The following is a 95,824-nucleotide window of genomic DNA, read 5'->3' as shown; positions in this document are numbered from 1 at the left end:
CCACATGAGGCATTAAATAACATGACACCGATTGAGTATAAAACACTAAAACAAGCAGCATGATTTTCTACGTGAGTAGTGTACTAAGTTTGGGGTATTTACAAAATATTTACACTATAAGTATAACAACACAGTTAAATAAAAAATAGTAAGTTGTTTGCGTATCTATTCTACCGTTACCGATTTTGCTAAATTACGAGGCTGATCGACATCGGTTCCTTTGATCAAAGCAACATGATACGCAAGTAGTTGTGTAGGTACTGTGTAATATATTGGTGCAGTAAGTTCTTCAATATGGGGTAGGTTTATAATGTGCATGGTGTCATCACTAACAAATTCCGAATCTTCTTGGGCAAAAACATACAGTTGACCGCCACGCGCTCGAACTTCTTCTATATTAGATTTTAATTTTTCTAGCATTTCGTTGGTTGGTGCCATAACAATCACTGGCATATCAGCATCAATTAATGCAAGTGGACCATGTTTGAGTTCACCAGCAGCATAGGCTTCAGCGTGAATATAAGATATTTCTTTGAGCTTTAGCGAAGCTTCCATAGCGATTGGATACTCATCACCTCGACCTAAGAATAGCGCATGATGTTTATCCACAAAATGACTAGCTAGTTTTTTTATTTGAGGTTCTGCTGTTAGCACCTGTTCAATGCGGTTTGGTAGGACTTGTAGTGCATGCACAATAGCCTGCTCAGTACTTTCAGCCATATTATTTATGCGTCCTAATTTAGCAACTAGTAGCAATAAAACCGTTAATTGTGTGGTAAAGGCTTTAGTTGACGCAACACCTATTTCAACCCCCGCCTTGGTTAATAGAACTAAATCAGCTTCGCGCACGAGTGTTGAGGCTGCCACATTACAGATAGCAAGGGTGCTTAGGTAATTATTTTCTTTGGCTAATCGCAATGCAGCGAGTGTGTCAGCCGTTTCACCAGATTGTGAAAGGGTGATAAATAAGCTATTTTTGCGACGAGCTGGATTTCGATAACGGAATTCTGATGCAATCTCGACATCACAAGGAATTCCTGCTAAAGCTTCAAACCAATAACGTGCAACCATACCTGCATTATAAGCAGTACCACAGGCAACAATTTGAACATGCTCAACCTGTTTAAGGATGGCTTTGGCTTCATCACCAAGTTCGGACAAATCAACTTTACCATGTACCATGCGGCCTTCAAGCGTATTTTTTATTGCATTAGGTTGTTCGTAGATCTCTTTTTGCATGTAATGGCTGTAGCCTGCTTTACTACCCGCATCATACTTTGCATCAGATTCTAAACATGGTCTTGCTACTTCTTGATGATTTTTGTCTAAGATTGTTACTTTTCGGTGAGTGATAAGTGCGATATCACCTTCTTCCAAATAGATAAATTGGCGAGTGACGGGTAATAGTGCTAATTGATCGGATGCGATAAAGTTCTCACCTACACCACAACCTATAACTAAAGGACTGCCTGAACGTGCCGCAACCAGTATATCTGGATTGCGAGTGTCCATAATGACTGTACCGTAAGCCCCTCGTAGTTGCGGAATAGCTTTTTGTACAGCGTCAAATAAGGAACAATCTTCTGTTGATATAATGTTATGAATTAAGTGGGCAATAACTTCCGTATCCGTTTCTGAACGAAATTGATAACCTTTGGCGATCAGCTTTTCACGCAGTGGTTCAAAATTTTCGATAATTCCATTATGCACAACGGCAATAAAACCAGATACATGTGGATGAGCATTGTGTTCAGCTGGTTCACCATGAGTTGCCCAGCGAGTATGAGCAATTCCTGTAGATCCTTCTAGTGGATGCTGTTCAATGGCATCTTTAAGTGCTTGTACTTTGCCAACACGACGAACGCGTTGTAATTCACCTTGTGGTGAAATAATTGCCAGTCCTGCCGAGTCATAACCACGATATTCTAATCGTTTTAAACCTTCTAATAATATTTCAGCAACATCACGTTTGGCGATAGCACCCACAATACCACACATATATTATTCCTCGTTAGTTAACTTTGTTGGTCGTTTCCAACCAGCAAGTTGTTTTTGTTTTACTCGGCTTACGACCAATTCGTTCTCATTCACGTTATTAGTAACCGTTGTTCCTGCTGCAATAGTTGCCCCTTTACCCACTTTTACAGGTGCAATTAATTGTGTATCAGAACCGACAAACACATCATCTTCAATAATAGTTTTAAATTTATTGGCGCCGTCATAATTACAGGTGATGGTGCCTGCACCTATGTTGACGTTACTACCAATTTCGCTATCGCCAAGATAGCTTAAGTGTCCCGCTTTGCTTGCTTGGCCTAGATGTGCTTTTTTTAATTCAACAAAGTTGCCAACATGGGCTTGTTCATCAAGCTGTGAACCAGGTCGTAGACGGGCGAAAGGTCCTATAGTGCACTGTTTAGCGATAGTTGAATCTTCAATAATGCTATACGGACTGATTGTTGAATTGTCATCAATTGAGCAATTTTTTAAGACACAGCCTGCACCAATAAATACGTTATTGCCTAGTTTGACATTTCCTTCAATAATTACATTACAATCAATCGTAACATCTTTACCATGCGATAGTGTGCCTCGTAAGTCAAAGCGATTTGGATCAAGCAGTGTTACACCAGCTAGTAATAAATTTTGAGCTTGCAGGTGTTGATATTGTCTTTCTAACATTGCCAATTGTAGGCGATTATTAACACCTTCAACTTCAAATTGTTGAACTGGGTGCGAGGTTAAGATTTCATAACCATCTTGGTAAGCAAAAGCAATAATATCGGTTAAGTAGAACTCTTTTTGCGCATTATTATTGGTTAAACGTAATAACCAACTTTTCAATAATTTTCCGTTAACTAGCATTATACCAGTGTTAATTTCGTTGATTTTTTGTTGTTCTGGTGTGGCATCTTTTTGTTCAATAATAGCAACAACTTTGCCATTTTTGCGTTCTATTCGACCATAACCTGTTGGATCTTCAAGAATAACAGTTAATAAAGCGATGCCTTGCTGGGGTTTACTGGCAATTAAAGTTTGTAGTGTTTGAGCCGATATAAGGGGAGTGTCGCCATATAAAATTAAGATATCTTCGTCATCTTGAATGTAAGGGATAGCTTGTTGCACAGCATGACCAGTACCTAATTGTTCGGCTTGATATACCAGTTGCACAGGTTGATTTTTAAGCGCATCTTTAAGCTGTTGTTTGCCATGTCCATAAACAATATTGATGCGATTTGTATTAAGTTGTTGAACTGTATCAATCACATGTTGTAACATCGGCTTGGCGCCAATTTTATGTAAAACTTTAGGTAGGTTGGAATGCATCCGTGTGCCTTTTCCTGCCGCCAAAATAATTGCACTTAGCTTTGGTGGTGAAATTGCCATAATTGGTTCCGATCTGGTTGAATTAGCGTAACACTATAATCAAAATTTTTAATGAAATCATCCCCAATCTTTTAATTTTTATCATAAAAAAAGTAAAATTGATATTTACCAAAGAGTTTAACAAAAGAGGCAGTAAGTTATGAATTCCGCTATAAAAGTTTTATTACTCTATACCACACACGAAAAACAGACATTTAAGATTATGCAACGCATAAAAACACGACTTAATGGTCGATGTGATTGTGATGTTATTGAGCTGTTACCCGATACTAAAATCGATTTGACACAATACCAAGCAGCCTTATTGGGAAGTTCCATTCGCTATGGATTTTATAGCAAATTAATGAAAAAGTTTATAAATAAGAATTATCAGCAGTTAAATAGTATGAAGTCTGGATTTTTTGGGGTAAATATGGTGGCAAGAAAACCCAACAAAAATACACCAGAAACAAATTTATATACCAAAAAGTTTTTAGCTAAAATAGCATGGAAACCAGCTTTTACTGCTGTTTTTGCAGGTGCGCTTTATTATCCTCAATATAATTGGTTTGATCGCAATATGATCCGCTTTATTATGTGGTTAGGGAAAGGTGATACTGATGTAACAAAACCAGTTATTGAATATACAGATTGGGCAAAGGTAGATGAATTTGCCAAACAGTTTTATACTTAAACGTATAGTTACCTGAAACTTTTTTACAAATAAATTGATATTTTTCTAGAGATATCAAGTGTTCAACTTCTTTTAAAGAAACTTTGTGATATAGATCAACATTTCGGCTAAAAAGGTGTACAATACTGCGCCTATAGAATCTGTCTCCTAATTGGAATTTTAATTGTGATTGAAAATTTAAGAAATATTGCCATTATTGCTCACGTTGACCATGGTAAAACAACATTGGTTGATAAGTTATTAAAACAGTCAGGTACGCTAGATAATCTACGTGGTGACGATAACGAACGCATAATGGATTCAAATGCGCTTGAAAAAGAGCGTGGTATTACCATTTTAGCTAAAAATACCGCTATTGATTGGAATGGTTACCGAATTAATATTGTTGATACCCCAGGACATGCTGATTTTGGTGGTGAAGTTGAACGTGTTATGTCTATGGTTGATTCTGTATTATTGCTCGTTGATGCAATGGATGGACCAATGCCTCAAACACGTTTTGTAACGCAAAAAGCATTTGCTTATGGTTTAAAACCGATTGTGGTTATCAATAAAGTAGACCGACCAGGAGCTCGCCCTGATTGGGTGGTTGACCAAGTGTTTGATCTGTTTGTTAATTTAGGCGCTACTGATGAACAGCTAGATTTCCCTATTGTTTATGCTTCTGCATTAATGGGTATTGCGGGCTTAGATCATGAAAATATGGCTGAAGATATGACGCCACTATTTGAAGCGATTGTTAAACATGTTGAACCACCAAAAGTGGATTTAGATGGTCCATTCCAAATGCAAATTTCTCAACTTGATTATAATAATTATGTTGGCGTTATTGGTATTGGTCGTATTAAACGTGGTCGTGTTAAACCAAATCAACAAGTGACTATAGTTGATAGTGAAGGTAACAAACGTACAGGTAAAGTAGGGCAAGTGCTAGGTCATTTAGGGCTGCAACGTTATGAAGCTGAAGTTGCCGAAGCTGGTGATATTATTGCATTAACTGGTCTTGGTGAACTCGGTATCTCTGACACGATTTGTGATAATAGTTGCGTTGAAGCTCTGCCGGCATTAACTGTTGATGAACCAACAGTAACTATGTTCTTTAATGTTAATAGCTCACCTTTTGCTGGTAAAGAAGGTAAATATGTAACATCTCGACAAATTCTTGAGCGTTTAAATAAAGAGCTTGTACATAATGTTGCGTTGCGCGTTGAAGAAACTCCAGATCCAGATGCGTTTAGAGTATCGGGTCGTGGTGAATTGCATTTATCAGTACTAATTGAAAATATGCGCCGTGAAGGTTATGAGTTAGGTGTTTCTCGCCCTAAGGTTATTTTTAGAGAAATTGACGGTAAAAAACAAGAACCATTTGAACAAGTTACGCTTGATATTGAAGAACAGCATCAAGGTTCAGTAATGGAAGCCCTTGGTTTACGTAAAGGTGATCTAACAAACATGTTACCAGATGGTAAAGGTCGCGTACGTTTAGATTACGTAATTCCAAGCCGTGGACTTATCGGTTTCAGAACTGAATTTATGACTATGACTTCAGGTACAGGTTTACTTTATTCTACATTTAGTCATTATGATGATATTCGCCCAGGCGAAATTGGTCAGCGTAATAATGGCGTAATGATTTCTAACGGTACAGGTAAAGCATTGGCTTATGCGTTATATGGTTTACAAGATCGTGGTAAGTTATTCCTAGGTCATGGTGCTGAAGTATATGAAGGGCAAATCATTGGTATACATACTCGTTCAAACGATTTAACTGTTAACTGTTTAACGGGTAAAAAATTGACTAATATGCGAGCATCAGGTACCGACGAAGCAACAACACTTTCACCACCAATTAAAATGTCATTGGAACAAGCGTTAGAGTTTATTGACGATGATGAATTAGTGGAAGTAACACCGTTATCTATTCGTCTTCGTAAACGTCATTTGACGGAAAATGACCGAAAACGTGCATTTAGAAGTGGTAACAAAGACTAATTAATATTAGTTCTATCGTAATATGAAAACCTCGCTATTTAGCGAGGTTTTTTTTAGCTTTTACTCTAGCAATGGCATCGGCGATAGACTGTTTCCGGTCGATCGATGTGCTAGTTTTGTTTGCCATCGGTGTGACACGAGGAAACAAAATTGTTGGTGGCACCAATTGGTTGTGATTTAATCGCTGTTGCTTTTTCTCAGTTAGCGCTAACTCTTCTGATTCACTTAATACAGTGCCTAAAGTGCTTAATGTAATACAGTCTGTTGGACAGGTATTAATACAATTACTGCACGAGGTACATAACTGTGGCAAAATTGTGTGCAACACTTGCTTACTGCCGACAATGGCATCAGTTGGGCAAACACGAATGCATTTGCCACAGCCAATACAGTTTTCTTCATCAATAAACGCTTTATATTCTTGCTTAGTTTGCATAATCACTTCTTGCATTAACTTAAACCTACAATATTACCATCCTTGTCAATATCAATATGCCTATAAGCAGGATTAGTACCAAGCCCTGGCATGGTCATCACATTTCCAGCGTAAACACGAATAAAGCCAGCCCCTGCTGAAATAGCCAAATGGCTGATATCAACGTCAAAATTAGTTGGTACATTTTTTAAGTTTGCATCAGCACTAATTGACATTGGCGTTTTAGCAATACAAAGTGGCAAATGATCCAGTTTTAATTCTTCGATCTCTTTGATGTTTTCCAGTGCAGTGGCTGATAAATTAGCTTTGTTAGCACCATATTTTTTTACCATGGTTTGAATCTTATCTGCGAGTGGCATATTATCAGGATAAGGCAATTTGATTTCACTTGGCATGTCACATGCCTTAATAACATGTTTTGCTAATTTTTCAGCGCCTTTACCGCCTTGAGTAAAGACTTCACTCACTTCACAAGCAAAAGCACCATGTTTAACTGCATATTGTTGTAAAAATGCTAGCTCTTCTTCACTATCATGTGGAAAGCGATTAATAGCGACAATTACTTGTAATCCATAGCTTTTGGCATTGTTGATATGCCATGCTAAATTGGCAGCACCAATTTCAAGTAATTCAACGTTAGATTCTGAAATTTCTTTTGGAATTGCTTGCCCAGGTTTAATATTATATTTACCACTGTTAGATTTTAAACTACGAACTGTTGCAACAAGCACTACACATGAAGCTTTAATGCCAGCTTGGCGATATTTGATATTAAAGAATTTTTCCATGCCCATATCTGAACCAAAGCCCGCTTCAGTCACAACATAATCAGCAAGTTGTAACGCAATACGATCAGCAATGACAGATGAGTTACCATGAGCGATATTAGCAAAAGGCCCAGCATGAATAAGTACTGGTGTATTTTCAACGGTTTGCATCAGGTTTGGATTAATTGCATTTTTAAGTAACACAGTCATGGCGCCAGCAACTTCAAGTTGTTCTGCGGTAATGGCTTCGCCTTGCGTATTATAAGCAAGAATAATACGACCAATACGAGCACGCATATCATGTAAATCTGAAGCTAAGGCTAAAATTGCCATGAGTTCTGACGCTGCGGTAATTTCAAATCCATCTTGGCGTGTAACACCATTAACGCCACCACCAACACCGACAGTTATTTTACGAAGCGCACGATCGTTATGATCTATCACTCGCTTCCACACAATGCGATTTACATCAATGTTTAAACGCGGTAAACCTGTTTGTACAGTAAATTCATCACCTAAACGTTCTTCATGATAAAGCCTTGAATCTAAAGCAGCAGAAGCTAAATCATGTGCGGCAGTGATGGCATGAATGTCACCTGTTAAGTGTAGATTTAATGTTTCCATTGGCAAAATCTCGGCTTTACCACCGCCAGCAGCACCACCTTTAACACCAAATACAGGACCTAAACTTGGTTGACGGATACAAGCGATTGCTGACTTACCAATATAATTTAAGCCCTCACTTAGCCCGATAGTATTAACTGTTTTACCCTCACCAAGTGGCGTCGGCGTGATAGCAGTAACTAATACCAATTTACCGTTAGGTTTGTTTGGTTTGGTTTTAAGAATGGATAGATCAACTTTTGCCACATGCTTGCCGTAAGGCAGGACAAATTCTTCTGGAATGTTGCATTGTTTAGCTATTTCGGTAATTGGATGTAATGGCATATTAATTCTCATCTAACAGTAATTTGGGTTATCAGTATAAATAATTTGATTTGCCGAATAAAGCGACAATTTTATCTTTATCGTTTTTCGGCACAATTCGCAATTATCTTGTTATAATTACTAAATCTATTCAATCAACATATATTTCATTAAAGGATAATAATTAAATGAATTGGTTTTCTGAGTATTCACTTTTTTTAGCTGAAACAGCAACAGTTGTTATAGCAATTTTAGCTGTACTTGTTTTTATATTAAGCCAACGCCGTAAATCAGCAACGGTGGCAGGGCGGTTATCGGTTAAAGATATTAGCCAAGAATATGAACAAGTTAAAGACGACATGTTAATGTCAAGCATGGACGAGTTAGAAGCTAAGCTGTTTATGAAAGATCTTAAAAAACAGAAAAAAAATGAGAGAAAGCAAGCGAAATTATCAGCTAAACAAAAAAAGAAACAAGCTAAAAATCAAGAAAAATCTGCCGAACAAACTTTGTCAGATTCAGATAATGTAGCGAAACCAGTAGAAAGTAATACAAACCAACAAGTTAAACCTAAATTATTTGTATTATCTTTCAATGGCAGCATGGATGCACACGAAGTTGAAGAATTACGCCAAGAGATCACTGCTGTATTAGCTGTTATTAAGCCTGAAGATAAAGTTGTCATTAAGCTTGAAAGCCCAGGTGGCGTGGTTCACGGTTATGGTCTTGCTGCATCGCAATTATTACGGTTTAGACAGCGTGATATACCTTTCACTGTAGTGGTTGATAAAGTTGCGGCAAGTGGGGGATATATGATGGCTTGTACCGCTAACAAAATTGTGGCTGCACCATTTGCAATTGTGGGTTCAATTGGTGTGGTTGCGCAGATCCCTAATTTTAACCGCTTACTCAAAAAACATGATGTAGATATTGAATTACAAACGGCAGGTGCGTATAAGCGTACATTGACGATGTTTGGTGAAAATACCGAAGAAGGACGTCAAAAATTCAAACAAGAATTAGAAGAAACTCATCTTTTATTTAAAGACTTTGTTAAAGAGTATCGCCCAAATGTCGATATCGAACAAGTTGCAACGGGCGAACACTGGTTTGCAACACAAGCTAAAAATAAAGGCTTAGTTGACGAAATCAGTACAAGTGATGACTTTATTTTATCTCACTTAGAAACACATAAAATTATCTCAGTCTGCTATCAACGTAGGCAAAAGCTATCGGAAAGAATTTCGAAGAATGTGATGAAAAGTGTAGAAAGATTGTTTTTCAGACAAGAAAACGGGCTGTAATAGCCCTTTTTTGTTTAGCAAATACTTATATCCTCTTAGACCTAAAATTCAAAAATCATAAATTAAGCTCACTTTTGACGTAAAAGTTTATCAGCAACTGATTAATTTTTAACGATAGCATTAATTGTCAAAACTGAATATCCATTATTCTAAATGGGTTTAATATATAAACAGTCCATGAAAATTAATGGATAAACTCTTTCTTTAATCGCATTTCTTTATGTTTCTCCTTGAGGACAATTAATATGTTTCAATGGCTTTCAAATTGGGTTTTAGATGGACTTAAACACTCCCCAGAAATTCTATTATTTTTATCGTTAAGTTTAGGGTATTTAATTGGTGGCATTCGAATGGGTAAATTCCAACTCGGTGGTGTTGCCGGTTCGTTACTTGTCGCTGTTGCTTTAAGTGTTTTTGGCGTTACTATTGATGCTGGGGTTAAGTCGATTCTCTTTGCACTATTTATTTATGCTGTGGGCTATGAAAGTGGTCCTCAGTTTTTCCGTTCACTAGGCGTGAAAACATTACGCGAAATATTCTTAGCATTATTTATTGCTGTCGCAAGCTTTGTGACTGTTGTAATTTTAGCTAAAATATTCAATTTAGACAAAGGCCTTGCTGCTGGTTTAGCTGCAGGAGGATTGACCCAATCTGCCATTATGGGCACAGCCTCTGATGCATTAAGTCAGCTTGGATTAAGTGCTGAAGAATTAAGTAAAATGCAAGCTAATGTCACTATTGGTTATGCAGTGACTTATATATTTGGTTCACTAGGTGCCATTATAGTGTGTGTCAATATTCTACCAAAAATAATGGGTAAAGATATTGGCGATGATGCAATTAAAGCACAAGCAGAACAGCTTCATGGTTCGCTCTTATTGGGCAATGATCAAAATTTAGCTTTATCTGATATTAGTGGTCGTTTGTATCGTATTACCAACAAAATCAACCAAACTGTTTCCCATATTGAACAGACTGTAAATGGTATCAGTATTGAACGTATTAAACGTGGCAATAAAATAATAGAAGCAACCCCTGAAACAGTATTAAAGTCAAAAGATATCATTCTGGTTGTGGGTCATCGTGACGCTATGATTAAAGCACAAGATCTACTTGGTAGCGAAGTAAATTCAGCATCAGGTATGGATGTAGTGATGAACAAACTAGATGTTGAAATGCGTAATAGCCGTTATGTGGATCAAAATCTTACTCAAGTACTTCAATCTGACGAAGTTATGAAATTAAAACATGGAATATACCTTTTGGCTATTCATCGTGATGGACAATCCCTTCCTCTTACTAACGATATTAATTTAAAACTTGGTGATGTTATTACTATTTATGGTGCTGATGGTGATCTTCGTCGTGTTGTGGATAAAATTGGTGCTCCAATCACTAAAAGTGAAAAAACTGACTGGATATTTCATGGTTTAGGGCTTGTTGTTGGTCTTATTATTGGTTTAATCGTTATACGTGTTAGTGATATTCCTATTACATTAGGAGCTGGCGGCGGTGCACTTTTATCGGGATTATTATTCGGCTGGTATCGCTCTGTTCATCAAACTATCGGTAACATACCAACTGGTGCTGTGCAACTTTTAAAAGATTTTGGCTTGGCTGGTTTTGTGGCGGTTGTTGGTTTAAGTTCTGGCCTTCAAGCGATTAATACTATTAAAGAACAAGGTTTATCCCTATTTTTAATTGGTGTTGTTGTTACTTTATTGCCAATGTTACTTGCCATTTATTTTGGTAAATATGTATTAGGCTATAAAAATGTAGCGGTGTTTGCCGGTGCTTTAGCGGGTTCGCGTAGCGCTAATCCTGCTTTTGGTGAAGTGCTAAATAAAGCCGGTAACTCAACACCAACCAACTCTTTTGCCATTACTTATGCTTTAGCTAATGTTTTCCTAACTTTATTAGGACCATTAGTTGTTGCTTTTGTTTAATTGATCCATCAAATTAAGGATACAAATGTATGAAAAACAAAACAGAATACAGTCAATATGCTAATTTAAGTCCTTTTGAATTAAAAGATAACTTAATTAAACTGGCACAAAGTCATACTGATCGAGTAATGTTAAATGCAGGTAGAGGTAATCCCAACTTTCTTGCTACTTGGCCTCGTCAAGCTTTTTTCCAATTAGGTGTATTTGCAACCCAAGAATCCGAAATGTCATTTTCATATTTAAATGAAGGTATCGGTGGCATGCCAATTAAAGCAGGACTAACCGGACGCTTTGAACATTTTATTTGCCAAAATTACAACACTCCTGGTGTTGCCTTTTTAGGTAAGGCATTTTCTTATATTCGTGATCAACTAGGGCTTGACGAAAACGCTTTTTTACAAGAAATGGTAGAAGGTATTTTAGGATGTAATTATCCAGTACCAGATAGAATGCTACATTTTAGTGAAGATGTGGTTAAAGCATATGTTTTACAACAAATGGGTGCTCAATATCTGGATCGTAATGATATAGATTTATTTGCTGTTGAAGGTGGCACAGCTGCCATGGCTTATATTTTTAACTCAATGAAAGAAAATGGATTAATCCAAAAAGGTGACAAAATTGCCATTGGCGCACCTATATTCACGCCTTATCTCGAAATTCCTGAACTTAACGATTACCAATTAGTTGAGGTATTAATTAATTCTGATCCTAACTCAAATTGGCAGTATCCTGAGTCAGAATTGCGTAAATTAGAAGATCCAGCAATTAAAGCCTTTTTTGTTGTTAATCCTTCAAATCCACCATCAGTTAAAATTGATGACAAAAGTTTAAAAATCATTGCTGAGATTGTTAAAAAACGTCCTGAATTGATCATTTTGACTGATGACGTTTATGGCACATTTGCTGATGACTTCCAATCTTTATTTGCAATTTGCCCTCAAAATACTATTTTAGTTTATTCATTCTCTAAATATTTTGGTGCTACAGGTTGGCGTTTAGGTGTTATTGCAACAGCACATGATAATGTAATAGATAAAGCCATTAAAGCGTTACCAAGCAAAACCAAACAGATCTTAAATAAACGATATAGCTCAATTGTTACTGACCCTGAAAATCTAAAATTTATAGACCGCTTAGTAGCCGATAGTCGTGCGGTTGCATTAAACCATACTGCTGGACTATCAACACCACAGCAAGTACAAATGGTATTATTTGCATTATGTGAAATGATGGATAGCGATCAAAGTTATAAAACAGCATTAAAATCGTTAATTCGACGCCGTGCAATATCACTTTATCAACATTTAGGTCTTAAACATCAAACCGATGAAAACAGTGTAGATTATTACACTCTAGTGGATCTTGAACATATTTGCCGAGAATTATATGACGATAAATTTGCTAAATGGATCCTAAAAAATAAAAATCCATCTGAAATGTTATTCAGAATTGCTGATGAAGCAGGTGTTGTACTACTACCGGGTAAGGGATTTGCTGTACAACATCCTTCTGCTCGAGCATCGTTAGCAAACTTAAATGAATATCAATATGCCGCAATTGGATTATCAATGCGTAAATTAGCAGAAGAATATTATGCTGAATATAAAGCGAAGAATTAATAGTTAAATATTTAAATCAATAAACTTAATTAATACCCTAGCTAGTCTAGGGTTTTATTCAACCAAAATGTTGTAAATTTTCTACTACTGATGTATCCAAAAGTAACAGTATTACAACAATCTACCTTTTGGGAAAAATATAAAATCAATATACTACCTGAGTTATGTAAAACGAAAAATAGACCTATCTTTATAACGTTAAAAGGTTAATATAACCATTTATACGTCGTCAAAATATGCCGACAAATAAGCGAGCGTAACACGTCAAATAAGCATTTTGGAAGCGGAAGTGTTAGGTATTTTGTCAAGAATAAAATATAGCTGATTTGTCAAAAGCGAAATAAAGTCAAATATTATCATTCAACTACTTTGATCGTTTTTGATAAGTTAACACTAAACTTCTATCTTTAATTTATATATAATGTTGGCTCAATACTTAGATTGTAGATATCAATTTCGGAGCCTTTCATGCAGCAGTTTCGTCCTATCCGTCGTGCTTTACTTAGTGTGTCCGACAAAACCGGTATTTTAGAATTTGCAAAAGCCTTATCAGAACGTAATGTGGAACTCCTTTCGACTGGGGGGACAGCAAAATTATTAATGGAAAACCAAATACCTGTTATTGAAGTATCAAATTACACTGGTTTCCCTGAAATGATGGACGGGCGAGTTAAAACCTTACATCCTAAAATTCATGGGGCAATTTTAGGGCGACGGGGTATTGATGATGATATTATGCAACAACACCAAATTGCACCGATTGATATGGTTGTTGTTAATCTTTACCCCTTCGCACAGACTGTCGCTAAACCAGATTGTACGTTAGATGATGCGGTTGAAAACATTGACATTGGTGGCCCGACAATGGTTCGATCTGCGGCCAAAAATCATAAAGATGTTGCCATTGTAGTTGATTGTGGTGATTATGAAAATATCATCAATATGATGGATAGTAACCAAAACTCCCTTTCATTTAAATATCGTTTTAACCTTGCAATTAAAGCCTTTGAACATACGGCCAAATATGATGGTATGATAGCCAACTATTTTGGGCAATTAGTGCCACCTTACATGGGTGAAACCAATCAACCATCGGGCGAGTTTCCTCGAACTTTAAATCTACAATTCATTAAAAAACAGAATATGCGTTACGGTGAAAACGCACATCAGCAAGCGGCTTTTTATGTTGAGCAAGATATCAAAGAAGCCTCGATTGCAACAGCAAACCAATTGCAAGGTAAATCCCTTTCTTATAACAATATTGCTGATACAGACGCTGCGCTTGAATGTGTAAAATCATTTGATGAGCCAGCATGTGTGATTGTAAAACATGCTAATCCTTGTGGTGTAGCGGTTAGTGATAATATTTTACATGCTTATGAAAAAGCCTTTAAAACTGATCCAACTTCAGCTTTTGGTGGCATTATAGCCTTTAATCGACAGCTTGATGTAGATACCGCAAAAGCCATTGTTGATAAACAATTTGTAGAAGTAATTATTGCCCCATCAGTTAGCCAAGAAGCTTTAGCCATTACTCAAGCTAAAAAAAATGTGCGTGTACTTGAATGTGGTGAGTGGTCAACATCAGCATCAGTAAGTTTAGATTTTAAACGTGTCAATGGCGGTTTATTAGTGCAAGATCGCGATCTAGGTATGATATCGCCAAATGAATTAACTGTAGTAACCAAACGTAACCCCACTGCTCAAGAGCTTTCAGATGCGCTATTTTGTTGGAAAGTGGCAAAATTTGTTAAGTCAAATGCCATTGTCTATGCAAAAGATAATATGACAATTGGTATTGGAGCAGGGCAGATGAGTCGTGTTTACTCTGCTAAGATAGCGGGAATTAAAGCTAAAGATGAAAATTTAAACGTTGCTGGATCAGTTGTTGCTTCAGATGCGTTTTTCCCATTTAGAGATGGCGTCGATGCCGCTGCAGCCGCAGGTGTGACTTGTGTGATTCAACCTGGTGGCTCGATTCGAGATGATGAAGTGATCCAAGCCGCAAATGAGCACAATATCGCGATGATCTTTACTAAAATGCGTCATTTTAGGCATTAATTGTGTGATCACTTTGTTAGTTTTTAAAAAGAGTTATCTATATATATCTTTATATTATGAAAGGCATCTTAAAAGGATCTTTTATGAAAGTATTAGTAATTGGTAATGGTGGGCGTGAACATGCGCTTGCTTGGAAAGTAGCACAATCTCCATTGGTTTCTAAAGTTTTTGTTGCCCCCGGCAATGCTGGTACTGCACTGGAACCAAGTTTAGAAAATATTAATATCAAAGTCACCGATGTGAGTGGACTGCTTAATTTTGCCCAGCAACAGCAAGTGGATTTGACCATTGTTGGTCCTGAAGCACCACTGGTTATTGGCATTGTTGATAGCTTCCAAAAAGCAGGATTGAAAATCTTCGGTCCAACAAAATCGGCCGCTCAACTGGAAGGCTCAAAAGCTTTTACTAAAGATTTTTTAGCACGTCATAAAATTCCAACAGCTGAATATCAAAACTTTACTGAAGTGGAACCAGCAATTGCTTATATCCGTGAAAAGGGCGCACCGATCGTGATTAAAGCCGATGGACTTGCGGCTGGTAAAGGCGTTATTGTTGCCATGACACTAAAAGAGGCCGAAGACGCCGTTCGTGATATGTTAGCTGGAAATGCCTTTGGTGATGCAGGTCATCGAGTAGTGATTGAAGAGTTTCTCGAGGGTGAAGAAGCTAGCTTTATTGTCATGGTGGATGGTAAACATGTAGAGCCAATGGCAACTAGCCAAGATCATAAACGTGTTGGCGATGGCGATACAGGTTTAAACACGGGTGGCATGGGCGCGTATTCGCCAGCTCCTGTTGTAACTGATGCGGTTTTTGCAAAGGTAATGGATGAAATCATTTATCCAACGGTCAATGGTATGGCGCAAGAAGGCAACGTCTATGTCGGCTTTTTATATGCTGGCTTAATGATTGACAAAAACGGCAATCCCAAAGTTATTGAATTCAACTGCCGATTTGGCGATCCTGAAACACAGCCGATAATGATGCGAATGCAATCAGATTTGGTCAAACTTTGCTTAGCGGCGGTAGAAGGCAAATTAGATACGGTCAAATCAAAATGGGATCCAAGATCCGCATTAGGTGTAGTGCTAGCTGCAGGCGGTTACCCGGGTGAATATCATACCCAAGATATAATTCTTGGACTACCGGCAGAATCAACCGAAGATTGCAAAATTTTCCATGCAGGTACTAGTTTAGAAAAAGGGCGAGTCTACACCAATGGGGGACGAGTATTATGTGTAACTGCACTTGGCAACACAGTACTTGAAGCTCAACAACGTGCTTATCAGCAAGCCAAAGACATCTATTGGCATGGTTGTTTTTATCGCCATGATATTGGCTACCGTGCAATTGAGCGGGAAAAATAAATAAAAATTCAATAAAATCAATAATCTACCTGAGTGTTTTTGCCTTGGGTAGAGTGTTTAATAGTAATAGCGCTAAGTGTTTTATCATTTTGATATAAAATAGCCTAAATCGGATGATGTTACCGTTGCGGTTTGTTACTCTCAAAGCTCAAAATATCAGAAATCTTGCTAAGTTTTTAAATAAAAAATGTATCCTAAAAGCTGTCATAAAGCCAAAACAATAACACTTATTCTTGACAAAAATTAACCAAAATTTATCTAAAAACTAGCAAAAATTTACATAAACGTCTATAATTTCACCAATTTAAAATTAGTTAATTTAATTATAAGGTTAATATAGAAACCAATAAACTTAATCGACAGGTGGAACGTAATGCAGTATCATTTTAGACACAAGCAGAGGCAAGCCAATGTCTTAAATTTATTAAATCACCATGCTAGATGTGGTGTTACACAAATCTTGTTTATCTTATCAAAGTTATCTTTAAAATTTTTATCGAAATCACTTGCTAAATTTCCGTTGTCATTGACACTACTACTATTATTGCCGTATTCATTGGAATCTCAGGCATTATCGGCCACGACTTCTAAACTCATTCATGGTACTGCACCTTATTTAACTTTTGATGGTGGTACTACCAAAGTGACTACAACAGATGACTTATTAAGTATTAGGTTATCAGATGGTCGTACACTCACACCGCAAAACAATTCTTCATCATCAACAAATCCCATTGAGCTACCCGCATCAGGTCAAAGTTTTGAAAATATTGACATGATAGTACCGACATCAACCAATTCTGTGAACCTTAGCGATTTAGTCGCACAGGGTAATTGGGGTGATGATGATGGTGATGGCCAAGATGGCGGGGTAATGGCAGAAGGAAGTATAACGCTTAGTATCACAGATAAAAATAACCAAACGGTTAGTCGTAATGAAGTATTAACGATAAGTAATGCACCTTATAAAGTAAAATTAAGTAGTACAGGGGGATCTTTAAGCACACAATACGGGGAACCAAAAGCTAATACCTTCACAGAAGGTAGTGAAACATATTACATCAAACCAAAGGTTACAGTAGGTGTCAATTTCGTAAGGCCGAATTTGCAATTAGGAACAGACATTTTCGCAGGTCCAGCTTACGAATGGAACCCTGATAAGGGATTTCTAGTTCAATCAACCAATTCAGTATCATACGCGTTAAATTTTCCGACTACGGGTGCTGATGGTTTATATTTTGATTTAGATATAGTTGGAGTAGATGCAAGTCAGTTGACTTGGGAGCCAGTCACGCATGAAGGAATAACCGCTACGGTGACAAGGACAACCGCTAGCGATAGTTGGATTCCTAATGGTTCAGAAACAGTAACGCGTGTTACTCTAACGGGTCCAGAGGCTAAAGCACAATGGGATAGTGCTAATCCAGATCCAATTACAATCCCAAATTTACCGAAAGAATTTGAATTAAAAGGCAAGGATAGCAGTGGTAATGTGGTGGTAAAATATGGATTTGTTTTGCAAAAGTGGTTTGTCAATGGAGGAACTAGATTTGATATCTATCCTAATAGCGTATCTTGGTGTAGTAGTTTAGGTTATCGAATTCCACAAATAAGGGATCTTACTAATACATACAGTTCTGCTTGGGGAAATGATTGGCAAGGAGCTGTACCGCCATCCTCTAATAATGGTTCTTACCAAAGACGAATAGGGGCTGGATTAGCCACAGAGTGGGGTAACATGATGTATTATACTAATACAGGTTTTGAATACAGCATGTACAACTGGACTAGTGATAGTATGGGAGGAACAGGCTACTATATGTACACAGTGGGTTTGTCGAATGGTATTGTTTACTACTCTACAAGCTTATCTTCTATTGTTTGTGTTACTCCTTAGTTTTTGCACTTAAACTTAAACTGAGGACACTCAACCAAAGAACAAAGTCCTGTGTAAAGCTAGACGACACGCCAATAGGTTTTAAAAGCTTGCGCTTTTTCTAATAAATAGCAAAAGCGCTTTGCAAAAATAAAAAACAAAAGTTAACTTAACAAACGAAAGATAATCTATAACTATTTAATTTTATTAAAAGATAAAAATTAAATAAAATAAATAGTCTACCTGAGTTTTTTTTTATAAGGTCATCTTAATAAATATTTTCAATGATTTTCTTAAAGACTTAATTTTTTTTCTATTAATTATCAAAGTTTTTGGATCACTATAGGTAATTTATGTATTGTATATAGTGAGCAATTACTTTATCGTCATCATTTTACTAATTCAAACTAATAATAGAAACTAAAGTTTAATTTCTTTATTTGCCAATGAAATAAAACACAATAGCGAAGTAAATGTCAGAATGGTTACAGTGCCCCATACCGTTCGCCATCCGTAGCTATGGGCGATATCAGCAATGATAATAGGAGTTAGAAACGAAGTGATAAATACAGTAGTGCCAATCATACCCAAGGCTGTTCCCGCACGTTCAATGCCCGCTTTCACTGCTACCTCGGTATAAGCAATACCGTGCCACGCATGGCCAAATAACCCCGTTAACACAATAAATATAATGCCGATATATGTATTACTCACCATTAAACAAAGCATTAAAGATGCCATTCCACCAAGTATGGCGTAATATTTTAATAAGGCAATACGATTCTTTTTTTTGTCTGTATAGTAACCTGACCAGATCCTGAGCAGCCCACCACCAATCTGAACACCAATAAGAATAATAGCTATTGATGTTAAATCTATATGTAGGTTATCACGCATATAGATGCTACCAAATGTGAGTACTGCCATTTGAGGTACCGTTAGAAAACCCGCAGCCATAACGACCCTCCAAACTGCCCCAGTTTTTAGTGGGGAGGGGATAGTGAGGGTTGATTTTGGTGTATATTTTGATTCACTCTGTTTAGTGTTGATAAACAATATAACTACAAGACCAACGCTAAAGCCTGTGGTAGCTAATACAATAAACATCAGTTCAAATCCATATGAATAGGATAACCAAGGCAGTAGTCCAGTTCCAATCGCACCGCCAACTGGGATTGCGGTTTGGCGAACACTCATAGCAAATCCACGTTCACTATCATCAAACCATGACATCACAGTTCTGCCAGATGATGAGTTAATACTACCGCTGAAAGCTCCTGTTACAACTAGGGCTGCTCCCAAGTGTAAATATTTAACACCACCACCAAGTGAAGCTTCTGGCGTGAGTGATATGGCGATTAAGGCATACATTATAGCTGATGACCATAACCCAAGAATCAAAACCTTCTTGTCACCTAATTTATCTGTCAAGATCCCCAAAATTATCTCTGAAGCTGCAACACCTAACCCCATTGCTCCTAAAACGAAACCAAGTTCGTATAATGAAAAATGATAAGCATCTCGCATTAAAATTCCAGTAATGGGTATGCCAGCAAAACCCATCGCAAATGTTGCTTGTGCCAGAACACCAATTCCAAGCACAAACCAACGATAATTATTTTTTTTATCCATTTAATTTTTCCTTACTTAATTGCATACCAATTGGTATGTTTTGATTTATAGTATTCTATTTATTTGTATAAGTAAAATTAAATAAATTTCATTAAATTATTTGCATTTATTAATTATTTTAATTTTAATTAGTATATAGGGTGTTTTTGTGTTACCAATACTAATTGGTATGTTTTATTAATGTAATTGGAGGTAATAATGACTAATGTAGCAATTAATGGTTTTGGTCGTATTGGGCGTAGTTTTGTCCGTGCATTGCAGGATTGTTCTCATGACATCAAAATAGTTGCGATCAATGATCTGGGTTCAATTGATCAACTCGCTCATCTTTTAAAATATGACACAACTTTTGGACGTTTTGCTAAAAGTATTGATGTAAAAAAAGGTTGCTTAATTATTGACGAACAAGAGATTGCGATATATCAAGAACGTGATCCTGAGGCTATCCCATGGGCTAAACATCAAGTTGATGTGGTATTAGAATCAACTGGTGTATTTAATGATGGCACAAGAGCACAGTCTCATATTAAAGCTGGAGCTAAAAAAGTGCTCATTTCTGCTCCAGCAAAAAATGTCGATTTAACTATTGTTCAGGGGGTGAATGAGCACTTGTATAACAAAGATGAACACCACATTATTTCTAATGCTTCATGTACAACAAATTGTTTAGCCCCTTTAGTTAAAGTGTTACATGAGAATTTTGGAATTAAATCAGGCTTTATGACAACCATTCATGCTTATACGCAGGATCAAAATCTTCAGGATGCACCGCATCGGGATATGAGGCGAGCACGAAGTGCAGCACAAAATATTGTTCCAACTTCAACTGGTGCAGCGCAGTCAATTGGACTTGTTTTTCCTGAATTAAAAGGCAAATTAGATGGCGGTTCGGTGCGTGTTCCTGTCATTACTGGATCTATGATAGATCTTACATTAAATCTAGAGAAAGAAGTGACAGTACAATTAGTAAATGATACTATCAAAAAAGCCGTAAACTTGAAAAGAATGGATGGTATTCTTACCTATACAGAAGATGAAATTGTTTCTTCTGATATTATTGGCAATCCAGCTTCCTCTATTTTTGATGCTAAGCTAACTAAAGTGATGGATGGTACTTTACTCAAAGTTGTCAGCTGGTACGACAATGAATGGGGATTTTCAAATCGTTTGGTGGATACCATTTTACAAATTAAATAATTAGTTAATTAAACATACCGCCAATTGATGGTGTGTTGAGTTATAGCAATATGAATAACGAACAAAAAACTAAACAAAATTCCAGAGAAAAGCTCATTATTGCTATGGCTGATCTCTTATTAGAAAAAGGTCTTGCAAATACTAGCCCTAAAGATATTTTAAAGCGGTCAGGAGTTGGACAAGGTAGCCTTTACCACCATTTCAACGGTAAAGAAGATTTGGCTTTATATGCTATAACTTATAATGTAGAACAGTTAATAAGCATAAATGCTTCAGTACTAAATACTGATACAAATGCTTATAATAAACTGTCAAATTTGCTATTAAAACCTCGTAATATACAACGAGGCTGTTTAGTTGGTCAAATGGCACGAGATAGGTCTATTATGACAAATCCTCATTTAGCGGCAGAAGTTACACGCGGATTTTTGACAATGAAACAAACGTTAGAAAATCTTATAAGAATGGGAATTTCGGATGGAAGTATTTCTAATATTCTTGCACCGTTAGAAGCAGTAACACTGATCATATCTACTTTGCAAGGCGCTTATATTTCAGCAAAAGGATTGCAAGATGATTCCTATTTTCACCTAACAATCAATTCACTATTGAAAATATTTACGCCAAAATCATAGTTTATTTTTGTTTAATTTGTGTTGAATTACAAACAATAAAACAGTCAAACCGTCATTTATAGCACAATAAAGTAGCTCATTTTTCTTTATTGTTTTTTCTATTTCACAATGGACATAAACCACTCCACCGTTTTTGGATCCTGATGCGAGAAGAATAAGCTATGACCTGTATCTAAAGCCGCTATACTTGCCATTTCTTGATTTGAAAGTGAGAAGTTAAATACATCAAAGTTTTCTTCCATTCGTTCTTTTCGGGTCGATTTAGGAATGACAACAATACCATTTTGAATCAGAAAACGCAGTGCAACTTGTGCAACTGATTTTTGATGTTTTTTGCCAATTTCAATAAGTACTGGGTTTTCAAAAAAATTGTTTTTACCCTCGGCAAATGGTCCCCATGATATTATTTGTGTATTTAGCTTTTGCATCACTTCGCGTGCTACTTTTTGTTGTTGAAATACATGTGTTTCAACTTGATTAGCCGCTGGTTTTATACGAACAAAATGGTTTAAATCAATAAGGCGATCTGGATAAAAATTGCTAACGCCGATGGCTTTAGCCTTGCCTTGTTCGTAAGCTTCTTCCATTGCGTGATAAGCACCGTAGTAGTCATTAAATGGCTGGTGAATTAATAGTAAATCAATATAATCTGTCTTTAATTTGCGTAATGACTCTTCTATTGATTGTTTGGCTTTGTCATAGTTAGTGTTGGTGATCCATATTTTTGTGGTAATAAATAGTTCTTGACGGGGGAATGCTACATTTTTGTATGGCATTGCCAACCTGACGTATTTTAAAAATTAAGACCTGTTTTAGATGGACGGTAAATCCATCTAACATTCATTATTTAGCCAAATTTAAAATATTAGCAATGACCTGCTTGCTATAAATGTCACTAACAGCAAAAAAGGGGCGTTTTGTGCCCCCTTTTATAATATTTTTATATAAAATTTATAGTCGATTTCTATCAATTCCTCAAACGTATAATAGGTAACAAATTAATGCTTGTTGAGAACTTCTAAAAAAGGCATGACACTACTGTTTGGCATAAAAACTCGATCATTGTTTTTTTCTTTGTCAAGGATAACTGGATCAATCTCATAACCTAACAGATTAGAAAGAATATATTTATTCATAAGCCCACTTAAATAGCCATCTGGTCCTCGAAATGATTCAATAAATTGACAATTATATCGTTGATTGGTTGATATAAACATAAAAGGGATTAGGAACTGGTCAACGTTGTCACCTATACCATGCCCAACATTCACAATTTCGCCATGATCCGAGGTATAAATAACGGTATAGTTGTTACTATATTTATTGATAACATCATATAATGCTTTGATTGCACGGTCGGTGTGATGAATAGTTAAATCATATTCTTCGACATCAGGTAAAGCCAACTTATCAACTTCATCATAACCTTTTGTATAGGGTTGATGGCTACCGCGCAAATGTACAAAAATAAATTTTTTCGGAAAATTATCTTTTTGTAGAGTGTCTTCTAATAATTGACTTAAATTAATATCCAGAATATCTTCAGTAAAAGTGATAACATCGCTTTTACGTGCAATAAAACCAAACTTAGTATTAAATGTACCTTGAATTTGTTGCCCAGCCGATGCTAACCAATAGGTTTTGTAATGATTGAACTTAGCCATCTCAATAATCGATTTATTATCAAATAAATTATCATCACTTTCGGGCACATTGAATGAAAGTGTCATAGGTATAGAATCCCGAGTAAAGGCTGCCGCTGAGTGGCTATTTGGGATAATACATCCGCCATTTTGACTAAAAATATTGGTCATAAAAGGCGTAGTTTGTTTATGATAACCGTAAGTGCTATAGCGGGAAACTAAAGATGATTCCCCCATGATAAATACGATCAAGTCGTTATCAGGCTTATTAGGAGGTAAAATCACAGCTTGATTAAATTTCTCAATTTCATTGGTACTTGAATAAATATCTGTTGATGCATAACTAGCCAAAAGATAGGATAAATTACCCAATGCCGCTGGATAAATTCGACGAACTATCTCAGCAGTAGTTTTATAGTTGCCTCTCTCGATTTCAGACTTCTCTGCTAAATTTTGTGAAAAAACAATAAAAAAAAGTAAAATTAAATACAATATTAATGGAATAACAGGTCTAAATTTAACAGTAATTGCTTTTCTAAAAATAAATAAAATAAGAAAAGTTGCAAAAAATGCGGGGCCAGCTATGATTAAAACTTGTTTAGACATTGACAATATTTCATAAGAACTGGTTTCTACTATAGAGTCGAGCACGGTATCAGATATTACTTGCCCGTAATAAATAAAATAACTTATTTCTAGTAAAAACAGAAATAGAAATAACGAGCCAAGAGCAAATATAAAATAATTACGGCTAAGAATACTAGTATGTAAAAGAATAATAAAACATAAAGTTGTTATCAAAACGGCATAAAATATAGGTTCATTAAAAATAAATTTGCCGCCAATAACATCAAATGTTAAGTAAGAAAAAATAGCACTAAAAACGATATAAACCAACAATAAAATGAAAGAAAGATTCCATTTAATTTTAAAAAATTTCATTATATTACCTTATTATATTTTTAACATATTAGGTTAACTTATTGTTCTATTTGTGTGATTGTTAGCTTGTACTGAATCAATTTTTTTAACAACTTAATGTATTTATTAAAAAACATAATGATGATAAAAAATTTTTCAACGTATAGTAAGTAACAAATTAATGTTTGTTAAGTACTTCTAAAAAAGGCATGACACTGCTGTTTGGCATAAAAACTCGATCATTGTTTTTTTCTTTGTCAAGGATAGCTGGATCAATCTCATAACCTAACAGATTAGAAAGAATATATTTATTCATAAGCCCACTTAAATAACCATCTGGTCCCCGAAATGATTCAATAAATTGACAATTATATCGTTGATTGGTCGATATAAACATAAAAGGGATTAGAAATTGGTCAACGTTGTCACCAATACCATGCCCAACATTCACAATTTCGCCATGATCCGAGGTATAAATAATGGTATAGTTGTTACTATATTTATTGATAACATCATATAATGCTTTGATTGTACGGTCGGTGTGATGAATAGTTAAATCATATTCTTCGACATCAGGTAAAGCCAACTTATCAACTTCATCATAACCTTTTGTATAGGGTTGATGGCTACCGCGCAAATGCACAAAAATAAATTTTTTTGGAGAATTATCTTTTTGTAGGGTGTCTTCTAATAATTGACTTAAATTAATATCCAAAAGATCTTCACTAAAAGTGATAACATCGCTTTTACGTGCAATAAAGCCATATTTAGTATTAAATGTACCTTTAATTCGTTGCCTAGCCGATGCTAACCAATAGGTTTTGTAATGATTGAACTTAGCCATTTCAATAATCGATTTATTATCGAATAAGTTATCATTACTTTCGGGTACATTGAATGAAAGTGTCATTGGTATAGAATCCCGGGTTAAAGCGGCTGCTGAGTGGCTATTTGGGATAATACATCCGCCATTTTGACTAAAAATATTGGTCATAAAAGGCGTAGTTTGTTGATGATAACCATAAGCGCTATAGCGGGAAACTAAAGAAGATTCGCCCATAATAAATACGATCAAGTCGTTATCAGGCTTATTAGGAGGTAAAATCACAGCTTGATTAAATTTCTCAATTTCATTGGTATTTGAATAGATATCCGTTGATGCATAACTAGTTAAAATATAAGCTAAATTAGCAAGTACAGCAGGATAACATTTACGAATTATGCTATCACTAGTTTTATAGAAACCTCGCTTAATATCAGGTTTTAATGCTGTGTAATTTACTAGACAATAAATAAGGTAGAACAATATAAGCACATAAATAGTTATGGGAATAAAAAGTTTAAATTTAATACGAACAATTTTTTTAAGAATCAATAAAATAAAGAAGTCTGCAATAAGCGCAGGAATTATTATGATTGAAGCTTGTTTAGCCATTGACATTGCTTCATAAGAATTAGTCTCAATAATAGAATCAAGTACTCCTTCTGATATCATTTCTCCATAAAAAATAAAATAACTAATTTCGGATAAAAAAAGAAATAATAATGAAAAGCCAAAGACAACAATAAGCTTATGACAGCTGCAAATACAATTATGTACTATCATAATAAAAATTAAAGTTGTTATTATTGTAATATAGAAAAACAAATCCCCAAAAATAGATTCGGTAGATTTTTCATGATAGCTATTATTAAAGCAGTAAGACCAGATAACACTGATAAATGTATAAACTAATAACAATAACATTAAGGGCAGAACTCTTTTTATCCCACATAATTTCATAAAATATGACCTCATCCTATATTTGTGTATTTACTAGTTAAAGGTAACAGTTGATTTTGTTACTCCAGTCCTTAAATATCCTCTAGAATATCTCGCCACGTACAGCTACCGCGTATTCAATATAAAACATTTTCTAGTCTGTTTCTATATGCTTGTTTATTTTTATTTTTTCTTATTTATTTACAATTTCTGTTTTTTCCCAGTAGTTATCTGTTACAGATGTTCTACATATAGCGTGCTGTTATTGCCCATTTTGGCAAAACTATATCATATACAATATCTTTTTATTTTCTTTTTATTGAAAGATCGATAGCCTCTAGTATGTAATAACAAAAAGGAGCTATATTTTTACGGCCCATTTAATATTTTGTATAAAATTCATAGTCTATCTCTATCAATTTCTCAACGTATAATAGGTAACAAATTAATGTTTGTTAAGTACTTCTAAAAAAGGCATGACACTGCTGTTTGGCATAAAAACTCGATCATTGTTTTTTTCTTTGTCAAGGATAGCTGGATCAATCTCATAGCCTAACAGATTAGAAAGAATATATTTATTCATAAGCCCACTTAAATAGCCGTCTTGTCCCCGAAATGATTCAATAAATTGGCAATTATATCGTTGATTGGTTGATATAAACATAAAAGGGATTAGGAACTGGTCAACATTGTCACCTATACCATGCCCAACATTCACAATTTCGCCATGATCCGAGGTATAAATAACGGTATAGTTGTTACTATATTTATTAATAACATCATATAATGCTTTGATTGTACGGTCGGTATGATGAATAGTTAAATCATATGCTTCGGCATCAGGTAAAGCCAACTTATCAACTTCATCATAACCTTTTGTATAGGGTTGATGGCTACCGCGCAAATGCACAAAAATAAATTTTTTTGAAGAATTATCTTTTTGTAGAGTGTCTTCTAATAATTGACTTAAATTAATATCCAAAAGATCTTCACTAAAAGTGATAACATCGCTTTTACGCGCAATAAAACCAAATTTGCTATTAAATGTACCTTGAATTGCTTGCGCAGCCGATGCTAACCAATAGGTTTTGTAATGATTGAACTTAGCCATCTCAATAATCGATTTATTATCGAACAAATTATCATTACTTTCGGGCACATTGAATGAAAGTGTCATTGGTATAGAATCCCGGGTTAAAGCGGCTGCTGAGTGGCTATTTGGGATAATACATCCGCCATTTTGACTAAAAATATTGGTCATAAAAGGCGTAGTTTGCTGATGATAACCATAAGCGCTATAGCGGGAAACTAAAGAAGATTCGCCCATAATAAATACGATCAAGTCGTTATCAGGCTTATTAGGAGGTAAAATCACAGCTTGATTAAATTTCTCAATTTCATTGGTATTTGAATAGATATCCGTTGATGCATAACTAGCCAAAAGATAGGATAAATCGCCTAGCACAGCAGGGAATATTGTTCGAATTACACTAACACTACTTTTAAGATGACCATTTTTAATGTCAGACTTTAGTGATGATTTAGTTACTAGGAATAAAAGAACAACGGATAGTATAAGTATATACAAAGATAGGGGGACAAAAATCCTAAATTTAACAAAAATTAATTTTTTAAGAACAAATAAAAAAAGAAAGGTTGTAATAAATGCTGGACCTATTATGAGCAAAGCCTGTTTAGTCATTGACGTTACTTCGTGAGAATTAGTCTCAATAATAGAATCAAGTACTCCTTCTGATATTATTTCCCCATAAAAAATACAATAACTAATTTCAGATAAAAAAAGAAATAAAAATAAAAACCCAAAGACAACAATGGGTTTATGACGACTACTAATACTTGTATGTACTAACACAATAAAACATAAAGTTGTTATTGTAATTAGATAAAAAAAAGGATTTTCAAAACAAAATCCATCCCTTTGTGCTCCAGACTTAGTAAGGTAAATAAAAGCAAAAATAACACTAATAAAAGTATAGATTAACAGTAAAATTAAGCGGGAACTTCTTTTAATTCCATATGATTTCATAATATATCTTAGTTATCTTATCGTTATTTTGTAAAAATTATAATAATCAATTATATTTTTTCAATTAAATTTTATTAAACAGAGTGCATTATTGAATTTTTAAAAATACATGTTTTTGAAAAAAAAGAAGTAATATAATTATGTTAATGGTGAATATTTACACAATAATAATGATGTGAATTATTAAAATACAATTTTCGATCGATAGCTAGTCATTTTAATTTTATTAGTGTAAGATATGTACACTTCTTGATAAAGAAGTATAAATTTTTAGTAATAATTAAAAAGTATTTAAAAGGAGAAAATAATGATGTATTTATCAGCAATTCGTGCTCAAACAAGAAATTTTTTAGGTAAATTTGTTAAAAATGAAAAAGGTGTAACAGCAATTGAATATGCAATTGTTGCAGCTGGTGTTGCTACTGTTGTATTCGTTGTCTTTAAAGGTGATGGTCCAGTAGCTTCAATGTTAAGTAATGTTTTTAGTACTTTAAAAACTAAAGTAATTTCTACAATCAATACTGTATCTACTGGTGCTTAATTTAGTTTGAAGATAATGTATTATTAATCTTTGTTAAGTCAAAGTTGCTAGCACGAGTTAAAGTGCTAGTAACTTTTTTGTAATGTAAAAAATAATATAATAAATGTTATGGCTAATGGACAATCTAAGTTTTCTGATGAATGGGGTAGAGTTCGTGACTTGGTTTTTCAAGTACTTGATCTTGATTTAATTGAGCAATTAAAAAACGAACCCAATCGAGTTTTGCGTGAAATTCAAACAATAATCAGAGATATTGTTAATTCTGGCAATGCTTATATTACTGCCGATGAATCGGGTGTATTGGCAGGTATGATTTGCGATGAAATTATTGGTTATGGTCCAATTGACTCATTAATGAAAGATGAAACGGTTAATGATATTTTAGTCAACGGTCCTTATAGTATTTATGTTGAACGGGGCGGGGTCCTTGCCAAAACGGATAAGTTTTTTATAAACGAACGTCAACTACTTGATATCGCAAGACGTTTAGTCAATAAAGTCGGTAAAAATATTGATGAGGCACATCCTTTAGTCGATTCACGGATGCCCGATGGTAGCCGACTTAATGTTGTTATTCCTCCAGTTGCCATTGATGGAACGTCGATGTCAATTCGTAAATTTGGTACTGGCCGTCGAACATTTCATGACTTGATCAACTATGGTTCACTAAATGAGGACATGGCTAATTTTTTAGTTATTGCTGCTCGATGTCGAATGAATATTATTGTTTCAGGTGGAACAGGTTCTGGTAAAACAACAATGCTTAATGCATTGTCTGGATTTATAGGTGAACATGAGCGAACTATTACACTTGAAGATGCCGCTGAATTAAAGTTGCAGCAAGATCATGTGCTTAGACTGGAAACCAAATCAGGTGGTGAAGATGGTCGTGGAAGAGTAACTATGCAAAATCTCTTAGTTAATGCATTGCGTATGCGACCAGATCGAATTATTTTAGGGGAGTGCCGTGGTGAAGAAGCTTTTGAAATGCTTCAAGCTATGAATACGGGTCACAATGGTTCAATGTCGACATTACACGCCAATACTGCTAAAGATGCTTTATCTCGATTAGAAAGTATGATCATTATGGCTCAACCTGAATTACCTATTGTTGCAATTAGACATTATATTGCTTCTTCCGTTAACTATATTATTCAGGCTTCACGCCTTCCAGATGGACAACGTAAAGTAATGAGTATTACTGAAGTTATGGGATTAGAATCCGATAATATTGTTACTCATGACGTTTTTAAGTTTAAAATTCATGACGAAAGAGACGGAAATGGTAAGATTCAAGGTGAATTTGTCTGTAATGGATTAGTTAGGCGATCTGCACTTTATGATAGTGCTCAATATTATGAAATGTCAGATGTGTTAGAAAAACTAATGTTAAATGCAGTAGGTTTAAAAACATGATTCTACTTCTTTCGCTGGTGCTTATTTTTGTTGCCATTATAAATATTTTTGCATTGCATCGCCGTAGTGGGCGATTACAAGTATTTTATAATGTCGAAACTAAAAATACTTCGTTATCAAGTTTGGTCGAAAGACAATTATCTCAAAAAAAGCAATCCTCTTGGGAACGCATCAGCTTTAATATTAAAATGATGATTAGAGCTGATTACAATTTTCTTGTAATAGGGCAATCAAAAAGTCGGTTGTTTGTTTATATTTTTGCAGGTACAGTTGCAGGTATCATATTGAATGAAAAGTATATTAACTATAATAGCTATTTTGCTACTTTAGTTAGTATTATTATCACAATTGTTATAATTATTTATATAAAAAAAAGAAAGTTAAAAAAAGAGTTTTACGATACATTTCCTGAAGCATTAAACACTATTACAGGTGTTGTGTCATCTGGTGGTGCAATAACAACAAGTTTTAAAACGTGTGGAAATTCTATTGGTGGAATTGTTGGTGAAGTAATGAAGGATGTGGATAGCCGAATTGAAATTGGTGAAAATATTGAGGATGTGTTAATAAGATCTTATTTAAGGCTTCCATTTCCAGAATATTATTTTTTTATTTTGACAGTAATGGTTAATCTAGATAGTGGTGGAGAATTAAAAGAAGTTCTTAGTCGGTTAACAAAAATGTTAATAAACAATCGAATTTTAACTAAAACTAGAGACGGTAAAACGGCTGAATTAAGAATGACTATGAAAATACTAGGTGGTATGCCTTTTGCTTTTATTTTTATTCTTAAATTTGCTTCACCAGCAAATTATGAACAATTGGTTGGCACAACAGCTGGTCATTATGTTTTATATTATATATTTGGTAGTGTGGTTATTGGGCTTTTCATTATAAAAGGAATGGTTAATAAGGTCATTTAAATTATGATGAATTTATTAAATATATTAATTCCCATTATTTTAATTTTTATAGGTAGTAGAGAATTAGTCTGCTTATATTTGTTGCATCAAAGAAAAGAAAAACTTAATTTGTTATTAAGTAATGAAAATGAAGAAAAGAGAACACCTAAAAAGCATATTAACCAAAGAAATCTTGCTTTTGAGAGACTCGCTGAAAAAAATAGCATAAGCTTAACTTTTTTGCGCCGTTTTCAAGAACAAAATAGTTGGAAGATTTACGCTATCATTATCGGATTTTCATTTTTTTATCTTGTGAATCAAATATTTTCTTTTATTGAACTTAGTTCAAATATATTACTAATTGTATTATTCCTTATTATTATTATAGTCATTATTCTGCCTGATAGATTGGTAAAAAAACAAACAGAAAAAAGAATTAAAAGAATTTCACAAGATTTACCATTGATCATTGATATGATGGCAATTATGGTGAAATCAGGTATGACAGTCGAAAATGGTTTTAGATATTTAAGCACAAGAGTAAAACCAATTAATAGGGATGTGGCAACTATTTTAGAAAGAGCTTGTTTAATGATGGATGTTAATGGTATCGAGCTCGCTATTGATTTAATTTTGAAAGAAGTACCGTGTAAAGAAGTCAGAATGTTTTGTATTACTTTAAAAAGGAGTATTAGTTATGGTAATTCGATTTATGACGCTTTATTAGAATTATCAGCTGAAATCAGAGAAGTACAAAAATTAACAATAGAAGAAAGAATCGCTGCTATTGCAGCTAAAATGACAATGCCGATGATGGTATTCTTTTTAGTTCCTGTTCTTGTTGTTGTAGTTGCGCCAGTTATTATGAATATTATATCGACATTAAGTCAGATGAATAATTAAGGATCTAGAGATAATGAATGATTTTTTAAAATTCTGTAAACCAAAAGTGTTAATAAATCCGAAATTTATTGCGGTATGTTCAATATTGTTTGTTGCTACTGGATGTCAAAATAGTACCTTAAGATATGATTTAAATGAGCAGCAAAAAATTTTCATTCATGAAACCACAAAAAATTATGGTGGTTTAATTGAGCTTTATAAACAACGTTTACAAAGATCTGATACTGAAGATACAAGATATAAACTTGCTCAAGTCTATTATTTATCTAATGATTATGAAGCATCAAAAAGAACATTAACCCCTGTTTTAAATAAAAGCAAAAATGATAATCTTTTTGTTTTGTATGGTCATGTTGAATCAAAAATGGGGAATAATGACACTGCATTAGAATATTTAGACAAAGCAATCACGATTAATCCTAAAAACGGCGAAGCGTATAATGTAAAAGGTATTGTTTTGTTGAAAAAGAAACAATACGATGCTGCACGATATTCATTCAATCTAGCTAGAGAAAACTTTTATGATGAGAACAAAGTCACAAATAATCTAGCTATGCTATCAATTTTGAATCAAGATTATAATGAGGCTTATAAGCACTTAAATATTTTATATACAAAAGGATATCGTGACCAAACCATTCTTCATAACTTGCTTTACACGTTAGTTAAATTAAATAAAATTCAATTAGCTAAGTCATTTTGCTTAGGGCATAGGTTATCTAGTGAGCCAGAAATATTAATACAAGAACTAAAACAGATCGAGCCAATTAAAGCGATTAAATTTAATGAAATTGTGCCAGCGCAAAGCGAAAATCAAAAGCAGTATACAATTGAAAAATCGGCATCACAAAAGGTAAATAAAACGGACAAGAAAGTTGTTAAGCCTGAAAAAGTAACTAATTCACAAACAACTGATAAGTCGGAAGTTAGTGCTAAATTATCGAGTGTGGCTAAATTAGATTCAGAAACTGAATCCAAAACAGCTTCTCAAGCTACTGCAACTAATTCGGCAGTTGTTAATAAAACAGATTCTAAACAAAATAATCAAGTCAATCGGGCGGCGACTCAATCGACTATTTTAGCTGTTCGATCTGGCGAACATCGAAAATTTAGCCGAATAACTTTTGAAACAGTTAGTCCATTAAATAAAAATCAATACGTAATTGAAAAAATTTCACCAACAGAGTTCAAATTATCGTTATATGACGTAACCCTTCCTAGCAAAGGAATAAATTATATCATTAACCAAATTTCTCGTAGTGATCGTGATTTTGCCAATGTTACAGGAACTTTAACTGCCGAAAAAACATTAGTTTTACAAATAAAAACAAAACAAGACTCAATAGTGAAGGATTTCGATGCAGGCCCTAATTCTAACGGTAAAGCTCATTGCTTTGCATTTGATTTTTATTTAGAGAATAAATAAGTGCAAAAAAAATAATAATAACAATAGATATAAAATTTTAGGGAGTTTGCATGAAACAAAAAAAAATAATTATTCTATATATATTAATGTTAGTTGTGGGACTGGCATTACTATTTACTAAATCATCGCCTGAACCTGTTGCTGAGCCCATAGTTCAGCAACCAGTTCAAGTTAAAGAAGAACCTAAAAAAGAAGAACCTAAAACAGAAATCATAACAGTAGCTGTTGCTAAGCGTGATATTAGTAAAAGAAAAATTTTGACTAAGGATGACTATTATTTTAAATCGATAGAAGTCAAAATTGGGTCTAATGACAAATCCAAATATATAGGCGATGCAACAGAAATCGATGCTTATGTTGCTAAAAATAATATTGCAAAAGATGCATTTATAGAAAGAAGTTTTATTGCTGCACCTAATTCAGAGGAATACTTAATGTCAGCGATAAAAGAAGGAAATTATATGTTTCCATTCAAATTGGATCAAATTGATTCATACTTGGTAAAAAATCTAAAGAGTGGCGATCTTGTTGATCTTTATATATTTTATAGTGATGATGAAATAGCTAAGTCTAATACTAATAGTAAAAATTATAAAGAAGATAGATTAGTTTCACCTAGTGATGATTTTGTTAAAAATCGCATAAAACCAATTATTGTTGGTAAAAAGATTCTCTATATTGATCTAGGAGATACAATAGACCAAAAATTTCAGAGAAAAGAGGTAGGTCAAGTTCAATTAGAGCTTTCAAATCAAGAAATTAAATTATTAAGAACACTAATGACCAATTCCACAGTTATGATGTATCCAAGTACTTATAAACAAAATGTTGATGATGGATTACGTTTGTTAAGTGATAAAGAAAAGAAATGGCCATTAACTGATAAAGCTATTTTCTCAAAGAAAAAACAAATTAATTTGCTAAAAGGGAATTAAGAATGCTAATAAAAGTTAAACCAATTATGAACAAAATCAAACTGCTAGCTTGTTTATTATCAATTAGCTTCTCTCCGTTGGTTTTTGCTAATACTCACAATTTACATATTGGGCAAAGTAAAACAATTGTTTTACCTGAGAATGTAGGTACGGTTTTTATTAGTCAAGACAGCGTTGCAAATTATGAAGTTGTTGATGGTAAATCACTAATTATATATGGTAAACAAAATGGTAGAACTAGTTTACTTGTTTATGATGATGCAAATAATATTATTATTAATGACACCATTAATGTCGATCCACTTTTATCTCAAATTACAAATAGGTTAGCGCAAAACTTTCCAAATAGTAGCGTAACAATAGATCGTTACGATAACGGTGACCCAAGTGGTAGATTTGTCTATGTACTAAATGGTACTGCCCCCGACACTACAACAAAAGGTAAAATCATGGCGCTTGTAGGTACACTTGTTGGGCAAAATGCAGAGCGAATACGAAATAAAGTATCAGGTGAAGATTTTGTCAACCAAGAACTTACATTCCAAGATTACTATGTATATAACAATATTATTGATAATATTAGAGTAATTGAAGAGTATCAAGTTAATGTCAGATTGACTTTTGTTGAAGTTAGCAAAACTTTTACTGATTCATTGGGTATTGAGTGGCAAAGTTTAACTTTGGATAGTATGGCCAAAGGTCAAGATTTTAAGATGAACAATATTGGCGAGTTCACTCTATTAGGTCTAAAAAAAGGATTTAATATTCATAACATTACTACAATGATTCGTGCTATAAAAAATGATCGCCTAGCTAAAATTTTAGCACAACCTAATTTATCTGTATTATCTGGCGAAAGTGCTGCATTTCTTGTTGGTGGTGAGATTCCCATTGTGACTAAAGGTAAAGATGGTGATTCTGAAGTTACTTATAAAGAGTATGGTATTAAATTAAATATCAGTACTAAAGTAAACAATGACAAACGCATTAGATTATTTATTAATAACGAAGTGAGTTCGGTTGCTGGTTCATATGCTTTTAATAACTATAATATACCGACTTTACAAACTCGAAAAACAAGTTCTACTATTGATCTATCTGATGGTGACAGCTTTGTTATTGCAGGATTAATTAGTGAACAGGACTCAGAAACATTATCCCGTATCCCTTTTGTTAGTGAAATTCCTATTTTAGGAGCATTGACTCGTAGTACTACAACTGGTCGTGAAAAGACTGAAATGGTCGTATTTGCAACAGTTAATTTAGTTACACCTAATAATAGTTTTGATGGTGTAGAATTACCGGTTTTAGAGCGAACAGATGCAGTAAATAGTTTCTTTAATATTAAGAATAATATGGATAAACAACGCCGAAAAACAGTACCAATATCTAATGAAAGTGAAAAGTTTATTAACGATATGGGTTTTATTGAATAAAAAATTAGTGGGATTTTTATGCAATTATTTGGTAATAAAAAAGATAAAGATATATCAAAAGAACCATCACAAGAATTTGTGGTTGGACGCATTTCTGGTTTTCAGATCGCTATTTTAAGCAAAAGACCTGAATTGATTGAAAATATTCGTTCGGTGCTTTTCCTTTACAATGTGTTAGCCATGGAGATCTTCTCATTAGAATTATCTGAATTAAAAGAGGACCCACGTTGGAATAAATATGATGCTATTATTTTAGATATTAAAGATGAAGGTGATGCTGAGCTATTATCTGAAAATGTTAATCGTTTTTTTCCAATTCAAGCATCAACAATACTTATTGGTAGCCATGATTCAATCCAGTTTTCTGAATTTTTATTAAAAAAAGGAATTCATTTTTTATTAGAGAATACTCAATTAGAGAAAATTCCTGATATCTTACACTCAAGGAGTATTACTCCACCTGGTTCTAGCCAAAGAGTAGGTAGCGTTATTACATTTTTAGGTTGTAAAGGTGGAATTGGCACATCATCATTAGCAGTTCATACACTAAAAAAAATCAGTTCGTTAACAAATTATCCGCTTCTTTATATCCAAGGTGCAACTACAAGCCCTAATGCAGATTTTTTATTTGAAACACCAATTCCTCAAGATGGTTCAATTGTTGATATTGAAATGTCTTTACGAGTAAAAGTTGAACTTGCTGATAAGGCTTGGAAATATGATGATCTAAATTCAGGTCAATTCAATATTACTGTTATTGATCAAAATATGGGATTGCAATCTTCGTTTAAGCATTTTGATGAAATCATAAAGCTTTCAAACATTGTGTTTATTGTAATAAATAGAGATCCCTTTTCAATCAAAGTTGCTAAGAGAATTTTGGAGGAAATCGCACGTATTAGTACACAAAATACGGATTTATTAAATAAACGTTTTTTGGTTTGTTTAAATGAAAACCTTCCTTATGATAAAAAAAATGCTTTGCAAAATGAGGATATTGAAGAATTCTTAGGTAGAAATATCGATTTTACACGCAAATTTATTCCAAGATTAGATAAATTTAAAAAAGCACATACTAGCAGTGAAATAAATGAAATGGCTGCGGCTATTATTGGTAATAAAAAAGTTAAAAAAAATAAACAAAAGATGTCTTTTTCAATATTAAAGAAAAAGAAAGATTAATCGTTAATATAATAGAGTAGAGCAAAAATTATGTTTAAATATTGGAAATTATTCTTTGGTCAAAAAAATGCAAGTGTTTCGATAGAGTTTGCAATTGTTTTTCCTTATTTAATTGTTCTATTTTTATTTGTACTAGAATTTAGTCGAATTATGATTATTGGTTCGGCTTTAGATCTGGTGACTACAGAAATAACTAGAAAAACGGCGATTTCTCAAAATGCAGACTATAATCAACAGTTGCAGGAGTTGATTAATTCTGAAGTGCCTTCATGGCCTTATATAGCAGATCCACAAAAATTTGAAATAACTGTGAAATACTGTAAAAAAATTGATGAGGCAATTAATAATAATTGCCTAAATACTCCAGTTAGCGATGCTCCAATACTATTATTTGAATTGAAGTATGACTACAATGCTATATTCTCCAAGCTGTTTGGTCGTATACTTGACAGCTCTCTGGAAAAGAAGACTATTGTTTACCGTGAGTTTTATTAAAATAATTGATAATTAAAGGAATGAAATAGCAAATGAGATATTCTGATAATTTTTTTCGTAATAAAGACGGTATAATTTCAATAGAGTTTGCAGCATGTTTTTGTTTGTTTTCACTTTTAGTATTTATTATCTATGATACTTACAGTAGTATCATGTTACAAAATAGATTAGAGCGGGCAAATTATACTGTAGCTTCTATTTTTCGTGAAAGATCAGCAATTTATCCAGTTATAAATGGCTCGACAGTTCAAGAGGTGGCTGCATTATGTGCTGATTCTAACTTCTGTTTTAATTCTCATGAGTTATTTGATGGTACTCAAGTGGAAGAACTCAGCCGCCTAGCAAGTTCATTACTAAATGGACGTAATGTTACTTTAAAAGTCGATAGTTTATTTATTTTTCAAGATGTTGCTAACCCCAAAAGCTTGGCTCATGCGCAACTTGTTAATCTAAGCGCTAGTTCTTGCTCCTCTGGTGTATGTAATGATGGTGGTATTGGGGACTATTTTAATTCGTTACCCAGTATGACTGATAATTCAAATAACTCACTTACTGACTATTCCAAACTTGTTCCGTATGTTGAACGTGCTGCTGATCCCACAACAGGGTTAGCAGGGCGTTGGATTCCCTTATATCGAGTTAGTATGTGTATAGTTAACGAAGAAAGCCTTTATTTAAAATGGTTTAATTCAAGCAGAAAAGCTACTGATACTTTACCAAATTTATGTAGCAATATTGTAGTGTTATCACGTTGTAATGATATTTCAAGCTCTGATGGAAATTGCCCAATTTATTATCGGTAATCAACACACTTTTGAGAGTATTATATGAGCCATAACAGACATAAACAAATTAATCATAAGAAATCTTTTTTTAAGTGTTCTTCAGGGAGTGCTGCTATAAGTTTCGCCTTGATGTTTCCTGCAATGCTAATTTGTATGTTAGTTTCAATAAATCATACTCAAACAATGCGCGACCGTGCAAGGATCTCAGAAGCGACTAACGAAGCTTCGTTGGCGATTATCGCATTAAACAATGAAAATGCTGATAAGACAGCAATTGAACAAAATCGCAAAATGGCATTGAACTATATTAATTATTTTGTTTATCAAAAAATTAGTGATGATTTAGTAGAAGATGCCGATGCCTCTATTAATATAGAATATAATAAAAACACAAAGGTATATAGTATTGCCTATAAACAGAAAGTTGATTCCTTAACAAGTAGTAAAGACAAAGGAAAAGTTGGTGAGTTAAATCAATCTATGATTGTTAGCAATAAAACTGAAAGTTATGGTAATACAAAGAAATTTGATAGATATGACTCATTTGATATTGCTTTTATTAGTGATTTTTCAGGTTCAGCAACATGCCAATATGGCGATACAGGTTGTAATGACTACTCTCCTCAAAATGGAAATAGTGATCAGCAACGTCTTCAATATATGAAACAAGCAATAGCTAATATTATTAATAATTTTCAAGGACATTCAGAGATTAAATTTGCATTAGTTCCTTATGATATTGGTGTGCCAGTTCAGCAAGACACTAAAAACCTAGCTGGTGGTGATAGCTATGGTTGTTCAGTTATGTACAAATTGAAAAGCCCCTATGATAAAGTTGATTATAACTTTTGGGCAAATAAAAACATTGCGTATGCTAGATGGAGTAATTTAAAGGAAAGCGGAGGGATGAGTGAGAGCTATTTAGATTATGACTATTTAGGTAAATATGAAAACTCGGTTACTTATTATTTGGATTATTTTAATTATCGTTATTATTCACAAATAATTGGACCAGCGAAAGGATTAAATAATGATAGTGCCTTAGTGCACGATGGATTGTGCCGTAATAGACATCAATCTGAAACGCTTAATATGGGAAAAGCAAGGTATGCTTGCGGTGAAAATAGTCCTGATTATCCATTGCGTCCTGAAAATAGGAAAATTATTGAAAGCCAATATGGTAAAGTTGTTCAACTATATGATTACATGTTTTCGGGAAAATATTCTGATGTACATTATTCATTTGCTAACACTAGAACAGTTGATGTACAAGGTACAATTGATGCATTGTTCAGTGGTATAAAAAGCAATACAATAACATTTAATCGACCTATTTCGCCTACTGTTAGTGATTTTTCGCCATTTTTTGGAATGTGCCAATCGCCTTTATATAGTAATAACATAATGAGCGAAAAGGTGATTAATTTACCGACTAACCATCGAAGGTTTTTAGAAGCATCAAAGCATATAGGAACATTTAAAGCTGTCCCTCATTTAGTCCCTTTTAGTAAAAATGGAAATCATAATTCGGATTTACTAAATTATATCCAGAATGGGAATTGGCAACCTGGCGGAGGAACAGACACTATAACAGCCTTGTTAAGGACAGTTCCTGTAATGGCAAATGGCTCTGCTAATAATAAAATGATGATTATTATTACAGATGGTAAAGATGATGCTGGAGCAGATATTCTCAGAGATAATTTTTTGGATGAAGGTGTTTGCCAAGCAATAACGGCTGGATTAACTTCAGCAACTAATAAAAATAACGGCTATATTGAAAGAGCAGCTAATACGGCGACGATTCACTATATAAAACTCGATCCTAATGCAGTCAATTTAACAACCGATGAACAATATACACAAGTGTATGGAAAATGGTTTACTAAATGTATGAATGGCAATAGAGAATATTTACACGAGGCTCGAGATTATCAGAGTTTATTTGATACTATGATAAAAATTATTCAGACAGAGACGGGTAATTTTGTTAACAAAGACGAATCTAATCAATAATGAAATAGAGGTTACTCTAAATGAAACTAATTAAGTTAATGGTATTATTTGCATCATGTTTATGCTTTTCATTATTTGCAAACGAAAGAACGGATGCTGTTGCGTTAACAAAAAAATCAACAATAAGAGTTCCGACTGCGGCTAACTCTGTTGATACAGTTGTTACGATAGAAAATGGCGAGGTTTGGGTCTGGGGCTATAGAAATAACGGTATGCAAGGTAATGGAGAATTTGTTAATGCCAACGCTCCACCCGCTAGGGCTAGTGTTCTTGTCGATAAAGGTGTTTATATTACGCAAGTAGCTTCAGGAATTCATCATTTGATTGCACTTGATGATCAAGGTAATGTCTGGGGGTGGGGGCAAAATGGTGTTCATGAAGCAGGAGGTTATGCGACTACGCCTTGGTTTCTTCTAACTCCTAGTTTAGTTTTGGAAGGTAAAGATGTTGTTATGATTAATTGTGGAGAATATACTTCTTTTGCTCTAACTCGAAGTGGAGAGGTTTATGCTTGGGGAACTTCATTTTGGGGGCAAATGGCAAATGGCAAGACGGGTACTATTCCAACTGAAGTTCATCGTATTCCTCAATCATATTTTCACGATAGTCCAATTGTATTGATTGGGGCGGGTTATGAATCTGCCTGGGCTATAAACGATCGTGGTGAAATCTTTGCATGGGGAGATGAAGAAAATGAACAATATGGTCACCAAAAGCTTCTAGGAGGGGGATGGGGGCATGACCTTCGAACCTATCCTATACAAATTACTAGCCTGCCGCCAGGTATTAGTGGTGAAGATATAGTAACTATTACAGGAGGAAACCGTTACACTGCTTTTTTAACTTCGGAAGGTGAGGTGTATGCTATGGGAGCTGCTAATCATCTCGGTATTGGATTTGGTTATTTGGGAAATACCCTATACGAACCTGAATTGTATCTTGACGATGTAGAAGGAAAACGCTATAAGGTAAGGTTTGATTTGAGCGTCCCTATCCCTCAACTTGTTATGGATGATGTTAATACGCTTTATTGCCGATATGGAGGATGTGTTGCTGTCACTAATGAGAATGAAATATATACATGGGGGGTAACGCTTCCTGCTTTTGAGGAAAAAGCTAGCCTTTGGCAAATAATGTATGGGTATAAGGCTATGAAAAGAGAAATTGTTGGCAATTTGACCAAAGTTGATGGTGGTAAAGAGCATATAGTTTATTGGAATGATGAAGGGAGAGCTTTTGGGGTAGGATGGAATAATCACTATAAATTTGGTAACATATCACTTCCTGTTACTTGGCCAGGCAAAGAATTAGAATTTGTTACAGACGAGATGAAAAAAGTCTATGGTAAAGATTTTGTTCCAGGACAAGGATACTAATGATTAGCCAAGAATTAATTAATGATATTATTATTTTAGCTATTTGGGCATGTTTGTTATTTTCATGTTATACGGATTTAAAATATCGAACTATCTCAAATAAAATTGTTATAATAATATTCATTTTAGTTATTTTGAATTTTGCCCTTGGCAAAGGGCATCTAGATTATATTGCATCAGCTATATTTTTAATTTGTGGTCTATTCATGTTTTATTGTCGACTTGTTGGTGCTGGAGATATAAAATTAATTACTATTCTTTTGATTTCTATTCCAATAAACAGTGTGCCGTTTTTCTTAGTCGTTATTACCTTTTTGGGGTTACCAATGGCAATTATTGCAATAATATACAGATCCTTCAAAAAAAATTCTGTTACATTGCCTTATGGGCTTGCCATTAGTGGTAGCTATTTTTTAACATCAATAACCTTATTTGAGGTTATACTGTAATAACTAACTTGTAGTTAACATCTTAAATATAATCGCATTTTTATAATAAATATCAATGTTTCCCATCCTCAATAAGCGGGTGGGAAACTCTTTTTTAACCAGCAAACACTTAATAACTGTTATTCCTTAAAAAATATTTGAAATACTCTTACACATAGCTATATAAAAATTATTATGTTTTAGTCACTTTTAATAAAAAGTTTATCCCCTTATTTTAAGAATATGTATGTATACCATTTTGGTGCATATCAGGTCTGTATTAGAGTATTATAAGTTTATTACTTTTTAATGATGAATCATTATAATTATTTTTAATTAGTTTTTTGCTCAAAAAACAGTAATTATATTAACTAACATTTATCAAACTTTGTTTAAGTTATGGCATAGTTATTGCTTATAAATAACTTTGGATAGATTTGTAATTATAAATATTTAGAGGAAACATCCGTATGGAAAATCATAGCAGTAGTACTGTTGCTTTTGTTAAAAATCGGCGTGCTTCATTAATCAGTGCTATTTTTTTAATGGCAACATCAGCAATTGGCCCAGGCTTCATTACTCAAACCGCTACCTTCACCGTTACGCTTGGTACTGCTTTTGGATTTGGTATTTTAGCCTCTATTATTATCGATTTTGTTGTTCAGCAAAATATTTGGCGAATTGTAGCATTAACCAAAATGAACTCTTCAGATATAGCTAATGCAACCATTCCATTTAGTGGTTATTTGCTAGCGGTGTTAATTATATTTGGTGGATTAGTATTTAATATTGGTAATATAGCTGGTGCAGGTTTAGGTTTAAATGCATTGGTTGGCCTTGATCCTAAATGGGGAGGGGCAATTAGTGCACTTTTAGCGGTTTACATATTTTCTTCCCGTAAAGCGAGTCATTTTATAGATCGTTTGATGATTGGTTTTGGTTTGTTGATGATTTTTTTGACACTGTTTGTGGTGTTCGCATCGCATCCACCGATTGGTCAAGCTTTAAAAGAGACAGTGCTTCCAAGCCATGTTGATTTTGCTTCAATTACGACCATAGTTGGTGGGACAGTTGGCGGTTATATTTCTTACGCAGGCGCTCACCGTTTACTTGATAAAGGTATGGTTGGTGTAGAGCATATTGATTATGTTTCAGGCGCAGCCACAAAAGGAATTGTCGTTGTTGGTTTAATGCGTTACATTTTATTTTTAGCGATTTTAGGTGTCGTGGCAAGTGGTGTGACAATTGATATTTCAAGTTATGCTGCTAACCCTGCATCGCAAGCATTTCAAGCGGCTTTGGGAGAGTTTGGATTGCGCCTTTTTGGTTTGATTTTATGGGCAGCAGCCATCACTAGTGTTATTGGGGCAGCTTATACTTCAATGACGTTTATTACTCCGTTTAAACGTACTATTACAGACAGACAACGTCAGTTTGCTACCATTATTTTTATTGTTGTTTCGCTTGCAATTTATTTAATTATGGGGACTGCACCAGTATCATTATTAGTCTTTGCTGGTGGTTTTAATGGTTTAGTTTTACCGCTTGGGTTAACTATTTTTGTTTATATTGGCTGGAGACGTGCTGATCTTATGTCTGGGTATCATTATCCAAGATGGTTATTGTTGTCAGGTTTAGTTGTGTGCGCAATTACTTGGTATATGGGCATAATGTCGGTCGCGACTATTTTTAACTATCTAAAATAGAAGGGCAATATGATAATCACCAAATGTATTGATTTAAATAGTGACCTTGGCGAGAGCTTTGGTCAATGGCAAATGGGTAATGATGAAGCAATGCTAAATGTTGTTAGCAGTGCGAATATTGCTTGTGGATTTCATGCAGGTTCGCCTGCTGGCATTTTAAAAACGTTGAATGCCGCTAAAGCCAATAATGTCCAAGTGGGTGCTCATGTTGGTTACCCTGATTTAGTGGGATTTGGTCGTCGTAATATGGATATAGCAACTGATGAGTTAACCGCTGATGTGATTTATCAAATTGGCGCACTTAAAGGATTAGCCACATCAATCGGTACCAAAGTGAGTTACGTTAAACCACATGGCGCATTATATAACACTATTGCACACGATAAACGTCAAGCAATGGCGGTGATTGATGCGCTTTGTCTTGTTGATCCCACGCTTATTTTGGTTGCGCTTGCTGGCTCAAAACTGATTGAATGGGCTAAAGAAAAGGGTTTAAACGTAGTTGCTGAGGCTTTTGCTGATAGAGCTTATCATGCTGATGGTACTTTAGTTTCTCGTAAAGAGGTTGGAGCGGTATTGCATGATCCTGATTTAGTTGCCGAACGCATGTTGCAATTGGTTAATGATGGTGGCGTGATGTCTATCGAAGGGAAATTTGTGCGTATTGAGGCAGGATCAATTTGTGTCCATGGCGATAGTGCAGGTGCTTTAGGCATGGCACAAAAAGTACGACAAAAACTACAACAAAATGGCATTCATATTGCCTCGTTTACCAAAAGTAATAATAACTAAATTAGTTAATATTTTGAAAAAAATTAATTAAATTAATAAAAAATAAAAATATGATTAGACAACACTTTACCCAGAGGGCTATAAACTTGGCCTTTAATATGACAAAACAATGTAAAATATGTATTGTTAGTGATTGGATGTTGATCATATTTCGAGGTACTTAATGCGATTTTTACCCGTTAATATCGATGCGTTTATCGTAGAATTAAACAGCCTTGAGCAAACCATGGCGCTTACTGATGTGCTTCAAGGTGTTATTGCTGATTGGCATATCAATGAAATAATTCCAGCGGCACGAACCCTATTAATCCGTTATAACCCCATTGTAACCAATGCTAATATACTTGCTGAGCAGATTGCTCAATTAGATATTTCGGCAAGCGTTATGCAATCAGGCGAACAGGTAACAATACCTGTTCGCTATAATGGTGAAGATTTACCTCAAGTGGCAGACTATCTTGGCATAACGGTTGCCGAAGTCATTGCAAGGCACACTGATAACGAGTATCAAGTGGCTTTTTGTGGCTTTGCTCCTGGATTTGCTTATATGGTATCTAAAACGGCTCAGCTTAATGTGCCACGTCGAAGTTCGCCACGAGTCCGCATTCCAGCAGGATCGGTTGCTTTAGCAGGGGAATTTAGTAGTGTTTACCCACAAGCAAGCCCTGGTGGTTGGCAATTGATTGGCATTACAGATACGGCAGTTTGGGATATTTATCGTGATGAGCCAGCGCTGTTCAAACCGGGTACTCGGGTTAATTTTATTGATGTGAGCCAATCGAAAACAACTTATCATTTACCTGCTCATTTATCAGCAGCTAAAAAACAAGATGATCTTGTTGAGCAACAAGATATAACAGTATTAACGACTGGATTGCAAACATTGTTTCAAGACAATGGCCGAATTGGGCAGGCGGCGTTAGGCATTTCTGAATCGGGAGCGATGGATAAAAACGCATTACACAGTGCCAACCGCGTGTTAGGTAACTCAATTAATGAACCAGCGTTAGAAATTACTCAAGGCGGCTTTAGTGCACAAATAAACCGCTCCATGTTAGTTGCGGTAACAGGGGCGGTATGTGATATCACCATTACCACCGCCCAAGGCGAAACATATACTTCGCCCATGTATCGGCCAATTCAATTAGAAGCAGGTGATATTATCCGTTTAGGTAATGTAAAATGTGGCGTTCGTAGTTATTTAGCGGTGCGTGGTGGTTTTCAAGTATCGCCAATTTTAACTAGTTGTGCTTATGATACGCTTGCACAAGTTGGGCCCTTACCACTAAAATCGGGTCAAATGTTGGCGATTAAGCAAGCAAAAACGTTAAATCCAGTATCATTATCAGAAACTCCTATGATTAATTACCCAACTAGTGATGATATAGTAGTGTTAGATATTGTGCTTGGACCACGTACCGATTGGTTTACTCAGCAATCGATAGCGCTTCTTACTTCACAGTTGTGGTCGGTTACTCCAGCTTCTAACCGTATTGGCTTGCGTTTATCTGGCAAGGAACCGTTAATTCGTGAAAAACAACAAGAATTACCTAGTGAAGGTACCTGTATTGGAGCAATACAAATACCAGCTAATGGACAACCTGTATTATTTTTGAATGATCACCCTTTAACAGGAGGTTATCCTGTTATTGGCGCAGTATGTAATTATCATTTAGATTTAGCAGGTCAAATTCCAGTCAATGCTAAAATAAAGTTTAATCCTATAGGGATGTTTAAAGAATTTGAAGGGAGTGATGTTGATCATGTCTGAAAATAATAAAAATATAACACATAAAGTATTGATAGCTAATCGAGGTGAAATTGCTGTACGTATTATTCGCGCTTGCCGTGATATAGGCTTGTTATCTGTTGCAATTTATGCCGATGCTGATATTGAGGCACTTCATGTACAAATGGCTGATGAAGCTTATGGATTAACAGGCAATGTACCTAGCGATACATATTTAGATATTGATAAAATTATCGCAATAGCTAAAAAATCAGGAGCCACCATGGTTCATCCAGGTTATGGTTTTTTATCTGAACGTGTTGAATTTGCTAGAGCAGTACAAGATGCAGACTTAATTTGGGTAGGCCCTAACCCTGAAACGATTGAAATATTGGGTGATAAAGTCAAAGCAAGACAGCTTGCGTTGCAAGTGGGAGCTCCTTTGGTTGTTGGTACAAAAGAGCCTGTAAAAGATGCCAAAGAGGTTATTGAGTTTGCGCATGCCCATGGTTTACCAATTGCTATTAAAGCCGCATTTGGTGGCGGTGGTCGAGGTTTAAAAGTAGCCTGGCAAATGGACGAAGTAGAAGAACTTTATCATTCCGCAGTTCGTGAAGCTACAACTGCTTTTGGGCGAGGTGAGTGTTTTATTGAACAATTTTTGCATAATCCTCGGCATGTTGAAGCACAAGTTATTGCTGATACATTAGGTAATATTGTTGTCGTTGGTACACGTGACTGTTCATTACAACGACGTAATCAAAAATTAATTGAAGAGTCTCCTGCACCTTTTATAACAGATCAATTAGAACAGCAAATTATTCAATCTTCGATTGATATTTGCGCTAAAGCAAATTATGTAGGCGTAGGGACAGTTGAGTTTTTACTTAGCCAAGATGGTAAGTTATCTTTTTTAGAAGTTAATACGAGATTACAAGTTGAACACCCAGTAACAGAAGAAACTACAGGAGTCGATCTTGTTATTGAGCAACTGCGTATTGCCCAAGGTTTACCTCTGAGTATAGATGAAACACCTGCACCTAGAGCTCATGCCATTGAATTTCGTATCAATGCTGAAGACACAGCTAACGGTTTTTTACCTGTAGCTGGTACTATTACACGTTTTGATGTACCAACTGGTCCTGGTGTACGCATAGACAGTGGGGTGATGGCTGGTTCAACAATTCCAGCAACGTTTGATTCCCTTATGGCAAAATTGATTATTGTTGGTAATAATCGACAACATGCCATTGCTAGAGCTCGCCGTGCTTTGGCTGAGTTTTCTATTGAAGGGGTAGCTAGTGTGTTGCCATTTGCTCGTGCGGTTATTGAACATTCTGATTTTTGTGATGATTTTAAATTACATACACGTTGGATTGAAACTGAATTTACTACAACAATAGCACCAGCCAAAAGGCAAATACCACAAAAAGAAGCAGCGTTGACACGCACATTTATTGAGATTGACGGTAAACGTTGTAAACTCGGTTTACCTGCACAACTTCTTGCAGGGTTATCCTTGCAAACGGAAGCTAATTTAGATACATCCTCAAGCGTGAAAGAAGAATTATCTGAATTGATTGTCCAGTCACCTGTGTCGGGTAGTCTTTTTAAATGGGTGATCAATGATAATCAAAGCGTAAACGCAGGCGATGTCATTGCTATTATGGAAGCCATGAAAATGGAAGTTCAAGTTATTGCACATCGAAATGGTGTGCTAAAACAAATACTCAAAGAAGGCAATTATGTTAACGCAGGATCACCTGTTGCAGAAATCATTTAGATAACGCTGATAAAACAAGAATGTTTTTCATCAAAATAGCAAAAAAACATCAAATATAGACAATATATTTTGCTTATTTTATACTCATTAGCATGATGTTTTGTCTATTTTTAATGTGTTAGGATGATTTATATTGAAGTTTTCTCAGCAATCAAAACTCACTAATGGCGCATTAGCCTTAGCGTTATCACCAGCCTTAACACCAGATGGAATTATTGACAACCCTCAATTTTTTGCTGGTTATGCACTTTACCCACAAATTCTTGCTAGATCTTTACTGGTTTTGGCTGATATTACTGCGACCCGATATTTTAAACCGGTGCCAGTAGCTTTTCGTGATCCTATTTTATCTGCACAAGGGAATCAATTAAGAGCAGAGGTTTTTTCTGCCTGCAATAGTGTTTATGCTCGTTTAGATTTGTTACAACAAGGGTTTGATGGACAAATATTACGAGGCACAACCAATGTAGATATTGGTATTAGCTTAAGGCAAGCGCTAACTCAGGTTAATTATAAAGATAAACTTCATCTTAATATTGGTAATCAAGGTTTGGCTATGCGCCATATCCAAAAACAAGATGAAGATGTAATTGGAATAAAGGCCATTATTGAGCGCCCTGTTGCAATGCCAGATAGGTGGATTCGAGCACTTGGTAATGTAGCTGAAATTCATACCAAAATGGTCGCTGTTTTTACGGTAACGGGAATACAAGCACAAACCTTTATTGCAGGATTGCCAACTGTGACTAGTAAACATCAATCAAGCTGGCTAATGCCATCTAATACTGGTATTAAATTGATGGCTCAAGGCGGTCTCGATAGTGTGTATATTTCTGGGTTACATCGGTTAAGTGCACTTAAGCGATTAACGACCAATGTTAAGCGTTTAACTTTTTATCAGCTAGCAAGTGGCGAACAAGGACCCTGCATGGTTGAAGTTGAACTCGACGGTGCAAGGCTTACTTTGAGCTTAACTGCACAGCCATGGCAAGGTTATTCTGGCGAAGGCGCATTACTTGAGTTGCTTGCACCAAAACAGCAATTACAAAATGCTCAACTTATTCAATCTATTTTACAATTTGATTCACTAATTGATCTGACTCAGCTAGCGATAAAAACAGGGTTAGATACTCAGCACATTAATAGTTCGCTGGCGTATCTGGCTGTTTCAGGTAAATTGGGTTTTGATGTACACCAAAATGGCTATTTTCATCGTCAATTGCCTGAAGATCCTAATCGACTTATCAAAGATAATCCGCGTTTAAAATCGGCCTATAAATTGATTGAATGTATTGATCGGGTTGATGAAAACACATGGATGGTTCACTCGAATAACGAAGACTATCGTGTCCGTTTTGTTAGGCAGAATAGTAAAATGACATCACAATGTACTTGCTCATGGTATCTGAATCATCAACTCAAAAAAGGACCATGTAAACATATTTTAGCAGTACAAATTAAGGAAAATATTTATGAATGCTAACTTAGCGAAAGCCGAAGCGATTTTTACTTCTTTGAATTGGAACAATGTCACAGCTGACAATATTTTACAACAACCGCTAGGTAGCAAAGAGCAGCAAAAGATTGCACTTTTAGGATTAAAAAATGGCAAATGGGGTGACTATGTCAAAGTTGGTAACGCTTTTCAATGGCAAGATTATGTTAAGTGTAATAAAGCATATTTAGCTTTGTACGCCATTCGGATTGGGGTATCAGTGAGCCGAGCGTTAAAACTTGCTCATTATACTTATTCATCTTTGTTATTGCCGGTTATTATTGAACGAGGTGAAAATTACGCACAAAATTTTGTGCAACAAGCATCTGCACCAACAGATCTTGCTGTTCAGTTGGTTGATCGTTTAAATTTGGTTATTCCTAAAAATCAGAATTATATCGGCGGTTGGACGTTGTATGCGGCGGTTGCTATGCGTGGTGATGATGTTGTAAAGCATTTTTCAGTTGCTACTCATGATGCAGATGTTGTCAACCCTTTTTACGATAAAATTCCTCCAAATATAGCTCAATGTCAGCGTCGATTTATCGAACATATTCATATTGCTATAGCGATAAATACACCTGCTACACGGTCATTTATCGAGGTGTTTTGCTTGGGGGTAACATTAGGTTGGCTTGACCGAGAGCAAGCAAAAGAGTTACTTTTTTTAGCTTTAGATATCGCTATTCGTCCTATAGATCGTAAAGTATGGTTAGATACACTTTATGATTTAGGTATTACCGATGCTGAATTGTGCCAGCGAGTACCTGCTTTAATTCCATTACTAGCCATGGGTGAATCTGCAATAATTAATCGATTAGCACCTGTTTTAATTCCCTTTGTTGATGATGAATTATTAATCGAAGTGATGACGGCATGTTTATCATCTAAAATAAAATCGGTCAAAAAATTAGTGTTAAAGATAGCCCTAAATCGCAAAGCGCCCCAAAATACTGATTTGTTTATGCCTTTGTTAAACCTATTACTTGACCAAACTGATGAATCAATTGTGGCTTTAACTAGCAAGCTAATTACACAGTGGCATCTTGATGATCATACCGTACAATCTAATTCCTCCGAATTACAACAACTTTGGCAACCAACACCGCCACTTTGGCAATTGCCGCCTTTTGAATTAGAGCCTATTTCCCCTGATGTATTAACTGAGTTAGCCTCTGAATTAGTAAAAAGAAACATATCTGGTCATGATAGTGTGACGGAAAGATTTTTAGCTGTAGCTAATATTATTGCTTATCACGATCCTCAAGCAGCAAAAGCGAGTTTAGCGGGTATAAAATTACGGGTTGATCAGCTTCTTGGTTTTCTATTTTATTGGCGTAAAGGCGAAGAGATTCCGTATCATAAATATTTGTCTGATTTATTAACAGCACGCGATTATATTGTTTGTAAAAATTTAGGCAAAATACCTTGTTTACTGTCGACACCAAGCATGAGTGATCTTTCAATAACAGTGGATGATCTTAGTCAACGATTAGCGATTTATCAACAGTTGAAAATTGATGCATTAGAGGCGGATCTGTTTTTAGCCTTGACTCGTCTTGATGTTTCGACACAAACATCATCAACGATAGAAAAACTCAAGAAGTTAAATGTTGCAGTCGTTTTGCAATCAGGACAAAAAATGCCAATTGATGCAGGCTCTTTAGTATTACAGTATCTGGATGATCCAGTAATCGAACCTAAATTAGCGTTAAATACTTATATTGAAGACGTACTGTCTTTACCACAATCATTAAATTATTTTCCTAAACGTATTGGAAATAACGGGTTTACAAAAATTCTTGCTATTTTCCCGTTATGGAACGATAGTGCAATACCGTCAGATATTGATTGGGCAACATATTACCATCAAGGTTTTGAGTTCCAGCAAATTGTTAACAGGCGTTCTCCTTTTGATTCACGTTCTGCAATGGCATTGTTAGCTATGCAACGCGCTAATTCGCCTTATGTGGCTAGCAATATGGCTCAAGCAGTAAACGATGCATGGCAAAGAGGTTTGCTTATTCCAGGTGTGGCGGATATTTTGTTACTGGAGCGATTTAGTCAGGTTCCTTGTCGTATAGCTAGTTTGGTGTCAGTATTAACCGATATTGCAAAACAAGGTATTCTTTCGGTGGTTTGGCCTATTTTGGATCAATTAATCATCGCATCATGTAAAGCACCAAGACTGTTATCTGGCACGCTTGAAACTGTTGATGCGATAGCTGAGTTTTTACCAGAAGTTAAATATGCTGTCGATCAAGGCATAGCCGATGCCAATCAATTGCAATTACTTGGCATCAGAATGTTAGCCAGTAAAGAAGGTAGTGCTAATGCGATTAAGAAAGCAAAAGCCATAGTTGAAAAACTACCTAAAATCGCCCCTTTAAAACAAGACGTATTGATGCGAGCTCCTGATGATTTTGACCAAGTATGGTCAAAACCGCAAAAGGCTAAAGTTGTGCCTGAAGATAATGTTTCAATTACTATTAGTAAGCCTGTAATAGATCAATCATCACGATTTTCTAAAGCATTGGCTAAATCACTAATGTTTACTTTAAAACTACCCAATGTGTCTAATCAAGTTTTCCACATAGTAAAAAATGATTGGTATTATGATTTAGAATACGAATTCCAATGCGAAGCTTACCCTCCATTATCAAAAGATCAACAAGTTATACCTAATTTTCAATCAAGAGTTTGGTTACATTGGTGTATTAACAAACAGTTACTTGTTGTTGAAAAAACACGTAATTGGCAAGAAAATAACGATGGACCATTATCAAGTAAATATAATTTGATTTTTTTAAACACAGATAATCTGATTTTTTCAAAATCGTTAGTGACAGTGATTATCGGATTGTTGGCTCAAGACAGTGATACTTATAAAGCAAATTTTATTTTTGAAAAAAATGTTAAAAAAGGAATCATTGATGCAGATACCATGCGCAAAGCTATTATCTTGTTTCTCGATTATCCTGATTTAAGCCCCGCTAAATTAATTCGATTACTAGAAAAAAAGCCAAGTTTATTGCCAATATTTTGTCCAGTATTAATTGAATGCATTAAGTTTGTTGGAAATCTAGTAAAACAAGGTGAAAAAATACCTGCTTGGATTAATCGGATTTTAGATATGTCATTAACCTATGCCCCTTATTTGAAAGAGGCAACTAGGCGCAGTTATCTAACTGAACCTGATTCTCAATGGCAAGGCTTAGCGGATATTGCCCAAGCAAAAGCAAAATCAGTAGCAGTAAACAAAGCAAAACAACTACTTGAATTACTTAAGTAAGATGGTTATTTTTGGGAAATGATTAGAACACTTAAAATAGGTCTAATATAAAAGCAATAAATAATTAAATTTAATCATCATGTAAAGTGATATATAAAAAAACATTATAATGATGTTTATTTTCTATAAACACAATGTTGAATTATGTTATTGTTTTAACTTTATTTTAATAAGAAAGGAATATTATGACTCATTCTTCACATCCTTTGGTGCGTTTTTATTTTAAAATAGGGCTGATACCGCAGATTTTGTTGGGCTTAATATTTGGTATTATTCTCGCTGCGGTGTCGAAAGATACCGCATTAGCGATGTCACTTATAGGTGGGCTATTTATTAATGCTTTAAAATCAGTTGCTCCTATACTAGTACTCATTTTGGTAATTGCATCAATATCAAATCATCAACATGGCAAACAAGCCAATATGAGACCATTAATTGCTCTTTATTTTGTTGGAATGATGTTAGCCGCATTATTAGCAACCATTGCTAGTTTTTTATTCCCATCACAGATTTCATTTGGTGATACGTTAAATAACCTTGAACTTACACCGCCTAGTGGTATTGCTGCTGTTTTAAAAACCTTATTAGAAAAAATGATCGACAATCCGATAAATGCACTAATTAATGCAAACTATATTGGTCTTATCATTTGGGGTGTTGGTATCGGTTTGGCATTAAGACACTCTAGCCAAAGTACTAAAACAATGATGAATGATCTGTCTTATGCTATTTCTTTTATTGTAAGAATTATTATCCGCTTTGCTCCTTTAGGGGTATTTGGATTAGTTGCCTCAACGCTAGCTGAAACGGGTTTTGGTGAATTACTGAAATATGCACATCTATTGGTTGTGTTAGTTTCTTGTATGCTGTTTGTTGCATTGGTGATTAATCCATTATTAGCTTATTTAGTTATGCACAAAAACCCTTATCCATTAGTATTTACCTCTTTAAAAGAGAGTGCGATCCCAGCCTTCTTTACCCGAAGTTCAGCAGCAAATATTCCCGTTAATATGGAGATCTGTAAAAAATATAAAATGGATGAAGATACTTATTCGGTTGCTGTACCGCTAGGTGCTGCAATTAATATGTCAGGTGCAGCCGTTACTATAACAGTTTTAACTCTAGCCACCGTCAACTCAATGCCAGCTAGTGCTGGTATACATGTTGATATCTATTCTGCGGTATTACTTTGTATTGTAACTTCAGTATGTGCTTGTGGGGCATCAGGGATTGCGGGTGGATCGTTACTGCTTATTCCTGTCGCATGTAGTATGTTTGGTATACCTAACGAAATTTCAGCCAAAGTGATTGGCATTGGAATTGCAATTGGCGTTATTCAAGATTCGGTTGAAACCGCATTGAACTCATCAAGTGATGTTGTGTTTATTGGTGCGGTTTCATCAGCCGCGCAGAAGAAGAAAAATAATACGACTAAAAATTAAGTATTCAAGCCTATTTAATTGGTAACTCTGATTTATAACTGAGCATGGTAATTTGTTATTATCAGCTCAGTTTTTATTTATCCCTCACAACCAAACATATCACATTGCTTTTTCTCGAATGACTCTTTATTATTAAAAAAACATCTAATATTTAAGTGGATTATTATATTATTTAGATGTTCCGATACTATATGTGATGAGGAGACACTATGCCATTTAATGCCATTGTTTTATCGAAAGAAGAAAAAACGGGGTTTTCATGCTCCTTAAAGAGTATTAGTAAACAGCAGTTATTAGCGCAAGAAGGTGATACCTTAATCCAAATAACCTATTCAAGTATTAACTATAAAGATGCGCTAGCTTTAACTAATAAAAGTCCTGTTGTTAGACAGTGGCCAATGGTACCAGGTATTGATGGTGTTGGTATTGTGCTAGAGTGTCGTAGTGGTTGCTATCAAAAAGGCGATATAGTTATATTAAATGGGTGGGGGTGTGGCGAGACTCATTGGGGATGTTTGTCACAATATGCTTATTTAAAATCTGATTGGCTAATACCCTTGCCCAACAAACTTACAGATTATCAAGCAATGGCAATTGGTACGGCAGGTTATACAGCAGGCCTTTGTGTCCAACGTATTGTTGATTTAGGTGTAAAACCACAAGATGGTATGGTTTTGGTAACAGGTGCTAGTGGTGGAGTTGGCTCAATTGCCGTTGCATTACTTACTAAACTTGGTTATCAAGTCACCGCATCAACGAGTAAAATTGAAGAAGATCATTATTTACGACAACTTGGCGCAGTTAATATTATTGATGGTCAAACCTTAAAAGAAACGGGTAAACCATTACAAAAAGAACTGTGGTCAGCTGTTGTCGATGCGGTTGGTTCGCACACTTTAGCAAATGCTTGTGCCCAAACTCAATATGGCGGAATTGTGGCGTGTTGTGGTCTTGCTCAAGGCATGGACTTACCAGCAACGGTTGCGCCGTTTATTTTAAGAGGTGTTTCGTTAGCTGGGGTGGATAGTGTGATGGCAAATTATGATAAACGTGTGGCAGCATGGAATTTATTGGCACACAATCTGGATGAAAAAGTGTTATCTCATATTAGTAATACAATCACACTAAATGATTGTGTTGAGGTGGCAAATAAAATGATAGCAGGGCAAATAAAAGGGCGTTTTGTTGTTGATGTAAACAAATGAATCTAGGTTTGACTAAACAGTAGTATTTTGATAATTACTGTTAATTACTTGTCCTACTCATTTGCTATAAAGTTAAAAAAAAAAAGCGATGTAATATTTACACCGCTTTTATTTATACCACTATTTATTGTCATTAATAATGACTAAAATGTTAGCAATGAAACGATGTTTATCTATTTTTAATTGATTACTTGATTATAGCCATTAATTACACTTTTAAGTTCCCCATTCAAAGAATCAACTTCTCTTTCTACAGTATTGGTCTGTAAATTTTTTAAAACTACTTTCATTTGATTAATCAATCCAGGTAAACGATCAACAAAACCGTCATAATACATATCGTTTAAACCTTGTTGTTTAATCAATTTATTTTTGCCTTTATTCGTCATTAATTCATTGGCTATGGATTCTATTTGTTGAATTTTTTGTTCAAGGGCTGATTTATCGAGATTTTTAAACTGGTTGTCTTCGTTAAAGCTTTCATTGATTAAATCGATAACATCTTCAGATAAATCCATGATTTCCATGCAATTGTAGTTAAGTGTTAACCCTTTGTTTTTTATCTCTGATTTTTGAAATGCATGGATTTCTTTGTATAATTTACCATAAGCCGCTAAAGCCACACTTTTTGCTTCAATATATTGGTTATAAAGCGTGTTCAAATTATTTAACAGTTCAGGTAATTTGGCAAAGTCATCCAATTTATACTCATTATCTAAATAATATTTAGCTATCTGATCATAAGCTAATCCTATTTCAATATATTTATCACTTAATGCTTTGCCTGCGGCATCAAGTTCGGGTAACTCTGGTTTAAATGCTAATAACTCAGTAATCAATTGTTTATATTCATCAAGCTCTTTTGGTCCTGGGTGATAACCGATAAAAAGTTTCGTTGGATTTTTTTTCACATAATTGACATCAATTTTACCGTTTTTATCACTGATACCTCTTAAAAAACCCTCAACACTGCTATCAAGATGATAAAGAGAAGAAGTCATCCTGCCATGTCCATTCCCTCTTAATTTATCTGCAGCTTGGGAGACATTAGCATTAAAAACATCTAGCCATATGTTACCTTTACGTGCTTTCAGTGCAAATTGCCGTGAAACATCTTCAGTAGTTTTAGACTTAGAAGATTTAACTTCTGAAGCTGCTGTTGGTTGTTGCGTTTTGTTTTCAGTTGGTTTGTCATCACAGCCAATCATCAAAAATCCAGCAATCAATACGGTTAAAAAATTTTTTTTCATTGTTTATCCCTTCATTTTTGTGTTCTAAATTCATTGAATTAATACTTTATTATCTTTTAAAGATTATTTCTAATAAAATATGAAATGAAATAAAAATTGTGATATTGGGGCTTAATTTTGTAATAAGTCTTATATTGTAGGAAAACACCGAGTTGCTTATATTTCATGGTTAAAATGATTTTTTAAAAACTCATAAGGCATTTTGTTGGAAATTATTTAACCTTTTGTTTTTTATCTTTGAATGGTGAACTATTTGCTGATCATTCCATTAAGGTATGTATTATTTTTTTGATTAACCCATTTATTTGAGGAATACCTGTTTCGTGAGTTTTTAATTGATATGATGGTGATCACACGCTTTACTAAGAAGGATTCTGAGAAGTTTTAATTATCAAATGATATTGACTCCTGAATCTGTTTACAAAAATATAATCTAAAAAGTGAATATTTTTGTAAATACCCTATAGTGCTTATCTGGAAAATTACGCTTACGCTGTTTGTTTTAGTGTTTTATATATTATAGAAGTTGTGGTATTCAATATTTAACAGCACATTTCAGCGCTTAAATGGTTGTAAGGTTAACTATAATTTTTAGTCAAATTAGTGACAGTTATTTTTTGATAAAATTGAATTTATATTTTTTTAAATTGTAGTTTATTGATTTATAATGAAAGAAGATGGAGGAAGCGCAGAAAAAGTAAAATTCGAGCAACTCAATTGTTAGGATTAATTGCTCTCTAGGTCTTTTAGCTGGAAGAAAGCTTTTTTATTAACTAATTCTTTTTGTAATAGTGCTATAAAACTTATACTCCACTAAACGGTTATCATCTTGCAAATGTTGTTCAATGGTTCGTGTTTACATTAGGATTCATCATTTCAGCCTTTACAGTCATAATAATAGAAAAATTAAAATACAATATTAAAATAAATAGTCTATTTTTCATGTCCAGTTGACCTTATTAATTGATTCAAAAGTTGCTCTTGTAGATAGTGTAGCACGTTGTCTAAACTAAAAAAGTTATTACACTCTGTATTAATCGCTTTGATATATCCAATTTTATTCCTTGATTTGACACTATCAAGCTAACTTATTCACATAGTGCTTTATTTACACTTTTATATTTTTTTACACTAAAATCTGTTGAAGTTCGCATTATATGCTGTATATTTATCCATGTTCGTTTTTTGCCACGATAACTAAAAAAACAGTGGTGATGTTCTTTCGTTTAGTTTTTAGGAGTATTTTCTTGCACAAATTCAGTTGTATTGTGCTTGGCTGTGTTGATACATCTATTATTAATCAACTACCGTTGGTGGATATACCAGTTAGAGCTGGTTTCCCTTCGCCAGCTGATGATTATTTAGAAGCAAAACTCGATTTAACTGAGCATTTAGTCAAACACCCTAGTGCGACCTATTATATCAAGGCAATGGGTGATTCAATGGTGGATTATGGTGTTTTTAGTGGTGATTTATTAATTGTTGATCGCTCTTTAGAACCAGTAGTCGGTGATGTGGTCATTGCAGCCATTGATGGAGAGTTAACCTGTAAATGCCTTGGCGTAATTAATGGTCAATATCATTTATTAGCTGGTAATGCGCTTTATCCACCGATCTCATTAGCTGGTAAAGAAGTGCATATTTGGGGAGTAGTGATTCATACGATCCACTCTCTCAGAGGTCGTGGCTATTTGTGATTGGGTTAGTGGATTGTAATAATTTTTACGCATCTTGTGAGCGAGTATTTAATCCTAAGCTTGAAGGACAACCGATTGGTATTTTATCCAATAATGACGGCTGTGTCATTGCGCGATCGAATGAGTTGAAACCACTTGTTCCGATGGGTATGCCTGCTTATCAAATTTCCCCGAGTGTTCGTAAAAAAATCACCTTGTTGAGTTCTAATTATGAGCTATACGGTGATATGAGTCAGCGTGTTTTTAATACAGTGCGTGATTATACAGCAGATGTAGAACTGTATTCGATTGATGAAGCCTTTATTTCCTTAACAGGGTTCTCAGATGTTATTTCGCACTGTCAAACAATAAGAACCAAAGTCAAACGTGATACAGGTATCCCCGTCAGTATCGGTATTGCGTCAACACGAACTTTAGCCAAAATAGCCAATTATGTTGCTAAAAAACAACCCACTTATCAAGGAGTTTGTTATTTACCGAATAATAAACCTTTATTGAGTCGAGTCTTGCAGCAGTTTCCTGTGAGTAAAGTGTGGGGTGTTGGAAGGCGTATTTCAGAGAAACTACAATCGTTAGGCATCCAGACTGCATGGGATTTGCGGCAAGCAAACACTAAACAAATTAGACAGCAATTTTCCGTGATGCTTGAACGGACGGTGTTAGAGCTACTAGGTACACCTTGTATCGAATTGGATGATTTATCTATTCCTAAACAGAATATTATGGTTTCGCGTAGCTTTGGTCAGTTAACTGGTGAGCTATTTGATGTGCAAGAAGCGATTCGCGTTCATGCTAGTCGAGGAGCTGAAAAGCTCAGAAAGCAAAGTTCTGTGACTAGTGCCGTACAGGTCTTTTTAAAAACCAATCGATTTCGTGAGGATATCGTGCAATATCATCCTTCTATCGTGGTTCCACTGCATTTGCCTACAGATGATTCACGGCTCATTATTCAAGCCGCACAAAAAGGATTGCAGGCTATTTATAAACAAGGTTTTTTGTTTATGAAGGCCGGCGTGGTGTTACTTGACTTACAGGTTAAGCACACCGATACGCAGTATGAGTTATTTGAAACGTTCAATAATATAGAGCAAAAGCAAAAAAGTGATAAGTTGATGCAAGCACTGGATGCCATCAACCAGAAGATGGGTAAACATACGGTGCAATTAGGTACCGTAAGAAAGCAAGCCCCTTGGCAGATTAAACGTGAATTACTGACTCCGCGTTATACTACTCGGTGGGAAGAGTTGTTAATCGTTAAATGATTATTTTTTAGTTTGATTTAGTAAAACTATGATATTATCGATATAAATGTTTGAATTTAAGTCATTAAAGCAAACACAATTATTCTTATCTCGATTTGGCAATATCTATGATCATTTCAATTGTGTAAGGTGCTTGTGCTCTGCTAAAACCTTTCGAGTTTTAGTCACATGTCAATTTACCGAATGGTCTCTATTACCCGAGTTTCACTCAAAATTATAAATAAAAAATTAGTTATCAAATTTAAACTCATATTAGAAAGTTAATTTGACAGTACCTTTGGAATTTATATACACAATTAATCACCTCTTAAATTTTTTTAACAACGTAGACGTAATGTACTAACAACTGATGATATTGCAGCAATCACACAAGCAATAGAAAAAATATATACACCAAATTCTGCGTTGGTACTCTCCATTAATCCATTTAATAGCGCAATTACCATAGCTACCAAAGCAGCACCGATTGACTGCCCAGTCGTTCTGGCTGTAGATAATACTCCAGACGCTGTGACTGTTCGATTTTTTGAAACATTGCTAAACATTTCCTTATTATTTGGCGGGAGAAAAAAACCATAACCAACGCCACAAATGACCACTCGCCACAAGAAGTCACTCACTGTTGCAGCTTCCGATAACAAAGCTAATGAACCTAAACCTATACAAAAAAACATCACGCCAATAGTAGATATATGGGTAGGATTAAAACGGTTTGACAGTCTTCCTGCAATAGGTGCGCAACAAGCTACAGCTAGTGGCCACGGTGAAAAGATAAAAGCAGACTCTAGCACAGAATAGTTATAAGTATGTTGTAAAACAAAAGGTAAGCTTACCAACGCAATTCCTTGAGCAACAAACATAGATAGGGAAGAGAGCACCGCAAAAGTGTATCGGCGTGAACAAAATATATCAAGCGGTAATAAAGGATGCTTTGAACGAGTCTGGACAGCAATAAATAGGATAAATAAGATCGTTGAAACCACTGCGCAAAATATCAACGAATGATTTTCCCAGCTACCAATTTGATCAACTGTAATCACCATCAAGCCTAATGCTCCTGCCGAGCTAATTGCTCCTGCTAAATCAAAGCCTTTTTCATTTTCATTATCTTTCCCTAATGAGATAAACGAAAAGATTATAGCAAACCCTCCAAGTGGAATGTTGATATAAAAAAGCCATGGCCAAGATAAATAAGAAATAATAATTCCTCCTAATGCTGGGCCGACAGCCGTACCCACCGCAAATACCATCGCATTTAGCCCAAATATTGTCCCCAACTTATAAGGTGGAAATATAACTCTGTACAGCCCCAACCCAACGCTAATCATTACAGCGTAACTAATTCCTTGTAGTATCCGCATAGTGACCAGAGTACTAAAGGTTGGAGAAAGGCTACAACCTAAGGATGAGAGCGTAAATAAAATCATACCAGCTGTATAAAAACGCTTTTCACCAATCCTCGATCCAAGCGATGCACAAATTAGCATCGTGGCTGCGCTGGCAACCTGATAGCCGTTGATAATCCAAATACTAGATGCAGAATCAATTTGTAACGTACAAGCAATGGAGGGTAATGCAATATTAACAATGGAACCATCTAATGCTGACATTAGCACCCCTATCAAAATGGCCGCAGCTGCAAAATAGCGCCTTGGTACATCAAAACCTTGCTCAAGAATACTGCTATTACTTACCAACGACATATTTACAGGTCCTTTATTATAATGAAATTATGCGCAAAGAATTTTTGTCTCTAAACTTTTGCTTTCGAGAAAGGTCATCATTCCAAGAGTCAATACTTCTTCTGGCCTAGCTATTACTGGATTACGAGGAGCTTTCCATTCCTACTTGCTACCGTTGATACGAATATTTCTGAGAAAGCAGTAAGCGGTGAGGACATAAAATAGATTGTACATACTTTCACTAATCAGCGGAAGCATACCCGTAATCCCTCCTAAGGTCTTAACCATAGAGATCTATCTATAATGGGAATGCTCTGACTGTTTTTGCTGAATTGCACACTATTCATCAATCTCGAAAAATCGGCATCAGAAGAGGCAGCTATCGCACACCCTATCGAATCTAACAAACAAAAATGTGCCATGCGGATCGCATCATTATCAGAAATTGTTTGCTCGTAGGCATAATCAACCAGATTATTCATTACTCTATCAAACTTAGTGTGCACCATATTTTATCCTATTTACGAGTAGAAAGTTTCAATAATTAGCTGTAATTAACACTAGATAACGTATCAAAGTCTATTCGGTTTATCATGCAACTATTTGATTGTGTCACTATTACGTTATAGAATAGACAAACGATATTAATGCTAAAATCATAATTCTCAGAATAATAAAAAACCAGTGAATAAAATCGTGATGTACATCGAAAAGATTGATACCCTAATAATATTATGTTGAGACAAGCTCATGGAATAGAGTTGTTAGATATGAAGGTTTATTTTTAGCCTAGTACTATTTTTGCTGCAACTATCCTACAAAAGCCCTCTTCTGATAACTAAAAATATTGTTGAAATATTTATTCAACACTTAGAAGGAGAGTTAAAATGAAGCTAGATGAACTTCTGGCGTTCGTAACAGTCGTAGACACAGGGAATATAACCCAAGCCGCAGAACGCCTAAATCGAGTGCAATCTAGTATTTCTCATCGAATACGAAGTCTGGAGGAAAAGCTAGATGTTACATTATTAGATAGGAAAATCGAAGGATGTCTACCTACTACACAGGGTAAGATACTTTATGAATACGCACTTAAAATGCTGAACCTAGCGAATGATTGTAAAAATAACATTTCCTACTCCAAAGATGGTCAGTTGACCATAAGAATTGGAATAATTGAGTGCTTACCCCCCTATATAATTACTGCTTTGATTGATTTTGGTGAAGAGTTGGGTTGGAACATCGATATTTCAATAGGAAACACGATCAGTTTGCTCAACGCTTTTGATAAAAACGAATTTGATGCAGTCATCATTGGAGCAGGCTTTTCTAACAAACGGCATACATGTTTCACATTACTTTCCAGCGAATTAGTGATTGTCACAGAAAAAAATCATTTACCAATCACAAATATATCTAGTCTAGACGGGGAAGTTTTTTTGTTAAGTAGTAAAAAATGTGCCACATCAACTCGCAATTTCAGTGTACTGTTTAATGAAGGTAACATTACGCCTAAACGAGTAATTGAATGTGGATCTTATCCTGTTTTGTTTTCAAACATAGCCGCTGGCAAAGGGGTCTCGCTGGTCTTACGTTGCTCAATCAGTAATGAAATTAAGAACAAAATAAAAATTCATCAGTTAGCTAGAGAGTTTAATGATTTCAAAATTGAGCTTATCTACCGTGTTGATTGTCCCTATTTGGATACTGATAAATTCATTGATATGATGATATCAATATTCCAAGATCCTCGGTTGCACGATATCGGTTATTAACTGACCTGCACGCATGATACTAGCTCAGACTATGCTATTGAAATATTTTAACACGCAAACTGTTCCACATTGCTCAGATATTAAAGGAATGGGAGAGTATCTTATTGACACAATCCCTTTCTCTCACAATACTATTATCCAAATTCAGAATATAACATTTATTCCGTTTTCAAGAAGGTGTACGTATATTGACAAAGGTTCTTTCTCGAAACTTTGCCAAAATTATTTTCATCAGAGGGACCTCAAAGTATTTCCTTTAAGCGTTTGATATCCGAAGTTTCCATTCCGTCGTATTTTTCTCGCCATTTATAGAAAGTTGAATTACCCATGCCATATTTACGGTACAGCTCTTTAACGGGAATATCAGCTTCAGCTTCTTTTAAAATAGCGACAATTTGATGTTCAGTCATTTTTTTCATCATTAAATTCCCTTTTCTTTTATCATAGAGAATTTTCTACTTTTTTGCTGTACTATTTTAGGGGATAGTTACAATTGATAGCTTAAAAAATTATTAAATATGATTTGAAAAAACATTAGTTAATTAATCAGTAAGTACAATTTCATATCCTCTTTTAAGCTTTTGAATATAACCAAAACCTTCACATCCAAAATGAATCCCACCAACAAGAATGTGTTTAGAACTCACCATATCAAGGATGCGAATACGTGTTTCCGCTGCCAATTTAGGATCATAATCGAAAGCAATTGAGACATTCGGTTTTAAAAGTTGGATATGTGGAAAGTGGACAATATCACCCCAAATCAATAAACTACTATTTTCTCCCTCGACTTTATAACCAGTATGTCCTGGTGTATGCCCTTTTAATGGTAATGCATGTATACCAGCAAGTACCTCACCTTCATTAACTAACCGCAGATTTTCTTGATACTGTTTTAAAACATTGCGAGCAAAAATAAAATTACCTTTGACACGATCGCTGGAAGAAAAAAACTTTTTGTCATCTTTTAGATAATCATACTCATTTTGACTAATTACTAATTCTGCATTTGGAAATACTGCCTCTCCGTAGGAGTTGATCAAGCCACCTATATGATCGGGATGAGCATGTGTGAGTAATACGGCATCAATATCATTTGGTTTCACCCCAAGTTTAGCCAAATTATTTACTATCCTTCCTCCCCATCCTTTAAAACTACCTGCGCCACTATCAATTAAGATATTTTTACCTTTGTGTTGAACTAAAAAGGCATTAATGTGCACTGAATTAGGTTCATCTTGGCAGGCGTTTTGTTGAATGAAATAACACTCTGTCTCACTAATATTCGCCAGCATTCCAAAATCAACTTTTAAGTAGCCATCACTAACAGCAGTTACTTGTACCTCTCCAAGGTCCTTCATTGGCAATTTATCATTCATACAGTTACCTTTTAGTTTTTTGCGAAAATATTATTGGAATCATAAAGAAAGCAACGAATTCTCGCAATTACGCCGAACTTTTCTCTAATTAATAAATCAACCTGACGTGAGAATTCATTCATGACTGACTCACTACGAAAAACTTCTTGTCTAAGTTTAGCCTCAAAGTATACAGATTCCCCATAACCTACATCCGCAATTAGATAAGCTATATGGATATTATTATCTTTAGCTTTCAGAATCTCTTTGGTAAGTTTGGTCAAAGAAGTAGAAAAATCAGCAAAATCACAAGTTTCTAGGTGATGATCTGATGTTGTATAAATAGTAATACTGGGCATCGAATAACTTTTCCTATATGTAAGTATTTTAGTAATTGTGTGACTATATTATCCTTGATATTAATAAACGCATGCTTTTAATAACATCTAGATACCATTCCGAATTCGGCATCACTACTCCTTAGTTGATCAACATATCCAACCTGACTACCCGATAACGCTCGGTTAATCGCGGCATTTGCAAATCCCATAGGTGCAAATCCGTTCCCAGAAAGTGTAGAAGAATCAGCGTTGTTGCATTTTCAGGACCCTGTACATCATCGATATGCTGAGTTAATTTCAGTGGTCTAATAAACATTTATACCTCCATATAATTATTTTTACTTATATCATGTGGTTCCATATTGTTAATATTATTAGAATAATTTCTTTTCTTACGCTAATGGATAATTTCGATATCCGCATCGAAATGGTTGATGACCGAAAAAGAATTCATTAATTACAGTGGTACTGTCAAATTAATTTTTTTTGACTTTTTTAATAAACAGTTTAGCCGCTTTACTCTCTCTTTTTCTTGTATTAACAAATCAGAAGCAGATAATGTAAGATACTCTAACTGTGTTGATATTGCTGTTGTGCGCTTGAATCTATTGAGTGATGGAAGCATGATACATTACACTTACAAGGAAAAGAGACGGGTGTCGCCGCCAAACAGGACTATTTCATTTGTATGTTTTTTACAAAAATCCACGAAAAAACTAGCCAACTATTTTTTAAACGGCTATACTTTTACCGTTATAGGAAAACAAGCTTATTAAATAAGCAGACAATTATAAAAAATCTAAATAAAACAAGATATTACTTGACAGGTAGACAATAATGCATTATCATTTCTGGCACAAGGCACAAGGCACAAGCACTGGCAAACCTACGATTTAAATTTATTAAATAATCCTCTTCGCCGAGTTTTTGCACGAAACTCATTTATATTTTCCAAATTATCTCTCAAATTACCCCGAAAACTCTTGTTGGTGTTGGGCGTGTTATTATTGCCATATTCATGGAGTTTAGAAGCATTAACTAGTAAAAATGGTCGCGTAAAAAATCATCGTAGTGATGCCATAATATTACCGTCGTTCGAAAACCCGTGTCTAAAATATGGTACAGACGGAGATGCAGGTTCAGTTGATTTATGGATATGGATATCGAATCCTGATTATTTTGAACCAAGTGCGCCATTGGTTTGTTATGCTCAACCTAATTTATCAAACGATTCCAGTAATAATACTGTATATAAAGATTTAGATGGTCCTGATTGGGTAAAAGGAAAAGGATTTGTACCACAAGATATAAACAATCCACAACGTAATTTCCCATCGACAGGAACAAATAATGTTTATTTTTATTTATTATTAGCAAACGTAACGCCCGAAGAGATTATCTCAGCTAATGGCGCTAAAGTATTCCCGGAATCAGGGAGTGGAGTTAGTTTAGCTTTATCATCTGCAATAACACCAGGTTGGGGAAAAGGCTCACGAGATGTAGCTTTAAAGATAGTACTAAAAGGACCAGTAAACAGTAGTGCTAATAAAAATTTTAGTCCCTCTACATTTAAGCTTTATTCAGATAGAGCCAAAAGTAACGTCTTGTATAGCTTTAAAATTGAAAGATGGTATATAGCACAAGGGGTTGGTATAAATGCTTCAGCTAGTAAGACAAAAGATTATTGCAATCAAATTGGTTATCGGATGCCGAGTGTTGCAGATTATACTAATGCAAATAATGATGATATTTGGACAGGAGGTATTCCTGGAAGAAATATCAATGGTTATCGCCGACAATTAAGCTATCGCGGAGGTAATGGCAAGTGGATTGGTGGGCTATTTAATGAATGGGGAACTTTGTTTAATCATCCTAATCACTATTTAGGTCTTGACGACTGGGAAACTAAGCATCCTTATGATTGGTATTGGACAATCGATACATACAAGGGAAAATCAATTCGAGTCGATCTAGGGGATGGGGATTTAGGTTATGAATTAACTTTTAACCTATATAGAGCTGCTTGTGTTAAGCCTTAGTTAAATTTGTTTTATCTGTTCTGTAAATAGTTTGACTCCGTAACTTTTTATCGTGCTTATGGTACAAGGCGTCTGCAAGCAGAGCTGAGAAAGCAAGGCATAACCGTATCTCGACGCCGAATAGGTCGAATCATGGCGAAAAATGGCTGGGTTTCGAAATACACCTGTAAAAAATATTGTATTCATACAGAAAAAAGCAATGAATCGCTGGTAGGGAATGAACTGAATCGAGAATTTGATATAGGTCAACCACGAAAGATATTGGTGACCGATTTAACCTATGTAAGGGTTAAACAACGTTGGCACTACCTTTGTGTAATTGTTGATATCAGTAATCGAGAAATAGTGGGGCGAAGTGCTGGCAGGCATAAAACAGCGGCACTGGTCATGCAAGCTATGAGTCAAATTCCAATGAACTTACAGACGATTGAGTTGTTTCATTCTGATAGAGGAAAAGAGTTTGATAATTATTTGATTGATGAATGTTTAACAGCATTTGGAATTAAACGGTCGTTAAGTCGCAAAGGCTGCCCCTATGATAACGCAATTGCAGAAAGCACATTCAAAGCAGTGAAAACAGAATTTGTGTCAAATACTATTTTTGATTCACTGGCGCAACTTAAATTGGAATTTAATCACTATGTGGATTGGTTGAATTATAATCGACTTCATTCAACATTAAATTACCAGTCGCCGATTGAATACAAAAGAAATCGATGACCTTATCTTTTTGGTACTAAAAAGTGTGGACATACCACTCAGTTCGACAAACATCTGCTTAAGCTTGCGGTTTTCAGCCTCCAGCTCCTTTAAGCGTTTGATATCCGAAGTTTCCATTCCGCCGTATTTTTCCCGCCATTTATAGAAAGTTGAATTACCCATGCTATATTTACGGCACAGTTCTTTAACGGGAATACCCGCTTCAGCTTCTTTTAAAATAGCCACGATTTGAGTTCAGTCATTTTTTTCATAATTAATCCCCTTTACTTTTATCATAGAGAATTTTCTACTTTTTTGCTGTACTCTTTTAGGGGATGGTTACAGTATTTGATGAAAAATACAAAATAATTCAAATATATTTCGGTAGGCGTTTAAATAGTGGATTTAAGTGGACTTCTATGGACAACTGTGGAATTTGCCACAATAAGAAGATGGCGGAAGCGCAGAGATTCGAACTCTGGGAGGGTCGCCCCTCGCCGGTTTTCAAGACCGGTGCTTTCAACCGCTCAGCCACACTTCCGCAATGGCTGTGAATATTAAAGTAGACTTGCTTATTTGTAAATAGCTATTTTAATTTTTTTTATCGTTTGCTTTAAATTTCATCAAATTTCGAAGAAATTAAACAAACAATAACGTATTCGCCTGCAAAATTAGTGTTGGATTTTGATTAATTGAGTATAATACAACGCAAATAAAATAACGTACTTTGAAAAAATGTTAGAGCAGATAGAAACTGATGAGAAAGGCTATTTAAAAAATTGGCAGGATTGGACTGTTGATTTGGTTCCAGAATTGGCAGCCAAAGAGTCCATTGAATTAACCGATGCCCATTGGGAGGTTATTTTATTTGTTCGTGATTTTTACTTAGAATATAAAACCTCACCAGCTATTCGAGCTTTAGTCAAAGCAATGGAAAAAAAGTTTGGTGCAGAAAAGGGTAATAGTCGTTATTTGTATAAATTATTTCCAGACGGTCCTGCTAAACAAGCAACTAAACTTGCAGGCTTACCAAAACCAGTTAAATGCATATAGATAAAGGATAATACTAAATTCATGAGAAGATGGAAGCTACCTTTATTGTTATTAGCTGTACTGGGTTATCTGCAATATTCTTTATGGTATGGCAAAAATAATGTGTATGATTATCAAGATAATGTAGAAATGTTGGTCAGTTTGCGTGCCGATAATGAGAAGTTAAAGACTCGTAACGAACAGATGTTTGCTGAAATTAACGATTTGCAACGTGGCTATGAAGCAATAGAAGAGCGTGCTCGTAGTCATTTGGGTATGGTTAAACCTGATGAATATTTTTATCGAATTATAATTGATTCGGATACTAAAAAACGATAATGCATAACTTGAATAATCTTAATGATATCATTGCTATTGTACCGGCAGCAGGAGTTGGTTGCCGTATGAATAGTCAAATCCCTAAACAATATCTAAAAGTTGGTTCGAAGACCGTTTTAGAACATACTCTAAATAAATTATTAACGCATCCTCAAATCGCTCAAGTTATTGTTGTGATTAGCTCAGAAGATAATATATTTAATACCCTTTCAATTGCTCAGCACGATAAGATTAAAGTTGCTTTAGGTGGCAAAACTCGAGCTGATTCTGTTTTAGCCGGATTAAAATTGCTAAATGATGAACAGTGGGCTTTAGTTCATGATGCGGCAAGACCTTGTGTGACTCATTGTGATATTACTCGGCTGATTGAAACAGTAACAACTAAAAAACAAGGCGGTATATTAGCCACTCGTGTTAGTGATACGATTAAGCGAGCTTGTCAAAATAATGATACCATTATTGATTATTCTGAAGATCGGACTTATTTATGGGGCGCTGCTACTCCTCAACTGTTTAATGCTGGCGAACTAAAATCATGTTTGCAACAAGCTCTAAACGATCATGTTGCCATCACTGACGAAGCTTCAGCCATTGAGTATTGTGGTGGGCATCCTTTATTAATTGAGTGTCGTGGGGATAATATAAAAATAACCCGTCCTGAAGATTTAGCATTGGCTACTTTTTATTTAACTAAGCAGATTCCAAATAGGTAAAAGTATGAGAATAGGTCATGGATTTGATGTTCATAAGTTTGGTGGAGAGGGTCCTATAACTCTTGCTGGGGTAAAAATTCCTTATCAATATGGCCTTGTTGCTTACTCTGATGGTGATGTTGTGTTACATGCAATAACCGATGCTTTAATTGGCGCATTGGCATTAGGTGACATCGGTAAGCTATTTCCTGATACAGATCCTAAATATAAAGGTATAGATAGTCGAATATTATTGAAAGATGTGTATACCCTTGTTCAAGCTAAAGGTTATGAATTAGTTAATTTAGATACTACTATTATTGCCCAAGAACCTAAAATGCAACCTCATGTTGATCAAATGCGAGTTAATATAGCAGAAGATCTGAAAGTTCATTTTGATCAAATTAGTGTAAAGGCAACAACAACTGAACAATTAGGCTTTACTGGGCGTAAAGAAGGCATTGCTTGCCAAGCGGTAGTGTTATTAAGTAAAAAATCCGAAACAGTTTAAATTATACAATAGGCAATAATAGTGTTAGCACAACTTAATTATTTATATGGTAAACCGACCACTAAAGGGCAATACAAGCAACAATACGAAGATTTTAATGTGACAGAAGATCTTGGCTTTGAGTTGACTGGTGAAGGCGAACATGTTTTAGTTTTTTTGCAAAAACGTGATTGTAATACCATTTTCGTGGCTGAGCAGTTGGCTAAATATGTGGGAATTTCAACCAAGCTAGTAAGTTATGCCGGTTTGAAAGATCGCCAAGCGGTGACTGAGCAGTGGTTCAGTTTACATATGCCAGGTCAACAAACACCAGACTTTTCAGCATTTAATTTGGCGGGTTGTAAAATATTAAAAGTCACGCGACATAATAAAAAATTAAAAATTGGCGCATTAAAAGGTAATTATTTTAAAATAATTTTAAAATCGTTAAATAGTCAATCTGAAATTGAATCTAAATTAGCATTAATCAAACAGCATGGCGTGCCTAATTATTTTGGTGAGCAGCGTTTTGGTCGTGATGAAAATAATATTACTCAGGCTATAAAATGGGCCAATGACGAAATTTCGGTTAAGGATCGAAAAAAACGTAGCTTTTATCTTTCTGCGGCGCGAAGTGCGATTTTTAATAATATTGTCAGTCAACGCATTACCCAAAGTTTGCATCAAACCGTGCTCAATGGCGATATATTACAATTAGCGCATCGTGGTAGTTGGTTTATTGCTCAAGCAGACGAACTAGTTCAGTTACAAATGCGTTTAGAACAAGGCGAGATCAATATTACTGCACCAATGGTGGGGGATTCACCACTAGGTACATTATTTGATGCGCTGGAGTTTGAGCAAAAATGTTTAGAAAGTTGGTCTGAATTTAATGATCTATTTAAAAAAGAGCGAGTAGAAACAGCAAGACGGTCAATATTGTTACGAGCAGAGCAGCTTAATTGGCAATGGTTAGATGAGCATAGTCTCGAACTCAATTTTTATTTGCCATCAGGTTGTTATGCAACAAGTGTGATACGTGAACTAATAATAGAAAATGAGTAGCCCAAATGCAAAATCTAAAAATGCAATCCCTAATTGAATTCTTACGGCAACAAGGAATAAAAGACGAGCGCGTTTTAGATGCTATTGCGTCAATTCCTCGTGAACATTTTGTTGATGAGGCGCTTTCGCATCAAGCTTACGATAATCGTCCATTGCCAATAGGAAGCGGTCAAACTATTTCTCAGCCTTATATCGTAGCAAAGATGACTGAACTATTAAAATTAGAGCCTAATTCAAAAGTACTTGAAATTGGAACAGGGTCGGGATATCAAACGGCTGTTTTAGCAAAGTTAGTCGAAAATGTCTGCTCGGTAGAACGAATAAAAAGTCTACAATGGAATACCAAACGCCGTTTAAAGCAACTTGATATTCATAACATTGCAACACGCCATGGTGATGGTTGGTTAGGTTGGCCTGAACGTGGACCATTTGATGGCATCATTGTTACAGCCGCCGCATCTGAAGTGCCACAAAGCTTACTAGGACAGTTAGCCGATAAAGGACGTTTAGTTATTCCTGTTGGCGAAAATAAACAGGTTTTACAATTAATTGAGCGTGATGGAGATAATTTTGTAGCTAAAAATATGGGCGAGGTTATATTCGTGCCTTTGGTTAAAGGGGATGTTGAATAATTAGACTGCATCTCAAATAAAAAATAGAAAATAAAGCACTTATTTTCTATTTTTATACTTAAACACAGTCTTTCCTGAAACTTTTTAACAAAATTGGAATATTTATTCTGGCTGCTCAGAGCGTTTCCATTCACAAATTCCATAAATGGCATTAAACAGATAGATTAAATATTGTGTTGCGATAATGATATTGTCGGTATAGATATTTAAACCAATTACCAGTACATTTAATATAACCCATAAATACCAGTTAAACGCATATCGCATCATCAATAATAATTGAGCAACAATACCTAGACCAAATATAAAACAGTTAGTTATGAGCTGGTAGGTTGTATTGGTTGCACCAATTTTATCCGTTAAATAAATATTAATAAAAGCGGCAATAATAAGAAATATGATTGTATATAAAAATGTGGTTTCATTGAGTGAGCGAACTTTAACGTTTTTATTATTATCAAGGTTCTTTTGCCAAGTGAATAAACCATAGATGTGTGAACAAAAATAGTAGATTGGCGGTAGTCCTGCACCAATATTGCCGCCAAGAATATTAGCACAACATTCTGCAACAACGGCAAACATACCTAATACATTTCCCATGTTTTTACGTTTTGCTAATAAGATAACGCATAGCAGACCGCAAAAAGCGCCTATGTAAGAAGTAGCGTAGCGTAAATCAAATTCAGTAAATGGGTCAGTGTATAAAAATGCTAGTGTTACACATAATATACAAAAAAATGGATAGAATTTATTACGTCCAATTAAAATGGCAAGATTGCTTAATTTATTCATAATTTATTACTCTTCATCATTAATAAGTTGATTAACTAGTTCAATGCAGCGTAAATAACGTTCTTCGTAATCGGGCGATTCTATTTCTATATATTTGATATTATTTTTTTCTAATAACGTTATTAATAGTTTTTGAAAATCTTTACGTTGTTTTGGACTGCCTAAATGACGTAAACCATCAGCGACCCATGGCGTGTTATTGCCGAGTAAAATTACTAAATCAAAACGATAGTTATTGATCATAGCTTGTAAAAATGGATGTTCTTTACCTTCATATTTTTTACAAAAAGCTTGAGTTGTCACAAAATCGGTATCAATAAACGAAACTTTATTGGCATGTTTTATGGCAAAATCGATATATTGTGCATGCCCTAATGCGATTTTATCGTAGTCAGCATACTGTAATGCGCGTTCGTCCCCGCCAAGTTGAGAAAATACATAATCCCGACCATATTCCCATGCACTGGTTGTGTTAAATACGTTTGCTAGTTTATTAACTAAAGTTGATTTACCACTAGATTCTCCCCCTAAAATGGCAACGGTTCTAACAAAAAAAGGTCTAACTTCGGTTGGAATGTATTGCCAGTTTTTCAGCGGTGCTTGACGGATTTGAGTACCACTTATTTGCATAAATTGTCGTTTTGGATCAATTAAGACAGTTTCTAGATCAAACAAATCTTTATACATAGCGACATCTTGCGGTTCACTTGAATAAACATAATCTGGTTTTATGCCTTTTTCTTGAAATAGTTTCTTTACTCGTTCACTCCATTCATGCCAGCCATTTGGGTAAGCTGGAATACCGTCTTCTTCTAATAATTCAATGTGGATATTTTTTTGATATTTAAAAGTTTGTAGTAGCCAACGAATTCTATCATTAATAGTTGGTTGGCGAGACATAGCACTTTGTTTAAAAAGCGCTTCGTCGCGTTGAGTATCAGAGCAAAGAATAACATATAACTCATCAACCTGACTAATTGCTCGCTGAATAAGATAAATATGTCCAGTATGTAAAGGATAAAATTTACCAAAAATCACACCTACTTTTTTATTTTTGGTTGTTTTTTCGATTTGTAAATATTGATGGAGTGATTGTAATTTTTGTGCGCTCGGATTTTTAATTTTATCATTAATGAGTTGACTAAGATAACCTTTAGTCATTTGGCAAGCATCGGCGACAGTTTGTAAAGATATATTCTTACGTTTGATTGCTTTTTTTAGATAATTGAAGTTACTCATAGAATATTCCTTATTTTGTTTTTTATCTTAAACGAAATATAAATCATTTTTATTTTTCGTTCAATATATTAAACAAAAAATAATTTATTTTTTATACAATCATGTTAAAATTAATAGCAATTAAACAGATAGAATAACTACTTTATTACCATTGTTAGAGAGAATCATGTGCCATTTAACTTATAACATAATTATTTTTAAATAGTTATAAATTAGTTTTTATTTCAAAGGAACTATATGAAAATACAGAAATTAGCTTTTTTAAATGCATTTGCTTCTAGCAGTGTTTTTACAAACAATAATGTAACACTTAATAAAGTCAAGTTTTTTTTGCAAGGTGCAGAATTACAAGGGCAATCAAAAGTATTGTTGACCAAAGGTGAAAATAAAAATCTTAACTTAAGTTTTAAACTGACTTATCCAAAAGATAAAGTTAACGATATAATTGGCTTATAAATAAGTTAATAACAGAAATAGAATATGTTAAACGAGTGGTTAAGCCAATTTAAACAAGATAGCCAAATTAGTTTGCTAGATATTCATTTGGCAACGTTTTTGACGAATAAAGCAATGTTAAATGATGATATTACTATCAAACGTTTTAGTTTTTTGGTTCTATCACTAAGTAAAGAGGTTAGATCGGGTCATGTTTGTCTAGATCTTGCTTATTTAGATGAATCAACGATTGAATCACAGCTTTGGTTACAATTAGATTCGCCAAATGCGCAAGATTGGAAAATTGCTCTTGAACAAGCTTATGATAGTCAGGTTGTGAGTGATGGAACAAATTTGTCTCCGCTTATTTTTATTGAAAATAAACTTTATTTTCAAAGAATGTGGTTAGATGAACAAAATGTAGCTCAATATTTCAATCATACAGATTTAGATAAAGAACTTAGCTACAATACTGATTTAACCACTGTACTTAATCAACTTTTTATTCAGAATCAAACCGAAATCGATTGGCAAAAAGTAGCAGTTGCTGCTGCGTTAACTCGCAAAGTTGCTATTATTTCTGGTGGACCAGGTACAGGTAAAACAACCACTGTTGCCAAAATTTTAGCCGGAATTTTGTTAACCAATCCGCATGCTCGAATTATTACATCGGCACCTACAGGAAAAGCGGCATCAAGGTTAACCGAATCACTGAGTCGCACAATCGAGCAACTCGATTTTGCATCACTAAATATAAAAGCAGAAGCAATCACTTTACATCGTTTATTAGGTGCAAAAGCAGATAATCGTTCATTTAAGCATGATAAGAATAATCCATTGCATGTCGATGTGTTAGTCATTGATGAAGCATCTATGGTTGATTTAAATATGATGGCAAGAGTAATTGAAGCATTACCTAATTCTGCTCGTTTAATTTTGTTAGGTGATAAAGATCAACTCTCATCAGTTGAAGCCGGAGCCGTGTTTGGTGACCTTTGTACCTTTATTTCGCATGGTTATAGCAAAGCACGGGCAAAAGAGCTAAGTCAATTGACTGGTTATGATGTACCAGCTTGCCAGCAAACAGCAAAAATTACTGATAGCATTTGTTTATTACAAAAAAGTTATCGTTTTAACGAATCATCTGGTATTGGCTTGTTGGCTAATGCGGTCAAAGCTGGGTGCTCAACTTCTGTTAAAAAATTATTATTAGATGAATCACTGAGTGATATTCGGTATCATGCTCTTTCTTCACAACAAGCTTATGAAGATGTTTTACACGATAGTATTAATCATTATAAACATTATTTAAATGTGATTAAGCAGAATGGAACTAATGATATAGCGTTGGTTTTATCTAAATTTGCTGAATATCGCTTACTTTGTGCTGTCAGAGAAGGACATTTTGGTGTCGAAGGTTTAAATAAACAAATTGAATTACTTTTAGCCAAAAACAAATTAATTTATTTGAAAAATAAAGAAGCATGGTATGTTGGCCGACCAATCATGATATTACGTAATAGTGCTTCATTAGGGCTATATAATGGTGATATTGGCATTACATTAAAAGCTGAGCATGATAGTTCAAAATTGCGTGTTTATTTCCCTTTTGCTGATGGATCTATTAAAGGATTTTCTCCATTTCGATTACCCGAACATGAAACGGCTTATGCCATGACAATTCATAAATCACAAGGTTCAGAATTCGATGATGTAAATATTATCTTACCAACTGATAATTCGCCGTTACTTAATCGTTCTTTACTTTATACTGCTATTACCCGTGCTAAAAAAACAGTTTCAATTTATGCGACTGAAGCTATCTTGTTACAAGCAATTAAATCACAAACGCAAAGGCATAGTGGTTTAGTCAGTTTATTGCAAAATAATAGCTGATTCTGTTTTGATAAGCATATTTGAGTTTATTTTTTGAAAGATGATGTGTAATTCGAGGAAGAAATAATAAAACAGGGCTAAAAGCCCTGTAATAATTAAATTAATGGATAATTTTAGCTAAGAAGTCTTTAGCACGATCTGATTGTGGATTAGTAAAGAACTGCTCTTTTGAGGTATCTTCAATAATTTCACCAGCATCCATAAAGATAACTCGGTGGGCTACCTTACGCGCAAAGCCCATTTCATGAGTAACCACCATCATAGTCATACCTTCATAAGCCAGTTCAACCATAACATCTAGCACCTCGTTTACCATTTCAGGATCTAGTGCTGAGGTTGGTTCATCAAACAACATAACAATAGGATCCATACATAACGCACGAGCGATCGCTACACGTTGTTGTTGACCACCAGAGAGCTGAGCAGGGTATTTATCTGCATGGGCAAGTAAACCAACACGCTCTAAAAGATTAAGCGCTTTTTCTCGAGCTTCTTCGTCTGTTCGACCTAACACTTTAATTTGTGCAAGTGTTAGATTTTTTAAAATAGTTAAATGTGGAAACAGTTCAAAGTGTTGAAATACCATACCTACTTTGGAGCGTAATTTAGCTAAGTTAGTCGCTTTATTTGTAACTTCTGTTCCATCAATAATAATTTTGCCTTTTTGTACAGGCTCTAAACAATTTACAGTTTTTATCAGGGTTGATTTTCCTGAACCTGAAGGACCACAAACAACAACAACTTCGCCTTTACCAACTCGAGTAGTGCAGTTTTTTAATACCTGAAATTGTCCATACCATTTTGAAATATTTTCTAAGGAGATCATCGAGTAATCCTTTTCTTAAAATAATTAACTAGACGTGAAACGGTGAAGCAAATAACAAAATAAACTGCTCCTGTAAATAATACCATTTCAACGATTAAACCATCTCTATTGCCTACAATATTAACCGCACGATAGAAGAAATCCGCTAAATTTAATGTATAAATAAGCGTTGTATCTTGGAATAATATAATCCCCTGCGTTAATAATAATGGAGCCATAATACGAAATGCTTGCGGTAAAATCACCATTCTTAATGCCTGACCTTTAGTCATGCCTAGTGCTAATGATGCACTGATTTGTCCTTTAGATACACTTTGAATACCAGCCCGAATAATTTCTGAATAGTAAGCTGCTTCAAATAATGCAAAAGCGATCAATGCTGACACAAAACGTATATCTGTTGTAGGCGGAAGATTTAAAATTTTTTCTAATAGTTGAGGTACAAGCAAATAAAACCAGAGCAAAACCATCATTAATGGAATTGAACGGAATATATTTACATAGCATAAAGCAAACCAATGTAGCACTTTAATCGAAGAAAGTCGCATAATGGCAAGTAGCGTTCCCCAAATAATACCAAAAATTACAGCGGTAAGTGTTATCTCTAAAGTTAATAACATACCTCTCATGATATAAGGTAAATTAGGTAGGATTTGTCCCCATTCTAAATCCATCATGATTTACCTCCTAATACGCCAGGAAGTCGTACTTTTTTCTCAATATATTGCATAGTAAACATTATAACGACATTGATAAGTACATACCCAAATGTTATAGCTATGAATGATTCATAAGGTTGGCCTGCATGTTCAAGCAGTTGGTTTGCTTGTTTGGTTAATTCGACGTAACCAACAGTTGAAGCAACAGCCGAGTTTTTAACCATATTTAATATTTCAGATGTTAACGGTGGTAGAACACGTCGATAAGCGTTTGGTAATAAAATATATAAATAGGTTTGTTTTAGGGTTAATCCTAATGCAATTCCTGCACTTTTCTGACCTGTAGGGATTGACTGAATAGCAGCTCTCACTTGTTCACAAATACGTGCACCTGTGAATAATCCTAATCCTATGGTTGACATTAATAAAGTAAATATCATAGGGTCAAGGCTATATAACCAGTCACGGATAGATTCTGGTACCAACGCTGGTACAACTTCAATCCAAAAGAATAAGTGAATGATTAACGGGATATTCCTAAAAACTTCAACATAACATGTACCTAAGCCAGATAAAAAGCGGTTAGGTAATGTTCTCAGCACACCAAATAGCGAACCAACCAAAAAGGCAACAGTTCCTGATGTAATAACTAGCAATATGGTCATTTGGAAACCTAACCACAACCAGCCTAGATACGTTGTATCCCCAAATGGTGCTGGTTGAAGAAAAATCCCCCAATTCCAACTTGTTGTCATAAATACTCCAACATGTAAAAAAAATTGTAAATAGTACTAAATAAGATGATGGACGCAGTTACCTACGTCCTTATGGGAAAATATCTGCGTATTAATCTAATGCTTTATCATTAGGATGAGCGAAAAGTTCTTTCATCTCAGAAGACATATCAAAGTTCATATTTAACCCTTTTGGTGGAATAGGTTGTTTAAACCAACGGTTATATGACTTTTCGGCGACACCTGATGTTTGTGCTTCTGAAATAGTTTTATCGACTAAAGCTTTAAATTGTGGGTCTTGTTTACGCAACATACAACCATAGGCTTCATAAGATAATGGTGTACCTACAATTTCCCATTGTTCAGGTTTTTTTGCTTTGGAGCGTTCACCTGCTAATAATGCATCATCGATAAGAAATGCTGCTGCTCGTCCACTTTCAAGTGTGCGAAATGCATCACCATGATCTTTGGTTGCAATAATACGAATATTTAACCCTTTTTCAGTATTGATTTTGTTGAGCATAACTTCGGATGTTGTACCTGAAGTTACGACCACATTTTTACCTTTCAGATCGTCAATATCTTTAATATTGCTACTAGTTTTAACTAAAAAACGAGTGCCAACAATAAAGATCGTATTTGAAAAATCAACTTGTTGTTGACGAGAAAGATTATTGGTTGTTGAACCACATTCAAAATCGTAAGAACCATTTTGTAACAGTGGAATACGGTTTTGAGAAGTCAGCGGTAAGTATTTAACTTGCAAGTTAGGCATGTTTAACTCTTTTTTTACCGCATTAATAATAAGATCTGAGTAATCTTGAGAATAACCAACAACTGTTTGGTTATCACCATAATATGAGAATGGGACTGATGATTCTCTATGTCCTACGACAATCACACCATTTTCTTTTACTTTAGCTAGTGTACCAGTTAATTCATCGGCAAATGCGGTACTACTTACTAGACCTAACATTGCAAATGATAACACTAGTTTGGTTAATTTTGTCTTTTTGTTCATACTCATCTCCTACTGTTTATTTTGTATCATATTAAATAATTTTAACATTTTTACAAAGGGCATATATTATAACTTATTTTTTAGCATAAAAGTACTTTTTACTGTTTATTTATCTATTATTGGAGCTAGATGTAACCAGCAATTAACGCAATATTAGATTACTGATTACATCAAGACTTATTAAAACCCAATTATATTTAAGCAATAATTATGCCAGTATAGTGAACTATAAACGTTTTTTTATAAAAAGTGAGATAAACATTAATGACATCAAAACTAAATAAGGCCAATTCCCCCATATAGCATAAGGCGTTAGGCCAGTTGTTGGTGATACAGATGCAGATAATGCGCCTGTTTCAAATTGCGGTAATTTTTTAACAATATTACCATGTGGATCAATAATGGCTGTAATCCCTGTATTAGTACTACGAATTAAAGGTCTACCAAATTCAAGCGCTCTAGCTTGCGCCATTTGTAAATGTTGTTTAGGTCCAATACTATCACCAAACCAAGCATCGTTTGAAACAGTAAGTAAAAAATCTGTATCTGGAGAAAAATTTTGCCATATTAAATTAGATAAAATCACTTCATAACAAATGGCTGGGGTAAATTTAAAGCCTTTTATTTGTAATTGAGGTTGTTTTGTTTCGCCAGATTTCATTGAGGACATAGGAATGTTGAGCAGTTCAGCAATTGGTTCAAGTACTGATTCTAACGGTGTAAACTCCCCAAAGGGCACTAGATGGTGTTTTTTATAACGGTTGATAGTTGGATATTGATAATGCTCCTTTTCTCCTAATACTAATAAAGTATTGTAGATATATCCATTAGATTGATACCCATCTTCGCCAAAACGATAATCAATAATACCAACAGCTATTTCAGAATCATGGGCTCGGGCTTCGTTATCTAGATATTGTAAAAAAGATTGTTGATTTATTTCGTAATCGGTGATGCTAGCCTCTGACCAAATGATAATTTTATCTTTACCAAAGTTTTGTTTAGTCAGTTTTGTATAGGTTTGTAGTGTGTTGTTAAGTTGTTCTCTTGTCCAACGAATTGACTGCGAAATATTTCCTTGAATTAAAACAAAATTAGCTGAACGAGTGTCATTAACTTTAGTCCAATTAATATTATTGAATAAAATTGGTGCAAATAAGATCGCAAGTAGTGCAATAAATGCACCAAGCGTGTGCCTTTTGGGCGTTTTGCTATTTATTGTCTTTATGCAATAAACAAATAATCCGCATAAAATTGTTAGCAGTAAATTAACACCATCAATCCCCAATATAGGAAAATAGCCTTTTAACGGACTATCTAGTTGGCTATAACCGAGTTGCAACCAAGCAAATCCGGTTAAAATATACCCTCGTAAGAATTCGGTTAATTGCCAAAGCACAGGAGCAAGAAATATAAGTTGTTTAAATGAAAATTGTCCAGCAAAACGATTTGCCATCCTTAATAGAAAAGCAAATAGCATAGGATAGAGTGACAAGTATAGGATTAAAAAACCTAAAATGATAATAGCAATGGGAGCGGGTAACTCTCCATATTGCTTAATACTGATATAAACCCAATGGATCCCAGCGGCAAAATAGCCAATGCCCCAACTTAATCCCAGTAACATAGCTTGTTTTTTAGATCTATCAGCAATAAGCCATAAAAGACCGGCAAACGATACAAAAGCTAGAGGCCAAATATGAAATGGAGCATAACTAAAAACTGCTATACCACCAAAAATTAGGCTTAATAATATTTTTTTAAGCATTTTCAGATAACTCTAAATTAGGCACGGTAGCCCCATCAGGAATAGTCACATGCAATTGAATGATTCGTCTTCGATCTGCAATGGTAACTTTAAATTGATAGCCGTCAATGGTAATGGTTTCACCGCGTAAGGGTAAGCGTCCAAAATGTTGCATTACCAGTCCTCCAATGGTATCCATCTCATCATCACTAAAATCAGTTGAAAATATTTCATTAAAATCTTCCACTGGAGTGAGGGCTCGCACAGTATAAACCGATTGCGTTAAGCGACGAATATCGCGATCTTCAACTTCATCATACTCATCTTCAATATCGCCCACGATGAGTTCTAAAATATCTTCAATAGTCACAAGCCCCGAAACACCACCAAATTCATCAATAGCCATTGCCATATGATAGCGCTGCATACGAAACTCTTTTAGCATATGATCAACACGTTTACTTTCAGGCACAACAACGGTTGGTCTAAGGATTTTTTTCAAATCAAAATTATCGACGCCTTGGCGAATAAAAATCAACAGATCTTTTGCCAATAAAATCCCTTCAATATGATCGCGATCTTCACTAATAACAGGATAACGGGAATGCCCATGTTCAGAAATAATATCTAAACACTCATCAAGTGAATAATTGTCTTTAATGGTAACAATTTGAGAGCGGGGGATCATAATATCGCGAATGCGTTGTTCAGCAATATCCATAACACCTTCTATCATATCAAGCGTATCGGGATCGATAAGCTCGTTTTCTTCGGCTTCGCGGATCACTTCGATCAGTTCTTCTTTATCTTTTGGTTCTGAATGAAATAACTGACTTAACCATAATGCAAACCCTTTTTTAGGTCTCCGGTGATTATCATCACTCATTTGTGCTTTTCCTTTCTTACTTTATTATTAATTTACTATTTTGGGCTTAGTTTACTTAATTTACTTACTTACTAAAAAAGTTTGCAAAATAGCATATAACTAAACGGCCTATCGTACATTTTATTCATCAATGGGTTGATAAGGATCTTCAAATCCCAATTGTTGCATAATATCAATTTCGATATTTTCCATTTCTTCAGCTTCTTCGTCAAGAATATGATCATAACCGAGTAAATGTAAACAACCATGCACAATCATATGTGCCCAGTGCGAAGTTAATGATTTATGTTGTTGCTCAGCTTCAGCTTCAACCACTTGCTTACAAATAATTAGATCACCCAATAAAGGAACATCGATCTCGATTGGAGATTCAAACGGAAAAGATAAAACGTTAGTTGGTTTATCTTTATGACGATAGGTACAATTTAATTGCTGACTTTCTTGTTTATCGACAATACGGATAGTGAGCTCGGCGTTATCCATAAACTGAGGTAAAATAGCCTCTAACCATTGCATAATTTGCGCTTCGGTAGGCAAATTTTGGTTATCTTCTGTAGCAATTTGCAAATCTAAAATAATTGCGCTCATCATATTTACCTTACTTTATTATTCACGATGATAAGGATGATTAGTGGTTAAACTCCATGCACGGTAAAGGCTTTCAGCTACAATAACCCGCACTAAAGGGTGAGGTAGGGTAAGTGGCGACAGTGACCAACTCTGTTCCGCTGCCGTTTTGCAAGAAGGAGATAACCCCTCAGGTCCACCAATTAATAAACTCACATCACGGCCATCTACTTTCCAACGTTCTAATTGTTCAGCTAAATTATGCGTTGTGTAAGGTTTACCTGGAATATCAAGAGTCACAATGCGATTGCCTTTACTACAGGCACTTAACATTGCTTCGCCTTCTTTATCTAAGATCCGTACAATATCTGCATTTTTGGTACGTTTTCCAGCGGGGATTTCAATAAGCTCTAAAGGCATATCTTTAGGAAATCGTGATTGATAATCATTAAAAGCAGTGGTAACCCAGTTTGGCATTTTATTGCCAACAGCAATAAGCTGTATCTTCACGTGATTAACTCCAAAGCTTCTCAAGTTCGTAAAGCTGACGGCTTTCTTCTTGCATTATATGTACAATGACCGCATCCATATCAACTACGACCCAATCGGCATCACTTTTACCTTCGCTACCTAACACCAAATGGCCTTGTTTTTTTGCTTCATCAAGTAAATGGTTAGCAATAGAGGAAACATGACGGTTTGAAGTGCCAGTACAAATAATCATATAATCGGTAATACTTGATTTGCCACGAACATCAAGGGTAACAATGTCTTTTCCTTTTAGATCATCAATCTTATCAATAATAAAATCTTGTAACGACTGCTGCAAAATAATCTCTCTTTTTATTAAAAATAAAGCGCCATTATAGCATATATTTTAAAAATAACGGTGATGATAACTTACACATATTTTTATTGATTATTGGGATTGCTTTTTTCTTTTCTTTTTTGCTAGTTTATCTTCACGCATTTTTTTTATTTGTTCTTTTCTGTTTTTCTTTATTTGGTCTCTTTTCAATTTTTTTTGATTATTTATAGCTAAACGTTCCTCTTTATTTAGAGTATCTTTTATTGTATCTTTTGCTTTTCGCTTTTTTTCTCTATTTATGCTAAATTCCTCTAGCACCTCTGTTAACGACGATATACCCAACAAGAATAAAAGTCCTAAAAATAAACCTAATAAAGATGGATATATTGGGTTGTAATCGTGACCCACGCGCGGAAGGATTCTAACCGTTGCTGCTTCTACAAAATTGGTACTAAATAAAAAAAGTAAGAAAAATATCGCTTTCATAATATATGCAATTTAATGGAATAATTTCCACGTATTTTATCTTATACAAATATATAGATGTTAAAGGAAATTTGAACAATAAAAAAGCAAAGTTTTATATTTCAATGGCACACATTTTCAAACAAAAAATTAGTGTTGCTGATCCAATTTTTGTAAAAATATTCAGGATTCTATACCGTCTTGAGATTAAAAAATGAAAATAATAATACGAAATTTGAATTGAGATGTGGAATAATCTAGGAGTAAACAAATAAAAACTTTAATAAAATTAATTCTAAATCTGAGGTGTTTTTAGTCAAAGCCCACGGGCAAGTAAAATTGCTCACGTGGGTTTATTTCAGTTACGTACAATCTTATTTATATAGATTTATAAAAACAGTTTGTGCAGTGCTTGCGGGGTTAGATGATACTTCTTTTACATAATAAAAGTGCGCACCATTAGCAACTGCATGTTTTTGTGCGGCGGCACTGATTTCTGCTGTATTGTTAAATACACCATGGAAGCTAATAGTACTAAATGGCGTCATGTGTTTAAATGCTTCGCTACTAATTTCGTAGGCATCTTGACCTGCTATTGCTGTTGTGACGATATAATCCCTAACGGGTGCGTCTTGTTTGTATAAAGCAACTTCGATATTTTCTGCTTGGTTTCTAATATCATCAGATGAAATTGAATCGATATAAAACGCATAGGCATTTTTTTCAGCGGCTAATTTACTTGCAGTTTCGGTAATTTCGGAAGTGTTATTGTAATTACCTTTAAATTTAACAACATCAAATGGTAAATAGTAAAGAGCTTTTGAACGTTCATAAGAAACCACGCCATTATAAATAGTTTCATCTTTCTGTACGGCTATTGGTGCGTTAGATTTGTAAATATTGGCATAAACAATCGCACGATCTGAAGAAGTTCCATTAGCTGGACTTTCCATTGCAGTAATATAGTAATATTTAGCACCTGCTTCATCGGCAGCACGAGAAATATCTTTAGCAGCATTTTCGGCTTGTAAATAACTTCCAGTTACTGAAATTTCTTTTAATGGTACTAAATGACTACTTTCTTTAGCAGTTAATGGCTCAGCAGCATAAAGACTAGCAACAGGTAATGATAACAATACGGCTAATGCAATAGAGGATTTGGTAAAACGTTTCATAATATATTCCTTCATTTTTGAATTATTAAAATAGAAAATCGTTGTTTAACGCTTATTTTATTTGCAAATATATTTATTGATATTACTTCGAAAATATTCGAACTGGCAGAGCTCCTGATGTGTTGTCCTTGTCTACTTGTAAAAAGCGTTAAGACATTAATAGTTGTTTTGGTAGGAAAAAATAGTAAAACAACTTGTTATTGTTATAAGACGTTCAGTAATAATCCTCAAGTTCTTTTAATCAAATAGAAGGGTGCCTAGCATTAATTGTTTAAAATGAAATGAATTGTCAAAAAAAGAGTTAATTTGAGCTAATTAAGAATGTTAATATTTTCTAAATTATATTTTTCCTACAGATTATTCTCTAATTCTTTCAATAAAGAATTTAAGGATTTGTGCAGTTAATCCCCAAATAACCCGATTGTGATACTGATAATAATAGACAGAATACTCAGCTCTTTTTTGCCATTTAGGTGATCGGTTTAAAATGATATCAAAAGGGAAATCATCAGAAGGTTTATGCCCGACAAACATTGTTGCACGCTGAGGGGGATTTTGAATAAACCACTCAATAGGAACGGTAAAAATCTGTTCGACTTCATCATGATTTAGTTTCAAATCATCAAGTGAATTGATTGTGCCAACAAATGGATAAATAGCCATACCTAATGTTGCAATTAACTTGGGTAATGCTCCTAAAATTATTATGTGCTTAAAGGGGATACCCAATTCTTCAACTGTTTCACGTTTAGCTGTGTATTCGGGATTGGTATCAGATAATTCCACACGCCCACCAGGAAAGCAAATATCTCCAGGTTGCCATTTTAATTTTCTAGATCTAATTTGAAATAAAAGATGCAATTGATGATCAATATCAATAATCGGCAATAATACTGCAGCTTTATTATCGATAAATTTTGTGTTTTCTTTTTTTTGCAACTGTTTAGCAATATTTTCAATTGTTATCATAATTATTCATTTTATTTAGGGTTTAAATTTTTGTTCTATTTACCTTACACAAATAACATGCTAGATTTAATAGTAGCGTTAAATTAATACGCGTGTTTTATCTAATTGAAGCCATGCAATATTATATCAATAACATAAAAAAAGAGCTTGAAGATCTTGCCAAATTGAAACGTGAGCGTGCTATCATTGGTATGTCTCCTGAATTTCAGCAGGTATTTTTATTACTTCCTGCGCTTTTTCATTATCACACACCTAAATTACCAGGATATATGGAAGGCGATATACCTTCAGGTATTGCTTGCTATCAATTGTCTGATGATGTAAGTAAACGGCTTAAAACTGAATTCGATTTTATTCCATCCACTAACGAAAATAAAATAATTAACATCCCAGCCATATCCGCTTTATATACAATGGGAAGTACCTGTTCTATTGGACAGTCAATTCAATCTGATCTTGATATCTGGATATGCATTGAAAACAATTTAACAGATCAACAAAAAGAAGCCTTACAACAAAAATGCCGTTTGATCGAAGACTGGGCAGCAAATTTGCAAGTCAAATTAACGTTATTTGTGGTAGATGCTGATCGTTTTATTAATAAACATCATGAATGCCTAATGGGCGAAAATTGCGGAACTGCACAGCATATTTTGTTACTTGAGGAGTTTTACCGTTCCGCAAATTTATTAGCTGGCAAATACTTGTTGTGGTTTGCAATACCTTATAATTTCACCGTAAATAACCTTACTTATCCTACTTATGAAAAGTGCGTTCAAGCGATGGTTGATCTTAATTTAATCGAGCGAGAGCAATGGATTGATTTTGGTCCACTAACTGGATTATCAGCTCAAGAGTATTTTGGCGCAAGTTTATGGCAACTTTATAAAAGTATTGATTCACCTTTTAAAGCGGTACTTAAAACCCTGTTATTAGAAGCGTACTCATGGATTTACCCACAAAATAAACCAGTTGCTTATCAAATGAGGGAGCTGATTCAAAAAGGCGAAATTCATAAAGGAATGTATCTTGATTCGTATTACATGCTGTTGGACAGAATCAGTAAATACCTCATTGAAATTAATGATTATGAACGACTTGAATTAATTCGTAATTGCTTTTATTTAAAAGTGAACGAAAAACTTTCTATCCCAATGCAATCGTCGTCATGGCGACGCTCTATTTTAAGTGACCTAGTTAAAAGTTGGGGATGGGATGAGCAACAAATTGCAAAATTAGATTCTTGTCAAACTTGGAAAATAGGGCAAGTCCGAGAAATACACGAAATCTTATTACACACCATGATGTCCGGCTATCGAAATTTACTCAATTTTGGTCGTCGTAATAATTTAGACTCATTAATTAGTCCTCAAGATCTGGCGATATTAACACGAAAGCTCTATGCTGCTTTTGAAGTATTACCGGGAAAGATTACAACTTTAAAGCTCAATATATCTGATAATTTACAAGAAGAAGCATTAACATTTATTCATGTTGCAGAAGATCGTATCAATCGAGCAGGATGGTACGTTTACAATCAAAAACCCATGTTACACTCAATTATTGGCCATCAATATCTTGAATATAGCAAATACTTAGTAAAACTAGTAGGTTGGTGTTATTTTAACGGCTTAATTGCTGATAGCACTCACTTTTATTATCATGATGGTGAAAACAGAAATAATTCGAAAATTAATAAATTGATCGTTGATCTAAAAAATTACTTTCCTATTGATGTGCCAGCAGCAACTGAAGAACAGCTATATGGACCATGCGAAATTCGTCACTTAGCTATTATTTTAAATTTAGAAGATGATCCGACCGCTAACATTGAATTAGACGATGAAGTGACCAATAGTGTACTTAATTATGGTAAAAATGAGCTAAGTTTAGTGGGATCAATTGATCTTCTTTATCGCAATTCGTGGAACGAAATTCGTGTTCTCCATTTCAGCGGTGCACTATCAGTGCTTCAGGCGATTAAGGAATTACTAAATCGAATGCATAAAGATGCTGATTTGCCTAATTTGCTAGAAATATTTTGTTATAGCGAGTACCAGAGTGATGAAATCAAACAACAAATGAAAAAGTTAATGGATGAATGTATCGATTTACGTTTAACTACCACTCAAAATAACTCAACGCAAGTAAAACCATTAAGGATCGGTGGAGCTTCATGGTATCTATTTTTTGAGCGATTAGGGGTATCATGCCATCAATTTGAAAGTGCGATTGATTTTTATGGCGCTGTATCAAATAACAAAATACAAGGCAGACCACTAAACATTTTAGACGAAACTAACGAACTACCAAAAGAAATTGATAGCGTGGCTTATGCCGGGATCATACAATTCTTTTTTGAAAATACTGATTCAGGTTTTGATCTTTACATTCTAAATGAACATAACCAAGTTGAAATATACCGTAATTGCAACGGTTCAATAGATAATATGGTTAAAGATATTAACGAATTTTATATCTTATCTGACGATCGTTTTTCATTTACTACCAGTAGCTCAGTTAATTTTAATCTACCTCAATTTTATCAAATCACCTATAATGAGCATGATGAAAGACAGATTATCCCGCTTAATTAAAAGATCGGCAAACGATCTTACTTGAATGTAATCATGTCAAAAAGTTTCAGGTAACTATGTGTTTTAGTATAAAAATAATAAAAGTTTACAATTAATAAGTAAAATAATTAAATTTCTATTAAAATAATGGGAACTTTTTTCTAATTTAAGAATCTAACTGTATGTCTGCACAACTTTGGGCCGATTGACAGTTATTAACAAAATAAGGAAAGGCCTTTAATGGGGGAGCAAGTAACAGACCAAGTATTAGTAGATCGCGTTCTTAATGGAGACAAAAACGCATTTAATTTACTTGTTGTTCGTTATCAAAATAAACTGGCTCATTTGGTTTCTCGTTATGTATTAGCGTCCGAAGTTCCTGATGTTGTGCAAGAGACTTTTATTAAGGCATATCGATCATTAAGTCTTTTTAAAGGTGAAAGTGTTTTTTACACATGGCTGTATCGAATTGCAGTCAATACAGCAAAAAACTACTTAACGTCTCAAGGACGACGGCCACCATCATCAGATATAGATGCTAGTGAAGCCGAAAGTTACGAAGGTGCAGATTCATTAAGAGATCTTGATAATCCTGAAAATTTAGCGCTTTCAGACGAAGTAAAAAAAACAGTATTTGCAACGATCGAAGCATTACCTGATGATTTAAAAACAGCAATTACATTGCGCGAAATCGAAGGGTTAAGCTACGAAGAAATTGCTCAAATCATGGATGTACCAGTTGGCACAGTGAGATCCCGTATTTTTAGAGCTCGTGATGCAATTGATGAAAAAATTAAACCATTACTCAGTTAATGGCTACAAACAAATGAATAAAGAGTAGTCATAAATTTAAGGTATTTACTATGCAAATAGAACAGAAAGAGCAACTTTCATTACTTATGGATGGTGAGTTTACAAATGACCATATTGTTGATGAAGTATTAAATGATGAAAGTTTGCAATCATGCTGGCATCGTTACCATATTATCAGAGATACAATGCGAGGTGAATTACACAGTAATTCATTAAATCATAGTAGTTCACTAAATTTAGATATCTCTAGCCAAATTGCACAAGCGATAGCAACTGAAGATTTATACAATCAACCAACTGATCAACCTAATATTGACACAACCTCGCCACCAAAAGCTGAAAACCTAATTTGGATTCACGTTAAGGACTTTATAGGCAAAGTAAGCCAAGTTGGGCTTGCAGCTTGTGTCACTCTTGGAATTATTGCAGGTGTACAATATAATCAAGGACAAACAGATAGTACCAGTGCAAGCCCTACACTAAATACAGTACCAGTTGGTGTAAGTGTGGCTCCTGTAGGTGGCATTCATCAACAAAACGATCAGCAATTACTTGAAAAACGACAATACGACAAAATTAGATTGCTTGTACAAGATTATGAATTGCAAAAAAGATTAAATGCACACTAATTTTAAATGAAATCATCAAATTATTTTATCAAATATTTTATAAAACAGAGCCGAAAAATAATATTCGCTCTGTTTTTTGCATTTTTTTCAGTATCGATTTATGCCAACGATACAGAGGATGCCTTTGCGTTATTAAACAAAATGAATCACGCTGTACAAACGCAAGATTACCGTATTTACTTCGTATCTGAAGATAAAAATCAATATGTAACCACATTCGAATATAGCCATATAGGTGCGCCTGTAAAAGAAGATATTAATGCTTACTTGCGCTATCTGGAAGGTCCTGATAAAGAGATCATCTTACATAAAGGCATAACCAGTTACTTTCAGCCTAATAGTTCATCATTTTCTATCACTAGCTCACGAATTATCGAAGCTTACCCCGATGTTGTTTATAATAATTTTAATGACCTTAAAGAGGTTTACGATTTTATTTTTTTAGGCAAAGCAAGAACAGCTAATCGAAGCGCAAAATTAGTTAAAATCATAGCTAAAGAACAGGACCGTTATAGCTATGTAATTTGGATTGATGATGAAACCAGTTTACCAATTAGGATCGATTTATTAGATCAAAATAGCGACATCATTAATCAGATAAAAGTAATCCAACTAGATAAAAATTTTGATAAGAAAGAACAGCTAGATTATATCGCTAGTCGAACTTACCCAATCTTATTATCGATTGAAAAACAAAATAATGCTTTTGACCAATGGCGACTAGCTTGGTTACCTAAAGGATTTAAAGAAGTGGCTGCTTATAATTTGAATTTTTATAGTTCTGACATCGCGACTAAATTGTTTTCGGATGGCGTATTTTCGTTTACGGTCAATATCTCATCTGAACAAGCTAAACAAGCTAATCAAATTATTCAACAAGGTGGAAGGACTATTTATTCAACCAACTTAGGTCACAAAAACATTATCATCATAGGTAATTTACCTCGTACTACTATTGAACGTATTGCACAAAATATTGTTCAGAAATAAGTGCAAACTACTTAATAACGCTATGCTTGGTAGCGATAAAAGTGTAAAATATTTTACTTTCTGACTATGTAATTATTAGCAATATTGGTCATAACCAAAAGGCATTTTAGATAGTTAACCGTTAATAACCAAGATACTAATTATAATTTATTAATATGAATAAAAATATCCGCAATTTTTCAATTATTGCCCATATTGACCATGGTAAATCAACGCTTTCAGACCGCATAATACAAATTTGTGGTGGGCTTTCAGATCGTGAAATGGAAGCTCAAGTACTTGATTCAATGGATCTTGAGCGTGAGCGTGGCATCACAATCAAAGCACAAAGTGTAACCCTTGATTATCATGCTAAAAATGGCGAAACATACCAGCTCAATTTTATTGACACACCAGGTCATGTTGATTTTTCTTATGAAGTGTCACGCTCGCTAGCTGCTTGTGAAGGGGCGTTATTAGTTGTGGATGCGGGGCAAGGTGTTGAAGCTCAAACACTGGCAAACTGCTACACTGCGTTAGATATGGATCTTGAAGTTGTCCCTGTTCTAAACAAAATTGACTTACCTGCGGCTGAACCAGAGCGCGTTGCAGCCGAAATCGAAGATATTGTAGGTATTGATGCTAGCAATGCAGTGCGTTGCTCGGCAAAAACTGGCGTTGGTGTTATTGATGTACTTGAGCAATTGGTCAGCGATATTCCACCACCAGAAGGTGACTCGACAGCACCATTGCAAGCACTTATTATCGATTCATGGTTTGATAATTATTTAGGTGTAGTTTCATTAATTCGCATTAAAAATGGCGAATTAAACAAAGGTGATAAGATCAAAGTAATGAGCACAGGTATGACTTATAACGTTGATCGACTTGGTATTTTTACCCCTAAGCAAATTGACAAACAATGCCTGCATTGTGGTGAAGTGGGTTGGGTTGTTTGTGCGATCAAAGATATACTAGGTGCGCCGGTGGGCGACACCTTAACTTTAGCAAAAGCACCTGCGCAAAATCCATTACCTGGTTTCAAAAAGGTCAAACCACAAGTTTATGCTGGATTATTCCCAACCAGTTCTGACGATTACGAAGCTTTTCGTGATGCCCTTGGCAAATTAAGTCTAAATGATGCCTCGTTGTTTTATGAGCCAGAAAATTCTGGAGCTTTAGGATTTGGATTCCGTTGTGGTTTCCTTGGCTTATTGCATATGGAAATCATTCAAGAACGCTTAGAGCGTGAATACAACCTTGATTTGATAACCACTGCACCGACGGTTGTTTATGAAGTACTAACTACATCAAATGACATTATCTACGTTGATAGCCCTGCCAAGTTACCAGCAGTAAATAACATTCAAGAATTACGCGAACCAATAGCAGAATGTAACATATTAGTTCCGCAAACTTATTTAGGCAACGTCATCACACTTTGTGTTGAAAAACGTGGTGTGCAAACCAATATGGTTTATCATGGCAATCAAGTTTCTTTAACGTACGAAATCCCAATGACCGAAGTTGTATTAGACTTTTTTGACAAACTAAAATCGACTTCGCGTGGGTATGCATCATTAGATTACAGTTTTAAACGATTCCAAGCTGCCGACATGGTAAGGTTAGATGTATTAATTAATGGTGAACGAGTTGACGCATTAGCCTTAATTACCCACAAAGACAATGCACCATATCGTGGACGAGAATTAGTTGAAAAAATGAAAGATCTTATTCCTCGTCAACTATTTGATATTGCCATACAAGCGGCTATCGGTAATCATGTCATAGCAAGATCAACGGTCAAACAACTACGCAAAAATGTATTAGCCAAATGTTATGGTGGCGATGTGAGTCGTAAAAAGAAACTTTTACAGAAGCAAAAAGAAGGTAAAAAGCGCATGAAACAAATAGGTAATGTGGAATTACCGCAAGAAGCCTTTTTAGCCATTTTGCATGTAGGAAAAGATTAACCAATTAAAAACAAATCAATAAAAAGATTTATTTAAAGAGGGAAAAAAATGGCTGGAACATTTGCCATCATATTAACACTAGCAACACTCATTACTGGTATCTTTTGGTTTTTAGAAAAATTCAAATGGAAACCAGCAAGACAACGTAAAGTTGAAGAAATCCGCACTCAAAGCAATGGCGAAGTTGATGGAAAGATACTGGCTGAAGTTGGTAAACCCAAAGGTTGGGTTGAAAATTTGGCATCGTTTTTTCCGGTATTGTTTGTCGTGTTTGTTATTCGTTCATTCATCTATGAACCGTTTCAAATTCCATCAGGATCAATGATGCAAACATTACTAATTGGCGACTTTATTGCGGTTGAAAAATTTTCTTATGGTGTGCGTGATCCTATTACTAACACCGTCATTATTCCGACAGGACAACCAAAACGTGGTGATGTTGCCGTATTTAAACACCCAAATGTGCCTCAAATGGATCTTATAAAGCGGGTTGTCGGCTTGCCAGGTGACAAAATCGTCTATTTAGTAAAAGAAAAGCAAATCTTAATCTATCCTGCTTGCCAAGCAACAGATGCAAATTGCGAAGGGCAACAATCACAGCCGCTCAATTTGCATTACAGCGAACCAAGGCCAAGTAACTGGAAAGAGGTGCATGAACAGTTCAAATCAAACCCTAATTTTTACACGCTAGAACAATATGCGGATAAAGGTATTGTTGATTCTCAGTCTATCATGACATTAAATATGAATATTCAACAAGAAACTCTTGGTGACACACCGCATGATATTCTAACCACTCAAGGTTCACAAGAAAATCCTAGCTATTTTTATCATCAGGATGGACAACCGATAGCCACTTGGGTTGTACCACAAGGTCATTACTTTATGATGGGTGACAACCGTGACAACAGCGGTGACAGTCGATACTTTGGCTTTGTACCCGAAGGTAATTTTGTGGGTAAAGCAACTGCGATTTGGATCAGCTTTGAAAAACAACCAAACGAATGGCCAACAGGAATCCGCTTTAGTCGTATTGGCGGTATACACTAATAGCTATAATTATGAAAAAATTTAGTCAAATTCAACAATCAATCGGCTATATGTTTCAAGATACATCCCTACTTGAATTAGCCCTTACTCATCGAAGTGCTAATAAATTGCATAACGAGCGTTTAGAGTTTTTAGGGGATTCTATTTTAAGTCTTGTCATAGCCGATGAACTTTATCACCGTTTTTCCAAACAAGATGAAGGCGATCTAAGCCAAATGCGCGCAACACTTGTTTGCGGGCAAACACTTGCCGAAATTGGTAAGGATTTTAAATTGGGCGATCACCTTATTTTAGGACAGGGTGAACTCAAAAGTGGTGGTTTTCGTCGCGAATCGATAATTTCTGATGCTGTAGAAGCCATAATCGGTGCCATTTATCTAGATAGCAACCTAGACACAGTTCGTTCACTTATCTTATCATGGTATCAAAGCCGCTTGACCCAAATTCAACCTGGTATTAAACAAAAAGATGCCAAAACAAGATTACAAGAATACTTACAAGGAATTCATCGTCCGCGCCCATGTTATTTAATTCTTGAAGTAACTGGCGATAACCACGAACAAGAATTCTTAATTCAATGCAAAATTGACAATGATAGCCATGAATATTTAGGTCGTGGCTTAAGTCGCCGAAAAGCAGAACAAGCTGCCGCACAAGAAGCACTCAACCAATTAGGTATAAAATGACAGAAACAACACAACATTGTGGATTTGTCGCCATTGTCGGGCGACCAAATGTAGGTAAATCAACGCTACTAAACCAATTGCTTGGTCAAAAAATTTCGATTACATCACGCAAAGCGCAAACGACCCGTCACCGAATTGTGGGTATTGACACGCAGGATAATGACCAAATTATCTATATCGATACTCCCGGACTTCATATTGAAGAAAAAAGAGCCATAAACCGCTTAATGAATCGTGCTGCAAGCAGCTCAATAGGGGATGTTGAACTCGTTATTTTTGTGGTTGAAGGCACACATTGGAATGACGACGACGAAATGGTCGCCAACAAACTCAAAGATTGCAAAAGCCCAGTTCTGTTAGTGATTAATAAAATTGACAACGTCACCGACAAAACACAATTATTACCGCATATTCAAGCGATAAGCCAAAAAATTAACTTCCTTGATGTTGTGCCAATTAGCGCTGAAAAAGGAGAAGGTGTAGATATTATAAAAGATATCGTCAAAAAACACTTACCAGAAGGTGAACACCATTTCCCTGAAGATTATATTACCGACCGCTCGCAACGTTTTATGGCATCGGAAATCATCCGCGAAAAACTTATGCGCTTTTTGGGTGACGAATTACCTTACTCGGTAACTGTCGAAATTGAACAATTCAAAGTTGATGAACGTAACGGAATGTATCGAATTAACGGATTAATCTTAGTTGAACGTGAAGGACAAAAGAAAATGGTCATCGGCAACAAAGGTGAAAAAATCAAAAAAATTGGTATTGAAGCGCGCAAAGACATGCAATCATTTTTCGACAACAAAGTCCATCTAGAGCTTTGGGTAAAAGTCAAAGCAGGCTGGGCTGATGATGAACGAGCGTTGCGGAGTTTGGGTTATAGTGATGATTAAAGATCTTATTTGATTTTAGTTATTCATCAGGCATAAATATGCCTGATTTTTTAATTTTATTTCCCTCTTTTCGATGTTGTAAACAAAAGACTTAAGATGTAGGAAAACGCAGAGTTGTTTACACTTCATGGTTAAAATAATCCTCTAAAAACTCATAAGGCGTTTTCCCTGAAA

General features: G+C 34.9%; 79 protein-coding genes, 1 tRNA gene and 5 pseudogenes. 53 read left to right on the top strand and 32 right to left on the bottom strand.

Translation table 11 applies throughout. The features are described 5' to 3' along the window. Positions 1-165: 165 nt before the first annotated feature. Positions 166-1,998 carry a glutamine--fructose-6-phosphate transaminase (isomerizing) gene (gene glmS, locus ACGH6S_RS05555; protein WP_296318202.1) on the bottom strand — a complete coding sequence of 611 codons (1,833 nt, stop codon included), beginning with the start codon at positions 1,996-1,998 and terminating at the stop codon, positions 166-168. Positions 1,999-2,001: 3 nt separating this feature from the next. Continuing rightward, positions 2,002-3,387 carry a bifunctional UDP-N-acetylglucosamine diphosphorylase/glucosamine-1-phosphate N-acetyltransferase GlmU gene (gene glmU / locus ACGH6S_RS05550; RefSeq protein ID WP_411578431.1) on the bottom strand — a complete coding sequence of 462 codons (1,386 nt, stop codon included), beginning with the start codon at positions 3,385-3,387 and terminating at the stop codon, positions 2,002-2,004. Between the two features lie 139 nt (positions 3,388-3,526). Here glmU and hemG point away from each other — a divergent pair, with 139 nt between their 5' ends. Then, complete coding sequence (gene hemG, locus ACGH6S_RS05545) at positions 3,527-4,060, top strand: menaquinone-dependent protoporphyrinogen IX dehydrogenase (protein ID WP_296302779.1); 534 nt, start codon at positions 3,527-3,529, stop codon at positions 4,058-4,060. A 165-nt stretch (positions 4,061-4,225) separates the two neighbouring features. Next, entirely contained in the window at positions 4,226-6,052 is a 1,827-nt protein-coding gene (gene typA / locus ACGH6S_RS05540; protein WP_065561705.1) for a ribosome-dependent GTPase TypA, read from the top strand. A gap of 34 nt (positions 6,053-6,086) precedes the next feature. Here the strand turns inward: typA and ACGH6S_RS05535 are convergent, their stop codons facing one another. Both ACGH6S_RS05535 and ACGH6S_RS05530 read right to left on the bottom strand, forming a co-directional pair. Continuing rightward, positions 6,087-6,503, bottom strand: coding sequence for an RnfABCDGE type electron transport complex subunit B (locus ACGH6S_RS05535; protein ID WP_411578432.1), 417 nt, complete (start codon positions 6,501-6,503; stop codon positions 6,087-6,089). After that, entirely contained in the window at positions 6,503-8,203 is a 1,701-nt protein-coding gene (locus tag ACGH6S_RS05530) for a formate--tetrahydrofolate ligase (RefSeq protein ID WP_411578433.1), read from the bottom strand. Before ACGH6S_RS05530 ends, ACGH6S_RS05535 begins: the two co-directional genes overlap by 1 nt. Before the next feature lie 167 nt (positions 8,204-8,370). On the opposite strand from ACGH6S_RS05530, the gene sohB reads away from it, so the two are divergent. The 6 genes from sohB (at position 8,371) to ACGH6S_RS05500 (ending at position 18,379) form a co-directional block, all read left to right on the top strand. Next, complete coding sequence (sohB, locus tag ACGH6S_RS05525; protein WP_411578434.1) at positions 8,371-9,486, top strand: protease SohB; 1,116 nt, start codon at positions 8,371-8,373, stop codon at positions 9,484-9,486. A 245-nt stretch (positions 9,487-9,731) separates the two neighbouring features. Then, complete coding sequence (aspT, locus tag ACGH6S_RS05520) at positions 9,732-11,432, top strand: aspartate-alanine antiporter (RefSeq protein ID WP_411578435.1); 1,701 nt, start codon at positions 9,732-9,734, stop codon at positions 11,430-11,432. A gap of 29 nt (positions 11,433-11,461) precedes the next feature. Then, complete coding sequence (locus ACGH6S_RS05515; RefSeq protein ID WP_411578436.1) at positions 11,462-13,054, top strand: bifunctional aspartate transaminase/aspartate 4-decarboxylase; 1,593 nt, start codon at positions 11,462-11,464, stop codon at positions 13,052-13,054. A 468-nt stretch (positions 13,055-13,522) separates the two neighbouring features. After that, entirely contained in the window at positions 13,523-15,115 is a 1,593-nt protein-coding gene (gene purH, locus ACGH6S_RS05510) for a bifunctional phosphoribosylaminoimidazolecarboxamide formyltransferase/IMP cyclohydrolase (protein WP_411578437.1), read from the top strand. A gap of 83 nt (positions 15,116-15,198) precedes the next feature. Continuing rightward, positions 15,199-16,482 (top strand): phosphoribosylamine--glycine ligase, encoded by a 1,284-nt coding sequence (gene purD / locus ACGH6S_RS05505; RefSeq protein WP_411578438.1) that lies wholly within the window; start codon positions 15,199-15,201, stop codon positions 16,480-16,482. A 373-nt stretch (positions 16,483-16,855) separates the two neighbouring features. Then, positions 16,856-18,379, top strand: coding sequence for a hypothetical protein (locus ACGH6S_RS05500; protein ID WP_411578439.1), 1,524 nt, complete (start codon positions 16,856-16,858; stop codon positions 18,377-18,379). 399 nt (positions 18,380-18,778) lie between these two features. Here ACGH6S_RS05500 and ACGH6S_RS05495 read toward each other — a convergent pair whose 3' ends face one another. Further along, positions 18,779-19,990, bottom strand: coding sequence for an MFS transporter (locus ACGH6S_RS05495; RefSeq protein ID WP_411578440.1), 1,212 nt, complete (start codon positions 19,988-19,990; stop codon positions 18,779-18,781). Between the two features lie 195 nt (positions 19,991-20,185). On the opposite strand from ACGH6S_RS05495, the gene gap reads away from it, so the two are divergent. Both gap and ACGH6S_RS05485 read left to right on the top strand, forming a co-directional pair. Further along, a complete protein-coding gene (gene gap, locus ACGH6S_RS05490; protein WP_411578457.1) occupies positions 20,186-21,187 on the top strand; it encodes a type I glyceraldehyde-3-phosphate dehydrogenase in 1,002 nt (333 codons plus the stop codon). Between the two features lie 50 nt (positions 21,188-21,237). After that, entirely contained in the window at positions 21,238-21,822 is a 585-nt protein-coding gene (locus tag ACGH6S_RS05485) for a TetR/AcrR family transcriptional regulator (protein WP_411578441.1), read from the top strand. Between the two features lie 98 nt (positions 21,823-21,920). Here the strand turns inward: ACGH6S_RS05485 and ACGH6S_RS05480 are convergent. The 4 genes and pseudogenes from ACGH6S_RS05480 to ACGH6S_RS05465 all read right to left on the bottom strand — a co-directional run. Next, a pseudogene (locus ACGH6S_RS05480) lies at positions 21,921-22,605 on the bottom strand (aldo/keto reductase); the annotation flags it as partial. Between the two features lie 215 nt (positions 22,606-22,820). Continuing rightward, positions 22,821-24,407, bottom strand: a complete 1,587-nt coding sequence (locus tag ACGH6S_RS05475; protein WP_411578442.1) for a sulfatase-like hydrolase/transferase — start codon at positions 24,405-24,407, stop codon at positions 22,821-22,823. 157 nt (positions 24,408-24,564) lie between these two features. Then, complete coding sequence (locus tag ACGH6S_RS05470; RefSeq protein ID WP_202983949.1) at positions 24,565-25,881, bottom strand: phosphoethanolamine transferase; 1,317 nt, start codon at positions 25,879-25,881, stop codon at positions 24,565-24,567. A 712-nt stretch (positions 25,882-26,593) separates the two neighbouring features. Continuing rightward, a complete protein-coding gene (locus ACGH6S_RS05465; protein WP_202983950.1) occupies positions 26,594-28,195 on the bottom strand; it encodes a phosphoethanolamine transferase in 1,602 nt (533 codons plus the stop codon). Between the two features lie 307 nt (positions 28,196-28,502). Between ACGH6S_RS05465 and ACGH6S_RS05460 the strand changes: the two genes are divergently transcribed. From ACGH6S_RS05460 to ACGH6S_RS05360, 21 genes are all read left to right on the top strand, one after another. After that, positions 28,503-28,736 (top strand): Flp family type IVb pilin, encoded by a 234-nt coding sequence (locus tag ACGH6S_RS05460; protein WP_202983951.1) that lies wholly within the window; start codon positions 28,503-28,505, stop codon positions 28,734-28,736. A 108-nt stretch (positions 28,737-28,844) separates the two neighbouring features. Beyond that, positions 28,845-30,152 carry a CpaF family protein gene (locus ACGH6S_RS05455; RefSeq protein ID WP_174799013.1) on the top strand — a complete coding sequence of 436 codons (1,308 nt, stop codon included), beginning with the start codon at positions 28,845-28,847 and terminating at the stop codon, positions 30,150-30,152. Beyond that, entirely contained in the window at positions 30,149-31,075 is a 927-nt protein-coding gene (locus ACGH6S_RS05450) for a type II secretion system F family protein (RefSeq protein WP_174799014.1), read from the top strand. Before ACGH6S_RS05455 ends, ACGH6S_RS05450 begins: the two co-directional genes overlap by 4 nt. A 3-nt stretch (positions 31,076-31,078) precedes the next feature. Then, positions 31,079-31,957: a type II secretion system F family protein gene (locus ACGH6S_RS05445; RefSeq protein WP_174799015.1), complete on the top strand. Its 879-nt coding sequence runs from the start codon at positions 31,079-31,081 to the stop codon at positions 31,955-31,957. 13 nt (positions 31,958-31,970) lie between these two features. Continuing rightward, a complete protein-coding gene (locus ACGH6S_RS05440) occupies positions 31,971-33,383 on the top strand; it encodes a tetratricopeptide repeat protein (protein ID WP_296302745.1) in 1,413 nt (470 codons plus the stop codon). 50 nt (positions 33,384-33,433) lie between these two features. Continuing rightward, positions 33,434-34,318 (top strand): hypothetical protein, encoded by an 885-nt coding sequence (locus ACGH6S_RS05435; protein ID WP_174799017.1) that lies wholly within the window; start codon positions 33,434-33,436, stop codon positions 34,316-34,318. Positions 34,319-34,320: 2 nt separating this feature from the next. Beyond that, a complete protein-coding gene (locus ACGH6S_RS05430) occupies positions 34,321-35,754 on the top strand; it encodes a type II and III secretion system protein family protein (protein ID WP_174799018.1) in 1,434 nt (477 codons plus the stop codon). A gap of 18 nt (positions 35,755-35,772) precedes the next feature. Beyond that, a complete protein-coding gene (locus ACGH6S_RS05425) occupies positions 35,773-36,936 on the top strand; it encodes a hypothetical protein (protein ID WP_174799019.1) in 1,164 nt (387 codons plus the stop codon). A gap of 30 nt (positions 36,937-36,966) precedes the next feature. Further along, complete coding sequence (locus tag ACGH6S_RS05420; protein ID WP_174799020.1) at positions 36,967-37,431, top strand: TadE/TadG family type IV pilus assembly protein; 465 nt, start codon at positions 36,967-36,969, stop codon at positions 37,429-37,431. Positions 37,432-37,463: 32 nt separating this feature from the next. Beyond that, entirely contained in the window at positions 37,464-38,234 is a 771-nt protein-coding gene (gene tadF, locus ACGH6S_RS05415; RefSeq protein ID WP_174799021.1) for a tight adherence pilus pseudopilin TadF, read from the top strand. 135 nt (positions 38,235-38,369) lie between these two features. Beyond that, a complete protein-coding gene (locus tag ACGH6S_RS05410) occupies positions 38,370-40,232 on the top strand; it encodes a hypothetical protein (protein ID WP_411578443.1) in 1,863 nt (620 codons plus the stop codon). Positions 40,233-40,252: 20 nt separating this feature from the next. Further along, positions 40,253-41,608, top strand: a complete 1,356-nt coding sequence (locus ACGH6S_RS05405) for an RCC1 domain-containing protein (protein WP_411578444.1) — start codon at positions 40,253-40,255, stop codon at positions 41,606-41,608. Then, entirely contained in the window at positions 41,608-42,057 is a 450-nt protein-coding gene (locus tag ACGH6S_RS05400) for a prepilin peptidase (protein WP_174799024.1), read from the top strand. The genes ACGH6S_RS05405 and ACGH6S_RS05400 overlap by 1 nt, the downstream gene beginning before the upstream one ends. A gap of 449 nt (positions 42,058-42,506) precedes the next feature. Then, positions 42,507-43,742: an NRAMP family divalent metal transporter gene (locus ACGH6S_RS05395; protein WP_296301270.1), complete on the top strand. Its 1,236-nt coding sequence runs from the start codon at positions 42,507-42,509 to the stop codon at positions 43,740-43,742. Positions 43,743-43,757: 15 nt separating this feature from the next. Continuing rightward, entirely contained in the window at positions 43,758-44,534 is a 777-nt protein-coding gene (locus ACGH6S_RS05390) for a LamB/YcsF family protein (protein ID WP_411578458.1), read from the top strand. Positions 44,535-44,697: 163 nt separating this feature from the next. After that, the gene (locus ACGH6S_RS05385; protein WP_296302736.1) at positions 44,698-46,305 is read left to right on the top strand and encodes an urea amidolyase family protein; all 1,608 of its coding nucleotides are present in this window, start codon (positions 44,698-44,700) and stop codon (positions 46,303-46,305) included. Then, positions 46,298-48,046: an acetyl/propionyl/methylcrotonyl-CoA carboxylase subunit alpha gene (locus ACGH6S_RS05380; protein WP_411578445.1), complete on the top strand. Its 1,749-nt coding sequence runs from the start codon at positions 46,298-46,300 to the stop codon at positions 48,044-48,046. Before ACGH6S_RS05385 ends, ACGH6S_RS05380 begins: the two co-directional genes overlap by 8 nt. A gap of 133 nt (positions 48,047-48,179) precedes the next feature. Then, positions 48,180-49,529: an SWIM zinc finger family protein gene (locus ACGH6S_RS05375; RefSeq protein WP_411578446.1), complete on the top strand. Its 1,350-nt coding sequence runs from the start codon at positions 48,180-48,182 to the stop codon at positions 49,527-49,529. Further along, complete coding sequence (locus ACGH6S_RS05370) at positions 49,519-52,833, top strand: hypothetical protein (protein WP_411578447.1); 3,315 nt, start codon at positions 49,519-49,521, stop codon at positions 52,831-52,833. Before ACGH6S_RS05375 ends, ACGH6S_RS05370 begins: the two co-directional genes overlap by 11 nt. A gap of 185 nt (positions 52,834-53,018) precedes the next feature. Continuing rightward, positions 53,019-54,275, top strand: coding sequence for a serine/threonine transporter SstT (gene sstT, locus ACGH6S_RS05365; RefSeq protein ID WP_034915289.1), 1,257 nt, complete (start codon positions 53,019-53,021; stop codon positions 54,273-54,275). A 209-nt stretch (positions 54,276-54,484) separates the two neighbouring features. After that, positions 54,485-55,480 (top strand): MDR family oxidoreductase, encoded by a 996-nt coding sequence (locus ACGH6S_RS05360; protein ID WP_174799030.1) that lies wholly within the window; start codon positions 54,485-54,487, stop codon positions 55,478-55,480. Between the two features lie 179 nt (positions 55,481-55,659). Here ACGH6S_RS05360 and ACGH6S_RS05355 read toward each other — a convergent pair whose 3' ends face one another. Then, positions 55,660-56,730, bottom strand: a complete 1,071-nt coding sequence (locus ACGH6S_RS05355; RefSeq protein WP_065590829.1) for a DUF3829 domain-containing protein — start codon at positions 56,728-56,730, stop codon at positions 55,660-55,662. A 1,247-nt stretch (positions 56,731-57,977) separates the two neighbouring features. On the opposite strand from ACGH6S_RS05355, the gene ACGH6S_RS05350 reads away from it, so the two are divergent. Together ACGH6S_RS05350 and ACGH6S_RS05345 are read left to right on the top strand one after the other, a co-directional pair. Further along, positions 57,978-58,427: a LexA family protein gene (locus ACGH6S_RS05350; protein WP_208610499.1), complete on the top strand. Its 450-nt coding sequence runs from the start codon at positions 57,978-57,980 to the stop codon at positions 58,425-58,427. Further along, positions 58,424-59,689 (top strand): Y-family DNA polymerase, encoded by a 1,266-nt coding sequence (locus ACGH6S_RS05345; RefSeq protein WP_065590830.1) that lies wholly within the window; start codon positions 58,424-58,426, stop codon positions 59,687-59,689. The genes ACGH6S_RS05350 and ACGH6S_RS05345 overlap by 4 nt, the downstream gene beginning before the upstream one ends. Before the next feature lie 317 nt (positions 59,690-60,006). Here the strand turns inward: ACGH6S_RS05345 and ACGH6S_RS05340 are convergent, their stop codons facing one another. Together ACGH6S_RS05340 and ACGH6S_RS05335 are read right to left on the bottom strand one after the other, a co-directional pair. Beyond that, entirely contained in the window at positions 60,007-61,392 is a 1,386-nt protein-coding gene (locus ACGH6S_RS05340; protein ID WP_296302728.1) for an MFS transporter, read from the bottom strand. A gap of 251 nt (positions 61,393-61,643) precedes the next feature. Further along, positions 61,644-61,880 (bottom strand): hypothetical protein, encoded by a 237-nt coding sequence (locus ACGH6S_RS05335; protein ID WP_296302727.1) that lies wholly within the window; start codon positions 61,878-61,880, stop codon positions 61,644-61,646. Positions 61,881-62,258: 378 nt separating this feature from the next. Between ACGH6S_RS05335 and ACGH6S_RS05330 the strand changes: the two genes are divergently transcribed. Further along, positions 62,259-63,146 (top strand): LysR family transcriptional regulator, encoded by an 888-nt coding sequence (locus ACGH6S_RS05330; RefSeq protein WP_034915225.1) that lies wholly within the window; start codon positions 62,259-62,261, stop codon positions 63,144-63,146. 248 nt (positions 63,147-63,394) lie between these two features. Here the strand turns inward: ACGH6S_RS05330 and ACGH6S_RS05325 are convergent. The 4 genes and pseudogenes from ACGH6S_RS05325 to ACGH6S_RS05310 all read right to left on the bottom strand — a co-directional run. Continuing rightward, a pseudogene (locus tag ACGH6S_RS05325) lies at positions 63,395-63,565 on the bottom strand (transposase); the annotation flags it as partial. Between the two features lie 123 nt (positions 63,566-63,688). Then, on the bottom strand, positions 63,689-64,525 hold the full coding sequence (locus ACGH6S_RS05320) for an MBL fold metallo-hydrolase (RefSeq protein WP_174799035.1): 837 nt from the start codon (positions 64,523-64,525) through the stop codon (positions 63,689-63,691). Between the two features lie 11 nt (positions 64,526-64,536). Next, positions 64,537-64,863, bottom strand: coding sequence for a hypothetical protein (locus ACGH6S_RS05315; RefSeq protein ID WP_065590835.1), 327 nt, complete (start codon positions 64,861-64,863; stop codon positions 64,537-64,539). Positions 64,864-64,996: 133 nt separating this feature from the next. Further along, positions 64,997-65,161, bottom strand: a pseudogene (locus ACGH6S_RS05310) (3-oxoadipate enol-lactonase); the annotation flags it as partial. Positions 65,162-65,279: 118 nt separating this feature from the next. Here ACGH6S_RS05310 and ACGH6S_RS05305 point away from each other — a divergent pair. The 3 genes and pseudogenes from ACGH6S_RS05305 to ACGH6S_RS05295 form a co-directional block, all read left to right on the top strand. Then, positions 65,280-65,621 (top strand): hypothetical protein, encoded by a 342-nt coding sequence (locus tag ACGH6S_RS05305; protein ID WP_411578448.1) that lies wholly within the window; start codon positions 65,280-65,282, stop codon positions 65,619-65,621. Between the two features lie 231 nt (positions 65,622-65,852). Next, on the top strand, positions 65,853-66,884 hold the full coding sequence (locus ACGH6S_RS05300; RefSeq protein WP_411578449.1) for a hypothetical protein: 1,032 nt from the start codon (positions 65,853-65,855) through the stop codon (positions 66,882-66,884). Positions 66,885-66,944: 60 nt separating this feature from the next. Continuing rightward, a pseudogene (locus ACGH6S_RS05295) lies at positions 66,945-67,604 on the top strand (IS3 family transposase); the annotation flags it as partial. A gap of 42 nt (positions 67,605-67,646) precedes the next feature. Here the strand turns inward: ACGH6S_RS05295 and ACGH6S_RS05290 are convergent. Next, positions 67,647-67,832 (bottom strand): annotated as a pseudogene (locus ACGH6S_RS05290) (transposase); the annotation flags it as partial. Between the two features lie 204 nt (positions 67,833-68,036). After that, positions 68,037-68,124: transfer RNA gene (locus tag ACGH6S_RS05285), tRNA-Ser, on the bottom strand. 194 nt (positions 68,125-68,318) lie between these two features. Here ACGH6S_RS05285 and ACGH6S_RS05280 point away from each other — a divergent pair. From ACGH6S_RS05280 to ACGH6S_RS05255, 6 genes are read left to right on the top strand one after another with little or no spacing between them, the layout of a single operon-like run. Next, on the top strand, positions 68,319-68,636 hold the full coding sequence (locus ACGH6S_RS05280; protein WP_065560941.1) for a TusE/DsrC/DsvC family sulfur relay protein: 318 nt from the start codon (positions 68,319-68,321) through the stop codon (positions 68,634-68,636). Between the two features lie 21 nt (positions 68,637-68,657). Then, positions 68,658-68,954 carry a cell division protein FtsB gene (gene ftsB, locus ACGH6S_RS05275; RefSeq protein WP_034910028.1) on the top strand — a complete coding sequence of 99 codons (297 nt, stop codon included), beginning with the start codon at positions 68,658-68,660 and terminating at the stop codon, positions 68,952-68,954. Beyond that, positions 68,954-69,667, top strand: coding sequence for a 2-C-methyl-D-erythritol 4-phosphate cytidylyltransferase (ispD, locus tag ACGH6S_RS05270; protein WP_065590840.1), 714 nt, complete (start codon positions 68,954-68,956; stop codon positions 69,665-69,667). The genes ftsB and ispD overlap by 1 nt, the downstream gene beginning before the upstream one ends. 4 nt (positions 69,668-69,671) lie before the next feature. After that, positions 69,672-70,157: a 2-C-methyl-D-erythritol 2,4-cyclodiphosphate synthase gene (gene ispF / locus ACGH6S_RS05265; RefSeq protein ID WP_411578450.1), complete on the top strand. Its 486-nt coding sequence runs from the start codon at positions 69,672-69,674 to the stop codon at positions 70,155-70,157. A gap of 18 nt (positions 70,158-70,175) precedes the next feature. Next, positions 70,176-71,201, top strand: a complete 1,026-nt coding sequence (truD, locus tag ACGH6S_RS05260; RefSeq protein ID WP_411578459.1) for a tRNA pseudouridine(13) synthase TruD — start codon at positions 70,176-70,178, stop codon at positions 71,199-71,201. Between the two features lie 5 nt (positions 71,202-71,206). Continuing rightward, complete coding sequence (locus ACGH6S_RS05255; RefSeq protein ID WP_411578451.1) at positions 71,207-71,833, top strand: protein-L-isoaspartate(D-aspartate) O-methyltransferase; 627 nt, start codon at positions 71,207-71,209, stop codon at positions 71,831-71,833. A 102-nt stretch (positions 71,834-71,935) separates the two neighbouring features. On the opposite strand, the gene pnuC is transcribed toward ACGH6S_RS05255, so the two are convergent. Further along, positions 71,936-72,625: a nicotinamide riboside transporter PnuC gene (gene pnuC, locus ACGH6S_RS05250; protein WP_034910015.1), complete on the bottom strand. Its 690-nt coding sequence runs from the start codon at positions 72,623-72,625 to the stop codon at positions 71,936-71,938. Between the two features lie 6 nt (positions 72,626-72,631). Beyond that, the gene (nadR, locus tag ACGH6S_RS05245) at positions 72,632-73,864 is read right to left on the bottom strand and encodes a multifunctional transcriptional regulator/nicotinamide-nucleotide adenylyltransferase/ribosylnicotinamide kinase NadR (protein ID WP_296317879.1); all 1,233 of its coding nucleotides are present in this window, start codon (positions 73,862-73,864) and stop codon (positions 72,632-72,634) included. Between the two features lie 237 nt (positions 73,865-74,101). Between nadR and ACGH6S_RS05240 the strand changes: the two genes are divergently transcribed. Next, complete coding sequence (locus ACGH6S_RS05240) at positions 74,102-74,320, top strand: hypothetical protein (RefSeq protein WP_296317881.1); 219 nt, start codon at positions 74,102-74,104, stop codon at positions 74,318-74,320. 24 nt (positions 74,321-74,344) lie between these two features. After that, positions 74,345-76,195, top strand: coding sequence for an exodeoxyribonuclease V subunit alpha (gene recD, locus ACGH6S_RS05235; protein ID WP_411578452.1), 1,851 nt, complete (start codon positions 74,345-74,347; stop codon positions 76,193-76,195). A gap of 100 nt (positions 76,196-76,295) precedes the next feature. Here recD and ACGH6S_RS05230 read toward each other — a convergent pair whose 3' ends face one another. The 12 genes from ACGH6S_RS05230 to ACGH6S_RS05175 form a co-directional block, all read right to left on the bottom strand. Beyond that, on the bottom strand, positions 76,296-77,021 hold the full coding sequence (locus ACGH6S_RS05230) for an amino acid ABC transporter ATP-binding protein (RefSeq protein WP_034910011.1): 726 nt from the start codon (positions 77,019-77,021) through the stop codon (positions 76,296-76,298). Next, positions 77,018-77,698, bottom strand: coding sequence for a glutamate/aspartate ABC transporter permease GltK (gene gltK, locus ACGH6S_RS05225; RefSeq protein ID WP_065590846.1), 681 nt, complete (start codon positions 77,696-77,698; stop codon positions 77,018-77,020). The genes ACGH6S_RS05230 and gltK overlap by 4 nt, the downstream gene beginning before the upstream one ends. Next, the gene (locus tag ACGH6S_RS05220) at positions 77,695-78,435 is read right to left on the bottom strand and encodes an amino acid ABC transporter permease (RefSeq protein ID WP_065590847.1); all 741 of its coding nucleotides are present in this window, start codon (positions 78,433-78,435) and stop codon (positions 77,695-77,697) included. The genes gltK and ACGH6S_RS05220 overlap by 4 nt, the downstream gene beginning before the upstream one ends. A gap of 91 nt (positions 78,436-78,526) precedes the next feature. After that, positions 78,527-79,435, bottom strand: coding sequence for a glutamate/aspartate ABC transporter substrate-binding protein (locus tag ACGH6S_RS05215; protein ID WP_085164646.1), 909 nt, complete (start codon positions 79,433-79,435; stop codon positions 78,527-78,529). 226 nt (positions 79,436-79,661) lie between these two features. Continuing rightward, positions 79,662-81,203: an apolipoprotein N-acyltransferase gene (lnt, locus tag ACGH6S_RS05210; protein WP_411578453.1), complete on the bottom strand. Its 1,542-nt coding sequence runs from the start codon at positions 81,201-81,203 to the stop codon at positions 79,662-79,664. Further along, a complete protein-coding gene (gene corC, locus ACGH6S_RS05205) occupies positions 81,196-82,068 on the bottom strand; it encodes a CNNM family magnesium/cobalt transport protein CorC (RefSeq protein WP_411578454.1) in 873 nt (290 codons plus the stop codon). Before corC ends, lnt begins: the two co-directional genes overlap by 8 nt. Before the next feature lie 120 nt (positions 82,069-82,188). Continuing rightward, positions 82,189-82,656 (bottom strand): rRNA maturation RNase YbeY, encoded by a 468-nt coding sequence (gene ybeY / locus ACGH6S_RS05200; RefSeq protein ID WP_411578460.1) that lies wholly within the window; start codon positions 82,654-82,656, stop codon positions 82,189-82,191. A gap of 18 nt (positions 82,657-82,674) precedes the next feature. Beyond that, positions 82,675-83,145, bottom strand: a complete 471-nt coding sequence (gene rlmH, locus ACGH6S_RS05195) for a 23S rRNA (pseudouridine(1915)-N(3))-methyltransferase RlmH (protein WP_411578455.1) — start codon at positions 83,143-83,145, stop codon at positions 82,675-82,677. A gap of 4 nt (positions 83,146-83,149) precedes the next feature. Then, a complete protein-coding gene (rsfS, locus tag ACGH6S_RS05190; protein WP_034909992.1) occupies positions 83,150-83,467 on the bottom strand; it encodes a ribosome silencing factor in 318 nt (105 codons plus the stop codon). An 87-nt stretch (positions 83,468-83,554) separates the two neighbouring features. Then, a complete protein-coding gene (locus ACGH6S_RS05185; RefSeq protein ID WP_296302356.1) occupies positions 83,555-83,929 on the bottom strand; it encodes a hypothetical protein in 375 nt (124 codons plus the stop codon). A gap of 353 nt (positions 83,930-84,282) precedes the next feature. After that, a complete protein-coding gene (locus ACGH6S_RS05180; protein WP_174799049.1) occupies positions 84,283-85,083 on the bottom strand; it encodes a YdgH/BhsA/McbA-like domain containing protein in 801 nt (266 codons plus the stop codon). A gap of 357 nt (positions 85,084-85,440) precedes the next feature. Beyond that, positions 85,441-86,052 (bottom strand): NUDIX hydrolase, encoded by a 612-nt coding sequence (locus tag ACGH6S_RS05175; RefSeq protein WP_085164869.1) that lies wholly within the window; start codon positions 86,050-86,052, stop codon positions 85,441-85,443. A gap of 113 nt (positions 86,053-86,165) precedes the next feature. Between ACGH6S_RS05175 and ACGH6S_RS05170 the strand changes: the two genes are divergently transcribed. From ACGH6S_RS05170 to era, 8 genes are all read left to right on the top strand, one after another. After that, the gene (locus ACGH6S_RS05170; RefSeq protein ID WP_174799051.1) at positions 86,166-88,649 is read left to right on the top strand and encodes a class I adenylate cyclase; all 2,484 of its coding nucleotides are present in this window, start codon (positions 86,166-86,168) and stop codon (positions 88,647-88,649) included. A 219-nt stretch (positions 88,650-88,868) separates the two neighbouring features. Next, positions 88,869-89,441: an RNA polymerase sigma factor RpoE gene (rpoE, locus tag ACGH6S_RS05165; RefSeq protein WP_034909980.1), complete on the top strand. Its 573-nt coding sequence runs from the start codon at positions 88,869-88,871 to the stop codon at positions 89,439-89,441. A gap of 50 nt (positions 89,442-89,491) precedes the next feature. Further along, on the top strand, positions 89,492-90,070 hold the full coding sequence (locus tag ACGH6S_RS05160) for an RseA family anti-sigma factor (RefSeq protein WP_174799053.1): 579 nt from the start codon (positions 89,492-89,494) through the stop codon (positions 90,068-90,070). Between the two features lie 6 nt (positions 90,071-90,076). Continuing rightward, positions 90,077-91,060 carry a MucB/RseB C-terminal domain-containing protein gene (locus tag ACGH6S_RS05155; RefSeq protein ID WP_174799059.1) on the top strand — a complete coding sequence of 328 codons (984 nt, stop codon included), beginning with the start codon at positions 90,077-90,079 and terminating at the stop codon, positions 91,058-91,060. A 155-nt stretch (positions 91,061-91,215) separates the two neighbouring features. Further along, positions 91,216-93,012: a translation elongation factor 4 gene (gene lepA, locus ACGH6S_RS05150; protein WP_296317892.1), complete on the top strand. Its 1,797-nt coding sequence runs from the start codon at positions 91,216-91,218 to the stop codon at positions 93,010-93,012. A gap of 48 nt (positions 93,013-93,060) precedes the next feature. Further along, on the top strand, positions 93,061-94,062 hold the full coding sequence (gene lepB, locus ACGH6S_RS05145) for a signal peptidase I (RefSeq protein WP_174799064.1): 1,002 nt from the start codon (positions 93,061-93,063) through the stop codon (positions 94,060-94,062). 8 nt (positions 94,063-94,070) lie between these two features. Continuing rightward, entirely contained in the window at positions 94,071-94,748 is a 678-nt protein-coding gene (gene rnc / locus ACGH6S_RS05140) for a ribonuclease III (RefSeq protein WP_370738304.1), read from the top strand. After that, complete coding sequence (gene era, locus ACGH6S_RS05135; protein WP_085164856.1) at positions 94,745-95,650, top strand: GTPase Era; 906 nt, start codon at positions 94,745-94,747, stop codon at positions 95,648-95,650. Before rnc ends, era begins: the two co-directional genes overlap by 4 nt. Positions 95,651-95,824 lie beyond the last annotated feature (174 nt).

The sequence above is a fragment of the Gilliamella sp. BG3 genome (assembly GCF_046635605.1).
Taxonomy (GTDB): Bacteria; Pseudomonadota; Gammaproteobacteria; order Enterobacterales; family Orbaceae; genus Gilliamella; species Gilliamella bombi.
This window is presented reverse-complemented; position numbering and strand designations above follow the sequence as displayed.

Coding starts and splice junctions, on each gene's coding strand:
- ispD (WP_065590840.1), top strand. CDS start 68,954: ATGCATAACTTGAATAATCTTAATGATATCATTGCTATTGTACCGGCA.
- era (WP_085164856.1), top strand. CDS start 94,745: ATGACAGAAACAACACAACATTGTGGATTTGTCGCCATTGTCGGGCGA.
- ACGH6S_RS05500 (WP_411578439.1), top strand. CDS start 16,856: ATGCAGTATCATTTTAGACACAAGCAGAGGCAAGCCAATGTCTTAAAT.
- ACGH6S_RS05420 (WP_174799020.1), top strand. CDS start 36,967: ATGTTTAAATATTGGAAATTATTCTTTGGTCAAAAAAATGCAAGTGTT.
- gltK (WP_065590846.1), bottom strand. CDS start 77,698: ATGATGGATTTAGAATGGGGACAAATCCTACCTAATTTACCTTATATC.
- ACGH6S_RS05330 (WP_034915225.1), top strand. CDS start 62,259: ATGAAGCTAGATGAACTTCTGGCGTTCGTAACAGTCGTAGACACAGGG.
- corC (WP_411578454.1), bottom strand. CDS start 82,068: ATGAGTGATGATAATCACCGGAGACCTAAAAAAGGGTTTGCATTATGG.
- hemG (WP_296302779.1), top strand. CDS start 3,527: ATGAATTCCGCTATAAAAGTTTTATTACTCTATACCACACACGAAAAA.
- ACGH6S_RS05410 (WP_411578443.1), top strand. CDS start 38,370: ATGTTAGTTTCAATAAATCATACTCAAACAATGCGCGACCGTGCAAGG.
- ACGH6S_RS05155 (WP_174799059.1), top strand. CDS start 90,077: ATGAAATCATCAAATTATTTTATCAAATATTTTATAAAACAGAGCCGA.
- ACGH6S_RS05405 (WP_411578444.1), top strand. CDS start 40,253: ATGAAACTAATTAAGTTAATGGTATTATTTGCATCATGTTTATGCTTT.
- ACGH6S_RS05385 (WP_296302736.1), top strand. CDS start 44,698: ATGCGATTTTTACCCGTTAATATCGATGCGTTTATCGTAGAATTAAAC.
- ACGH6S_RS05535 (WP_411578432.1), bottom strand. CDS start 6,503: ATGCAAGAAGTGATTATGCAAACTAAGCAAGAATATAAAGCGTTTATT.
- pnuC (WP_034910015.1), bottom strand. CDS start 72,625: ATGAATAAATTAAGCAATCTTGCCATTTTAATTGGACGTAATAAATTC.
- ACGH6S_RS05215 (WP_085164646.1), bottom strand. CDS start 79,435: ATGAACAAAAAGACAAAATTAACCAAACTAGTGTTATCATTTGCAATG.
- purD (WP_411578438.1), top strand. CDS start 15,199: ATGAAAGTATTAGTAATTGGTAATGGTGGGCGTGAACATGCGCTTGCT.
- ACGH6S_RS05175 (WP_085164869.1), bottom strand. CDS start 86,052: ATGATAACAATTGAAAATATTGCTAAACAGTTGCAAAAAAAAGAAAAC.
- sstT (WP_034915289.1), top strand. CDS start 53,019: ATGACTCATTCTTCACATCCTTTGGTGCGTTTTTATTTTAAAATAGGG.
- aspT (WP_411578435.1), top strand. CDS start 9,732: ATGTTTCAATGGCTTTCAAATTGGGTTTTAGATGGACTTAAACACTCC.
- ACGH6S_RS05515 (WP_411578436.1), top strand. CDS start 11,462: ATGAAAAACAAAACAGAATACAGTCAATATGCTAATTTAAGTCCTTTT.
- lnt (WP_411578453.1), bottom strand. CDS start 81,203: ATGCTTAAAAAAATATTATTAAGCCTAATTTTTGGTGGTATAGCAGTT.
- lepA (WP_296317892.1), top strand. CDS start 91,216: ATGAATAAAAATATCCGCAATTTTTCAATTATTGCCCATATTGACCAT.
- ACGH6S_RS05220 (WP_065590847.1), bottom strand. CDS start 78,435: ATGACAACAAGTTGGAATTGGGGGATTTTTCTTCAACCAGCACCATTT.
- ACGH6S_RS05425 (WP_174799019.1), top strand. CDS start 35,773: ATGCAATTATTTGGTAATAAAAAAGATAAAGATATATCAAAAGAACCA.
- ACGH6S_RS05430 (WP_174799018.1), top strand. CDS start 34,321: ATGCTAATAAAAGTTAAACCAATTATGAACAAAATCAAACTGCTAGCT.
- ACGH6S_RS05380 (WP_411578445.1), top strand. CDS start 46,298: ATGTCTGAAAATAATAAAAATATAACACATAAAGTATTGATAGCTAAT.
- ACGH6S_RS05355 (WP_065590829.1), bottom strand. CDS start 56,730: ATGAAAAAAAATTTTTTAACCGTATTGATTGCTGGATTTTTGATGATT.
- ACGH6S_RS05335 (WP_296302727.1), bottom strand. CDS start 61,880: ATGGTGCACACTAAGTTTGATAGAGTAATGAATAATCTGGTTGATTAT.
- recD (WP_411578452.1), top strand. CDS start 74,345: ATGTTAAACGAGTGGTTAAGCCAATTTAAACAAGATAGCCAAATTAGT.
- ybeY (WP_411578460.1), bottom strand. CDS start 82,656: ATGAGCGCAATTATTTTAGATTTGCAAATTGCTACAGAAGATAACCAA.
- ACGH6S_RS05485 (WP_411578441.1), top strand. CDS start 21,238: ATGAATAACGAACAAAAAACTAAACAAAATTCCAGAGAAAAGCTCATT.
- ACGH6S_RS05455 (WP_174799013.1), top strand. CDS start 28,845: ATGGCTAATGGACAATCTAAGTTTTCTGATGAATGGGGTAGAGTTCGT.
- ACGH6S_RS05475 (WP_411578442.1), bottom strand. CDS start 24,407: ATGAAATTTTTTAAAATTAAATGGAATCTTTCTTTCATTTTATTGTTG.
- purH (WP_411578437.1), top strand. CDS start 13,523: ATGCAGCAGTTTCGTCCTATCCGTCGTGCTTTACTTAGTGTGTCCGAC.
- ACGH6S_RS05530 (WP_411578433.1), bottom strand. CDS start 8,203: ATGCCATTACATCCAATTACCGAAATAGCTAAACAATGCAACATTCCA.
- ACGH6S_RS05465 (WP_202983950.1), bottom strand. CDS start 28,195: ATGAAATCATATGGAATTAAAAGAAGTTCCCGCTTAATTTTACTGTTA.
- ACGH6S_RS05440 (WP_296302745.1), top strand. CDS start 31,971: ATGAATGATTTTTTAAAATTCTGTAAACCAAAAGTGTTAATAAATCCG.
- ACGH6S_RS05450 (WP_174799014.1), top strand. CDS start 30,149: ATGATTCTACTTCTTTCGCTGGTGCTTATTTTTGTTGCCATTATAAAT.
- nadR (WP_296317879.1), bottom strand. CDS start 73,864: ATGAGTAACTTCAATTATCTAAAAAAAGCAATCAAACGTAAGAATATA.
- ACGH6S_RS05400 (WP_174799024.1), top strand. CDS start 41,608: ATGATTAGCCAAGAATTAATTAATGATATTATTATTTTAGCTATTTGG.
- ACGH6S_RS05315 (WP_065590835.1), bottom strand. CDS start 64,863: ATGCCCAGTATTACTATTTATACAACATCAGATCATCACCTAGAAACT.
- ACGH6S_RS05180 (WP_174799049.1), bottom strand. CDS start 85,083: ATGAAACGTTTTACCAAATCCTCTATTGCATTAGCCGTATTGTTATCA.
- ACGH6S_RS05340 (WP_296302728.1), bottom strand. CDS start 61,392: ATGTCGTTGGTAAGTAATAGCAGTATTCTTGAGCAAGGTTTTGATGTA.
- ACGH6S_RS05240 (WP_296317881.1), top strand. CDS start 74,102: ATGAAAATACAGAAATTAGCTTTTTTAAATGCATTTGCTTCTAGCAGT.
- ACGH6S_RS05495 (WP_411578440.1), bottom strand. CDS start 19,990: ATGGATAAAAAAAATAATTATCGTTGGTTTGTGCTTGGAATTGGTGTT.
- ACGH6S_RS05445 (WP_174799015.1), top strand. CDS start 31,079: ATGATGAATTTATTAAATATATTAATTCCCATTATTTTAATTTTTATA.
- rpoE (WP_034909980.1), top strand. CDS start 88,869: ATGGGGGAGCAAGTAACAGACCAAGTATTAGTAGATCGCGTTCTTAAT.
- ACGH6S_RS05320 (WP_174799035.1), bottom strand. CDS start 64,525: ATGAATGATAAATTGCCAATGAAGGACCTTGGAGAGGTACAAGTAACT.
- ftsB (WP_034910028.1), top strand. CDS start 68,658: ATGAGAAGATGGAAGCTACCTTTATTGTTATTAGCTGTACTGGGTTAT.
- ispF (WP_411578450.1), top strand. CDS start 69,672: ATGAGAATAGGTCATGGATTTGATGTTCATAAGTTTGGTGGAGAGGGT.
- ACGH6S_RS05470 (WP_202983949.1), bottom strand. CDS start 25,881: ATGATATCAGAAGGAGTACTTGATTCTATTATTGAGACTAATTCTTAT.
- ACGH6S_RS05395 (WP_296301270.1), top strand. CDS start 42,507: ATGGAAAATCATAGCAGTAGTACTGTTGCTTTTGTTAAAAATCGGCGT.
- sohB (WP_411578434.1), top strand. CDS start 8,371: ATGAATTGGTTTTCTGAGTATTCACTTTTTTTAGCTGAAACAGCAACA.
- ACGH6S_RS05160 (WP_174799053.1), top strand. CDS start 89,492: ATGCAAATAGAACAGAAAGAGCAACTTTCATTACTTATGGATGGTGAG.
- ACGH6S_RS05435 (WP_174799017.1), top strand. CDS start 33,434: ATGAAACAAAAAAAAATAATTATTCTATATATATTAATGTTAGTTGTG.
- ACGH6S_RS05370 (WP_411578447.1), top strand. CDS start 49,519: ATGAATGCTAACTTAGCGAAAGCCGAAGCGATTTTTACTTCTTTGAAT.
- tadF (WP_174799021.1), top strand. CDS start 37,464: ATGAGATATTCTGATAATTTTTTTCGTAATAAAGACGGTATAATTTCA.
- ACGH6S_RS05460 (WP_202983951.1), top strand. CDS start 28,503: ATGATGTATTTATCAGCAATTCGTGCTCAAACAAGAAATTTTTTAGGT.
- ACGH6S_RS05280 (WP_065560941.1), top strand. CDS start 68,319: ATGTTAGAGCAGATAGAAACTGATGAGAAAGGCTATTTAAAAAATTGG.
- lepB (WP_174799064.1), top strand. CDS start 93,061: ATGGCTGGAACATTTGCCATCATATTAACACTAGCAACACTCATTACT.
- ACGH6S_RS05170 (WP_174799051.1), top strand. CDS start 86,166: ATGCAATATTATATCAATAACATAAAAAAAGAGCTTGAAGATCTTGCC.
- ACGH6S_RS05360 (WP_174799030.1), top strand. CDS start 54,485: ATGCCATTTAATGCCATTGTTTTATCGAAAGAAGAAAAAACGGGGTTT.
- ACGH6S_RS05230 (WP_034910011.1), bottom strand. CDS start 77,021: ATGATCTCCTTAGAAAATATTTCAAAATGGTATGGACAATTTCAGGTA.
- ACGH6S_RS05305 (WP_411578448.1), top strand. CDS start 65,280: ATGACCGAAAAAGAATTCATTAATTACAGTGGTACTGTCAAATTAATT.
- ACGH6S_RS05185 (WP_296302356.1), bottom strand. CDS start 83,929: ATGAAAGCGATATTTTTCTTACTTTTTTTATTTAGTACCAATTTTGTA.
- glmS (WP_296318202.1), bottom strand. CDS start 1,998: ATGTGTGGTATTGTGGGTGCTATCGCCAAACGTGATGTTGCTGAAATA.
- glmU (WP_411578431.1), bottom strand. CDS start 3,387: ATGGCAATTTCACCACCAAAGCTAAGTGCAATTATTTTGGCGGCAGGA.
- ACGH6S_RS05255 (WP_411578451.1), top strand. CDS start 71,207: ATGCAAAATCTAAAAATGCAATCCCTAATTGAATTCTTACGGCAACAA.